This is a genomic window from Mesorhizobium sp. P2_E9, assembly GCF_056403815.1.
In genome coordinates this window covers 1-115,343 of record NZ_JBFUET010000020.1, presented here as the reverse complement: position 1 = coordinate 115,343, position 115,343 = coordinate 1, and the positions used below count along the sequence as shown (strand labels likewise).

Genomic DNA, 115,343 nt, shown 5'->3' with positions numbered 1-115,343 from the left:
GTCGCCGATCTCGACCACAAGGCGATGGCGGCGATGATGATCGGCGACCAGCCGATCGCCGCACTCGACAGCCGCGCCGCCCCAAAGCCGGATGCCGAGATCGTGCTCAAGGTCAAATCGCTGAAGGCGCCGGATCGCACCGGGCTGAAGTCGATCCGCATCGAGGACCTCGGCGTGCGTTCGGGCGAGATCGTCGGCATTGCCGGCATTTCGGGCAACGGCCAGAAGGAGTTCCTGGAAGTGCTGGCCGGCCAGCGTCCGCGTGACGGTGGCGAGGTGCTGGTGCGCGGCTCCGCCTATGCGGCGACGCGGGCCGAGGCGCGCGCGCTCAACGTGCGGCTCATTCCCGAGGAACCGCTGAAGAATGCCTGTGCGCCGAAAATGACGGTGGCCGAGAACATCTCCTTCCGCACCTTCGACATGGATGGCAACGGTCGGCCGGTGAGCTGGATCAGCACCAGTGCGATCCGGGCCTTCAGCGCCCGGCTGGTCGAGCAGTTCAAGGTCAAGACCGCCTCGCTTTCGTCGCCCATCGCCTCGCTGTCGGGCGGCAATGTGCAGCGGGCGGTGCTGGCGCGCGAGCTGACCGGCGAGGTCGATCTGCTGATCGTCTCCAACCCCTGCTTCGGTCTCGATTTCTCGGCGGTGGCCGAAATCCGCGCCCGCATCATGAAGGCGCGCAACGCGGGTGCGGCCGTGCTGCTGATGTCGGAAGACCTCGACGAGCTCCTGGAACTGTCGGACCGCATCTTCGTCATGTCGGATGGCGCGCTGGTCTACGAGACGCCGATCGCTGGGGCGAGCGTGCAGACCATCGGCGAGCATATGGCGGGACATCACTGATGGCTGAAATCGACGCGCAGCCGTTTGCCTTTGCGTTCAAGTCCGAGACGATGGCGCTGGTCGTCATCGACATGCAGCGTGACTTTGCCGAGCCGGGCGGCTTCGGCGCCAGCCTGGGCAACGATGTCAGTCGCGTCACGGCGATCGTGCCGACGGTGAAGAAATTGATCGAGGGGTTCCGCGCCGCCGGCCTGCCGGTGATCCACACCATGGAGTGCCACCGCGCCGACCTTTCCGACCTGCCGCCGGCCAAACGCAACCGCGGCAATCCGTCGATCCGCATCGGCGATGTCGGGCCGATGGGCCGCGTGCTGATCGTCGGCGAGCCGGGAACGGCGATCCTCGACGAACTCAAGCCACTGCCGGGCGAGATCGTCATCGAGAAGCCGGGCAAGGGGGCCTTCTACGCGACCAGCTTCGGTGACGAGCTGAAGCGGCTTGGCGCCCAGCAACTGGTTTTCGCCGGCGTCACCACCGAGGTCTGCGTGCAGACGACGATGCGCGAGGCCAATGATCGCGGCTATGAGTGCCTGCTCGCCGAAGACGCCACGGAAAGTTATTTTCCCGAGTTCAAGGCGGCGGCCATCGCCATGATCCGCGCCCAGGGCGCCATCGTCGGCTGGACGGCGACGACCGACCAGGTGCTGCAGGGACTTGCCCATGGCTAACCTGAGTTTTGCCGGCCTCGTCGGTGGCGGCTGGCGCGAGCTGGCGTTCGAGCCTTTTCGCGAGGGCATCACGGTGCATTGGCTGCTCAAGGGCGGACCGGTCGAACCGTCGGTGGCGATCCTCGACTACCGGCCCGGCGCCGGCGTGCCGCGTCACCGCCATGTCGGGCTGGAAACCATCGTCGTGCTCGAGGGCACGCAGAGCGACGAGAATGGCTGTTATCCCGCGGGCAGCGTCATCCTGAATCCGGTCGGAACAGAGCATTCGGTGTGGACGAAGGACGGCTGCGTCGTGCTGATCCAATGGGACCTGCCGGTGATCATTCTGGGGGAGGCCACATGAGCGAGATCCGCTTCGACATCGGCAGTCTGCACGCGGCCTATGCCAGCGGTGTCACTGTCGCCGCCATGATCGATGCCGTTCATAAGCGCATCGCGGCGGCCGACGATCCCGGTATCTTCATCCATCTGCCCGGCAAAGCTGACATGCTGGCGCAGGCGGAAGAGCTCGGGCCGTTCGATCCGGTGGCGAAGCCGCTGTGGGGCGTGCCGTTCGCGGTCAAGGACAACATCGATGTCGCCGGCATGCTGACCACCGCCGCCTGCGCCGAATATGCCTATGTGCCCGACAAGGACGCCACCGTGGTGGCGCGGCTGAAGGCCGCCGGCGCGCTGGTGGTCGGCAAGACCAATCTCGACCAGTTCGCCACCGGACTGGTCGGCGTGCGCACGCCGTATCCGATCCCGAGGAACGCCGTCGATGCCAGTCTGGTGCCGGGCGGCTCCTCCTCGGGGTCTGCTGTGGCGACGGCGCGCGGCATCGTCTCCTTCGCGCTCGGCACCGACACGGCCGGATCCGGCCGCATCCCCGCCGGCCTCAACAACATCGTCGGGCTGAAGCCGACGGTCGGCGCGCTGTCGGCCGCCGGGGTCGTACCGGCCTGCCGCACGCTCGACTGCGTCTCGGTGTTCGCGCTCACCGTCGACGACGCCTATGCGGTGTTCGGCGTCGCTGCCGCCAAGGACGCGGCCGATGCCTATTCGCGGGCGATCAAGGTGCCGGCGCTTGCCGCGCGCCCGCCGGTGCTGAGCGTCGGCGTGCCGGCGAAGGCCGATCTGAAATTCTTCGGCGACGCCTCGATGCAGGCCGGCTTCGAGGTCGCTCTTGGCCTTCTGGAAAAGCTCGGCTGCCGGTTGGTCGAAATCCCGTTCGGCGATTTCTACGCCACCGCCAATCTGCTCTACGAAGGCGCCTGGGTGGCCGAACGTTACGCTGCGATCCGCGACTTCATGGACACCAACGAGGCCGCGATGCATCCGGTAACGCGCAAGATCATCGGCGGCGCGCGCGGCCTGTCGGCGGCCGACGCCTTCAAGGGCCTCTATGCGCTGCAGGCGTACAAGGCCAAGCTCGCCCCGGTCATCGCTTCGGTCGACCTGTTCTGCGTGCCGACCGCGCCGACGCATTATGCGCTGGACGCCGTGCTTGCCGATCCGATCGCCACCAACAGCCGGCTCGGCACCTACACCAATTTCGTCAATCTGCTCGACATGTGCGGCATCGCCGTGCCGACCGGCAAGCGCGACGACGGGTTGCCGATGAGCGTGACCTTGCTGGCCATGGCGGGCAGGGATTGGCTGACCGCCGTTCTTGCTCGCGATATCCATGCGGCGAGCGGCCTTGTCCTCGGTGCAACAGGCTGGCCGCAGCTCGGCCTGCAGCCGGCCGCTGCCGCGCCCTGCGACGGTTTGATCGACCTGGTGGTGGTCGGCGCGCATCTGTCCGGCATGCCGCTCAACGGCCAGCTCAGCCAGCTCGGTGCACAGTTCCTGCGCGCGACCAGGACGGCCGCCGCCTACAAGCTCTATGCGCTGGCCGGCCAGTCCGTGCCCAAGCCTGGCTTGATCAGGGTTGCCGACGGCGGCACGCGGATCGAGGTCGAGATCTGGCGGTTCGATCCGGCGGCCTTCGGCCGTTTCGTCGCCGCTATTCCGGCACCGCTCGGCATCGGCACGGTCGAACTCGACGACGGCACCCCGGCCAAGGGTTTTCTGGTCGAAACCGCTGGCTTGGACGGTGCTCTCGACATCTCCTCATTCGGCGGCTGGCGCCGCTTTGTCGCGCGTGGCAAAGACATGGTCGACCAAAGCGATCCGCGGCGGAACTGGCCCGCCGGCGTCTCGATCACCGCCGCCTAGCGCGCTGCGATAAGCCGGGTAAGACAACCGCCAATGTGTCCTACATAGCCAATCGCACTGTCGCGACATGGTCGTCTGACATCGGAACACGAACACCGGTTCTTGTGACTGCCGAACCATAGCTCTTGCGCGCAAAAACCTCTTTCACCAGGGGCGCGAAGAATTCCAGCGGCTTGGTCGGATAATCGGGGTCGAAGCTGGACTGGTCCCATTTCTCGCAGAATTCGGCGCAATCGTCGAAATAGGCGCTGTCCCGGAAGGCCTCGCGTTTGTGCGGATTGGCGCCGACATGCTCGCCGTAATAGAGCAGCTGGAAGTCGCCATGTTTCTCGACCACCCAGGCACATTGCTCGCGCACGAACGGCCGGATGATGGCGGCGGCATATTCATCGTGGTTGTAAGGCGCGTAGATGTCGCCGATGTCGTGCAGCAGCGCCGACACCACCCAGTCGATGTCGGCGCCGGCATTCCAGGCCAGCGTTGCGGCCTGCAGCGAATGGCCAAGCCGCGTCACCTTGTAGCCGGACAGGGATTTGTCGAGTTCGACCATGGCCGCCAGCAGCCGGTCGGCCGTGCCGGCGGCGTATTCGATCTCATGGTCGGTCAGGAAAGCATAATCCTCGCGGTCGCCATCCTTCATCTGGGTGAATTTTACCGTTTCCACTGTCGTCACCTTCCGTTCGCCGCCTACCGGCCCAGTTCGAGATAGAGGTCTTCGCCGACGACCTCGACCGGAAATGTCCGCGCCTTCAGCCTGTCATCGACGAGGCATTTTCCTGACCTGATCTCGAATTCCCAGCCGTGCCAGGCACAGCGAATGATTTCGCCTGCGCGCTCATAGACGAATTCCGCCCGGTCGGTCGGCCTGGTGGTTCCGCATACCGGCCCTTCGCAAAGCCGGCCTGCCCGGTGCGGGCAGATGTTGAGCAAGGCCGCATAGCCGTCGTCGAGCTGGAATATGCCGATGCTCATGCGGCCGAAAGCGACGATCCTGGGTTGCCCGATCGCGACCTCGTCGACCTTGCAGGCAAAGGTTCGGCCTCGCACTGGTGCGGCCAAAGCCGTGGCCGTCATCACGCGACCCTCGCGCTGGCGGCGGGCGCCTCGATGCGCTTGTAGACCTCCAGCGCATTCAGTCCCATCACCTTGTCACGCCAGGCTGGCGGGATGTGGATGTTGGTCGGCGCGTCAAAGTCCCAGTGCGGATAGTCGGAGGCGAAAAGCAGCGTGTTCTGGCCATCCATGTGCTCCAGCGTTTCCCAGAGGTGACGGACGTTTTGCGGCTGTTCGAGCGGCTGGGTGCTGAAGCGGATGTTGCGGCGGCAATATTCCGACGGCAGCATTTTCAGCCACGGCGTCTCCTTGCGCAGCGCCTTGAAGTTGGCATCGAGCCGCCACATCAGCGACGGCACCCAGGACACGCCGCATTCGATGACGACGAAATAGAGGTCGGGATATTTCTCGAACACGCCGTTCGAAATCATGCTCACGACATGGGTCATAGCCGGCTGGCTGAGCAGCGCATGTGTTTCCCAATAATAAGTCGTCGGTCCGCTGGCGATGGCATTGTGGTTGACGCCGCCCTGGCCGCCGAAATGGATGGCGAAGGGCAATCCGACTTCGGCGCAGGCCTCGAAGATCGGATGATAAAACGGATCGCCATAAGGGCGTTGCGAGCCGTGGCTGGCTAGCACCTGGACGATGTCCTTGTGGGCGCCGAGACGGCGGATTTCGGCGGCTGCGCCATGCGGGTCGGTCGGCGAAATGATGATCGATCCCTTGAAGCGCCGGTCCTTGGGCAGCCACCAGTCGATCATGTAGTCGTTATAGGCTTTCACCAGCGCGTTGGCGTAGTGGTAATTGGCCAGCGTCGAGGCTTCCAGCGGCTCGTCGGCGGTGAGGATTGCCACGTCGATGTCATAGAGATCGAGGTGTTTCTCCTTCATGATCAGATAGTTGTCCTCCTCGGTGTTCGGCCGGATGTCATGCCGCGAAAACCCCTCGGGATGCAGCCATGGGCGGTGGCCGTGCGGAAAGCTTCCCGCCGGCCCCGGCTTTTCGCCGCGAACCAGGAAGTCGCGCCAATAGGGTTCGAGATAGGGGAGCAGGACCTCGGCACTGGACCAGTAATTGTGGACGTCGGTGTCGACGATGAACATGGATGGATGACCTGCCGTGGGGGAGTTTGAGAGTTGCTGCAAATCTGCGCTTCAAGGGCGAATACGGCAACGCAACCCGGCAAGTGATGTTAATCGAAGAATCCGATTAGCCATTGTCGAGCCGGGCTAAAAAGCGGTAGCCATTGCGAAGCTTTTGCTGGGGTGGCCGAGATGCAGATCGAACTGCTCGACACGTTCCTGGACCTGATCGAGACCCGCAACTTCAACCGCACGGCGGAGCGGCTGGGCATCACCCAGTCGACCGTTTCGAGCCGCATCCGTTCGCTGGAAACGCTGCTCGACAAGCAGCTGTTCATCCGCGGCAAGAGTGGCACCGAGCCGACCGTCGCCGGCATCCGCTTCGAGGACCATGCGCGCGCCGTCAAGCTCAGATGGCTCGATGCCCGCCGCGAGATCCAGTCGGTCGGCAAGTTCGACCAGCTCATCCGCATCGGCATCCAGTTCGAGCTCTATGAGCGCGTGCTGGAGGGGTGGCTGGAGTGGGTGCGGACGACGATGCCCAAGCTGGCGATCTATGTCGAGATCGACTATTCGAACCAGATGATCCTGGATCTGACGACCGGCAGCCTCGACCTGGCGGTGCTCTACTCGCCACAGCATCTTCCCGACATGCATTACGAGCAGATCGCCGAAGAGAATTTCGTCATGGTGTCGACGCGCGGTGTTGCCTTCGACGCGGTCACGCCGGCGGACTATATCCGGGCCAACTATTCCGCCTTCTTCAATCGCGCCCACAAGCAGATGCTGCCGGAGCTGGAAAACGTCCCGGTGTCGACAGGAAATGGCGGCGCCGTCGCCTACCTCCTGCGAAGCCGGGGCGGCACCGCCTTCGTCACCGAAACGGTGGCAATGAAATTGCGCCAGGAGGGCGCCGCGCAGCTGGTTGCCGATGCGCCGAAGATCTCACATCCGATCTATTCGGCCGTGCATGTCAGGCACCACCATTCCCACACGCATCTGCGCCTGCTCAAGGCGCTCAAGCAGATGACGGCATAGTTCAATGGCCGCGTTAGAGATCGACGGCACGTCGCTCGAGGGGGCGTGAACTCGGCCGGAGACCCTCCGGGAAGCCGGGGACCTCGCGGTGCAGGCCTGCGAGGCGGCAGGCGTACCATGGATCATTTCGTCGGCCTTCAGCCGCGCCTCCGACAGCAGCCTAAGTGACCATCACTGGACAAAGGCGGCACCGCCTTTACTCCGGCTGACACAGTCACTGGAGGCAGCGGTGGAGTTTGAGAGCACGGCAAGAAGCTTGTCCCAATTCGTCGCCACAGTGGGGTGCTCCGACTCGGAATATTCCGCCCAGTTGAAAACGGCATTTGCGTCCTCCTGGTAGTCGAAAATTGGACTGCCCTTGCTGAACAAAGCAAGGACAAGCCTTTTGACGTCAGGCGAATATACTGTCACGGGTTTCTTTGTCGGCTCGGTGAAGGTTAGCGATCCCGGCAGCAGCCAATGCGTGCCGATGGCATCGCGCAACACCCGAGGCATATCGATCTCCTGCACGGTGGCGATCGATCCGTGCGATCCGTGCTCGCAATAGATGTCATGTATGTCTGAGAACACTTCGGCCCGAGTTGGATCGGGTGCCCGCCGCGACCGGAGTAATTGCATTGCATCCTGCGGTGCTGGGACGCTACGAGGCACAACTGAACCAACTTCAGACAGGGTTTGCCAAGGCATTGCCACTGGCGACTCCGAATCTGCAGAGGCGATGCGGGACTTGATCGAAACTGTCACCGTGTTTCGAGATCCATCAAGGATCGGCGGAATTGAAATCGAAATCGCTGGGCGCCTAACGGCACTCTTGGGCGAGGGTGCCTTCCCCACGGCGTAAATGGGGTGGGGGGAATGGTGGTAGCGGGAGAGCGCTACCGCCTTTCCCCCCACTCCTCGGATCGGCGGTTTCTGCTCCGTTGTCTTGGGTGAGGAGCCATTTTGAATTGCGCCCTCTACTCAATGTGAACGTTGGTTACCCAATACCAGCATCTGGATTCGAAGACCTCGTTTTGTCTGCAGTCGAAATCGTCAGACTGGCAGCCCGAGTTGCTTTCGCAGGCTTTTGTCGAAGGCGGACGCGGGGACGAAGCGGCGCAGCAAACTGACCTGGCGCGCCATTTTTCCCGCCGCATAGCGTTTCTTGGGAGCGGGATCGAGCGCAACGGCCAAAACGGTCTTGGCTACCACTTCCGGCGCATCGCCTTTTTCCATCGATTTCCGTACGGCTAAGGTCATGCCGGCGCGCGCGGAGTCGTAGATATCGAGCAACTGGTCGGGGGCGGCGAGATTGTCCTCGAATGACGTACGGGTATAGGCGGGCTCAACCAACGAAACGCGAATGCCGAACGAGCGCAATTCGTGATCGAGCGATTCGGAATAGCCCTCGATGGCATGTTTGGTCGACGCGTAAAGCGCGAAATAGGGAGCGGGGATAAACCCCTGTACCGAACTCAAATTGACGATCCTGCCCTTCCCTTGGCGTCGCATTGCCGGCAACACCGCGTTGGTCACGCGGAAAACTCCGAAGACGTTCACGTCGAACAGCGCCTGGGCCTGGGCGGTCGAGGACTCCTCCGCGCCGCCAAACAGACCCATGCCGGCATTGTTGACAAGCAGGTCGATGCGTCCGGCCTTGGCCAAAACGTCATCGACCATTTTCGTAACGGACGCGTCGTCGGTCACGTCACAGGCGAGCATGGTAATGCCACCGGAGTTTTCGGCGGCTCCGCGACGGCTGGTTCCGAATACGCGATAGCCGGCGCTTAGCAAGGTATCGGCGGTAGCGCGCCCGATGCCGGAAGATGCCCCTGTCACCAGAGCGACGCCAGAATTGGTCTTGTTCATGGAAATCATTTCTTTCTTTGTGTTGGACCGGAGTTGGAAAGCATGAAAGTTCGGAGCGAACGGGGTCAGTTATGAGCGCCCCTGGCCCTCGCGTCGGGCCGCCGGGGCGATCCAGCGCCTGAACAAGGCGCTGGCATTCACGCCGCCAAAGCCGAAGCCATTGGAGATCGCGTATTCCATCTCCATTGGCCGGGGCGCGTTTGCGACGAAGTCGATGCCGTCGGCGGCCGGATCGGGAGCGCTCAGATTGAGCGTCGGCGGCGCCACCTGATCCCTGAGCGCCAGGATCGCGAAGATGGCTCCAAGCCCGCCGGCCGCGCCCAGCAGGTGTCCAGTCGCCGATTTGGTTGCGCTGACAGCTATCGCGAGATCGCGCCTGAACACGCTCTTGATCGCTTCGATCTCACCCAGGTCGCCGACTGGCGTGGAGGTCGCATGCGCATTGAGATGACGAACCTCGTGCGGCGAAATCCCCGCTTGCGCAATCGCGATCTCCATGGCCCGGCGCGCGCCGCCGCCGTCCTCAGGCCCAGAGGTGACGTGATGAGCATCCGCCGTCGTGCCGTAGCCGACGAGCTCGGCGAGCGGTGTTGCGCCGCGTGCCAACGCGTGGCTCAACGCCTCGATGACCAGCACGCCGGCTCCTTCGCCCATGACGAAGCCGTCCCGCGATATGTCGAAGGGACGCGAGGCTTGAGCCGGCGCCCAATTGAAGCCGGTTGAAAGAGAGCGTGCCGCAGCAAACCCACCGAGACTGACGATGTTCATGCATGCTTCCGTGCCGCCGCACACGGCAATATCAGCCTCGTTCGCGCGGATGAGACGGGCCGCGTCGCCGATCGCCTGGATGCCGGCCGCGCACGCTGTCACTGGTGCGCCCAATGGGCCTTTGAAGCCATGACGGATTGAGATCTGGCCTGCTGCGAGGTTCACCAGGAAGGACGGCACCGTAAAGGGCGACAGGCGGCGGGGGCCACGCTGGTCGACCGTGCGCACGGCTTCTGTGATGGCGGGGAACCCGCCGACCCCCGAAGCGATGATCGTTGCCGTGCGCAGGCGATCCGTTTCCAAGGCAGGCTTCCATTTCGCCTGTGCAAGCGCCTCCTCTGCAGCAGCCAGCGCAAAGAGAATGAACCGATCCACCTTGCGCTGATCTTTTGCGGACAGGACGCCATCAGGATCGAAGCCGGCGTCGGGGTCTTCCTTCATGGAGGGAACCACGCCGCCAATCTTCGCCGGCAGATCTCCCACCACATCGTCCGGAAGCCTGCGGATGCCCGAACGACCCGCCAGCAGGCGCGACCATGACGCTTCGACATTGGCGGCAAGGGGCGTGACCGCTCCCATGCCTGTGACAACAATCCGTCGCATTTATTTTCCGATCAAGTTGAGTGCGGCGCCAGCACCGTGCACGCCGTTCAAGCGGCGACTGCTGCGCGAATCTGATCGGTCGCCGCATCCAGAAAAGCCTGCGCAAGATCGGGATCGTTGACGACGCGCGAGAGGAGGACCGCGCCGACCATTGTCGAGAGAATGGCCATGGCCTTGCTATCGGACTGCTCGCCATTGGCCTCGGCAATGAAACGGCCGAGGATCTCCAGATGCTCGTTGATGCCTGCTTCGAACGACGCTTTCACGTCCTGGCCCTGTCTGGCGGCATCCGAACCGAGTGCCACGATCGGGCATCCGTCCATCCTTTCTCCGCGATGGCCCATGCTGAGATAGAAGGACATCACTGCTTCGAGCGGCTGCTCAGGGCTTGCAGCAGTTGCCGCCGACCATCGGTCGGTGGCGCTCTCCATAGCCCGCCTGGACGCTTGAGCTGCCAAGTCCTCCTTTGACTTGAATTGCTTGTAAAAGGCGCCCTGTGTCAGTCCTGCACCCTTCATCAGATCCTTGAGGCCGATGCCGTCAAAGCCGCGCTCGCGAAAAAGGCGGCTTGCCACATTGATGACGGTCTCGCGGTTTTCCGCGGCTTGAATTCGGCTCACGCGCATCATTGGTCTCCTTTTTTGATTGCGTTCGTAATCTATAATCGATATAGAAGTCGAACGCAATCTAATTTGAGATGAGGCGACGAGCGTGAAAAAGAGAACCGTTATCGTATTGGGATCGACCCTGACGGCGATGTCATGGGTGGCGGCATTCGCCACGTTTGCCACTCCTGCGCAGGAGGCCCCTCTGGTGACCGACCCGAGGCAGGAAGCGCCATTCGTCAGGTTGGTGTCGGCAGCGCCGGTGACTGGATCGGAACGCGGCTTCACCGGCGTCATCGCGGCGAGGGTGCAGAGCAATCTCGGCTTTCGGGTTCCCGGCAAGATCGTGGAACGATTGGTGGACGTCGGTCAGGAGGTCAAAGCCGGTCAGCCGCTGATGCGGATTGACGACACCGATCTGCGCCTTGCGCTTTCGGCGAAACGCAATGCCGTTGACGCTGCGCGCGCAACAGTCGTTCAGACACAGCCGGATGAACGGCGGTACGCCAGCTTGCTCCGCGCCGGTTGGGTTACACCGCAGCGCTACGAGCAAGCGAAGGCTGCGATGGATACCGCCCAAGCGCAACTTGCCGCCGCCGAAGCCGACGCACGGGTCGCCGAGAACGAGGCGGCTTATGCGGTCCTGTTGGCGGACGCGGATGGAACGGTGGTTGAAACGCTTGGCGAGCCGGGGCAGGTCGTCGCAGCCGGCCAGCCTGTGATCCGGACCGCTAAGGCTGGCCCGCGCGAAGCGGTCGTCGCGCTTCCCGAAACGATCCGGCCAGCGATCGGCTCGGCAGCCGAGGCCAGCGTGTATGGTGGCGATGAGCGCCGTTATTCAGCGCATCTGCGGCAGCTGTCGGACTCCGCCGATGCCCAGACTCGCACGTATGAGGCGCGCTATGTGCTGGACGGCGAGGCTGCCACGGCACCGCTTGGCGCGACGGTAACCATTCGGCTCGCAAGCCAAGTGAAACAGCCGGAGGTTCAGGTGCCACTGGGAGCCGTGCTTGATGACGGCCGGAAGACCGGCGTTTGGGTGTTGGACGGCGCCACCTCGACCGTCCACTTTCAGCCCGTCCAGATTGTTCGTGTAACCAGCGAGACAGCTGTGATCTCCGGTTTGAACTCCAACGTTCCCATTGTGTCCCTCGGCGCCCACCTCCTTCAGGAAGGCGCTCTCGTTAGGACTGAGTCCGAAAGCGAGAGCAACTGATGGGCTTCAATCTTTCCGCGATCGCCGTTCGCGAACGCGCTGTCACCCTGTTCTTTATCCTTCTGCTGGTGGCTGCCGGCGCCTACGCCTTCCTCATGCTTGGCCGGGCGGAGGACCCCAACTTCACCATCAAGACCATGACGGTCACAACGGCGTGGCCGGGCGCGACGGCGCGCGAGATGCAGGACCTCGTCGCCGAACCGTTGGAGAAGCGGCTTCAGGAGCTGACCTGGTACGACAGGGTGGAGACGACCACACGGCCAGGCTATGCGTATATGACGGTCACGCTGAAGGACAGCACACCGTCATCCGTCGTGCAGGAGGAGTTCTATCAGGCCCGCAAGAAGCTCGCGGATGAAGCCCCCAACCTGCCGCCCGGCGTCTTCGGCCCCTTCGTGAACGATGAATATTCGGATGTGAGCTTCGCCCTTTATGCGCTGAAGGCCAAAGGCATGCCGATGCGGGAACTGGCGAGGCAGGCGGAGGTGATCCGCCAGGACCTCCTGCACGTGCCCGGCGTCAAGAAGATCAACATCCTTGGTGAACGTCCCGAACAGATTTTCGTGGAGTTTTCCTACGCCAAGCTGGCAACGCTCGGCGTGTCGGCACAGGACATCGTCGCTGCCTTGCAGCGGCAGAACACCGTCACGCCCGCAGGCTCGATCGACACACTAGGGCCGCGCCTCTTCATAAGGGTCGACGGCGCCTATGACAGCGTTCAGGCGATCGCCGACACGCCGATTATCGCAGGGGGGCGGACGATGAAGCTCTCCGACATCGCCGAAGTCAGCCGCGGCTATGAGGACCCTCCCACATACCTCATCCGACGCCAGGGCGAGCCCACCATCATGCTCGCGGCGGTCATGCAGGAGGGCTGGGATGGTCGTGCGCTCGGCAAAGCCCTGGAGGACAGGACTGCCGCGATCACACAAACACTGCCGCTTGGGATGACGCTCGACAAGGTAAGCGACCAGGCCGTCAACATCACCTCGGCGGTCGACGAATTCATGTTGAAGTTCGCCATGGCGCTCGGCGTCGTGCTGCTGATCAGCCTGATCAGCATGGGCTGGCGCGTCGGCATCGTCGTGGCGGCTGCCGTCCCTCTGACGCTCGCCGTCGTGTTCCTCATCATGCTGGAAACAGGCCGGTTCTTCGATCGCATCACGCTCGGCGCCCTCATCCTGGCGCTTGGTCTTCTCGTGGACGACGCCATCATCGCCATCGAGGTGATGGTGGTGAAGATGGAAGAGGGCATGGACCGCATCAAGGCGGCGGCCTATGCATGGAGCCACACCGCGGCGCCGATGCTATCGGGAACACTGGTGACGATCGCCGGCTTCGTGCCGGTGGGATTTGCGCGATCGACGGCCGGCGAATACGCCGGCAACATCTTCTGGGTCGTGGGGTTCGCCCTCGTCGTCTCATGGATCGTCGCGGTGGTCTTTACGCCCTATCTCGGTGTCAAGATGCTGCCCGCGATCAAACCGGTCGAAGGCGGTCACCACGCTATTTACGACACCCGTAACTATCGACGTTTGCGGCGGGCCATCACATTTGCCGTGCGCCATAAGTTCGTAACTTGCGGTATTGTTGGCATCGCCTTCGCGCTTTCCGTCGTCGGTATGGCGGGCGTCAAACAGCAGTTCTTTCCGACATCCGACCGTCCCGAGGTGTTGGTGGAGGTTCGCCTGCCGGAAGGTGGTAGCATCGAGACAACGACCGCAGCCGTCGAGAAGCTCGAACATTGGCTGGACAGACAGCCCGAGGCCAAGATCGTCACGAGCTATGTCGGTCAGGGCGCTCCGCGCTTCTTCTTCGCGATGGCCCCGGAGCTTCCTGATCCCGCTTTCGCCAAGATCGTCGTGCTGACCCCGGACGCCGAGGCGCGTGAGGCGTTGAAGAACCGGCTCCGAGAGGCGGTGGCGCAGGGGCTTGCGCCCGAGGCTTATGTCCGCGTTACGCAGCTCGTGTTCGGGCCCTACACGCCGTTCCCGGTCGAGTTCCGGGTCATGGGACCCGATTCCACTCAACTCTACAGCATTTCCGAAAAGGCCCTCGACATCATGCGGGGCGTTCCGGACGTGCGGCAGGCCAACCGCGACTGGGGCAATCGCACGCCCGTGCTCCGCTTCGTTCCGGATCAGGATCGGCTGAACCTCATTGGCCTGTCACCGGCGGAGGTGGCACAGCAATTGCAATTCCTTCTCACCGGCATCCCCGTTACGCAGGTTCGCGAGGACATCCGCAATGTCCCCATCGTGGCACGCAGCGCCGGCGGCGAGCGGCTGGATCCGGCGCGTCTGGCGGATTTCTCGCTGATAAGCCGGGATGGCCGCTCGATTCCACTCGACCAGATCGGGCATTCGGAAATCCGCCTGGAAGAGCCAATCCTGAAGCGCCGCGATCGCACGCCCGTTGTCACGATCCGCGCGGACATCAATGAGGCGACCCAGCCTCCGGAGGTCTCCAAGCAGATCATGAAGGCCCTTCAGCCGCTGATCGCGTCCCTTCCGGTCGGCTATCGCATCGAAATGGGCGGATCGATTGAAGAGGCTGAAAAGGCCAACACCGCACTTGGCAAGGTCTTCCCGGCTATGATAGCCGCCATGTTGATCGTCATCATGCTGCAGGTGAGATCCTTCTCAACGATGTTCATGGTCATGCTGACGGCACCGCTTGGCCTTGTCGGCGTCGTGCCGATGCTGCTCACCTTCCACCAACCCTTCGGGTTCAACGCCATTCTGGGTATGATAGGACTGGCCGGCATCCTGATGCGCAATACGCTCATCTTGACCGAGCAGATCAAGGAGAACCGTGCTGCCGGCATTGATGACTATCACGCCGTCATCGAGGCCACGGTGCAACGCACACGGCCCGTCATTTTGACAGCACTTGCAGCCGTGCTGGCCTTCATCCCCCTCACGCACTCCGTCTTCTGGGGATCGATGGCCTATACGCTGATCGGCGGAACGGCGGCCGGCACGGTGTTGATCCTGCTCTTCCTTCCCGCGCTTTACACCGCGTGGTTCCGGATCAAGCCGACCGCAGATGAGATCCAGGAGGTTTCGACGGAGGAACCGGAACAGCGACTAGCAATGGCTGCCGAATAGGGCACTGTTGTCGAGCCTCGTTTGTCTACACGGGGCGACTGACGGGTTCGTGTTGTCGATGTGAGTGAGAGCAATCAGTGTGGTTGACGGTAGCGGATGCCACGTAACCGATTGATCTTAATGATTGAAGTGGTAGCGGGAGAGCGCTACATCGCTACACCCACTATCGAAGAGGAGTTCTTCTGCTAATGGCGGCACTCGGCGTAGTCGAAATCTTCCATTTTGGGGAAGAGGTTAGCCGGTGAACAACGCCAGCGATGGCGGATTGAGGTGCGTCATATCGCAGATCTCCTCTTTGCCGTCTCATGGTTTTCGTCCCGCAATGTCCGTCGGGTCCTGCAACCTGCCAGATCGATGGTGACAACGTCATGTGCAGAGAACGTGTCGTTGCTGAGAGCAAACCCTCTCCACCGCCTTGCCATGGTCGAGTTTTTGCCAGTAGCCGGCGCGCGGTCTTGCAATGTCGTGATCGTCGCAAGCCTGCGCGACATGCTGGTCGCGGACGCCGTGATCCCTGGCGATCTCCGTCATCGGCTTGGACCAAACCAGTTCGTAAAGCGCAGCGCGGCTCAACCTCAGCATTCGATCGCTCCAGTATTCTAAGCTGGCCGGAACACGCCATAATGTCGGCCGGCCGGGTTTTCCAGCTCTCTCGGATCAAAGATGATGCTCGCCCCAGGCAGCGATCTCGTCGAAATCGTCGCAGGAGCAGATGGTGGCGCAGGTCACCAGCAGCAGCACCTCGTCGAGCCGGTACATGATCCGCTGCGGCTCACGATCGTCCGAAAGCTCGGAATAGTGCTCCAGCAACAAGGCCGGACGCGCACGCGGAACCTCCTCGCCGGAAAACCGAAGTGCCAAACCATCCATCGCAGTGCTCCCAACCGAATCACAGCACCCAGCGAATCACATCCGCACGTCAACGCAAAATGGCCCGAAAATCCCCGTTAACCTGGATTCCCAGCCGTGGGGCACGGCTGCGATCAGCTTGTCGATCCGGTCAGAATCCACCAATGTCATCTCCCCCTCCGCGATCCAAGACCGACTTCGAAGCGGCTCCCATAAGATTAGAGCCGCCGTTCTCCGGAAAGTGAAGACATAATCATTGCTTCGAGCGACCGACACGATGACCTAACGCGGCGGCCGTGGTCGGCGTACCCGACCCGCAGCGCACTGAGATCGTCAAGGCTTTGGTCATCCTGGCGCCAGCCTGCCAGGGTAGCCCCGATCTCGCCGAGGAAACGGTCAAGCGCTCGCCGCAGCGCCGCGCCGCTCGAGCGCGGTCTTGCGGAAGATTTCCGCGATCTCCGGGCTGCTGCTGCACAACATCTGGAAATCCGCCGAGTGCAGCGACAGGAGTGAGACCACCGTTGCGGCGCTGACGGTTGCCGAACGCGGTTCGCCGCTGATCAGCGCCATCTCACCGAAGAAGGCGCCAGGGCCAAGCTCCACCGGATTCGGCGTCGCGACGCTAACGCGCCCCTCCACGACGAAGAACATCCGGTCACCGGGCTCGCCAATGCGGCAGATCACGGCGCCCGCCGGCACCGTGCGAACTCTTAACGCGCGCACGATCTCGACCAGCACGGCCGGGCCGAGCTTCTGAAACAACGGCACGGCGGCGACCAATTGCCAATTGCGGACGAAATCCCCGCGACGGACTTCTTGATAGAAGCCTGTGGCAAGAATGCCGGCCCAGAGTCCGAAGATGCCGATGCCACTCATCATGACCGCCCCGGCAAGGACGCGGCCGGCGAAGCTTTGCGGGATAGTGTCCCCATAGCCGGTGGTGGACAGCGTGACCACCGCCCACCACATTGCCTGGGGGATGCTGCCGAACTTTTCCGGTTGGATATCGCGCTCGATGACATAGGCTGCGAGCGCGACAGCGAACAGAACGACGCCGAAGAGCGTGGTGACGCCGATCAGATTGCGTGCTTCGTTGGCCAGGACCCTGCCCAGCACCGGGAAGAAAGTCGAGTCGCGCAGCGGTTTCAGCAGCCAGACAGCACAGTAGAGGCTCCGGTCGGGCGTGCCGTCGAGCAGAAATGCGGCGAGTGGAACCAAGACTGCGAGCACATCGATGGCGATTTTGGGCGTCCTGTCCCCTACGTCTCCCGCCCGGCGCTTGAGCAGCGTCGCGGCCAGTTGCAGGAGATAGGCGCCCCAGATGACAGCGAGCAGAGCAGCCAGAGCCAGTCTGCTTCGTCCGGACATGTCCGGTATCGTGAGCGCAGCCACCGCCAGCAACCCAGGCGCAGCCAGCACCGCGTTGAGCGGCGCGTAAATTCTTAAGAAAGGCAGTACCGACATTCTATGCCCACGAGCGGCTGCTATCCTCCACAATAGGATGCCTTCAAGGCAAGCGCAAAGGTGCTTGCTGTCGCTGCGATGTGCTTCACCCACGGTGAACTCAGATCTCCAGGACCGCTTCGTGACCGGACGTCAACAGACAGGCCACAAGATGCAATGCGGATCGGCACCGCCAAGCGGCAAATCAAGCGGGGAGGCGCCACATTCGCACTCGACCTGTACCACGCAGTTCCGTTTCCGCGAGTGGGTCACAAGCAAAATCTGGCCCAAGCAGTTTGCGGGTTGCATCCGAAATACGGATTTCATCGGGCTCCGCGGACGTTTGAATACGTGCGGCGAGATTAACGGTCTCGCCCCACAGGTCATAGGCAAACCGCTTTTTGCCTATGACGCCCGCGACGATTGGTCCCGAGTTAATTCCAATTCTGAGCCTTAGCCGTTCTCCGGCGAAGCGTTCGTGCTGAACCGCCTCCCGCAGCTCAAGTGCATAGCGCGCGAGGGCTTCTGCATGATCGGATCGCGCGGCGGGCATGCCAGCGACCACCATCACGCAGTCGCCGATTGTCTTGATCTTTTCACAGCCGTATTGGTCCGACAGCCGATCCGCCGCCTTGAAGAAGTAATTTAAAATAGCGAGCGTCGTCACGGCTCCGACGCTCCGCGCTCTTTCCGTAAAACCGACGATGTCGGCAAAAAGCACACTTACCTCTGCGTGGTTGTCGGCAATTTGTTCGTCTGACTTTAACCGCTCCGCGATCGACGCCGGAAGAATGTTGAGGAGCAGGGTTTCGGCGCGCTGGTATTCACGCTGCAATCCCTCTTGGCTCTCCCTCAACGCCTCGTTCATCGATTGTAATTTCTCGTTGAGTTGACGCTCCCTCTCTTGCAGGAGCGTCATTTCGTAAGCCTTCTGTTGAAGCCGCTGCTTATTGTCGCGTTCGGCAGTGACGTCGAGAAAGAGGAGCCACACGCAGTCATCGTCAGCAAAAAGATGAAGATCCGCGACACGCCCGCTGGGCAGTTCGACCATAGGCATATGATATGGAAGCTCGGGGCAAGGCAGCAAGCCTTCCATGAATTCAAGCTGATCGGCAACTGGCTTGCCGATGCGAAGCGATGAGAGCCCGTAATGTTTAACATTGCCGCCCTTCCCAGCTATGCAAAGCTGGGCGTCGATTTTCACATATGCGATAGAGCGCTCGTTGTAGAAGAAATTGTAAGTCCAGTTTCTGACTTCTTTTGGCAATCTATGCATGGTCTATTTGGTGACCATCGAAGCAAGTTGAAGAAACGCGTCATCGACATGTTCGCCCGAAAGCGCACTTGTTAGATAGATTTGCCATCCGCGTTGCCTCAGTTCGTCAATCTCCCCATCCGGTATCACCCACTTATCGACCAAATCGGATTTGTTGAACAGCAATACAAACGGCATGGCACCGAATTCGGCCTCGACCCGCTCGCGCAGCGTGAGTGCCGCGACAAGAGTGGCGGCGCGGGTTCCATCGACGACAAGCACGAGCCCTGTCGCACCTCGCACATGGCTGACGCGGAATGAGCCGATATCATCTTCGCCGGCCAAATCCCACAGAATCAGATCCACGGTTTTGTCCGGTAGTGCGACACTCTTCTTGTCGATTTTCACGCCCACCGTGGTCAGGTAGGTTTCTGAAAAGATGCTTTGCACAAACCTGCGGACTAGGCTCGTCTTGCCGACAGAGAACCCGCCCAGCATGCAGATCTTTTTTTGTAACATCTTGGGCTCCGCCCTAGTCCAGGTTTACCGTAACCGAAACCCGGCGATTGGTGGAGCTACCTGTTTGACTATTTTCTGGCACAGCCGGCTCAAAGGTGCCCGCGCCCCGAACCAGCAGTAGTTCCGGAGCGACGCCGCGCTTGTTGAGAAGCGCACGAACTGTCTCCGCGCGGGCGGCGCTGATCGACGCGTTGGCCGTCTCACGGCCCGTGCCGTCCGAATGGCCGGTCAACATGAACCGCGCCGTTACGCCTGACTCGCGGGCTTTTTGGGCGAATTCCTTTATTTGATCCGCCAACCTGTCGAGAACCGGCATCTGCTCTGGTCCCGGCACAACTTTGCCGGAAGAGAAGAAAATATCGGTCGTCTGGATGGCCTCTCTCAAATGATTGAGTTCTGCAAGGTCCAGCTCATGCAGTTGCGAGACATCCAGAACCACTCCGTCCGCCGAAAGTTGTTCGGCGGCGGCCCGCGCCCGGTTGATCCAGTTGGCAGGAGCCTCACCCGCGACAACGATGCGACCCTGGATGATCGAAAGCATAACCGATTTCGGCGGGGTCAGCGAAGCCTCCAACCGCTTCACCACGAACTTCGGATCAAGGCTCTGATAGAATTGCCATTGTGAATGAACGCGGGCAGGATCAACCTGCGTTCCGTGCAGCAGAACTTGCGGGTCGGCGGCAAGCGGGTCTCTCAGGCCGGAAATGTAGAAATGTCCGCCCCTCTCCGTTTGCTGGGCAACGATGATTCCAGGTTGGGCCTCAAGTCGCGAGACATAATACTGCCAATGCTCCGCCGCGCGTGCTTCGGGGCTCACATCGCGAACCTTGGAGATATCGAATTCCGGTCCGCCTGCCGAAAGCTGTCGGGCCGCTGCGCGCGCCTTATCTATCCAGGTGTCAGGAGCCTCGCCCTCGGCAACGATGCGATCATCGACGATCGAAAGTCGTACTGTATCCGGCGGATACAGCGACGCCGTCAGCCGCTTCAACACGAACTCCGGCTCAAGGCTCTGATAGAACCGCCACTGCGAATGAACCCGGGCGGGATCGACCTGCGTTCCAGGCAACAGCGACTGCGGGTCGGCGGCAAGCGGGTCTCTCAGGCCGGCAATATAGAATTGGCCGTCGCGTATCTTCTGTTCTGCAACGATGATGCCCGGCTGGGTCCCCAGTCGCGACACATAGGCCTGCCAGCGACCCGCCTCGCGTTCTTCGAGGCTTACATCACGGACCCTGGAAATATCGAATACCGGCCCGCCTGCCGAAAGCTGCTGGGCGGCGGCCTGCGCCCGGTTGATCCACGTGGCAGGAGCCTCGCCTTCGGCAACGATGCGATCATTGGCGATCGAAAGTCGTATTGTATCCGGCGGAGCCAGCGACGCCGTCAGCCGCTTCAACACGAACTCCGGCTCAAGGCTCTGATAGAACCGCCACTGCGAATGAACCCGGGCGGGATCGACCTGCGTTCCAGACAACAGCGACTGCGGGTCGGCGGCAAGCGGGTCTCTCAGGCCGGCAATATAGAATTGGCCGTCGCGTATCTTCTGTTCCGCAACGATGATGCCCGGCTGGGTCCCCAGTCGCGACACATAGGCCTGCCAGCGATCCGCCTCGCGTTCTTCGAGGCTTACATCACGGACCCTGGAGATATCGAACACCGGTCCGCCTGCCGAAAGCTGCTGGGCGGCGGCCTGCGCCCGGTTGATCCACGTGGCAGGAGCCGCACCCTCGGCAACGATGCGATCCTTGACGATCGAAAGTCGTACTGTATCCGGCGGAGCCAGCGACGCCGTCAGCCGCTTCAACACGAACTCCGGCTCAAGGCTCTGATAGAATTGCCACTGCGAATGAACGCGGGCGGGATCGACCTGCGTTCCGGACAACAGCGACTGCGGGTCGGCGGCAAGCGGGTCTCTCAGGCCGGCAATATAGAATTGGCCATAGCTTACCTTTTGCTCGGCAACGATGATGCCTGGCTGGGCCTCCAGTCGCGACACATAGGCCTGCCAGCGCTGCCCGGATTGCCAGGAAAGAAGGAACCAACCGCCTGCCAAAACCAAAAGCAGCAGGGCTGCAACCACCACCAGCCACGGAAACCCCTGGTTTGATTCCTCCTGCTTCAGCTCAACGCACGTCTGCAATTGCGCCTCTACGCCGGCCAACTGCGAACTGTCGCCGTCAAACTCCGCTAGAGCCTGTGAGCACTCCTCATGGATGCGAAGCAATACATCGCGAACTATTTCATGTAATTCCTCTGGTGGATTTCCTCGGATCACCGAAACCAAGGTCGCAAACTGTCCAACTTCTGACCAGAGGCGAAGGTCACCAAGACGGATAGTGTCCAGACTGCTCTGTTCTTTCTCGTTAAATGAGTCTTTCACAAAATCTTGAATTGCACTAAGCATCGAAGAAATAAGCTGAGGATCCTCGCTCGTTGCGTTATCGGCAGCGACATGCGATATCAAAAGTCCGGAATTTCGGCTAATGAGAAAGACATGTTCTACACGATATACAAGAGAATGCTTAAGAACAACTTCAGAAAAGCTAGCGCCGGTTCTCCAAGATTCAAATCTCCACTTGAGCCCGTGCCAGGTAAATATATGTCGTAAAGTTTCATTCAGCGACTGAAAGGTCTGGTCGATCTTTTCCCCGATCGACTTGCGAATTGCCGGCAGAAACACCGGGTATAATATATCCGTCAGCGTGCGTGGGTTCTTCTGGATCGATCGTTGCACAGCCCTTTCGACAGCTGGCGCAAGGGCCTCGCCGAGTTGCGCATGAGGCGCTCGGGCGGCCGCACTGGGAAGAACGTCGCCCACGGCTGCCGCGAGCTGCTCCGGTTCGTCCAGCAGATGCGTAACTCGTGAAAGCTCCGAAATTTCGCGGCTGACCAGCAACTGGCGCAGTGTTTCCATGCGAGGATCGGCGGTTGGAACTCCGTCGAAACGCGCACGATAGTCCGGATCAACGTTCCGGGCGATTTCGATCAAAAGACGAGCCAGAGCCTCGCGATCAATCTCTGTATCGTTCGAGGCTGTTCTTTGCGGAAGGCTGATTGGGTCGACGGTCGACGTCAAGGTCCCATCAACTCACTTTCCAGCTACGGTCCGAGTTGCTCTTGCTGCCGACGGGATCCTGATTCAGGCATTTTGCAACCTCGACAAACAGGCCAGCCAAAAGATTTCGGTCGGTCTTGACGTTGCTGAGATCGGCAAACATTTTCTCTATCAGCATCTGAACGCCTTCATTCTTCTGCTTGATTTCCTCACGCAGTAAATGATCGTTTCGATTTATCCGGTCCGCAACGTCGCGCTCAAGCGCGCTCAATTGATCCGACAACGCGCGCACCTGCTTTTCAAGTGCCTGGTTTTGCTCGCGCAGATTCCGATCAATCTCTTTGTCGGCGTCGGCTCGCGAATCTTTTTCGTTCCGCAATTGCCCCGCAAGCGAATCGACCTGCTTCTTTGCATTTGACTCGTACATGTCGAGATTGCGCTTAGCCTCGGATTCGACATCCTTGAAGCGCTGCAAGACCCGTTCTTCAAGCTTGGAAAAGCGGCGGTCATAGTCCTGCATCTGGTTGCCGAACAGCAGATCACGTATTTTGTCGACACCTACAGGGTCGCCGGAGCCCCCGTTTTCGCGAGCCTGGACTCCCATGAAGTTCAGCCCGTTTCCCTCTGCGTTACCTATAAGATTTCCGTCCGCCTTCTTGTCTGAAGGAACGGAATTCGAAGATTCCTTTGCCATGCTTTTGCCCTTCCATTTGAACACCTGCCACAGTGCAAAACCCCATATATAAGAAAGTGAGCATGTCAGCAAAATACGCGGCTCGCAAGCCGGTATCGTCTTGACTTGAGCCGATTCGTGAGGCAGCCGAGCGCATCGCCGACTCAGCAATGGAAGTTTGCGGCGACGCCATTTCAAAAGCGGCAGCCGCGGCTGGTCGGGGATCAAAGGCGGTAAGCGCGGTCGTCGAAGCGCTGTCGCCCTGCAATCTCCGCGTTCACGGCATCCGGCGTGTCAACTGCAAGGCGATCAACCGAATAACGACAGCGGCAGGGGGCAGTTTCGCGCTCAAAGCAGGCGACCCGATCAAGCTTGATAAGAACCGCTTCACCAACCACACGGCAACGCTTCGGGCGTTTGCGCCGCACTCACGGATGGCGTGACGAGCCTTCCAGGTCCGTCGCTTCTTGACTCCCAGACGAGGCAGTCTCTTGTCGCAACAGGCTCGGCCGGCAAAAGAGGTGCCCACCATGGGCATGATGACGCCATCGCCATCCTGTGCTGGCGGCAGGCAAGTCGGATCTGACAGCGCAATAAGACCGTCGCGCAAAGCGGTCATTCGCTGCGCTCGGATGACCCCTGCAGCGTCAGATTTCAGTTCGTTCTGCCAAGAGTAGCGCCTCTTCGATGTCGACACCCAAATACCGCACCGTATTCTCGATCTTGCTATGCCCCAGCAGAATCTGGATGGCGCGCAGGTTGCCCGTCGCCTTGTAGATCATTGCAGCCTTTGTTCTGCACAGAGAGTGCGTGCCATAGTCCGATGCTCGAAGACCAATCGCAGTGACCAATTCGTCGACCAGAGGGGCGTATTGCCGTGTGCTCATATGGTGTGCATGGTTGATGCGGCTTGGGGACGCGTGATCATCCACAGTGCTGCCGCGCCACTCCAGCCACGCCAGTTGGCTGGCACGGACGTCGCTGGTCAGTTCGAATTGGACAGGACGTCCTGTCTTCTGTTGAACGACCATCGCCCGCGTTCGTATCTCCGCCCCCGTTACAAGGTCTCCCGTGTTGATCTTGATTAGATCGCAGCCGCGACGCTTGCTGTCGATGGCAAGATCAAAAAGAGCGCGGTCTCGAACCCGCCCTTCTCGATCCACACAGCATGGGCGATCTGGGGTGGGAAACGATGGCGCTTCTTGCTGGCGGGCAAGGTGTTCATGCGAGTGCGTCTATCGCGCCAGCCCCTCACAAGCCGTTACAGTGACATCACCGTGGCGGTTTTTGTGGCCTCAACCATCCTGACGATCGAGCTTCAGGGCAAATGCATTCGCAAATTCAAATCCATGTGAATTGGCGCCCGTCCCAGTGAAGCACCGCGTCATGGGGGACGGCAAGCGCCATCGCCTCCTCCCGTGTCAGACCGGCGAGCATGAAGGCCATTACCCTTATGTTCCCGGCATGCGACACGACGAGTACCGGCCGTCCCGGATCGAGATCGGCCAGGAAGCTCTCCATTAAACGCGCCAGGTCGCCGTAGCTGTCACCACCATGGGAGTCGAAATTCCAGCGGTCCGCCTTGCGTCGGCGACGCTCGGCGGGAAAACGCGCCTTTACCTCCAGCGTGGTCATCCCCTCCCAGCGGCCGAACGAGGCTTCCGCGAGACGGACGTCGATGTTGACCTGGCTTTCGGCAATCCCTACTTCCAAAGCCGCTATGGCAATCGTCTCGCGCGCCCGCTTGAGCGGCGACGTATAGGCCGCGATCCGGGCAGGTTTCACGCCCAGACGTTCGAAATGAGCCTTCAGCCTGCCGCCGTTCTCCGTGGCCTGCCGCCGCCCCGCAGCCGCCAAGGAATGGTCGCGGCGGCCCTGAAAGCGCCCCTGGGTATTCCAGCGGGTTTCTCCATGACGCATTGCGAAGAGTAGGCGTTTGACCATATTTGGCCTAACCTGCCCGAAGCTGTGATTTTGGCCAAATTAAGGAACAATCAGAGAACATTATGGCTTGTCCTTTGCCTGCGATAGGAACATGGTGACGTTTTCGCCTGTAAATTTGAAGCCCTTGCGGTCAGGAATCATGTTGGCGGAGATAGGATAGCGCAGCGCTTGGATCGATGCCGGCGGATAGTCACCGACAAGTTGCGCTCCTATGGTGCGGCGCGACGCCAGATCATGCCACATGTCGAGCATCGATCACATAAGGGCCTCAACAACCGAGCCGAGAATTCACACGTGCCGTTGCGAAAGCGGGCGCGAACGATGCAGGGGTTCCGATCAGCGGGGTCGCTGCAACGTTTCGTCTGGATTTTCTCAGTCCTCAGAAATCTCTTCGTTCCACCCCGTTCACAACGCTCTGCATTCCAAATTCACCTGCACCGCCTTCGAGCCGTTGCGGAGTGGAGTGCTGTGGTGGGAACCGCGGCCTGAAATCAATCCGCGCAGCCAAGGCCGCCGGCGCGCCCCGACATGCGTTAAATTGACATCGCCTGTGACAAGCGGGCAACTGAGCAGACGCAGCTTCTTGGCTTGAGCATATGGGGCCTCTTGGGTAATACAGATTGAAAATTGCGCCCCAATATTTCAAAACAGGTCGGCAGACCCTGCGAGGACGGTTTCGAAGCCTGCGGGGTCACCCACGGTCCTCAAGACGAGAATTCTAAAAGACGTTCAAAATGACCCATCACGTACAAAATGCTCGAATTCTCATGTACAGCCACGACACGTTCGGGCTCGGCCACTTACAGCGCTGCCGGACGATCGCGCATTCGCTGGTCGAGGATTTCCGCGGACTTCAGGTGCTTATCATCTCGGGTGCGACCATCGCAGGCGCCTTCGACTACCGCGCCCGTGTCGACTTCGTGAAGATTCCCAGCGTCATCAAGCTGCGCAACGGCGAATATACCTCGTTGGAAAAGGATATCGATCTGCATGAGACGCTAAGGATGCGCCAGTCAATCATCCGCCACACAGCCGAGACCTTCGCGCCGGATATCTTCATCGTCGACAAGGAACCACTCGGCCTGCGCGGCGAAATCGAGGACACGCTGTCCTACCTCAAGACGCGGGGCACCACGCTCGTGCTTGGCCTGCGCGAGGTGATGGACGCGCCGCATCTACTCGAAGCAGAGTGGGCACGTAGGGATGTGATGCGCAAGATAGGCCTGTTCTACGACAAGGTCTGGGCCTATGGCCCGCCGGATTTCTACGATCCGTTGACCGGCCTGGATGTGCCGCCGGCAGTCAGGGCAAAGATGAAGTTCGTCGGTTTCCTGCAACGCAGCCTGCAGAAGAACGAGTTGCCCGGCCACCGGCCCGAGGGCGACTATATCCTCGTTACCACCGGTGGTGGCGGTGACGGCGCCGAACTGATCCACGACGTCATCGATGCCTATCAGCAGGATCCGCAATTGCAGCATAGGGCGCTGATCGTGCTTGGGCCTTACATGCCGGCGCGCAAGCGCAACAAGCTGCTCAAGAAGGGGTCCAAGATCCCCTATATCAAGATCATCGAGTTCGACAACCGCATGGAAGACCTGATTGCCGGCGCCAAGGCGGTGGTGGCGATGGGCGGTTATAACACCTATTGCGAGATACTGTCTTTCGACAAGCCGGCGCTGATCGTGCCGCGCGTCAAGCCCCGCGAGGAACAACTGATCCGCGCGCGGCGCGCAGCTGAACTAGGCCTCATCGAGATGCTTTTGCCGGAGGAAGCCGAGGATTCCCAGCGGTTTGCCGATGCACTGAAGGTTCTGCCGGACCGGCCTCGCCCATCGCAGAGCAATCCGCATCTAACGCTGGAAGGGCTGCCTCATATTTCCGAAATCGTTGCAGAACTGCTCGACCGGCGGGCCGGTCATCACCTTTCGGTCATTGAAGGCATGAACTGAGTTGCAACATCGCAAGATCGTCGTGGTTCTGAAGGGCTATCCGCGGCTGTCGGAAACCTTCATCGCTCAGGAACTGCTCGGTCTGGAGCGTGCGGGGTTCGACCTGATACTCGTCGCGCTCAGGCGGCCGACCGACGCAAGACGCCACCCCGTGCATGACGAGATCAAAGCGCCCGTCCATTATCTGCCGGAATATCTGCATGAAGAGCCGTTGCGCGTGGTTCGCTCGCTGTTTGCTTGTCTGCTGCGGCCGGGCTTCTGGCGCGCTCTCGGATCGCTGGCGGCCGATATCCCCCGTGACTTTACGCGCAATCGCGCGCGCCGCTTCGGGCAAGCGCTCGTGCTGGCCGCCGAATGGCCGGAAGACGCGGGTTGGCTGCATGCACATTTCGCGCACACGCCGGCATCGGTGACGCGCTATGCCAGCCAGCTTCGTGGCCTGCCCTGGAGCTGCTCGGCCCATGCCAAGGACATCTGGACTTCGGCGGACTGGGATCTGGTTGGCAAGCTTGCCTCGGCGCGCTGGACGGTCACTTGCACGAAAGTCGGTTTCGACCGTCTGAAAAAACTCGCTAACGGCAACTCGTCTGTGCATCTGAGCTATCATGGGCTCGACCTTGATCGCTTCGGCAGTTTCGGCGAGACGCGGAAACAGCATGACGGCTCGGCGCAGGACGAACCGGTTGTCGTTCTGAGTGTCGGGCGCGCCGTTAAAAAGAAAGGTTACGATACCTTGCTGGAGGCCCTTGCCCTCTTGCCTGGTGATTTGGCGTGGCGTTTCGAGCATATCGGCGGCGGCGAGGAACTGGAAGGGCTCAAGGCGCTGGCGCGAAAGCTCGGACTGGATGGTCGCGTCTCTTGGAAAGGCGCGCTTGCGCAGGAGGAGGTGCTTGAGCACTACCGCTGCGCCGACATCTTCGCCCTGGCCTGCAGGATCACCGCAAATGGCGACCGGGACGGTCTGCCGAATGTTCTGGTGGAGGCGGCTAGCCAGCGGCTTGCCTGCTTGTCGACCGATATTTCCGGCGTGCCGGAGCTTCTATCGCCGGATGAAACCGGGCTGCTGGTTCCCACGGAAAACCCGATTGCCCTGGCACAGGCGCTGGAGCGCCTGATCCGTGATCCCGTGCTGCGCGCCCGCCTCGGCGACGCCGCAGAGCGGCGCGTGCGCGGCAATTTCGATCATGTGGCAAGCATTGGACAGCTCAAGGACCTGTTCGAGCGGGAGTGGCGGGCCGCCGAATGAAGCGGCTGCGCGCTTTCTTCTATGTCCAGCACCTGCTCGGCATCGGCCATCTCGCGCGCGCCAGCCGCATTGCGGCTGCTCTGGCCGATGACGGGTTTGAGGTAACCGTCGTGACCGGCGGAGCGCCGATCGCGGGGTTTCCGGGACCGGGTGTAAAATCTGTAACTTTGCCGCCTATCACCTCCGGAGATGAAGGATTTTCCGGGCTTGTCGACCTGCTGGGCAAACCCATCGACGATGATTTCAAGGAATCGCGCTCCGGGATGTTGCTGCAGGCATTTCGGGATTGCAGGCCTGATATCGTCATTGTCGAGGCGTTTCCATTTGGGCGCCGGCAGATGTGTTTCGAACTCTTGCCGCTGATCGAGGCCATCGAAGCGACATCGCCCAGACCGCTTTTGGCGACGTCCGTGCGCGACATCCTTCAGGAGCGCGTCAAGCCGGGCCGAAACGAGGAAACGGTCGATCTCGTCAACAGGCATTTCGACCTTGTCATGGTTCATGGCGATCCGGCTTTCGCAACCATCGACAAGACATTTCCACCGGCCGGGGCGATCAGGGCCGAGGTCGCCTACACAGGGCTCGTTGCCGCACCGCGGGCGCCCGCGGCCTCCGAGCACTTCGACGTTCTGGTGTCGGTTGGCGGCGGGGCTGCGGGAAAGAGCCTTGTCCGATCCACCATCGCAGCGGCGCGCAATGCCGACAACGCCTGGAAATGGTGTCTGATCACCGGCCCGAACCTGCCGAAAGACGAGTTTGACGCGATTGCAGGCGATGCCACCCCGGGCCTGTCCATCTTCCGGTTCCGCGAGGATTTCGCCAGCCTGCTGGCTGGCGCCCGGCTGTCGGTCTCGCAGGCGGGCTACAACACGGTCTGCGATATCCTGCGCGCGGGGTGTCGCTCGCTGCTCGTTCCCTTTGCAACCGGCGGGGAAACCGAACAGACGGTTCGCGCCCTGATGCTCGAAGAGCTCGGTCTTGCAACGGTACTGACGGAAAAGGACCTGACGCCTGAAGGTCTGGCGCAAGCGGTTAAACAGGCGCTTGCGGGGCCAGCGCCAACCTCGCATAGTCTCGATCTGGAAGGCGCGCGTCGCTCGGCGCAGATTCTGCGCGACCGGTATCGAACCTGGTCCCCGAGATCCTGACGCGGGCCGCGTCTGGGTTCGATTCGCGCAACGCGCTTCAAACAGTTCCAATGAGCATGAAGCGCGTGTATTTTTTTGTCGGCAGTTCGCCGGAGAAGCTGATCTCCCGCAGCGCCGCCATGGCTTCGAAGGCTGCAAGTGAAGGCACGCAGTTGATGTGCGTCGGCTCGCTGAAATAATCGTTCGATTGCAGCAGCACATTCGTGCCTCGCGGAAGCAGGACAAGCCAGGCGCTGAGATCGGCTATGTGTTCGCAGCTCGTGTTGATCACCAGGTCGGGCCGCCCGGCCGCATAGTCTAGTGCGTACATATCTTCCGTCAGCGCCCGGAAGCGGTCGCCGGCTTCCCGATTTAGGGTCCGTGCGACCGGCCCGACTTCGGGATCGATGTCGATGCTGTCGATCGCCGCGATGTCGAAACGGGCGTCGTTGAAAAGCATTGCCGGCAATACACCGTACCATCCGCCCAGAACCCATATGCGCCCGAACCGGCCGCCGTCGCTTTCGAGCAGCTTGTCGAGCGCCCACATCTTGCAGGCGACCTGCTTGTGGTTGAAGGCGTTGGCGATATCGGCCGTCGGATGCTTGGCGATGACGCGCGCCAGCCCGGCCACGAGAGGGTGGTTGACATAGGCAGCAATTCCCCGCGTGAGGTCCAGGGTTTGCTCGTGCCCGTCCATGCCGGCATTGCGTGGCTGCGTGACATCCATCATATTCGTCTTGTATGGTGGGATTTCGGGCGACACAACGCAATCTTGCCCCCGCAAGGCTGTTTGATCCGCGGACATGATTATGCTGTTAGTCGCTTTGCCATTTCCCGGTGCCGGAGAGAGCCGGTTGCCTCTGTCCGGATCATCGGCGCCCTGCGTGCACTGCAGATTCGGGCTTGTGGTTGGCGACCAAGACATTGCCGACACGCCACGCGTCGGCAGGTCCTTTTTCATCCTGAATCCTTCTACCTGAAAGACCACAGTCGCATATGGAACCCAGCCTAGCCCGCTATATCTGGACGCACACCAGGAAACAGCAGCTCTGGATATTGATGATCGTCGTGCTTTCGATGATCCCGTATTTCATGTCCTTCGACCTGCCGAAGCTGATCGTCAACGGCCCGATCCAAGGCAAGGGCTTCGAGCAACCGGGCGCGACCCAGCCATTCATGAGGCTACACTATGACTTGCCGTTCATTGGCGACGTCCTGTTCTTCTCCGGTTTTCAGCTCGGCCGCAAAGCGACACTGCTCGCCCTGAGCCTTGTGTTCCTGTTGCTCGTCGTCATCAACGGCCTGTTCAAACTCTATATCAACACCTACAAGGGCCGCCTCGGCGAACGCATGCTACGGCGAATCCGCTTCGAACTGGTCGATCGTGTGCTGCGGTTTCCGCCGATTTACTTCAAGCGTGTGAAATCCGCCGAAGTGGCGACCATGGTGAAGGACGAGGTGGAGCCGCTGGGCGGCTTCATCGGCGATGCCTTCCTACAGCCAGTGCTGCTCGGCGGCCAGGCGCTGACGGCCATGCTGTTCATCTTGGTCCAGAATCTCTGGCTCGGAATGATAGCGTTCGTGATCGTGGTGATCCAGATCGTGCTCATCCCGCGAATGCGGCGGCGGCTGATCGTGCTCGGGCGCCAACGGCAATTGACGGCGCGCGCGCTTTCGGGCCGGGTTGGCGAAATCGTCGACGGCATTGGCGCGGTTCACGTCCACGATACATCAAACTACGAGCGCGCCGACATAGCAGCCCGGCTCGGACTGATCTTCAAGATCCGCTTCGATCTTTACCAATGGAAATTCATGGTAAAGTTCCTGAATAATTTTCTCGCGCAGATCACGCCCTTCCTGTTCTACATGATCGGCGGGTACCTAGCCATCGCCGGGCGGCTGAACGTCGGCCAGCTCGTGGCCGTGATCGGCGCCTACAAGGACCTGCCAGGACCAATGAAGGAACTGATCGACTGGGATCAGGATCGGCAGGATGTCCAGGTCAAATATCAGCAGGTCGTTGAACAGTTCACCGTCGAGGATCTCATCGCGCCGAGAATCGGGGCATTGACGGTCGATGATCCCGGTCCGATGACCAACCCCTTGTCGGCGGTCAGTTTGTCCATAGCAGACGATGGCGGCGCAATGCTCCTCGACCGCATCTCCCTGCAGGTCAAGCCGGGTGAGACGGTGGCGCTGGTCAGTACCGCTACAGGTGGCGCGGAGGCGCTTGCGGAAGCCTTCGCGCGGCTGAACTGGCCGGACAGCGGAAGGGTCGTTTCGGGCGCCGATGACCTGCTTGAACTTCCCGAAGCCGTGACAGGCCGGCGCATGTCCTATGCCTCGTCGGATGTTTTCCTGTTCCACGCAAGCCTCCGCGACAACCTGCTCTACGGCTTGAAGCATGCGCCGCTGACATCGGTGCCTTATGAGGGCGCCGCGGCAGACCAGCAGCGCTGGAACATCGCCGAGGCGCATCGGTCGGGCAATCCGGATCTCGATGTCCACAGCGACTGGATCGACTATGCTTCTGCTGGCGCCACCGGCCCGCACGACCTCTTTGAGGCCGTGCGCCGGGTGCTCGACGCGGTTGTTCTGTCACGCGACATTCTGGATCTTGGCTTGCGCTCTTTGGCCGACCTCAAGCGCCACACGGAGCTTGCCAAGCGGATTGTCGAACTGCGTGCGGCGCTGCGAACCCGGCTGGAACAAGAGGGGCTGAGTGGACTGGTGGTTCCTTTCGAACCGGGCGCCTACAACAAGGAAGCAACGATCGGCCAAAACCTGCTCTTCGGCGCTGCCTCCGGCCTTGCCCTGGCCGACAAGGCTCTGGCGGCCGATCCCTATTTTGCTTCCGTGCTGAAGCAAGCCGGCCTCGACGGCATACTCTACGGCATGGGCATGGAGATCGCCGAACAGACGATCGAGCTGTTTGCCGACCTGCCGCCCGATCACCAGTTCTTCCAGCAGCTCGCCTTCATGAGCGCCGAGGAGATACCCGCCTACGAGACCTTGCTGCAGCGGCTCAAGAACCGTCCCTACGAGGTGGTTTCGGAGGCCGACCGCGCCATGATCATCACCTTGAGCTTTGCCTATATCGAGCCCCGGCACCGCTTCGGCCTGCTGAGCGACGAGTTGATGAGCAAGATTGTCGCCGCACGCAACCAGTTCTATGAACACCTGCCGTCCGAGCTGCAAGATGCGGTCGAACGGTATGACCCTGCCAAATACATCGCCGCGGCCACCGTCATGGACAATGTCCTGTTTGGGCGTCTGGGCAACAACCATCCCGACGCGCCGGACCGCATACGCTCCATCGTCTATGACATTCTTGACGAGCTGGGGCTTTACGCCGAGCTTCTGGATGTCGGCCTGGACTTCGACGTCGGCGCCGGCGGCAGGAGGCTGACCGGTGGACAGCGACAGAAGCTCGATGTTGCCCGGGCCCTGCTCAAGCGTCCCGATTTTCTCATTCTCAACCGGCCGCTGTCGGCGCTCGACCAGCGCATGCAGGACAAGGTGCTGCGAAACGTGCTCGAGGAAGCCAGACGCGACGACCATTCGCCGGCAATTATGTGGGTCGTGACCAATCCGGCAATGGCGATGATGTTCGATCGGGTTATCGTCTTCGACTCGGGTCAGTTGGTGGAAGACGGAACACACGAGACACTTTTGGCAGAGAACGGTATCTTCAAGGAACTTCTGTCATAGTCTGGCAAACGCGAATTGTGGGAAGGTTTGCGACAATGCTGCTCAAGGATGAAGTTGGAATGCTGCAACGCGTTCCCCTGTTCTCCGGCATCGAGCCGGCAAAGCTCAAGCTGCTTGCGTTCACATCCGATCGTGTGAACTACAGCGCCGGTCAGATCCTCTTCCGGCAGGGCGACGAGGGCGACGCCGCCTATGTCATCCTTTCAGGCAAGGCGGATATTCTGGTGGATTCCGACAGCGGGCCGATAAAAGTTGCCGAACTGCTCCCGAATTCAATTGTTGGCGAAATCGCCATATTGTGCAACAGCTCCCGCACGGCCACCGTCAGAGCGGCAACTCAGCTGGAAGCCCTGAGAATCCGCAAGGATCATTTTCTAAGGCTTATGAAGGAGTTCCCGGAAATGACCATCGAGATGGTGCGGGTTCTTGCCGATCGCCTAAGCCATACGACCGCGGATCTGATCGACGCGCGGAGCGCCAAGTAACGAGTGATGTGCGCTTAAGCCTCGCCGTCGTGATGGCACTGCCTATCATGGCGACGGGACTGCGAAGGGGTTGCAGCATGGACGACAACGTTTTCCTGGTCAGATTTTGGGGCGTGCGCGGCAGCATTTCGGTATCGGGGCCAGAATTCTCTCGCTATGGCGGCAACACAAGCTGCATTGAGATGCGATGTGGCAAGCATACGCTTCTGTTTGACGCGGGATCCGGCCTGCGGCCTGCCGGCGGGGCGCTTCGGGCGTCGGGCGTGACCGATTTCGACCTGCTTTTCACTCATTGCCATTACGATCACATCATCGGGCTGCCGTTTTTTGCGCCGATCTATGACCGGAGCGTCAAGGTTACGCTTTGGTCGGGGCATCTTGCAGGACGCATGACGACCCGGCAGATGATCGATGAGTTCATACGGCCGCCGTGGTTTCCGGTGAAACTGGAAGTCTGCAAGGCAAGCCTCGACTGTCGCGATTTCGTGTCCGGAGACGTGCTTCGGCCGCGCGAGGGGGTGGTGGTACGAACCGGCAGTCTTGTCCATCCGGGCGGCTGCATAGGCTACCGGGTGGAATGGGCCGGCCGCGTCGTGGCGGTGATCACAGACACCGAGCATGAGCCGGACAAGCTCGATCAGGCGGTGCTCGGCCTGATCGAAGATGCCGACCTCGTCATTTACGACTGTACCTACACTGAAGCGGAAATGGGACGCCGCCGCGGTAACGGGCACTCGACATGGCAACAGGGCGTCAAGCTCTGTGAGGCGGCCGGTGCGCGGGGGCTCGCGCTGTTTCACCACGATCCGTCACGCACCGACGAGGAACTGAAGGAGATCGAAAAGCTGGCCAAAGACAGGTTTGCCGGTGCTTTTGCCGCGCGGGACGGCCAGACGCTCGAATTTCCAGTCGCATTGCACAAAGGGCGCTGAGTTATTTTGCTTCATGTCTGTTTTGACGCGATTCCCAGGGGAAAGGCCTATGCGCTTTTCCCGGCAAAACCGCTCACACTTTTCTTGGAATTGCTTTCGCGGCGCTGCGCCCGATCAATGTCCGGATCGGAAGCCATGCGCAGGCTTCAGCCTGTGCGGTGACTGCTAACAGCCGTTCGAGGAAAAGCCAGGCCGATTCATCATGGACGAGATGATGGGTGAGCAGGCCGACTGGTTCGCCTCCGTCGAATGCTTGCTGCAATTGCGCGACGATGGCCTGAACCAACAGGCCATGGTCGCGGCAGCGGCGCGTGCCATGCCAATCCATGATGTCGACATTGCTGTTGATGACCGCCAGGGAAGCCGGCTTCGGCGGCCCGAAGACCGACAATGCTGCAAACCCTATCGATCCAAGGTCGGACACTAGGCCGGCGTCGATCCTGTTCCAGGGCGGCACCAGCATCGGAACGGCACGTGCGCCGTGCAGTCCGGTTATGTGCGACAGTCCGCGAGCCAGATCATCGAGCACCGCCTCGCGTGGCCGATGCGCACCGAGCTCCTGCTTTTTCTGGTCCTCGGGCGCATGATTTCGGTGCGCCCAGCCATGGATGGCGACCGTGGCCTGCGGTGCTTCGTCAAGCCGGACGACAAGCTTCTCGTCGGTCTGGGACGGAATGACGGCCAGAGTGACCGGAACCGCGAATTCACCGGTGAGGTCGAGCAACCGATCAAGCGCCGGCGTCGGATCCACGGCGTCGTCGTCGCGTAGCCAGAACTCCGCCTTGCGGCCCGCCCGTTGCCGGCGCGCCAGTTCTTCCACCAAGGGCTGCCAGATCGGATCGGTTGTCATGAGACCGGAATCTTCTTGAAAAGGTCGGCCAGACGCGCCGCCGCGCCACCGAGGGAACGTTCCTCGAGGACGAAACGCCTGGCTTCTGCGGCCATCATGGTTCTTTCGTCGTTACGGGTCAGAAGCCTTGCAATGGCGAAAGCGAACGCCGCGACATCGCCCGGCGGGGTGAGAAACCCGGTCTGGCCATCCCGCACGACCTCCGGCACGCCGGCGATCTCCTGAGCCACCACCGGAAGGCCGGCGGCCTGTGCTTCAAGATAGGCAACGCCATAGGCCTCGCCGTAACCCGGCCAGACGTAGATTCCCCCGCTGTAAAGAACATCCGGCACGGCGGCCGGCTCGATCGCGCCAAGCCATTCAATACGGTCGGCGGGCAAGCCGGCGAATTGCGCTTTGACCTCGTCACGGGCAGGCCCGTCCCCGACGACCGACATGGTCCAGGGCAGGTGGCCGATCGAGCCGAGGGCTTGCGCCAGCATGCGATAGCTTTCGACTTTGTCGCCCGGGCGCATCATGGCGACGGTAACGAGGCGCGTCGGACAACTCCGTGACGGCATGTCGCGGAATGCCGATGTGTCGATGAAGGGCGAAAGCATATCGAAAACGGCCTGGGGAATCGCATCTGTCAGCCCCTGGCGATCCCTTTGGGTGAAGCAGATGTTCAGCGCCGCCTTTTCGATGGCTCGCGCCACCAAGCCTTGGCTATCGGCCCACAAGCCGGCGTTGCGTCGCCTGGAATAGGAGGCTTCTGCTGTCACATAGGGGACAGCAAAGGTCGACGCCAGCTCGGGCCCGATCAAGTCGGGCGCCTTGTAATAGGGATGGTAGGTGAACCAGAGATCGGGCTTGCCGTCACGATGCCAAAGCTTGGTCAGCCGCGCGGCTTCGTCTGCGGCCTCGATCTTGAGCGCATCGAAACTTTTCTGCTCCGGCTGGCGTAGATAGAAGCGCAACTCAGATGCCAGTTCGACGCTATGCCCTCCGTGCTCCAGCGCCTTGACCAGCATCCGTGCCATCTGGCGGTCGCCGGAGACGACGGGATGATTGGGTGACTTCAGCGGCGCGTAGAAGGCAATTCGCATCGCGCGACCCTATCATCGGAAAGCCTGCGCAAGTCAATTTCGAAGCACGATCGACTTCACCTTCAAGCGTTGGAATGTGCTATCTAATGATCATGGAAACAGCTGTCGCGTCCGACCCGTTTGTCGGTTCCTTGCCAGTCTTCGCAAAGTTCGAAAGCGTTGCCGATATCGACAATTATCGGCCTCTGCCCGATGGCTGGGCGCTGGCCACCGCCGACATTGTCGGCTCGACCAAGGCGATCGAGGCGGGGCGCTATAAAACCGTTAATATGGCCGGCGCCAGCGTCATTTCGGCGCTGCTCAATGCGCTGGGCCGGCAAGATCTTCCCTATGTCTTCGGCGGCGACGGCGCAATCGTGGCGTTTCCCGGCTCGGCGCTTGAGATCGCCCGCAACGCGCTGGCTTCTGTCCAGAGATGGGTGGCGGACGAACTGGACCTGACCTTGCGTGCGGCAATCGTGCCGATAAAGGACATAAGAGCGCAAGGCTTCGATGTCCGCGTGGCAAGGTTCCAGGCCTCCGAAGCGGCCTTCTATGCCATGTTCGCCGGCGGTGGCGGCAGTTGGGCGGAAGCCGAGATGAAAGCCGGGCGCTACCGCATCGACCCTGCGCCGGCCGGCGCGCGGCCGGATCTGACCGGCCTCTCCTGCCGCTGGAACCCGATCGAAGCCCGGCACGGCGAAATCGTCTCGATCATAGCCATACCGGGGGCTTCGCGAGACTTGCGCGGTTTTCAGTTTCTGGCGTCCGACATCATCGCCCTTGCCGGCAGGCAGGAGCGTGATGGCCACCCGGTGCCGGTGGACGGGCCGGCCTACAGTCTGTTGCCCGCCGGCCTCGATGTTGAGGCGCGGGCCACTGCGCCGCCAGGATGGCGGTGGCGGACCAAGCTGTGGGTGATGTTCCTGATGACGCTTACGGCCGTCACCGATAGATTTGGCTGGACGATCGGCCGTTTCGATCCGAAGGTCTACAAACGCGAGGTGGCCAGCAATTCGGATTTCCGCAAGTTCGACGACGGCTTGAAGATGACCATCGATGTTGACGCGGATGTCTTACACCGGATCGAGAACCGGCTGAAACAGGCGGAAGAGGCGGGCATTGGCAGCTATGGCCTGCACCGCCAGAAGTCGGCCTTGATGACCTGCCTCGTCATCTCGCCGCTGCAGCCCGATCATGTTCATTTCATCGATGGCGCCGACGGCGGCTATGCGATGGCTGCCGCAAGCCTGAAGGCGAAGGCGCCGGTCCAATGACGGCTTGCGGAAATCGATTTTCGGCAATATGCCTCGGCCATGGTTCTTTGGGACCCGGTGAGCCTCGCCATGGGCGCGGGTAGTCTGTCCGAATTGACGGGAAAGCAGTTTTTTGGACGCCTCACGATCGACATATGACCGTCTTTTGAACCGGATTTCGACGCGCGCCGCGCAAGTCGGCGTGATCGGACTGGGCTATGTCGGGTTGCCGCTGGCGGTTGCGATCGCACACGCCGGCTTCCAGGTTTCCGGCTTCGACATCGAAGCCCAGAAGGTCGAGAGCCTGAACAACGGCCAATCCTACATCGAGGCGGTGACGTCGACAGCCCTTGCCAGCCAGGTGGCGAGCGGACGGTTCCGCGCCACCGCGGACTTTGTCGAACTGGCCGTCTGCGATGTCATCATCATCTGCGTTCCGACACCGCTGACGAAACACCGTGAGCCAGACCTCTCCTTTGTCAGGAACACGGCAGGCACCATCGCGAAGCATCTGCGTGTCGGCCAGCTGATCGTGCTGGAGTCGACCACCTATCCCGGCACCACTGACGACGTGGTCAAGCCCATACTGGAAGAAACCGGCTTGCAGTCGAAGATAGACTTCTTCCTCGGCTTCTCGCCCGAACGCGAGGATCCCGGCAACCGCAGCTTTGTAGTCGCGACGATCCCCAAGGTTGTGGCAGGCGACGGCATTGAAGCGGCGACGCTCGTGCAGGCTTTCTACCAGAACGTGGTCGAGACCGTCGTCCCGGTTTCCAGCACGGCGACCGCCGAGGCGGTCAAGCTGACGGAAAACATCTTCCGCTCGGTCAATATAGCCCTCGTCAACGAGTTGAAGGTCGTGCTCGGTGCGATGGGCATCGACATCTGGGAGGTGATCGAGGCGGCAAAGACCAAGCCCTTCGGCTATATGCCTTTCTATCCTGGCCCGGGACTTGGCGGGCACTGCGTCCCGATCGATCCCTTCTACCTGACGTGGAAGGCGCGCGAATACGAACTGCCGACCCGCTTCATCGAGCTGGCGGCGGAGATCAACACGGCCATGCCGCGTCATGTGGTCGATGAACTGGCGAAGGCACTGGACCGGCGCTGCGGCAAGGCGCTCAGCCGCTCGCGCATTCTCATCATCGGGCTAGCCTATAAGAAGAATGTGCCCGACATCCGCGAAAGCCCCTCACTGCGGCTCATTGAACTCATCGAGGAATGGGGCGGCAAGGCGGAATTCCACGATCCGCATGTTACCGAGATCCCGACCACACGGGAGCATATGGCGATCAAGGGGCGTTGCTCGGTCGAATTGACCGAGGCGGCCTTAAAGGATTTCGATGCTGTCGTCGTTGCAACCGACCACGACGCGATCGACTATCAGACGATCGCTGATCACGCCCTTCTGATCGTCGACACGCGCAATGTTTTTGGCCGCCTCGGGCTGGTCCGAGAGACGGTGGTGAAGGCCTGACGGCGTCTGAGCCGGGGAATTTTTTTGCCCGATGTCAGGATCGGGATTGCACTCCGCCGGCAGCCTCGCCACATACCGGCTCTAAGAGATAGATGCAGCTGCGCCTGCTCCCTTGCCTGCAAGGTCAGTCACTCGGAAATTCTTCGCCGGCTTTGCCGGCGAAGCCGGCTTCATTGACCTCGAGGGTGTGGCGGATCAAAGGAGATGGCTCGTCCTCGACGGGTCCGAGATAGCATGAGCACAGCGAAAGCAGAAATTTCCGCCATTCTCATGGATAAGGTTGCCGATTGGCTGAACCAATCGGCGCTGGCGGGCAGCGACCTGGAAACATTGGTAAAGGGCTTCTGCGAACGGCTGGCTGCTGCCGGGCTGCCGCTGAAGCGAGTGCATTTGAGCTTTTCGATGCTGCATCCGCTTTATGACGCGCTTGGCTTCACCTGGTTTCGTGGCCAGGGCATAGAAGTGGAAGGCTTCCGCGCCGAGCCTGGCGGACCGTCCGATAGATTCCTGACCAGCCCATACTACCATCTGCTCAGCAACAAGCTCGACCATCTGCGGCGCCGGCTTGACCCGTCGGTGCGGTCAGAGTTTCCTGTTTTCGATGACCTCAGTCGTATGGGCGTCACCGATTACATGGCTTTCGTCCATCCCTTCAACGGCGATACCAGTCAGGGCATGATGGGGTCCTGGTCCACCGACAGTGCCACAGGCTTCAGCGACAGCATGATTTCGGCGCTGCTGCGCATCCAGAGCCATCTCGCTATCGCAACCAAGATGGCGGTGCTCACCAAGCTCGCCGACAACATGATGACCACTTATCTCGGCGGCGACGCCGGCAGGCGCGTGCTGGACGGCCAGATCAAGCGCGGCGAGGGCGATACAATCCGGGCCGCGCTGGTCATGGGCGATATGCGCGGATCGTCAAGGCTAGCCGAAACCTCCGGCCGCGAAATCTATATCGATACGCTGAACCAGTTTTTCGACGCCGTTGCCGCACCTTTCAATCGCAAAGGCGGGCAGATCATGAGTTTCATAGGGGACGGCTTCATTGCCGTCTACCCTTGCGAAAGGCACCGCTCGCAGTCCGAAATCGCCTGCCAGGCTGCTCTTGCGGCCGCGAACAAGGCCACCTCGCGCATGATGGATCTCAATCTGCGCAGAAAGGAGCAGGGGCTGGGCGACATACAATTTGGTATCGGCCTGCATGTCGGTAATGTGATGTTCGGCAATGTCGGGCTTACCGACCGGCTCACATTCTCTGTCTTCGGCTCGGCTGTAAACGAGGTCCAGCGCCTCCAGACCCTGACCAAGAAATACCCGCACAGCGTTCTCGCCAGCGAAGAGTTCGCCAGCTACTGCGGTGCCAACAACTGGCTGACGCTCGGCAAGGAGGAACTGCGGGGCATCAAGCAGAAGCTGACGGTGCTTGCACCCGATCTGTCGGGTGCTCTCGCACTCGATGAAGACGGCGCGCTGGAACCGGCTCACGACCGAAGATCGGACGCCGAGCAGGTGATGCTGCTTCATCGCGATGCCGCGCGGATATCGGCGGGCGGCCCGAGGAAGCTCCAGTAACCGCCACGATCCAGTCCTAACGCCTTGGTATTCAGTCCGATCGCCGGCTCCGCCGGGGAACTCGTTTCGAATCCAAGTTGCTCTAGGCTGGCAATGCGCTAGTCTCGCTTTCTGGGCCGGCCGACTGGCAGGCCTCCAGAGTGGGGCTGGTGTGAGAATGAATCCAGGCGTTGATCTGCTGCGGATCGAGGATGTTGGCATCTCTTTTGCCATTATCGGGGGGCCGTTGCACGCCGTCAGGCGCGCAAGTCTTCGCGTCCTGCCCGGCAAGGTTACCGCGCTTGTGGGCGAGTCAGGTTCGGGAAAATCGGTTCTCAGCCAGGCCGTGATGGGCATTTTGCCGAACACGGCCCATGTTCGCGGCCGTATCCTGTTTTCCGATCCTGAAAAGCCCGGCACGACGCAGGATATCCTGCAGATGCCACGTGATGGACCCGAAATCCGGGCGTTGAGAGGCAGCCGCATCGGCAAGATCTTTCAGGAGCCGATGACATCGCTGTCGCCGCTGCACACGATCGGCAACCAGGTCAGCGAATCCCTGCAGATTCATACGCCCATGGCTCGCGTGGAGCGCAAGGCGCGGACCGAGGAAATGCTTAGCCTTGTCGGATTTCCCAATCCCAAGCGCGCCTATGACATGTATCCGTTTGAACTTTCGGGAGGATTGCGTCAGCGCGCCATGATCGCCATGGCCCTCATCTGCCGGCCCGCTTTGTTGATCGCCGATGAGCCGACGACAGCGTTGGACGTCACCATCCAGGCGCAAATCCTGCAATTGCTGCGCGGGCTTCAGACCAAGCTGAACATGGCGATGCTGCTGATCACGCACGACCTCGGCGTGGTCGCCAATGTCGCCGACGAGGTGGTGGTCATGTACCATGGCGAGATCATGGAAGCGGGACCTGTGGAGGCGATATTCCGCAGGCCAGGCCACCCTTACCTGAAGGGCCTGATGGCAGCTGTTCCGCATTTCGACCTGAAGCCTGGCGAAAGGCTGAAGGCGCTCCGCGAGGTGCCGGTCAATGTCGAGAACCTGCTCGGTAAGCAGACGGCGCCGGCATCGAAGGGGCCGGACGACATCCTGCTGTCGGTCAGGAATCTGAAAAAGGTCTTCACCACCCGCAAGGCCGGATGGTTCGGCGGGCATCAAACCTCTGTTCGCGCCGTGGACGACGTGAGCTTCGATATCAGGCGGGGTGAGTGCCTGGGTCTGGTCGGCGAAAGCGGCTCCGGCAAAACCACCGTCAGCAAGATCCTGATGCGGGCTGTCACCCCAAGCGGCGGCTCCGTGGTCTTCAACGGCCGCGACAGATCAATCGACGTCTTGCAGGCCGAAGGAGACGCCCTGCGCATGCTGCGCGCGAAAATCCAGATGGTCTTCCAGGATCCGGTCTCGTCGCTTTCACCTCGCATGACGGTGGAGAACATCTTGAGTGAGCCGCTGGAAATCCATCAACGTGGCAATGCCGCGTCGCGACTCGCCACCGTCAAGAGCCTGATGCAAGCAATCGGGCTCGATCCGCGCTTCATCAAGCGTTATCCGCACAGCTTCTCCGGCGGGCAGCGCCAGCGTATCGGCATCGCGCGCGCGTTGGCGCTGGGGCCTGAACTTCTGATCTGCGACGAGCCGGTTTCAGCGCTCGATGTCTCGGTCCAGGCGCAGATCCTGAACCTTCTGAAGGACCTGCAGAAGGAACTGGGCCTGACCTACCTGTTCATATCCCACAATCTGGCGGTCGTGGACTATATGGCGGATCGCATCGCGGTGATGTGTGGCGGGCGTATCGTCGAGCTAGCGCCGCGCGAAATTCTGCTTAGGAAACCGGTCCACCCCTATACGCGCTCACTGGTCGCCGCAGTGCCTTTCCCCGATCTCGACAGGCTGATGGATTTCAAGACGCTGAAGCTCGGGGGCGCTTCCGATACCAGCGCATGGGGACCGCAATTCCGCGACGAGGGCGACGAGGATGTGCTGTCGCCGCTCGATCTTGGCGGCGGCCACCTCGTGCTGGCCCGACGTTCGGCCGATGTCAGAGAACTACGCCATTGATCAGCCGCCGCACAGTCCTTGGTCTCATGGCTTCGGCATTTCTGCCGGCCACGTTGCGCGCCGCCGATCTGGAGCCGGAATTTCTTCAGCCGCAGTTGAAGGCCAGGGCGCTGCCCGCACTCGCCGAACGCCTGCCCAAGAGCCCGCGAGCGTTGAATCTCGCTGCGATGGGCCGGCAGCCCGGCCAGTATGGCGGCACGCTGCGCACGATCATCGGCAGCCAGAAAGATATCCGGATGATGACCATCTGGGGGTATGCTCGGCTGGTCGGCTATGACGAAAAGCTCAACTTGCAACCCGACATTCTCGAAAGTTTCGATGTAGCGAATGATCGCGTCTTCACGTTCAAGATACGGGAAGGACATAAATGGTCCGACGGCAGCCTGCTGACGCCGGAGGATTTTCGCTATTGCTGGGAAGATGTCTGGCTGAACGATGAGCTTTCGGAAGGCGGGCTCGCCCCGTCCCTGCTGGCGGACGGCAAGCCACCGCGCTTCGAGATCGTCGATCCATTGACGGTCCGCTATAGTTGGGATGCGCCCAATCCCGACTTCCTGCCAAAGCTCGCCGCTGCTTCGCCGCTACCGCTTGTTCTGCCGGCCGTCTATCTCAAGCAGTTCCACAAGAAATACCAGGATCCATTCCGGCTCGCCGGGCTGATGAAGGAGTACCGGGCCAAGAAATGGACGCTCTTGCATATCCGCATGTCGCGGCAGTATCGTCCGGAGAACCCGGAGCTGCCCACGCTGGATCCCTGGCACAACCGGACCAAGCCACCGGCTGAGCAGTTCGTCTTCGAGCGCAACCCATTCTTTCATCGAATAGACGAAAATGGCCGGCAACTGCCCTATGTTGACCGGATCGTCATGAATGTCAGCTCGTCGGCGATCATTTCCGCCAAGACCGGTGCGGGCGAGAGCGATCTGCAATGCATGGGAATTGACTTCGCCGATTACTCCTTCCTGAAGGACGCGGAGAAGCGCTACCCGGTGAAGATGCATCTGTGGAAACGCACACAGGGCTCGCGGCTGGCGCTGCTGCCCAATCTGAATTGCGCCGACCAGGTGTGGCGTGGCCTCTTCCGTGACGTGCGCGTGCGCCGGGCGCTTTCGCTCGCTGTGGACAGGCGCGAGATCAATATGGCCGTGTTTTACGGATTGGCGCAGGAAAGTGCCGATACGGTCCTGCCGGAGAGCCCGCTCTACCGGCCGGAATTCGCGAAAGCCTGGGTCGCCCATGATCCCGATAAGGCCAATGCGCTGCTCGACGAGGTCGGGATTCAGAGGCGTGACGATGACGGCTTGCGGATACTTCCCGACGGACGCCCGGCGCAAGTCATCGTGGAAACGGCCGGCGAAAGCACCCTGGAAACCGACGCGCTCGAACTCATCACCGATCACTGGCGCAAGATCGGCATTGCCCTGTTCATCCGAACTTCGCAGCGAGACATTTTCCGCAGCCGCGCGCTTGGCGGCGAGATCATGATGTCGATGTGGTCGGGCATCGACAACGGCGTGCCGACCGCCGACATGAACCCGTACCAGTTGGCCCCCACCGTCGACGACCAGTTGCAATGGCCGCTCTGGGGTGCTCACTACTTGTCTCATGGCACGGTCGGTGAGGCCCCGGATCTTCCGCCCGTGGTCGAGCTGATGGCTTTGCTCAAGCGCTGGAACGCATCGACCGAAGCCGCGGAGCGCGCCGAAATCTGGAATTCAATGCTGTCGATCTACACCGATCAGGTGTTTTCGATCGGCACGGTGAACGCAACGCATCAGCCGATTCTGGCGTCCTCGCGGCTGCGCAACCTGCCTGACAAGGCGCTCTACGGCTACGACCCGACTGCCTATTTCGGTGTCTATATGCCGGATACATTCTGGCTTGGAGAGACCTGAGCGTGCTTCGATACATTGTCTGGCGCATCGCCGTGATGGTTCCAACGCTGCTGGTGATATCGGCGCTGGTGTTCACGATCATCGAACTTCCACCAGGCGACTATTTCGACAGCTATGTTGCCGAGCTTCGAGCCCAGGGCGAAGCGGTGGATTCCGACCGCATCCAGATGATGCGCAAGGAATATGGTTTCGACCAGCCGCCGGTCATTCGCTACTTCTACTGGGTCGGCGGGATGCTGCATGGCGATTTCGGCTATTCCTTCGAATATGAGCTGCCGGTTCGCGACGTCGTCGGCGACCGAATGTGGCTGACCGTGCTGGTTTCCTTCGTCACGATCATCGTCACCTGGCTCATCGCCTTTCCGATCGGCATGTACTCCGCCACGCACCAATACAGCTGGGGCGACTACGGCTTGACGTTCTTGGGCCTTCTCGGCCTTGCCATTCCGAACTTCATGCTGGCCCTGATCCTGATGTATTTCGCCAACATCTGGTTCGGCACGTCCATAGGCCATCTCATGGACCAGCAATATCTCGGCGAGCCTATGAGCTGGGACAAGGCGAAGTCGATCCTCGCCCATCTCTGGATCCCGGTCTTGATCATCGGCACCGGGGGCACGGCAAGCATGATCCGGCGGCTGCGCGCCAATCTGCTCGACGAGTTGCACAAGCAGTATGTCGTGACCGCGCGCGCCAAAGGCCTTCATCCCTTCAAGGCGCTGGTCAAATATCCGCTGCGCATGGCGCTCAATTTCTTCATCTCCGACATCGGCTCTATCCTGCCGGCCATCATCTCCGGCGCCGAAATCACCGCGATCGTGCTGTCTTTGGAAACGACCGGGCCGATGCTGATCAGGGCGCTGCAGAGCCAGGACATGTATCTGGCCGGATCGTTCCTGATGTTCCTCGCCTTCCTGACGGTCATCGGTGTGCTGATTTCCGATCTGGCGCTGGCGCTGCTTGATCCACGAATCCGCTTGCAGGGCGGCAGCACCAAATGAACACGCAATCGCCGCTGCCCGCTCCGGGCGCTCCACTGCAACACTACGTTTCCGTCGCGCCCTTTGACCTGCAGTCGGTCGAGGCGATGACGCCGGAGCAATCGAAGGTCTATCAGGCGTCGCAGTTGCGGCTGATGTGGTGGAAGTTCCGAAAGCACCGGCTTGCCGTCGTATCCGGCATATTCCTGGCAGCGCTTTATTTCGGGATACTGATCTGCGAGTTCCTGGCGCCCTACAATCTGCACACGCGCAACATGGACTACATCTATTCGCCGCCGCAGCGTGTGCACCTGTTCCACAACGGCCAGCTTGTCGGGCCGTTCGTCTATGGCCGCCAGATGACGCTGGATATGGACACGCTCAAGCGGAACTACGTCGAGAAACAGGATGATGTTCAGCGAATCCGTTTCTTCTGCAAGGGCGACAGTTACCGGTTCTGGGGCCTGATCGAAGGTGACAGGCATTTTGTCTGCCCTGCCGAAAACGGCCAGCTCTTTCTGGCCGGCACCGACAGGCTGGGGCGCGATGTGCTCTCGCGCATCATCTATGGCGCACGCATTTCACTGACAATTGGCCTCGTCGGCATCAGTTTCAGCTTCCTCCTCGGCATTGTCATCGGCGGACTGGCCGGCTACCATGGCGGTATCTTCGACCTGATCGTTCAACGGATAATCGAAGTTCTGCAATCGATCCCCAGCATTCCGCTGTGGCTGGCTCTGGCTGCGATCATGCCGATAACCTGGAGCCCGATCCTGATCTATTTCGGCATCACCGTCATCCTCGGGCTGATCCACTGGACCGGACTGGCTCGGGCCGTGCGTTCCAAGCTTCTAGCCTTGCGCGAGGAGGATTACGTTCTGGCCGCGCAATTGATGGGCGCCAACAGCAGCCGCATCATCGGGCGGCATCTCATTCCCGGCTTCATGTCGCATCTGATCGCGACGGCGACGATCTCCATACCCGGCATGATCCTGGGCGAGACGGCGCTGAGCTTCCTCGGGCTCGGCCTGAGGGCGCCGACAACCAGCTGGGGCATCCTGCTCACCGAGGCACGCAGCGTCAGCGTGATCGCTTTCTATCCATGGCTGCTTTTGCCGATGCTCCCCGTCATTCTCGTCATCATGGCGTTCAACTTCTTCGGCGACGGCTTGCGGGACGCCGCAGACCCCTACAAGTGACATCGCTATTCCGCCGCGTGCCGGGCCGCCGCCCCCATCCTGTATGCTCCTTGTCGGCAGCCTGTTCGGTTATTGCGGTGTTCATCGTTCGCCTCTATATGCGGCGGGACTTGATCGGGCTTAACACGTCGCCCTCGGGTTCTGCCCGCGACCCGTTCCGGTCGTGGACAATGCCGATCTCTTGGGCTGGTTCAGGACACACAAACGCATATGAGTCGCCTCGAGAGCTTCATCCGCAGGATGACCGCACAGCGCGACATTCTCGATCAGGTCTGCGCGGAGGTGGCGAAGATCGAGGGCCCCGTGCTCGAACTCGGCCTCGGCAATGGCCGGACGTTCCATCATCTGCGCGAGCGCCTGCCCGGACGCCGGATCGTGGCGTTCGACCGCGCACTTGCCGCACACTCCAGCTCTATTCCCGAAGCTGAAAACCTGGTGCTCGGCGACATTCGCGAGACGGCGAGCAGGTTCATTGGCATCGACGCCGCTCTTGTTCATGCCGACATCGGCACCGGCTATGAAGATCGCGATGCAGTGATCTCCACCTGGCTTCCGGATCTGATTGCGCGCCTGCTTCGCGTCGGCGGCTTCGCGGTCAGCGGTACGCCGCTCGATCACCCGCTATTGCTACGCCTCCCGCCGCCGCCTTCAGTGCCCCTCGGCCGTTACTTTATCAGCAGGCGCGTGTGAGGGTGGAGACGAGTCTTCCGGGACCCAGTCTTCAAGGGATCGTATATACTGCTATCTCCCGCTCAATGCCACGCAGCGAGACCTCGTGAGGCACGGGCGTCAACGCGTTCCTGCGCAACAGATCGGCGGTGAGATTGTCGTCGACCACCGCACGAGTGGCGAAGATCGCCTGCGTGGTGGCAAGGTTCTGGACCCGCGAAGCAATGTTGACCGTCTGGCCGAAATAGTCCTGTCGCTCGTTCATAGACACGGCGATGCAGGGGCCGGCATGGACTCCGATCTTGAGCAGCAGATCCTCGCGCCCGCTCTTGTCGTTGAGCGCACGCATGGCATCGCGCATCCTGAGGGCCGCGGCAATCGCACGATCAGGCGTCGCGAAGGTCGCCATCACCGCATCGCCGATCGTCTTCACCACCGCGCCTGCCTCCGCCGCGACGATCTCGTGCAGAACCTGGAAATGCGCGCGTACGAGATCGAAGGCCGAAAGGTCGCCCACCCGCTCGTAAAGCGCGGTCGATCCGCGCAGGTCGGTGAACAGGAAGGTCAGGCTGGTGATCTTCAGGCGCTGGTTGATGTCGAGCGTATCCGCGCGATAGAGATCGCGAAACGTCTGGTTGGTGAGCAGGCGCTTGGCGGTGAGGAAGGGCCGGCGTTTGCCCAGGAGATCATGCAATGCCTGGCCGGCGATGAAGACCGTCGGCAGCACGCGGGTGTCGGTCCTGTTTTCCAGCGAAATACGCAACGGGCCGGGTTGCATCTCCAGCGTCTGGTTCTGGACATGGTCGCGGTCGAAGACCAAAGACAGGCTTCGGCGCTCCTTTGTTGGTTCGCCCTTGACGTCGATGAACTGCGCTGAATGGGTGACCGGCTCAAAGACGATGATGAATTCGGACGGAAGCTGTATGGGCAGAACCGCCTTTTCACCGGGTGCAAGCTCGATATCCTCCAGCGAGAACGCTTCGATCGTTTTCGCGAAATCCTCATCCGGCAGATCGACGCCTGACGCCCAGTAGATCTGGCGGAAATATTCCATCAACGGCAGTTCGTGTGGATTGTGGGCGGCAATCCTGCGCATGCGGGGACTGACGGTGAATGTCACCTCGACCATCTCGTCGAGGGTCGGCGAATAGCCCTCGGAGCACAGCGCGCAGGTGTATTCGTCCTTCTGCAGGGTTTTCAGCGTGGCGTTGGTGTCGAGCACGCCGCCACAGCCGGGGCACAGAACATTCCAGGAAATGTCGAAGATGCCCACCCGCGCCGCATGGAGAAAGGCGCCTATGGCGCGCTCCTCGTCGAGGCCATGCTTGCTGGCGAAGGCCAGCGCATTGATGCGGCAAAGTTCGCGGTCCTCGCCCTCCGCGATGGTTCGCTTGATCGCATCGATTGTCCGTGGATCGACATCGGTCGATTGCCGCAGAAGCGAGAACAGATCCTGAGCTTCGTTCATTGTGCAGGCTCCGGAAAATGCGCCTCCCGAGGCGTGTTGACCGGACCGCTCCTTGGTCCGAGTGATTCATTTTACGTCGAAACGGATCGTACGGCTATTCGAATAGACAAGCCTGGTGACAGCTCGATTTCCATCCGACCGCAAGCGGCACTATGATGGTCCACGGGTATTCACCTTTGGGGCTCTTTCCATGCAGACGTCCGACAACCCGCCATTTCCAGCAACCCTGCGCATTTTTTCCGCTGGGGTCATCATCGTCCTGATCGTGGGCGCCGGCCTGTTTTTCGCGCCGGCGCTGGTCAAGCCGCGCTGGCCCTGGCCCGTCACGCCATTCAGTGCCCGCTTCCTCGGCGGCTTCTACACCGCCGAAATGGCGGTGATGGCGGCGCTCTTGTTCTGGAATCGCTGGTCGCCCGGCAGGCTGGTGCTCGTCATGGCCTTCATCTTCACCGTTATCGTGTCGGCGGTTTCGTTGATCAATCTCGGCTATTTCAACTTCGAACGAAAAGCGACCTGGCTCTGGTTCCTGGTCTATCTAGCCTCGGCCGCGGTATCTGGGCTGTTCCTGTGGTGGGCCAGGGCCCGTCCTTCGGCAACAGGCGTGACCCTAAACCCCGCATGGCGCGGCTACATGTTGGCGGAAACGGCGATCCTTGGGCTCTACGGCGTCGGCATGTTGCTGTTTCCCAAGGTGGTTAGCAGCAGCTGGCCATGGCCGGTCGATCCCTTCCACGGCCAAGTCTACAGCGCCATCTTCCTCGCCGGCGCCGGCGGCACATACCTCGTCTGGAGAAGTGCGCCCCGCGAGGAACTGCTGGTGCTCGGCCTGGCGCAATTTCTGGTCGGCCTGCTTGCCATCCTTGGCCTGGTCATCACCGACGCCGCGGTGCACCGGATCGACTGGACGGCGACTAAAACATTGTGCTGGCTCGCCTTTTTCGGCTGGATCGCCGTGAGCGGAATCTTCAAACTCTATGCCGCTTCCCGCCATTTCAGCTCGCAAACGGTATAATAAGGTGCAGAGACGGCTGGATTTTCAGGTGACGTCCGGTGCATCGTGCCGAGCCGATTGCCTTCGCCGGGAACGCCATGACCAGCACGACCTCCGCTGAGAAAATCCAGCCGCAGCTCCGCGCCGTAAGGCCGAGCGATGCGGAGGCGCTTTGCGCCATCTTCAACATGCCGGGCTTCCGCTGGGGTACGCTCAGGATGCCTTTCGAGATGGTGGAGCAGGTGGAGCGGCGCATCGCCAAGTCCGGCCAGGAAACCACCTGGATCGTTGCCGAGTTGGACGGCAAGGTCGTCGGCCATGGCAACCTTGTTGTGCAGGGTTCGCCGCGCCGTTCGCATATCGGCGAGATCAATATCGGCCTTGACGATGCCTTTGTCGGCAAGGGCATCGGCTCTGCCATACTTGGCGCGCTGCTTGACGTGGCCGACAACTGGCGCGCCCTGAAGCGGGTCGAATTGACCGTCTATGCCGACAACGAACCGGCGGTCCGTCTCTACACAAGTCACGGCTTCGAGGTCGAAGGCCGGCATGTGAAGGCCGGTTTCACCGACGGGCAGTACCACGACCTCCTGAGCATGGCCCGGCTGCGGTTCTAAGATCCGCTGTCTCTCCCTTGGCGTTTGCACCGCAAGCGGCTAGACGGGACCAATGACCGCCGTCTTTGACCCAACCCCTACGCCTCCGGCAGAAATTCTGGCTGTGCTGTCGCGGCTCTGCCCGGAAGTCGTGCGTGACATCCAGCAGAACTGGAATGCACCGGTTTCCGATTACGCCCGCCATCTGTGGCGGCCGGTGGCAAGGCCTGCATCGGGCCCGGCGATCGCTGCCCGCTCGATCTTGCGCGAAGTCCTTCAGCAGCGCCTCGGTGCGATCATGCCGCCTGAGGAGATCGGCAAGGCACTCGACGAGTTCGAGCACAGACCGGTGATTCAGTCCGGCCTGCACTGCCTGCTTCTGATGGACCGGATCACCTTCGATGCCCTCCTGCTTGCCTGGCTCGGCGCGGTCGAAAACGGGCTGTCGGCCTTCTTCTGCTTCGTGGGAACGACGATGACCATGGAGACCATCGGCCGGGAGGGGCCGGGATGGCTCGATGTCGGCGACGACAAGGTCAACCTGTTTGGCATGGGGCGCCACAAACTGTGCCGCAAAAGCGCCTGCGCGGCCGGTCCCGTCTCCCTCAACAGACGCGCGCTCGAAGCGGTGGGCGATGAAACGGATGCCAGCCGCTGGCTGGGCACACTGCTTGCCAGTCAGGACAAGGTGTTTGGGACCGCCGCCGATGCACTGACAGAACTCAATGAGGATCTGGTCGCCAGTTGGGATCGTTCCGGCATGGCCCTGCCGGTTTTCATCGATGATCGGCTCGCCGCTTCTGCCATGGCGCGGCATCTGGAATATGACGGCAGCCTTCTTTCCAGGCTGCTGATTGAGCCCGCAAGACGCCAACGTCTCGAACATGCCTTGCAAGAGGCCGCATCGAGCCCATTTGGCAGATTCCTGCCCAATGCCACCGACTATTTCTGGGGCATTCGCGAGCAGCGCGTGCGCAAGCTCGTCCTCACGAACGGGCACCTGATCGAGCCTGACAGGCCGCACGGTCTTTCCATCCCGTTCGAGCGGCAGCATCTCAAGCAGGCGCTGCTGGACGGCCTGCTGCTGCCGAACCTGTTCCTGACGTTCCTCGTCCTAGCCATATTGCCGCGGGTACGGGTTGTGGGCGGCCTGAGACAGATTGGCTATGTAGCGCTTTTCCACTCCATCCTGCTGGCCGCGCTAGACGAAAACGTAGCGGAAGAGCGTGATCTGGCTGCGGAGCTGCAGCTTCGGGAAAATGCCTGGGGCATGCGGGTCATCGATGAAAAGATCTCCGTCCGCGAGCAGCTTGCCGGCCTGCCGGAAGGGGCGCTCTTCCCGGACCTGCTCCGGCAATACCGTTTGCGGACTTTTGCCGAGACGACCGACGACCTGAAACTGGTTCGCGAAAACGCCCGGTGGCGCAAGATCGGCCAGGCGATCTATCGGTGAGCCTCTGGCGTCTGACCGCCGCATGGCCTCATTTGTCATTGCACCACACCGGCCTTGCGGAGCCCTTCGACCATGAGTTCGAAATCGGCAGGGTTCTTGTAGGGCAAGACTTTGCGACGATATTCCAGCGAATAGTCGGGATTGACGCGAAGCACCTCCTGCCATGCCGCGCGGGCCTCCTCCAAGCGGCCCAGATGGCCGTAGGTGGCGGCCAGAAGCGCACGCGAGACGTCGGTGACAGCATTTCGAGCCAGCCGTTGCAGCAAGAGGTCAACGGCCTCGTCGTACCTTCCCAGTTGAAACAACGCCAAAGCCTGGAAGTGCAGAAGCACATCCGGAAAGTATGGGTTCAGGGCCTTTCCCCGGGCGAAGCTCTCGAGGGCCTCCTCGGGTCTGCCCGAGTAATACAGCGCCTCGCCGCGGGCGACGTGCGCTTCGGCGAAGTTCGGATTGAGGACCAGTGCGCGCTCCACCTCTTCGATGGCCTCATCGTGCCGTCGTGTGTACAGCTTGGCTATCGCCAGCGCCCAGTGCGCCCAGGGATCGCTGTCATCCAGCGTTACCGCTCGCGTCGCGGCCTCTTCCGCTTGCACCATCGATTCAGGCGGTGATGCCGCCCACCTGTTCAGGTAATCGATTCCGTGCGTGAGGGCGAGGAAAGCGTAGGCAGAGGCAAACTTCGGGTCCAATTCGATGGCACGTTGCAGGAGGTCGCGGGCTGCGACGTTCGTTTCCTTCGTCAGCCTGTGCCAAAGCTCCCGGCCCCGCAGGAAACAGTCATAAGCCTCCGTGTTGCGCGGGCGCTCGGGCGCCAGCCGCTGACGGTCACCCTCAGTCAGATTGAGCGCCAGCGCATCGACGATTTGCTGCGTCACGTCGTCCTGCACGGCGAATATGTCGGTCAGGTCGCGATCGAACCGTTCCGCCCAGAGATGGCCGCCCGAAATTGCATCGATGAGCTGCGCGGTGATGCGCACCCTGTTCCCCGACTTGCGTACGCTGCCCTCGAGGACATGCCGCACGCCGAGCTTCGTGCCCACCTCTTGCACATGGACGTTCTGGCCCTTGAAGGTGAACGACGAATTGCGTGCGATGACGAAGAGCTGCGACAGTTTGGACAGCGCCGTGATGATGTCTTCGGAGATGCCGTCGGCGAAGTAGTCCTGTTCGGCGTCACCGCTCATGTTGGCGAACGGCAGGACGGCGATCGACAGCTTGGGCGGCGCTGCGGTCGCCGGCCGGCTCGTCGCGGTTTCCGAGGTCGCGGCCGCCTTGGTCCCGGCGTTGCCGACTTGCAGGGAATAGACCCGGATCGGCTCGGCGATGTTCTTGAGCTGCGTGCTGCCGAGATCGCTGACCGAGAGATCGAGCCTCGCCTTGACCTGGCGATAGGCATCCTCCGACAGGCAGATGGCGCCAGGCGCCGCGACGCCCTCCAAACGCGAGGCGATATTGACGCCGTCGCCCATCAGGTCGCCGTCGCTTTCTTCGACCACATCCCCCAGATGGATGCCGATCCTGAACTCGATGCGGCGGTCCTGCGGTACGCCGGCATTGCGCTCAACCATGCCATTTTGAACCTCAATGGCGCAGCGCACGGCATCCACCACACTGCGGAACTCAACCAGTGCCCCATCCCCGGTGCGCTTGATCACACGCCCGTTGTGCACTGCGATGATTGGATCGATCAGGTCGCTGCGCAGTGCCCGCAACCTCGCCAAAGTACGATCTTCGTCCGCGCTTGCGAGCCGGCTGTACCCGACCACATCTGCAGCCAGGATTGCGGCGAGCTTGCGATTCTCGCTCATGGGTCCGTCTCCTCATCTCCACAATAGCAGGAAGACGGAGGGTAAGAGGGAACTTTCGCAAACGACGGCGATGCAGCCGCCCGATTTGGCAGCGCTCTGCCACAGAACCCGCACCGATCGCTCGATGCTCGTTTGCGCTGCCGCTTGCTGGTCGACAGCTATCGGTTCATCCTTGTAAATATCCTGGCCGTGAAGTGCGTGGCGAGATCACGCCGTCACGGCCCCTAGAGCCGGATGATTTCAGGTCGAAATGACCTGAAATCTGAATCCGCCTCTAAGTCAAAGAGATAGAGCATGATGTCGTCCGAAAACCGCTTCACACTTTTCGGCATCATGCTCTAGTGAGGTCTTGTCCCATGGACTGCTCGGGCTGCGGTTTCGAGGTTGAGGGCGGTTACGCCTTCTGTCCGAAGTGTGGCAGGCGCCAGCCCGTGCCATGCGCCAGTTGCGGCTACCTCTGCGCACCGGATTTCGAGTTCTGTCCGAAATGCGGGACAAGCGTTGGTGCGCCCGCAAAAGCCGTCGAACGACCTGCTCCGACACCAAGCCGGACCATTGTGCCGCCGTCTCGACCGCCGTCGCTGCTGTCGAACATCGAAGGCGAAGATGGGCTGCATCCCGTCTCTGATGCCGATCGCCGGACGGTAACGGTCCTGTTCGCCGACCTTTGCGGCTTCACGACACTCAGCGAGCAGCTCGACCCCGAGATCATGCAAGCGCTGCAGAACGAATTGTTCAAGGAATTGACGGCGGCCGTGCGAAACTTTGGTGGTTTCGTCGACAAATTCATCGGCGATGCACTGCTCGCTTTGTTCGGTGCGCCGGTCGCACATGAGGACGATCCGGAACGTGCGCTTCGCGCCGCTCTCGACATGATCGCCCGGACGGCGCGGCTCGGCGAAAGCGCTCCCCGCTCCGACTTGCCCCTGTTGCTCCACATCGGCATAAACACCGGTCCGGTCGTAACTGGCGGATTGGGCATCGGCATCGCCAAATCCTATTCGGTGACCGGCGACACGGTGAATACGGCGCAACGCCTGCAATCGCTGGCCGCGCCGGGTGAAGTGCTGGTAGGCGAGCTCACTCACAGGCTGACCCGGCATGCCTTCTCTTACGAGCCGCTGGGTGATGTCGTGCTTCGCGGCAAGGCTGGCAGTGTGCTCGTCCATCGACTGGATGCACCGCTTGCGGCGCCGCGTGCAGCGCGTGGGCTCGAGGCACTCGGCCTCAGCGCGCCGATAATAGGTCGTGGTGCGGAGCTCCACAGAATGCTGGCGAGCCTTGACCAGGCTTGCGGCGGCTCGGCCCAACTTGTCCGCCTCGTCGGAGAAGCCGGTATCGGGAAATCGCGGCTGGTGAAGGAGTTCGTCGCCCGCATCGGCGACGAAGATCGTTTTCGCAACGTCGCGGTGCGGCAGGCCACGTGCTCACCGCTGGGCGAACAATCATTCGGCGCCTTGGGCGCGGTGGTGCGCAGCGCCGCCGGGATGATGCAAAACGACAATGGTGATGAAATGCGGGGGAAGCTCGCAGGCCTGCTTACCGATCTTGGCCTGCAGGGCGAGGAGGCGAAGCGGCTGATGCCTTTGCTCTACCATGTGCTTGGCCTTGGCGACCCGGATGCCACCTTGCAGCATGTCGAGCCCGAGCAGCTGCGGCGGCAAATTCTCTACGCAGTCCGCACAATCATCGAACGGCGACTTGCATTGTCGCCGCTGTTGATTGTCGTCGAAGACCTGCATTGGGCTGACGCCGTGTCGCTGGAAGCACTGCGTTTCGTGATGGACAGGTTGGAACGCACGCGCTTGATGCTGCTGGTCACGCATCGTCCGGGGCCGGACAACGGCCAGCTCGACTCGAGTCGGGTCAGTCACACGGCGCTCAGGCTTTCTCCGCTCAACAGGGATGACGGACGCAGCCTGCTGGCGGCGCTGTTCGGCGAGAGCTGGGTAAATTCCGCAGGCGGGCTTCTCGACCAGATCCTCGAGCGCGCGGGCGGCAACCCGCTTTTTGTAGAGGAGATCGTTCGCGGCCTTATCGATCGCGGTGTACTGATGCGCGAGGGGCAACGATGGCGGACTGTGGCAGGCGAAGTCGCAACCGGCATTCCCGCCACCATCCAGGCAATGTTGCTTGCCCGCGTCGACCGGCTGCCCCAGGAGGTGCGCCGGTTGGCCCAGGAAGCCGCGGTAATCGGCCCGCGCTTCGATGCCACACTTCTAAAAACGGTGACAGCCGACCCCGGTCGGCTGGAGGCCGGCTGCGAACTGCTTTGCGATGCGGAGATCATCGAGGAAGTTGCCGGATCAGGCTCCGTCTCGTCGCAAGGCTACCGCTTTACGCAAACATTGCTGCAGGACGTGATCTACCAGAATCTGCTCCTGCAACGCCGGACCGATATCCATGGGCGGATCGGTGCAGCCTTGGAGCAACTGTTTGGCGACAAGCCGGAGCGGCTCGAGGATTTGACCGTGCTCGGTCATCATTTCGCACAGAGCGCCGAGCGGGAGCGGGGCGCGCATTACCTGCAGGCGGCGGGCGATCGCGCTCGCATGATATACGCCAACGACGACGCCCTTCGTTTCTACGAGCGAGCACTGACTGCGTTGGGCGCGATCGGGCAAACACCGCTCAAACTGGCAATTGCAGAGCGCATTGCCGATTTGAGCGGCCCGGCAGGCCGCCGCGAGATCGCGCACCAGCACTACGAGACGGTGCTGCAGGCATATCGCGAGTCAGCCGATCGTGTCGCTTCGGCGCGAGTCCTGCGTAAGATCGGTCGGCTGCTCTGGGACGTCGGCAAGCGGAACAACGCAGAATCGCGCTATGCTGAAGCGGCAGCGCTCCTCGATGGAGCGGATGCCCCGGTCGAGCAGGCGAATCTCTGGCAAGAACGTGGCCGACAGGCGTTCCGTAGCGGAGATCACGCTCTCGCGGTAAAATGGGCAGACGCGGCGCTGGATTGCGTAGCCACTCTGACAACGGAGCATGTCTCCGAGGTAGGGCGTGATGCCACTCTTGTGACCGCCGAGGCACTTAATACCAAAGCTGTCGCGCTGGCTCGCCTGGGACGAAACCGTGAAGCCGTGGGGCAAGTTGAGCGCAGCATTGAATTGGCCGAAGCCGCCGGTCTACTGGGCGCGGCCTGCCGCGGCTATACCAATCTCGGCGTGCTCTACACGACCATCGATCCGGCACAAGCGATGGAGGTCTGTCGGCGCGGTCTTGAAGTGGCGCGCCGTATTGGCGATTTGGGTTTCCAGGCGCGCCTCCTCGCCAATCTGGCGGTCGCTTGTTGTACTTTCACGGATCGCTGTCCGACAGAAGGCGTGCCTGCCGCCGAGAAGGCCATCGAGATCGACCGGGCACTCGACCAGCGCGAGCACCTGGCAGTGCCGTTGATCGTGCTTGGGCAGATCCACCAATGCAACGGCCGCCCGGAACTGGCGGTTGGCTTGTTCCACGAAGCACTGGACGTAGCCCGCGAAACGGGCGAGCCCCAATTGCTGTTTCCGTGCTATGATGGCCTCGCAACGCTTAATCTCGACCTCGACAATCTGACCGAGGCCGAACGCTACTTTTCCCTGGCGCAGGATATATGCGCCCAGCACGGGCTCGACCCGGAAGCGCTTGTGGTGCTGCCTTTTCTCGACTAGCCGGGTGGGAGGTTGGACATGTCTGCGCCTAGTGACTTGGTACCGCTTCAACCGGGCGACCGTGCGCCGAACGTGGTACTCGACGCCATTACCCAGGAAGGCAAGATCGCGCTTGACGACTTTCGCGGACAAAAACCGGTGCTGGTCGGCCTGTTTCGAGGTCTGCATTGCGCGTTTTGCCGGCGCCATATCGCCGCCCAGGCGCGGCTTGATCCGGAGCTGCGCGAAAAGGGTGTAGAGAGCCTGACGGTGGTCAACACGCCGATCGAACGGGCGCGTCTCTATTTCCGCTACCACCCGATGCCGAATCTGCTTGCGGCCTCCGATCCCGAACGCGCCTCACATCGTGCTTTTGGACTGCCCAATCTCGAATTCACGGAAAACGAGACGAACTGGCCGTACAAGGTCGCGATGGCAGCGGCAAAGGGCTTGCGGGTCGACATACCAGGCGTGCTGCCCGGCCCAATGGATCCTTTTTCGGCCGGTGAGATCCTCGAGCAGAAGGACCCCTACGAAGTAACCGAAGCCGACGAGCAGATGATGGCAACGGGACACGGACAACTGGTAGGTCAGTTCCTGCTGGACCGGCAAGGGATCGTCCGCTGGAGCTTCACGGAGGTTCCAGAGGGCGGGCGATACATGTTTGGGGCGCCAAACCCACGGGAGCTGATGTCAGCCGTGTCGCAAGTCGCCCAATAGACAAAGTTCACCGCTCATTCGAGCACGGCTTCGACAATGGCAACAAAGTCATCGAGCGAGCGATCCCCGCGGATCTCGATACGCGGAAGGTCGACGGGATCGCAATCGAGGTCCGCCGGCCCGTGTCTGGCGCCGAAGCCGACTCGATAGCCGCACTCCCTGGCCAGCCGGCCAAGCCGTCCGTCGGTGACAGAGAAGGGTGCCGTGAACGCCGTGGTTGGCCGACCGGCCCACCGTTCGATGAACATACGAGAGCGCAGGAGCTCGGCGGCCAGGGCAGAGCTCGACAGACCGTCGATCGCGCGATGTGTCGCCAGATGGCTTCCGAAGAAAGCACCTTCGCCTGCGAGGCGTCGCACCGTCCCGGCGTCCATAAGCTGCGTCGGCGGACCGCTGTCGGCGTCCCACTTTGCACTTTCACCCACCAAGTCCGTCACCAGGAACACTTCCGCGGTCAAGTCGTTGGCGCGCAAGATCGGCCAGGCATGGTCGGCAAAGTTCTGGAAGCCGTCATCGAAGGTGATGAGCACTGGGCGGCCAGCGAAAGGTTGACGGTTGGCGATGAACTGTTCCAGCTGCTCTGAACTGATCGCGTGAAAGCCATTGGCGCGCAGCCATGCCATCTGGCTGGCGAATGCGGCGGGCGTGAGCCGAAAACGGGCGAGCGCGGCCGGACCTTCATCGGCGACGCCGTGATACATGAGGACGGGCATACGCTCGCGCCGCTCGTTACGCGCGACGTCGCGGCGCAAGGCCCGCGCCCCGCCCCAGATGATATTTCGCGCGACCCCGATTTCGATGGGTGCGCGGATCGGCACATGATCAATCCTCGGTTCCGCCGCCACATCGTCCGGTGACAGGCGGCGGAAGCGGTCTATGCGATAGAGCTCGGTCTGGATCGACTGCTCGAGGACGAGGCCTTCCGTCGCTGCCAGCGCCTCCGAGATCGCTTGGGCACCGAATGTGTTCCAGTCGAAGCCCGTCCTTTCAACATTGTCACGTAGGACGAATGCGTGTGCGCTGATGAAACTGCCGCCAGGCGCCAACGCCTCCGCGAATTTTTTGGTGATGCGCCGCAACTCCGCGAGATCATCCAGATAGTAGAGCACTTCCGAACAAAAGATCAGATCCATCTCACCCGGCAGCGTGTCCGCAGCGAAATCCAGCACGCCGAACTCAATGTTAGGCTGATCGCTGCATCGCGCACGAGCCCGCTCGATGGCTATGGCGGAGATGTCGGTTGCGGTCAAATGGCTCACACGCGGCGCCAGCTGCCGCGTGAAGTGGCCCTCCGCGCAGGCCAGCTCAAGCGCCCGTCCGATGGGACCGGCAGGCAGGATTTCGAGCTGCCGCTGATATTTTTCCTGCTCATAGAGCGAGCCGTAGTTCCACGGATCCTCGGTCGCGAAATAGCTGTTCCAGAACGCCGTGCGATCATTCCTGTCCGCGGCCCGTGCTCGGCGCGGCGCGGCAGGAGGCTGTGCTGGTTCGGCGCTCGACCGGACCAGTTCCCGCGCTTCAGCGGCCAATTGGGCGAGCTTGCCGAAGTGACTGTCCGGATCGGACCGGCGTTCGGCTGTGGACAACAACGCCTCGGCTGCAAGCGTGTTTAACGTGTCGGCACCGGCGCCCTCTTGCGGCACAGTTGATCGTCCTGCAAGCCTTGCCGTACTGTCTGTAAGCCGCTCAGCGGGCACGACATCCTGGATCAACTCAATCCAATGATCCCTTGTCACTGTCCCGAGCGCGCCAAACTGCACGACAGCCTCGATCTGGCCGTCGATCATCAGATAGGCATAAATTCGATCGATGCCTTCCGGGAGTTCGATCGCGGTCGGATTGCGTGCGTCGACGCGAATTCCAAGTGTCCCCGCCAGCCTGCGCGGCGCGGCAAGATCGTCGGCATCGAGAAGCATTTGCTCAAGCTGATACTGGACGCGGCGACCCGCTGCGGGATTGTCCCAGACCTTGCCGAGTTCGATGATCAACTCGGTGATGGCCCCGCCGAACCTGTCCCACCTGGCAGCCAATTGCGCTGGCACCGACAGGCTTCCGGCCAGAAGGCCGTCGAAGACCACCTTGGCGATCTCATTTATCCACTTACGTCCTGCCGGGAGCGCGCGCAGGGACTGCGGATCGATCGAGCGCGAGCCGCGGCCGCAATCCGCCGCGGCGTTCCGCAACGCGGTCCACGCAAAGGCTTCGGACGCGGTACCGCCGTTCGCATTATCGTTGGCCATCGAGCTTTCGTTTTCTTCGGCAAGAGTCGGCGAATGTCAAAAACGGATGACGGCATCGGATGGCAGCACTGCTCTGTCAAGGTCGGGGCGGATTAGAGGCAGGCAAAAAGGCTTGGTGACAGGCTGAATGGCAAGCGCTCATGCCCCTATGGCCTGGGATCCTGGTGCCGGCGTTCTGTGCCCACAATCGCCGATGCCCGGTTCATGGAAACGCCCGGAGGCCCGAGCCGAGGTCGAAATACCTCCCCTTGCGGCTAGTAGACACCGCCAAGTACCCCGCGCAACGGTCTAGCCCGCACCGATGACGCCTTGCACCACAACATTGGCTTGTTGAAGTTAGTGGCAACGACGGACATAGATGTCGTTGCTTGCCGATTTGACCGGAAGGTTACAGCACGATGCCACGCATGATTCGACGATTGGGAGCCAGGAACCTGGCACGCCGGGCACGACGTCTCGGATATCTGACTGCGATGTTTGTCCTGATTGCCGGGCCGCTCGTCTGTGGTATCGCCCTCATGCTGGCTGGTCCGGCACAGGCGCAGGCGGCGACCGTCCCTCCTGAAAAGGTCAAACAGCTGTTCGAGCTTTTCGACGATCCGTCAGTGAAGGCCTGGGTGGCCGAACAACGAAATCAGGACGCCGGGTCAACGGCAGCGCCTGCCGCGGCAGGAGTTTCGCCGGCCGACGCATCGTCCGACGCCGTGGCCGCACCAGCCCAGATGAATACGATGGCATCCTCGACGCTCGATCGGATCAAGCATCATATCGAACGGATCGTGCGAACCTTGCCCTCGCTGCCAGGCCAGTTCGCGCGGGTTCGGGAAGCGACCATGGAGGATATGTCCAGCAGGGGGCCAGCCGGCATATTTTTGCTGATTGCGATTTTCATCGCCGCCGGCTTGGCGCTGACCTGGGCCACGTACAAACTCACCCGTCCATTTCGTCTTTGGATTATCGCCCAACCGAAGGATACGCCCATCGGGCGGGCCAAGAAGATTGGTGGTCGGCTGCTTTATTCCAGCCTGCTGATTGTCTCGTTCGCGGTGGGCAGCGCCGGCGCGTTCATGTTGTTCGACTGGCCAGTGCTCATCCGTGAGATTGTGCTGACATTTCTGATGGCGGCAGTCGTTACATGGGGTGTGCGCACCTACGTCATAGCCCTGCTCGTCCCTTCCTTCATGCATGTCGAAAACGCCGTCGAGGTTCGTGCCTTGCCGATCACCAACGAGACGGCCGACCATTGGTCCTATTGGCTATCGCGGATCGTCGGCGTCTTCGCCTTCTTCGCCGGCGCTTTTATCCTCCTGCCCGGTCTCGGCATCGACCGCGATGGGATGATGGTCCTGTCGGTGGGCGCCGATTTCGTAATGCTGTGTCTGTGGCTGCTTGCCGTCTGGCGCCGGCCAAGAACACGGCGGGACGATGGGCACGGTCACACGGCAGCGACATGGTTGTTGACGTCCTATTTCGTCGCTCTGTTCCTGGAGCGTATCGCCGGCCTGTACACATGGTTCTGGTTTACCTTGGCCGCATTCGTCCTGCCTTTGGCAATCGTGCTGACGCAGCGTGGGGTCAATTTCGTCCTGCGTCCGGGTTCGGAAGATGTCGGCCGGCCTACCATCCCGGCGGTGACGATCGCGGTCATCGATCGCGGAATCCGGATGATGTTGATCCTGGCGGCGGCTTACTTCCTCGCGCGTGTCTGGGGCCTGGACATGCAATCCATGCGCGACAGCGATACGACGACGACGTTCATATTGCGCGGCTTGATCAACGTCGTGGTCATTGCGCTTGCAGCCGATTTCGGCTGGTCGATCATCAAGGCTTTGATCGAACGAAAGCTGGGCATCGAAATGCCGCACCCTGTGATCAGCGAGGAGGACGTTCCGATCCTCGATGCGCAGCAGGCACGGCTGCACACGCTCTTGCCGATCCTCCAGAACATGCTGCTCGCATTGATCATCGTGATGGCGGTGCTGATGATGCTCGCCTCTTTGGGTATCCAGATCGGCCCGCTGATCGCCGGCGCTGGCGTCGTCGGCGTCGCTGTGGGCTTTGGCGCACAAACCGTCGTCAAGGACGTCATTTCGGGCGTGTTTTTTCTGCTCGATGATGCGTTTCGTGTCGGCGAATATATTTCCTCGGGCAATTACAAGGGTACGGTGGAAAGCTTCTCGCTGCGCTCGGTGAAGCTGCGCCACCATCGTGGTCCGCTGTTCACGATACCGTTCGGTGAACTCGGGGCAGTCCAGAACCAGAGCCGTGACTGGGTTATCGACAAATTCAACATCACCGTCGGCTATGACACCGATATCGACTTCGCTCGCAAGCTGATCAAGCGGATCGGCCTCGAACTGGCGGAAGATCCCGAGTTCAAACACTGGGTGCTCGACCCGATCAAGATGCAGGGCGTACAGGAATTCGGCGAGTACGGCATCGTGTTGAGGGTCAAGGCCATGACCAGACCCGGAGGCGCCTTCGGTATGAAACGCAAATTCTATGTACGCATCCGCCAAGCCTTCAAGGAGCAGGGCATCGAACTGCCATTTCCGACCGTGCACGTCCAGGGGCTGCAGAACCCACATGAGGCAGAGAATGCGCCGTTGGAGATCCCACCCGAGTTGCAAATGGCCGTTGCGCAGTCGCACACCAATCGGCGCAGAAAAAAAGCTGGCACTACGGAGTAGGCACTAAAAGCGGCCAAGTAAGATGCGGGCGCGCGGAAGGTGGTACTGGCGACCGCACGGCGACCTGCGAGCCCATCGCCGGGACGTTTTGGCCAATCGCGGCGGCATGGGAAAGCGAGCCAGCGGCCAAACGACCACATAAGTTTATTCGTTTTTGACCAATACGCGCAGGCGGATTCCTGTAATCTCTTGAGTTCGATCGCCCGACGGAAATGATCCCCTACCAATCCTTCGAGAGGAAATCGTTTCTCAGGAGTCTGCTGCAATACCGGCAGTTCGTCGGTGGTCAGCTTACAAATCGCATCACGGATTTGATGAAGGGCTGGTCGTTATGTTTTTGACAACCAGCCCGCGGCAACTGGAGAGGATGCTTGACGTCACGATGAAAACGTCGAGTGGAACGCCTACACGCTCTTCAAGTGTTTGCCCCCGCAGGGATGGACTCCTCAAAATCCTGTATGTGGACTCTTTGCAGAACCGTGGATGCGTGCGTGCAAGGACAGCCTCGAACTGCACGCGTTATGATAGGACCGGTGGAAGGACTAAGCGCGCGAACGTGATGCTGCTTGCCAACTGCGGTTCTCTGGCCGCACAGCACGGCGATATGACCCACGACAACGCGCGTCCCCCCCCCTTGACTGCGCCAAATCTTCGTCGCTTTATCTTCTTTGGGGTTTTGTGGGCGGTGAAGGGGCTGGTCGGTGCTGTCAGCACGTCGCAGTGTGGGCCTACATCAGGGCTCTGAAAGTCACTCAGTGCACGTTGAAGTGGATGGCGTATATGAACCTCCTCTTCCAGTTCCAGAACCGCGTTTTTTGCGCAGTCCGTCTAGAACACCCGGGAGTTTGCCGGGAGTGCACCTTCTTCTTGAGATGAACAACGCTCGTTTCCTGACGGACTCGAGGCGGATCATCAAGGCGCTCCGTCAGGCAAGCAAGGATGCCCATGCAAACTTGCTTGCAGTGCACCATCACATATTCACGCCTGACGGCGGTGTGACAGCTTTTGCCTTGCTCGCCGAAAGTCATATCTCCATCCACACCTGGCCTGAGAGCAGCTACGCTGCGCTAGACATCTTCATGTGTGGGGCTTGCGATCCGCTCGCCTGTCTCCCTGCCTTAACGAGCGCACTGCTTCCTTCACGTCTGGTCATTACGCGAGTAATGCGTGGTATTGCTTCCTGCGAGGCCCTTGCGCTCGCATCTGACTGATGATCGTTTCCCGCAATATGACCGAGGGCCAGGATGCAACAACCCGACGACAAAAATGCGGCACTTCCTCCGAAGGAGCCACCGCTTCGGTCCTATCCGCTACCGCCTCTACCTCCCGGGCATTTCTATGTTGAGCCCGATGATCCGCGCCAAGTCGGCCCTGGAGGGGCCTTCGTTCTTGAAGACGCGGATCCGTTCGACAACTATCACTATCGTGTCAAAGCGATCTTGCATGCTGGCCGCAGTCCGTTCCAGGATATTGTGATCGCTGATACCTACAACTTCGGCCGCGCTCTTTTTCTCGACGGTGCCATTCAAAGTTCCGCGGAGGACGAGGCGCTGTATCATGAGATGCTGACGCAACCGGCACTCTTGATGCACCAGTCGCCCCGAGATGTGCTCATAGTCGGAGGCGGAGAAGGTGCAACCTTGCGTGAAGTTCTCGCGCACCGGTCAGTCCACAGAGCGGTTATGATTGATCTTGACAGGGATGTCGTCGAGATTTGCCGCGAGATGCTGCCAACATGGCATTGCGGTGCTTTCGCCGATCCCCGCGCCGAATTGCTCTACATGGACGGGCGCGCTTTCCTGGAATCATCCGAGGATTTCTTCGACGTCATCATCGTTGACGTTGTCGACATGCTCGAAGATGGTCCAGCACAACGCCTTTACACCCGGCAGTTTTATGAGTTGGCGCGTGCTCGCCTTCGGCCGGGCGGGATCATCGTCGTTCAAGGCTTGGAGTTTTCGTTCGTCGACTACAAGGCCCACACGGCCCTGGCACGCACGCTGCGCACGGTCTTTGCGGAGGTCCACAGCTATCAAGTCTGCGTCCCCTCTTTTTTGGGAAATTGGGGGTTTCTCATCGCCTCCGATACCACTGCGCCCAGCGACTTCAGCGCCGAATCACTCGACCGAGAAATAATGAAGCGACTTGGACCAAATTGGCTCGAGCACGCCACGGGGTCGTTCATCCAGGCGTGTTTCTGTCATTGCAAAGAAACGCAGTTTTATCTCGATCTGCCCGGCCCGATACTTCAAGATGGGGAACCCTTCATAGAGCCGCCCGACATTGAGGAGGAAGAGCCGTTCGGTGAACAACTGCCGGCCTTGCGCGACTAATGTCGGACGCGCCCGATCAGCCTACGGCAGTATGGATGATACGCCGCGGATCTCCGGAGACAACCGATACTTGGTTCAGTTTTCAGCACCCGACGATAACGGGCGTAGGCCGCCAGCAATTGCCTGGCCTTCCCGCTAATCCGACTATCTTAGACGACCGGGAAGCGCTGCTTGCGGTGCACGTGTTGCCTGGCGCTGCCACGCCTTATGATCTGCAAAAGCAGATAGAGACCTGGGTGAGAGAGGCCGGTGGTGCCGACGACCTCTATCTGGAAGTGGTCAGTCGTAGCACTCGCGTTCTCTGGCGAGATGGCCGCTGCGTGGTGGTCGCACCCGCCGACCAAGCGGACGAGGGGCTCGCGGCTGCCGCGCTGTTCACCTTTGTGATCAGAGAATTTCATCACCAAGAATCTGCGTTGGAAGCGTCGTGGTCCAACCTCGCCGGCGACGTCGACCTCACCCATGAGGTCCGTTCTGTCGACTTGGCAAGGCAAGCGCACGTCAACAAAATGACGGCGATGTTTCAGACTGCCCGGATATGGATCGCGCGCAGTGAAATCGCACTTCAGCGCCCGGCCTCATTCCTCGGCTCCAACGGCCGCCGCCTGTTTTTGGAACTCGTCCTGCTGGCCGATCTTGAGGGCCGCCTCCGTCTCATCGACGATGCGACTGAGGTCGGTGAGGATCTTTACGAGCGGGCCAATGATCGCATGATCGAGAAGCGGAGCTTTATTGTGGAACTCCGCGTTGAAGTGGCAATCCTTGTAGCCATCGTTGCGGAGCTTGTCGTCCTTCTCTTGGAATATCGTCACTTCTGAAACGACAAATTGTGGAAGAATGTACGGGTCTGATCATACATGCGATTGGGTGCTCTTTTGTTTGATCGTATCCAACTAAAAGGCAATGGAGGTTAGAAAATGACCAGAGTTGTTTCTGTAACCATAGCGCTTTATATCGTATTTGGTTGCCACATGGCAATGGCGCAAGATTCGTCTGCAGTCAAAGAGAGGATAAAGGGCGCGACGATACGCGGATCGGAAGATGGAGTAGACTACGTGGAATTGCTTAAGGCGAACGGTAGCATTCTGGGGAAAGATGAAGACGGCAAATATACCGGAGAGTGGACGATAGATAGTAAAGGAGAGGTTTGTCTGTCATATGATGACGACGAGGAGGACGACGATTGCGGCTCTTTGTCTGCAGACGGAAAACAGCTGGTTTTTTCGAGTGACGGAAGTGCGGCGCGAGTGACACCTGCGAATCGTAAACCGTAGTGTTCGGCCCTGGGCGCTAGAGGCAAGCGGCCGATGTTTGGTCTTGCTTGAGTCAGATTGAAGAACGCCGCGCCTCTAGGGAGATGCGCAGCAGCGCCGCGTTTGCTGCGGCACCGCTTCGAGCGATGCGCATGGGCGGTTGGACGGCGGCGAGTGAAGCCGCGGTTGCGGCCAATGTCGAGGCTCCGGCGGAGGTGATCGGCGTCGCCGAGCGCGCCGAGCCGCAGGAGGATCAAGCGTCGGAGGCGCAAAACGTCATTCTAGCCGAAGTCAGCAGGCAAGAGGCTCGAGATCTGGCATCTCCCCTTGCATCGACGAGGTCGATGGCATACGTGCGATGAAAGTTTGATAGCACGACGGTAGGTTCCCATAAACAGGGCATTGAGGAGAGGAGCCGCGAAGGACGGTGCAAGTGGCGGCCAGCCGCCGCATGGCGGGCTGGACGATGCAGTGCGTCAAGGTTTGACGCTGCACCAGGCCGGCCGGCGACAAGAAGCCGAGACCATCTATCGTCAGGTGCTGGCGCGGCGCGGTGACCATGCTCCGGCGCAACATTTTCTTGGGCTGCTGATGCACCAGACCGGACGTAGCGCCGAGGGGCTGACGCTCATGGAACGGTCGCTGAAAAGCGAGCCGAACAACGCGGATTTCCTGAACAATCTAGGCACGGTGCAGCGCGACCTGGGCGCCACACAGGCGGCGGCCGCCAGCTTCCGCAAGGCAGTCGCGGCTCGGCCGGACAGTCTCGCGATGCGCGACAATCTTGGCGCTACCGAGAAGCTGCTCGGCCGTTTCGAGGCGGCGGAGCATGTGTTCCGCGGCACGATCAGCCGCAGCCCGTTCCACATGCGCGCGCGCCTCGGCCTGGCTGACACGTTGCAGGAGGCCGGGCGCACGGATGAGGCGATCACGGCGCTGAGCGAGGCGCTGGCGATCCGGCCTAAGGACGCTGATCTGTTGCATTTGCTGGGCGTGGCTCTAATGGAGAAGGGGAGGATCGACGAGGCGGCGGAAAAATTCCGTGCGGCGCTTGTCGTCAATCCCGACCGCGCTGTCTCGTGGCAATTGCTGTCGCTGGTGAAGCCACAGAGACAGCCTGACGTCGAGTTGAAGGCGATGGAGGCGTTGCACGGTCGCGTGCCGGCGGGGAGCATTGAGCGGATGCAACTCTCCTTCGGGCTCGGCAAGGCACACGATGACCTGAAAGACTACAACCGCGCCTTCGACTTCTTCGCCGAGGGCAACCGCATTCGCCGTGCAGGCATCGTCTATGACGGGGAAAAGACTCGCGCCGACTTCGCCGCGATAAAGTCGGCCTTCTCGAAGGAGTTCGTCGAGAAGCATCGACCGAGCGGCATCGAGGACGACTCACCGGTCTTCATTGTTGGCATGCCGCGCTCGGGCACCACGCTGGTCGAGCAGATCCTTGCCAGCCACCCGCAGGTGTTTGGCGCCGGGGAGCTAACCATCCTGCGCACTGTCGTGGCAAAAGCCTTTCCGCTCAACGCAAAGGGCGGCTTTCCGGTCGGACTCGCGGGTGTGAAGGACAAGGCCTTCGCTGACGCCGGCCAAGACTATCTCGATATGCTGCGTGCCCGTTACCCGGGCCACAGGCATATCACCGATAAGATGCCGGGAAATTTCCTGCTGATTGGCTTCCTGCATTTGATGCTGCCCAAGGCGAAAATCGTGCATTGCGCGCGCGGTGCGGCTGCGACCTGCCTGTCCATCTACAAGACCCATTTCCGCGCCGACGGTCATCTTTACGGGTACGATCTGGAGGAACTGGCCGATTTTCACAACCTCTACACGGACATGATGGCGCACTGGCGCGTGGTGTTGCCAGGCGTGGTGCACGATGTGCAATACGAAGATTTCGTCGCCGACCAGGAAGGCCAGAGCCGCGCGCTCATCGATTGGCTCGGGCTGCCGTGGAACGACCAAGTGCTTGCCTTCCAGAACGCCGACCGGGGGGTGCGAACCGCTTCCGCCGCGCAGGTGCGCCAGCCGATGTATAAGGGCTCGGTCAATCTTTGGAGAGGCTACGGCGACCGGCTCAAGCCGCTGCTGGAGCGGCTCAAATAGCAACGCCGCTTGTTGCGACCGAGCAGCCGAATAAATGAAGCCTACCGGCGATTGAAGCGAATAAGCGAGGGCGAACTGGTTGTGAGCTTTCGGGAGGTTGTCCATTCGGACCGGACCGGGGGGACTGGAGTTGCCAGGCTTCAGCACTCACCGGAGGGTCCGAATGAACATCCACAAGAATCCCCGTCTCACGCCTCGTTCTGGCACTTCTGACAAAGAACCGACTTAAGGCGCACCCGGTTGGCTGAGTCGCGCAAGACGGCGGTGCTCGACCACCACCCGCTGCGCAAATCGCTAATGCTTTCTTAACCGCCCCATTCAATTCGTGTCTTTTCTGCAACATGGCTGCGGCATCGCACCCTGACTGCCCCTTTTCCGTCACGATCCTTGTTGAACGCCACGGCGGCATCGGTAATGTTGCTGATGAGGAAGGGGCGCGATGCGCATCTTTTTCATGAGTGGGGATGGGGCAGGGAACGCTCCTTCAGCAAAGAAACCCAGACCCTTTTTTTAAGTCTCTCTGACTGGAGGTCACAAGAAATGAACATCAAGAGCCTTCTCCTCGGCTCCGCTGCGGCCCTGATCGCAGTTTCCGGTGCGCGCGCCGCCGACGCCGTCGTCGTCGCCGAGCCGGAACCCGCTGAATACGTCAAGATTTGCGACGTCTACGGCGCTGGCTACTTCTACATTCCCGGCACGGAGACGTGCTTGAAGATCGGCGGGTACGTCCGTTACACCGCCAGCGTTGGTAGCCAGTACAACGGCTATGACGGCCGTTGGAACCAAGACAAGCTTACCGGCAAGTGGCAGGGAACCTGGAATAAACAGACCAAGGTCGAGTTGAATGTCGACACTGCCTCGGAAACCGAGCTTGGCACCCTGAAAAGCCACATCGGCATTGATGCGGCGTCCGGCACCTCAATCGGCGACCCCACCGTACTCACCAGAAACGGCGACGACGGGATCTTTACAGGCAAGAACAACGGCGCATCGCTGGGTTCGGGGTATATCACGCTTGGCGGCTTCATGATCGGCTACAACGATTCGATCTTTGCGAGCTGGACCAATTTTGCCGGCGCCGCGATCAACGATTCGTTCATTCAGTACGGCGATGACGACAACACGAACCAGGTCAACTACACGTTTGATTTTGGAAACGGCTTCTCGGCAATCATCGGCGCCGAAGAGGGTATGCATAGCAGCGACATGCTCGACAGCTATATGCCGCACGTTGTGGGTGGTCTGAAGTACACCCAGGGCTGGGGTACGCTGAGCGGCGTCGTTGCCTATAACGCAGTCTATGAAGAGTGGGCCGGCAAGCTTCGCGCCGACATCAAGTTCAACGATGCCTTCTCGGTCTTCATCATGGGCGGCTACGGCTCCGACGACAACGTCCTCAGGAATGACTATAAGCCTTGGGGCGGCAATTGGGCTGTCTGGGGCGGCGGCACTTACAAGTTCAACGAGAAGACGGCGCTTTATGCCGAGGCCTCGTATGACGAGGATAAGGAAGCGGCTGCTTCTGTCGGCATCCAGTACACGATCGTCCCCGGTTTCTGGGTTAAGCCGGAGCTGAACTATACTCGTGCCGTGAACGCTGTGAATGTCGAAGACGGCTCCTTCGTTGGTAAGAAGTCCGGTTGGGGCGGCGTTATCCGCTTCCAGCGCGACTTCTAATAGCTCAGACGTTTAGAGCGAGAACGGCCGGCGAAAGCCGGCCGTTTTTTTTGTGTGCGCCGGGCATGGCGCGTAGCGCCGTGACTGGCGCTGTCTCGGCCGCTGTGGTGGCGGCAGTGGCCGCAGGACCAAGCGGTGGAGGGCTGAACATCGAGTGCCGGACGGAGAACGGTCTTTCGATGGTGGTAACAGATGCAGACGACGGGGCTGAGACGCTCCGTGCCCATGCCGAGAGCAGCGGCCGGAAGCCGCGAGGGCAGGCATCGGGTGCGTCAAACACCACGGCGGGACCGCCACCCTCTCGACCGGAGGCGGACGAGCGTTCTGCTGCTATCGGAGGCACGCGACCCAGTCGAAAATTTCAAGGGTTGAACCGACTCCCGTTTGAACTGGCGGCGAGCATCCTTTCAAATTCCTCCTTGATGTCGACAACCTGCTCAGCGAAGCGCTATCGGGCGCTGGATGCCTGGAAAGCTACTGGACAGACAGACAGACAGACAGACAGGGATTTGTTTCCCTTGGCTAATCTGTACGATCATCGGCTCGGCGTGTGCAGGAAAGCAGTTGGACGATAAGAGCCCTCCACATCGACAGTCAACTTCCGGCAACGCCAGCTTTTGAATTCACCCCCTCGAGCAAGGCGAGCAAGCCCCTCAGAATTTCGATTGGCGGTGGCGGGCAGCCTGGAATGTGAAGGTCGACGGGCAGCGCCTCCGACACACCGCGGACCACGGCATAGCTACCAGCGAAACAGCCGCCGTTCCTGGCGCAATCTCCGAGTGCGACCACCCATTTGGGGTTGGGAGTTGCGTCGTAGGTCCGCTTCAACGCCTCGCGCATGTTTTTGGTCACCGGCCCGGTGACGAGCAGTACATCGGCGTGGCGCGGCGATGCGACGAACCGGATTCCAAAACGCTCAATGTCATAGAAAGCGTTGCTGAGCGCGTTCATCTCAAGTTCGCAGCCGTTGCAGGAACCAGCATCGACCGCCCGGATCGACAGGCTCCGCCCCAGTCGTTTGTGAGCAGCTCCATCGAGGGCGCGTGCGAGTTCGTCGACCGCAGTGTTGCTTGACAACGGCGGAGGCTCGGTGAGAGGGGGGCGTATCAGGCTTTCAAAAAGCAGCTTGCGCATGACAGCGTACCTTTAGAGATCATGGCCCGAGTAAGAGCAGTTGAACGACTTGTTGCACAGCGGGAAGTCGGCGACGATGTTTCCCTCGATCGCCGCTTCAAGGAGGGGCCATTGAAACCATGACGGATCACGCAGGTGACAGCGCTCGACAATGCCGCCTTCGCCAATGCGCAGCCAGGCCAGAACGTCGCCCCGAAAACCTTCGACGAGCGCCATGCCTTCATGCGGCCCGCTTGTCTGCACAAGATTGACGCGGATCGGTCCGCCCGGTAGTTGTCGCAGGATTTGTTCGACAAGGGACAAGCTCTGTTCGACCTCGCGGATGCGAATCCAGACACGGGCGTTCACGTCGCCTTCCTGGAGGAAAGGCACATCGAAGGTGAGCTCGTCATAGGGAGGATAGGTGAGGCTGCGCCGCGCGTCGAAGTCCCGACCGGAGGCCCGGCCGACGTACCCTCCGGCACGATACTGCCGAGCGAGCTCCACCTTCAGCCGACCTGTTGCGACTGTCCGATCCTGAAGTGACGCCGTGTTATCGTAGAGTTCGACCAGGGCAGGAAACCGTGCTCTAATCTCCGCGATCAGGGATTGGATCGCTGTCGCCCCCTCATCGTTCAGGAAGCTTGCTACCCCACCGGGCACTATAAGGTCGCGCATCAGGCGATGGCCGAAAGCAGCATCGCTTGCCCGCAATACGCGCTCACGCAGCACGCCGCAGTGGGCATGCATGAGCGCGAAGGCGGCGTCATTACAGATGGCACCGATATCGCCCAGATGGTTGGCCAGACGCTCCAACTCAGCCATGAGCGCTCGCAGCCAGATCGCGCGTGGGGGAACTTCGACACCCAGCGCGGCTTCGACCGCGCGGGCGAAAGCGAGGGAGTATGCCACGGTACTGTCGCCAGAGGTTCTGCCCGCCAGCTTGGCGGCACGGTCGATATCGGACCCCATCATCAAGCCCTCGATGCCCTTGTGCGTATATCCGAGGCGCTCCTCCAGCCGGACGACCGTTTCGCCGCTCGCCGTAAATCGAAAATGTCCTGGTTCTATGATGCCGGCATGCACGGGTCCGACCGGGATCTGATGCAGGCTCTCGCCCTCGGCAGGCAGGAAGTGGTAGGGGGACGCAGTCGCAGCAGACGTCCGGACGCGGGCACTCAACGGATAGCTGACGCCCCAGTGGCCATGATCAAGCCACGGTCGGGTATCGGGCGCGCCTTGTGGCAAGAGCCCGAACAGGTCTGCGGCTGCGCGTTCGAGGCGCAACGCGGGCGGATGCAGCCGACCGACCGATGGGTAGCGTCCATCCGGACATACCAGGCTAACAACGCCGATGTCCCCGGCGGCCTCGTCGAGTAGTGCCATGTGGATGGTGCCTGGCTCGCCCCAAAGACCGAGCAAGCCGCAGAGACCCTCAGCCAGTTGCTCGACGGCAAAGCTCCATTTTTTCTGAGTCACCATTGCGCGCGACCAAGGGAAATGGTGGTTGACCCGTTTGTCAGCAAGGATGAGGTCGATCAGTGCGGGCATGTTTTTTCTCCCGTCCGCTTCATCCCAGAAGGTTGGCGACATGCTGGAACCATGTGACCAGCGGTGGTGGCAGGTAAACGCCGGCGGCAAACACCAGCGCCAAGTGGGAATACATCGGCACGTAGGATGCCTCGGCGGGCGCAGTACTGCCGCGCGGCTCGCCGAAAGCGATGCCGGTCAATCGAAGCAGCAGGGCTCCGAAAGCGAGCAGAATCCCGAACACCAACGGGATCGCCAAAAGGGGGTGTCTTGCAAATGTCGAACTCACAACCAGGAATTCGCTCATGAAGATGCCGAGGGGAGGGAGGCCGGCAATGGCGACGACGCCGATGACGAGCGCCCAGCCAAGCCCCGGATGCGTCTCCGTCAGCCCCCGGATCTCGGCTATGTTCTGTGTTCCCTTGACCTGGGCAATGTGGCCGACCGTGAAAAAGATCGCCGATTTGGTCAGGCTGTGCATGACCATGTGCAGCAGTCCGGCAAAATTGGCGAGCGGGCCACCCATGCCGAAAGCGAACACGATGATGCCCATGTGCTCGATAGACGAATACGCGAAGAGACGTTTGATGTCGCGGCGGCGATAGAGCATGAAGGCCGCGAAAACAAGCGACGTCAGCCCCATTGTGATCATCAGCGGCCCAGGCGCGATTGCTTCCGGGCTTGCGGCGAGCAACAGCTTGAAGCGCAGCACGGCGTAGAGCGCGACGTTCAACAGCAGGCCCGACAGCACCGCGGAAATCGGCGTCGGGCCTTCGGCATGGGCATCGGGCAGCCAGGCATGCAACGGGGCAAGGCCAACCTTCGTCCCATAGCCGAGCAGCAGGAAGACAAAGGCGACGTTGAGCAGAGCCGGGTCGAAGTGTGCTGCGTGCGCGATGAGCACTGTCCAGACCATTGCATTCGTTCCCTCGCCGACGACCGGCTGCGCGGCCATGTAGACGAGGATGGTGCCGAAGAGGGCAAGCGCAATGCCAACGCTTCCCAGAATGAAATATTTCCAGGCTGCTTCCAGCGCCTCATGCGTGCGGTAGATGCCGACCATGAGCACGGTGGTCAGCGTGGCAAGCTCCACCGCCACCCACATCAAGCCGATATTGTTCGACACAAACGCGAGGTTCATGCCGAACATCATGATCTGGTACATTGCGTGGTAGAACCGCAAGTTCGCCGCGGTCAGTCGCCCGGTATGGAGTTCGTGTGCGATGTAGGAGGCGCTGAAGACGCTGGTCGTGAAAGCGACGAACGTGTTGAGCACGATGAATACGATATTGAGATCGTCGACGAGCAGGTACTGGCCGGGCTCTGGCCGATCCGTGATGAACAGCGACAGCGCTGCGAGCAAAGTCAGGAAGCTCGCAGCGACATTCAGGCGGGCAGTCATCCGATAGTTCGGCAGCGCCGCCAGAAGTGCGGCCGCGACGATGGGTATCAGCAATATTGCGGCCACCGCATCGGAGGAAAACGCGGTCATCGGCGTTCGCCCCTGTAGTCGTCGAGCGCGCCGACATCCACCGAGTCAAACCTTTCGCGAATGCGGAACAGGAAGACGCCGATGACGATGAAGGCGATCAAGATCGAGAAGGCGACGCTGATCTCGACGACCAGCGGCATCCCCTTGGCGCCCGTGGCGGCCAGCACCAGGCCGTTCTCGAGCGACATGAAGCCGACAACCTGGCTGACGGCGTTGCGGCGGGTGACCATCACCAGCAGCCCGAGCAATATGATGGACAGCGCGAAGGCCAGGTCCTCGCGGGCGAGAGGGTCAGCCTCAGGCGTGACCCGCAGCATCAGCACCATGGAGAGGGCCACCAGGCCTATTCCCGCCAGCATGGTCGGGCCGATACCGACTGCTGTCTCGATGTCGCGATGGATGCCGAGCCGCTGAATGATGCGATGGAGGCCGACGGGAATGATGATCGCCTTGAAGATGAGGGCGATGCCCGCGGTGATATAAAGGTGGTGCGCGTCCTGGATGTAGGCCTGCCAGCCAACGGACAAGGCAAGCACGATCGCATGAAGCGCAAAGACGTTGATCAGGGCAAAGAGGCGATCCTGGTACAGCATCATGAAGCTGACAAGGACGAGGCCGCCAGCGAGCAGGTGAGCGATGTCGAAGGTGAGGCTGTGCATCACAGGCTCCGCGAGACGAACAGCAGGAGCGTGCCGAGTAGCGCCAGCATCAGCGCGGCTCCGAGGAAATCCGGGACGCGGAAGACACGCATCTTGGCGATGGCGGTCTCAAACACGGCGAGGAGAATGCCGCACAAGGCAAGTTTGCCAAGATAGGCCACAGCACCCAGAGCAAGTGATTTCGGGCCAGCCCCGACACTAGCCAGCCCCCAGGGGAGGAAGACGCAGGAAATCAGCGACACATAAAGCAGGAGTTTGAGGAAGGCGCCAAACTCGATCATCGCCAGATGGCGGCCGGAATACTCGAGGATCATCGCCTCATGAACCATGGTGAGTTCCAGGTGGGTCGATGGGTTGTCCACTGGTATGCGGGCGTTTTCGGCGATCGCCACCATCACGAGGGCGATGAGCGACATCCCGAGCGATACCCGCAGGCCAACCTGCGGCGAACCCATGAAGGCCGCGACCGTCGAGAGTTGCGTTGCTCCGGCAACGAGCGCCAGGCTGAACACGATCAGCAGCATGGCGGGCTCGGCCAATGACGCGATCATCACCTCGCGGCTCGAGCCTATACCGCCGAAACTGGTGCCGACATCCATCCCCGCCAGCGCCAGGAAGAAACGCGCGCTTCCCAGGAGTGCGACAATGGCTATGAGATCCGCAGTCCAACTGAAGGTGAGCCCGGTGGCGAATGTCGGGATAAGCGCAGCCGCGACCCAGGTGGCGGCGAAGATCAGATAGGGGGTTACGCGAAACAGCCAGGAGGCGTTGTCTGCCAGAACGACCTCCTTGCGCATCAGCCGCAAGAGATCTCGGTAGGGCTGGATCAGGGGTGGTCCCTTACGCCGGAGCAGTCTCGCCTTCACCTTGCGCACGAACCCGGTCAGGAGTGGCGCCAGCAAAAGCACCAGTATCATCTGTGCGCCCTGAACGGCCAACTCAAGGATCAGGGCCATAGTGCGAGCACCAGGAGCAAGACAATGAGAAAGAGAAAGACAAGGGTCAGATAGCGCCTGATCGTCAGGAACTGCAGATGGTTCAGGTGGTCGGTCGCAAAGTCGAGGGCCTTGCCGATCGGCAAATACAATGTCTCCCAGATCACATCATGCATCTCGACGTTCAAGCGCGCCGGACCGGTTTCGCCAGGTGCCGGCATTTCGACCGTTTCCCTTGCACGGAATGCGAACGTGCCGAAGACGCGGCGGATAGGCTGTACGAAGCTGACTGCCGTGTACTGCGAGTTCGGGATCACATCCGGAAAACCACAACCCCAGGCTGGCCCCCGGCGGAGTGCGTGCGACGCGAAGCGATGGATCACATAGGCCGCGGCGGATGCAGAAAACGCGATGAACAGGAACACCAGCAGGCCGTTGTAGGAACTGCGGCTTGCTGCGATCGGCACGATCGACAGCCAGGGCTGCGCCATCTGCACGGGCATTCGGCTGCCAATGAGCGCCGTAGTCACTGGTGAAAGACCGTCTATGACAACGCCCGGCAAAATGCCCGCAAGCAGACAAAGTGTGGCGAGAGTGAACATTGCAGCCAGCGAGAAGCGGTCAACTTCATGCGCGTGTTCCACCACTGAGGTTCGTGGCCGGCCGAGGAATGTGATCCCGAACGCTTTCACGAAGCAGGCTGCGGCCAGTGCCGCCGAGAGTGCCAGCACACCGCCAACGGCAGGCACCATGACCTTCAGTCCCCATTGTGGCAGATCGGGGCTCTGCAATATGGCCTGAAAAGCCAGCCATTCGGAGACGAACCCGTTGAAGGGCGGGAGTGCGGAGATGGCAACGCAGCCGATCAAGAAGACAAAGCTGGTCAACGGCATGTGATGAATGAGACCGCCCAGCTTCTCCATGTCCCGCTCGCCTGTCGCCGTTAGCACGGCGCCCGCGCCGAAAAACAGCAGGCTCTTGAAAAAGGAATGGTTGAGGACGTGGAACAGCGCGGCGGTGAGGGCCAACGCTGCAGCCGATGGCATCGCGTTCGCCTTAAAGGCAAGCGCCAGTCCAAGGCTTACGAAGATCACGCCGATGTTTTCGATGGTGCTATAGGCAAGAAGCCGCTTCAGGTCCTTTTCCATCAGCGCGTAGAGGATACCAAGAACTGCCGTCAGGCCGCCGAGGAAAAGCACGGCGACGCCCGACCACCATGCCGGCTCACCGAGCAGATCGAAAATAACGCGTATGAAGCCATAGACGGCGACCTTGGTCATGACGCCGCTCATGAGAGCCGAGACGTGGCTTGGCGCGGCCGGGTGAGCGAGCGGGAGCCAAACGTGTAACGGGACGAGTCCAGCTTTCGAGCCCGCGCCCAGCAGCATGAGAGCCAGAACGAAAGCTGCGACGAACGGGGTGGGCGCGGCAGCGCGCATCGCTTCGAATGTGTAGTTTCCGCTAGGGCCGGACAGGAGGCCGAACGCAAGCAGCAGCGCGAGTGTGCCGAAGCTCGCCATCACAAGATAGATGTAACCCGCCCTCGCATTGTCCTGTTCGCGATGGTGCGCCATGACGAGCGCCCACGAGGCAAGCGACATGAATTCCCAGGAAAACAAGAAGGTGAAGGCGTCGTCGGCCAGCACGACAAGATTCATTCCAGCGAGGAAGGCCGGGAAGAACGGCAACACCCGATGTGGCGCAGACTCATGCCTGCCGTAGCCGAGGCCGTAAAGACTGGCCATGGCGCCGCCGAAATTGACGACGACGAGGAAGAAAGTCGAGAGCGCATCCAAACGGAAATGAGCGCCAATCCATGGCAACCCGAGGGGCAACACGGCTGTTGACGGAGAGACGGGATCATCGACGACGCGGCTTGCGAGAACCAGGAGAACGGCCGCCGATATGCCCAGCGTCAAGGTGTAGATCAGGCGCGTTCCCGAGCCCGACCTGCGGCTTTCTGCAATCGCAAGCACCGCAGTCCCCAGGAGCGCGGCAACGCTCCACAGGAGGACCGCGGCCCCCGAAATCACGCCACGCTCCTCACAGCGAATTTGGTGCCCGCATCGACCCCGCCGAGGATCTTGGCAGGATCAAAATCTGCTTTAAGCCGCACACCACGTCCGCCGATTTGGCTGGAAGCGCCCTCGGCAATCAATTCGACGCCGGCGAGATCAAGTGCTCCGATCAACTTCATGAGAGAATCGACGTTGCCCCGGATAATCGACTCGCTGGCTTCCATGCGTTGAATTGTCGGCACGGAAAGGCCGGACAATTCGGCAAGCCTGCGCTGGTCGATGCCAAGGAGCGCCCTCGCGGCACGCAACTGTGGAGCAGTTATCACGGTCGCATCCCCTTTTTGATCAGCTTTGAGATATTATCTCTACGCGTTGCAGCATATATTAAAATGCGGAGCATTCAAATAATGATGCGTAACGCATCTGTCTTGGAGCTGCACAGAGCTTTCTCTCCTTGGGTGTCCGGCCAGTGCGAAGCGGAGCCTGCTGCAATGACGGAGGACCGCGTGAGGTGCTTGCGGGAAGAAAGTTCGTGGAGCCGGTGGAGCAGCGGATTTAGGAATTGGCTGTAGTGACAAGGTCATGATCCGGATTGCAAAATACCATACCGATTTCGGCAACATCGAGGTGCTGCGGACCAAGGACTCCGGTTCGTTCATTTATCGCCAGGGCGGCTGCTATCAAAGCGAGTGCGACCCGAACGGCATCAGCGTCGTGCCCTACATACACGCGATCTTTGGTCTTCTCGCACAAGCGCAAGCGTCCGATGTTCTGATGATCGGTTGTGGCGGCGGCAGCCTGGGTACGATGCTGGATAGGCTTGGCGTCGGAGTCACGATCGTCGACATCAATCCAAAGGCTTTCCAGATCGCCCAGGAGTACTTTGGGCTGCCTCGTGGGATTCGCTGCTGCGTCTCTGATGGGCGGGATTTTTTGCGCGCCGGCCGTCAGCGCTACGACGCTATCGTTCTGGACGCATATTCCGGGCGGCGCATTCCGGATCACTTGTGCGCCGAGACATTCTTCGGTCTGGCGCAGACACGTCTCAACAATTCCTCAGGGATTCTGATCGGGAATGTTCACGCTCGCCACGACCTGGACACCATGCCGGATCGGGTTGCCGCGAAGCTCAGCAATATCTGGGAGAATGTGAGACTGCTCGACACCCGCGGCACTCCGGATCGCAACGCGCTCGTCATGGCAGGCAAGGTGCGCGATCTCGTTCAGCCAATATTGCTGATACCGCCATCGGTTGGGGCAGACGAGATTGCTGATGACCTTAGCCAACTGGCGTTCAGGCCTTGGCACGTACCGCGACGGGCAGCATGAAGCGATTGCCGTCATGGGGCGGGCAATGGGCCTTATCTCGGCAGGTCATTCGATTGGAGCCGCCGCGGGCGCGTTCCTGGGCGGCTATCTCTTCGACCTCACTCTACGCTACGAGTGGGTATGGCTGAGTTCGCTTGCTCTTGCCGTTGGGGCCGGTCTCATCGTGTTCCGGCTTCAGGATCGGCCAAATCAGATAGCTGCCGGAATTTAAGAACAGCGTCTTTTCGAATGCCAAATCCCGCAGACGGCAAAGCCCTGTCGAGCTACTGCCAGAGCCGCCTCATGCGAACAGAGATATCCTCCAAGACGGGCATGGAGGCCAGCACAAGGAGAATGGCTGCGAGAAACAGAGTCGCTGAAAAGCCGACCTGCTTGAAACCCAGGGCGCCGCTGACACCGCCGATAAAGAACAATGCGACAAGGGACGCGAGCAGTCTCAGCTTCCTTCTATCCGCTTTCACGAACAGTCGGTCGGAGTCATCCCCCGATATGTTCCAATAAAGCAGCTTGCCGAGTTCGATGCCCATATCAGTCACCAGACCAGTGACATGCGTCGTCCGGATTCTGGCTTCCGACAGCTTGGTGATGATGGCGTTCTGCAAGCCCATGATGAAGCAAAGCAGCATCACCGTCATTGGCACAAACAGGGCTTCATGGCGCGCAAGATGGCTGCCGAGCAGACCGAAGCAGATCAGCAGGATCGCTTCCAGGACCAGTGGAAACGCATACTCGCCCTGCATGCTCTGCCGCCTTCCCCAGTTGACCAAGACCGCCGAACAGGCCGCACCTGCGACAAATGACGACAAGGCCCCCAACCCGGAAAGCGCCAGTTCGACGTTGCCGAGCGCCAAATGATCGGCCATCGACGAAACGATGCCGGACATGTGGGACGTGTACTGCTGAACCGCCAGAAAGCCGCCAGCATTGGCCGCCCCTGCGACAAAGGTCAGGAAACGGGCGAGATGCCGATCGGTTCTTTCGCTTCGTTCCTTTCCGGTCAATCGGCGCAGATACATGATCATGAGCGAACCTTGCCTTTCCATGCGGAAAACTGGGACCGCAAGCTGATGTGCCGGGAGAGGCTCATTGTCTGTTTCTGGAAGAAGGAAGTCGAAGGACGGAGAATGCGTGGCGCCGAGGGCTTATTGCATGATCTAGTTCGGCCTGCCCAACGGCGTATCTGGATGCCGGAACCTGACGCCGCGGCCGCCATCGTTGCTGCGCACATGTTCGCTGAGAAGTTCGACGCCCGCGCGGTTCAGCGCGTTGATCACCTTCATCAAGCTATCGACAACGCCTCGCACGTTGCCCTGGCTGGCTTCCATTCGTTGGATTGTTGGCAGCGAGACGCCTGCCATTTCCGCCAAGGTTTTCTGGTCGACGTTGAGAAGGGCGCGGGCGGCACGAAGCTGGGAAGCAATGATCATCAAGGCATCAGTGTCTGAATATGAGAAATGATATTCATGATAGTATCATTGACGTATGAAACATCAATATAGAGCGGAAAATAATGATCTGCCCTTGGCGCGGAGAAGCTCGGCGATTATCGTGTCCGGATGACTCAACGTTACACACCTTGCCGAGAGCCGGCTGGCACCTGGACCGTCAGCGATGCACACACGGGGCGGCCCGCCGAGATGGGGCAGCCGCACCATCATTGGAATGAATCAGCAGGATGCCGAGGAGTTCGCGGATCTCCTCAACGGCCTGAATGCACAAAGGCAGGAAGCGAAATCATGAAGGTCAAAGACAGCAACGGCGCTCCGCTGAGCGAGGGAGATTCCGTCACGCTCATCAAGGATCTCAAAGTCAAGGGCACCTCCGTCACCCTGAAACGTGGAACGTTGATCAAGAGCATCCGCCTCACCAGCCAGTTCATCGCCCAACCGCTGCGCACGCTCTTCAATTCCTCGAGCAATGGGGACTTGCGCTGGCTCGACGCTCTGTTGTCGGATCTGTTTGTTTATGGCGGCGGCTATGACCCTGCCCAGATCGTCACCATCAACATCGACGACATGATCCAGGGCGCTGTGTTCGATGTCACGGCTGGTGCTAGGGATGTCGCCCGATCGATCGCCGAACCGTATTCATTCGCGATCTTTGAACGCGCTGGGCAGATCATTTGCAAGCGCGCTTTCACCAATGACGCGCTTGTGATCGATGCCGTCATCTCTTCGGCCGGCGACATCGTCGACAACCCCTGAACGCTGAAAGGCACCGGCATGTTTTTGTCCACAGGTTTCGCAACAACACCGGCGGTGGTGGCGGACCCGATCCCAACTTCGCCAGTGTGGTCCTGCTCCTGGGGTTCGAGGGAGCCGACGCCGCGGTCGCGACATCCGACGAAAGCGCCGCCGCTCACGGAGCAGCCACATTTGCCGGCAACGCCCAACTCGACACGGCTCAATTCAAGTTCGGCGCATCATCCCTGCTGCTCGACAGGCGATGCGATCACATTCCCGGACAGCGCGGATTGGGATTTCACCGGCGCGTTTACCGTCGAATGCTTTGCATGGACCAACACACTCGGGACCAACGGGATCGTCATTGCGCAGTGGACCAACTTCCCGAACCGCGCCTGGCTGCTGCGCATCAACGGAGCAACGCCGGAGTTCACCGTATCGCTGGATGGTAGTGCCTCCACGACCGACCTCGTCAGTTCCACAAACGTATCGACCGGTGCCTGGTATCACCTTGCTGTCGACTATGACGGGTCGAAATACCGAATGTATCTCAACGGCACGATGACCGCGTCGTCGACCACGCACCGCACGATAAATCCTTCAGGAGCGGTTCTCAGTATCGGCGCCGATGGCAACACCTCGGGCTTCAATTTCAACGGATGGATCGACGAGGTCCGCATCACCAAAGGCGTAGCGCGCTACGCCTCGGATAGCGGTTTCACGGCGCCGACAGCGGCCTTGGCGAGGATGGCGCGGGCGCCATGCCACTCCTCGCCTTCACCCTGTCCGCTGGCGTCGTCCTGGCGCTGGCTTTGTCGTTCTAGGCTGACCTCGGCTTTCTCCAGGACGTCATCATCGACAGCTATGTGTGCCGCAGCCTTCGGATCATGAGGCGGCAAATGGCGGCGAGACAGATCGACAAAGGACCATACTGCCTCCATGATATTTCCCGATGATGTCAGGGCGAACCATGCGTTCAGGGCGGTCAGTTGTCTGGATAGCCGTTGCCCTTGTCCTGGCGGCGTTGGCAGTCACGGCGGCGATTCTTGTCTTTGAGAAGTCGCGACGCACTTCGTCGCCGATCACGGTCTCGGCTGTCTCGTCCTACAATTCTGGCGGGCTCGTCGCTGGCCCCAGGGTTACAGCGCCTTCGAAGAGCCTTGGCCCTGTCGCTGCCAACCGCGATATCTGGCTCGAAATCTCCTGGAAATTCTTCGGCGAAGTGCGGACACTGAATTCCGTCACAGTTGGAGGCGTTCCGGCGAGGCGTCTGGTGCGCAGCGACGATGTGCCCGATAGCGCCAATTCCGAGATCTGGATGGTTTCCGCAGGCACCGGCGACGCGTTGGAAAACACCACATCGGCCAATATCGTGTACACTTTTGAGGGCGGCAACCCGTCGATCACGACCCAAGTCTATCGCGTGATAGGAGCTTCAGAGATCCCGGCTATGACAGCTGTCGCAGGAATGGACTTCAACATTTCCATCACCATTCCGGCCAAGGGCGTCGCCCTCATATCGCTGATCGCTCCCGCGACCTCCGGCTCGTTGAGCAATGTCACCGAGGACTTCAACGCTCTTTGCGGTAAGGACTTCCTTGGCATCCATGCATCAAAAAGCTCGACCTCCCGTCAATCCGTGACTGCTGGGTTTTCGGGAAGCGCAACTGCCGCTTTTGCTGCGGTCGCGCTGCGGCCGGCCTAGCCGGCGATGGCCCATTCCAAGGCCAATGCCCGAGGCCGATCGCTATTGCGCATGATTGTTGCGTGAAAACATGAAATCGTGCAATTTGTCCGCGCATCAGAACATCGAGGCGCGGCATGCTCGCACGGACTCCCTTCACCGAAATCGAGATCGAGGGCGTCGGCACCTATCGGCTGCCCAATCAATGGCAATCGCAGCGGCTGAGACGCCTTCGCGGCGATGAGAGGCAGACCGCTGTCCTGGCCTTGGGGTGCGGTATGACCATCAGGCAATTCAGCAAGCTGCCGGCGGACAAGCAGGCCGAGGTGCACAAGGCCTATCTGGCGCTGATGTCGTCGAGCAATGTCGTGCCGCTGGCAGATCCGGCGCCGGCCGAGACTCGAGTGTGATCCCGCGCGGCCATCTATCCGACGGGCAGAAGCTGGCGATCGGCCGCTGGCTCCTGCACCAAAAGGCGACGTTGCCGCGTGGTCATTTCGGGCCTTGGCTGGATAAGCAGAAGGGCCTGTCTCGGCACATGGCGCTGGCCACAGGCGGGCGCCAGGACGCGCGGCAGGCATCGGCGGCCTGAGACAGCAACCAAGGGAAGACACGCGCTGTTGGGCCTGCAGGGTCGGAACCCCGGCTACGGCAAGGCCGATTGCGAGGTTTCCATTGGTTTACGTCGGTGGATTGCGCACGCGATCTTCCAGATCGCGCTGCTTTTCTTCGTTCGAGGCCAGCCGGTTGAAGGCGTATTCGGTAAGCATGGAGCCGGCGAAGAGGATCAGGAGCGGCACGGTCCACGTCCAGAAGGAATGCAAGGCAAAAAAGGCCAGGCCGGCGACAGCGGCCGAAACCGCAAACATCGCGAACCGGATTGTCTGGGCCATCTTATTTCCCTGTCCCATTAGAAGGATCGAGATCTTCGGCTAAGGAGTCTGGCGCGGCCCCCGGCCTCGTTAGGCAGAGGGCTTTTCATATCGGTTGGCCAAGTCTACACCATCGGTCGGGCGAAAACGCTGGTGGGGCGCCATGAAACCGATCGCGATTGCAATTCCGTTACTCTTCCTCGTGGTGCAGGCTCAAGCGCAAGAGCGCAGGGATATCGCCGGCCTGAGTTGCGCCGAAGTTCAGGCACTACTGAAGCAGGACGGCACCACCGTCATTCGCTACCGCTCCATATTCAACCTCAGCCTGACGCGCTACGACCTCTATGTCAGCGGGCAGAAGCAATGCGGCCCTGGCGAGGTGGCTACTGGCGCAGGCGTGCCGACGACCGACACAGATTATTGCCCGGTCCATAAATGCATTGCGAGCAATCTCTTCGTGGCAAGGTAGCCGGCCAGGTCGAGCACTGCGCCGAAAGGAGGCCGGGGCTTTTCTTTGACAAATCCTTCGCGACCCGATCCGCAACCAACGCGCGGTTGTGTGCAAGCCGTTCGAGCGAAGGGATCGCCGCCTTACCGCGCAACCCGTTGAAGCAGCGCCACTATCTGCCTTGCGATCCCGTCACTCTCGTCCTCGAACAGTCCGATGAGTGCGTTGGCGCCTTTTTGCGGGCCGAGACAGGCGACCGGCGTTCTTCACCTGCATTCCTGACTACGAGAGCCAACGGGGCGGAACCGAATCAAGGGTTCGCAGCTTTAGGGTTCAACGAAGATAAGGCGCACCTGATGTTCAGAGACAAAGAAACACAGATTTTGGAAGCCGGGCTGTTCGTCGCGATCCCGGTTTCTATCCTGATCGCGGTGGTGATGGTTAGCCTTACGTTCGGGTGGTTAGGATGAGCAAGCGCAGGGGTTCGCCGCCCGGCGACTTCTTGATTTGTTCCAGCCCTTGCAACTTGCCGCAAACGCAAAGTAGCGGGATAAGGCAAAACCCCTCTTAAGTTTTCACTTTCCGTTCTCGTCCCCGGCAAACCGCTAGCAAACCCTTGCCATCGCGATCGGCATCAGGAATATAATCCTTCGGTGCGGCGAACCCTTCAACGGAGATCGCCATGCCTCAAAAGACCCTCGCCGACACCCTGGGCGCCCGCGAAAAGATGTATGTCAATTGCGGGCACCCCATGTGCTGCAAGTCGACCAAGCTCGATATTCAGGCGCAGATCGATAGGCTCGGGTCTGATCACGGCTCGATGCATGAGGATCTCGTCGAACTGTTCGTCTGCTCGCATTGCAAGGCCGCGGGCCGAGAGCGCCGGCCGGTGTTCTTCACCTTCGTCCCTGACTATGAAGGCCAAAATCGGGAGCGCAACCGCGATTGGAAGCCGACATTCGATCAAGCAGGGAAGGGACTTCAGTCGTAGTTTAGCAATGTCTAATATGCCTATAACTTAGGCAACGCGGGCAAAACCCCCGAATCCATACCCCCCGCAAATGGCCCGGCGCGCCGATGTCCACCCGACTTTGAGGCGTTCCGGGCCATTTCCCAATGTTCCGTCCGGAACGCGATGACCGACAAGCCCGCCACAACCTACATCGTGAGTGTGTTCGACAAGCCGAACTGGCGCACCATCCTGACCACCAAGGACAAGGCAGAGGCCGAAGCGCTCGAGCAGGCGATGGTCCAGGACGGCGTAAAGGCGCGGGTCGAGGAGATCACGCCGAAGGCGAAGCGGCGCTAGTTCATCAGCAGGTAGGCGCCCATGCCGGCCAGCAGCAGGCAAGCGGCCATGCCGGTTCATGTCGCGCTGCCGATAGCGCCAGACGGCGCCAGCGAGCATGGTGGCGGTGATGGCGGCGAGGTAGAACGGGATCATGCGCTACACCCTGTAGTTGACAGGCCCGCCTTGCCCGCCCAGATTGCAGGGGGGATAGGGTATGGGCAAATGGACAATCAATCTTGGAAAACGGCGGTTGAACTCGACGCAGCAGGCGGCAGCCCGTTCGTTCGTGTGATCGAAAACGGCGTCGTGCACATCAAGGCATTCAGCGCGCAGTGTGAGGCCGCAGCGTTCGCGCAAAGCGAGAGGGCGCGACTAGGTGTTGCGCAAATTTCGACGCCCTACCTTACAGATAACTAGCGTTTCTTCGACCGGACCACCGCGCGCAAGCTTCGCCCCCGCAAGGGCGCGCTTGACGATTTCAGCGAAACTGAGATGTGAGCAGGCGATTAACATCCTCCAAGCTGTGCACCCGGATAAACCGTTTGCCGTCAGCAGTGGGATCAGACTGATAGAAGATCACGCCCATGAGGAAGCGTTGCAGCCTGTCGACATCACCATCAGGAGCGGTGAGCACCCAGAGACCGCCACCGCTCATGCCGCCGAACGTTGTCGGATGATGCTCGACATCGACCATGACGTTTAGGATGGCAAAGCCGCTCAACGTGCTCGGAGCCACGTCTTCACAGTATCCAGTCATTGCCGTAAAGCCAGTGCGTTCCGGCATTCCGTCGCCGGCTGGCACTTCAATCTTGGTCTCGTCTATCACGCCGGAAACAAGATATTCCGACGCCAGTTGGTCCGAGGTCATACCCCTAATTTCGCGAACCTTTTCGAGATCGTAGAACGAACCCCCGCGAGCTCTCATGGTGCTCATCGCGTCGAGATCATGAATCTGGAGAAATCCGAGGTCAGGCATCACAGCGTCGCCACCCCAGCCCGGAGCATAGAATTTCCGGGTTAGCTGAGCGTCTATCTTGGCCTGCTGAAGGCTGTCTTGGCGCGTGAACATCATATACCCGAGCAGGCCCGAAGCGGGGATCTCGTCGAGCACATGAGCGGCCGTGAGAATGCCGTATGCCTCGCCAGGCATTCTGGCCAGCGTCCCCGATCCGATTGACTCCGGTGGAACTGCTTTGCCACCGGCATCTCTGATCTTGAAGAGCCCTATCAACGATGCGGAGGCCTGAACCGCCAGTGGATCCCTCGACGCATCGGGCAAGCTATAAGCCATCTCCGGACCCCTCACGCTTGACGATTCCCCCGAACCAGCGCACGTTATGCGCACCCGCCGACTGTTGGAAGCAGTCGACGGGCACTTGCCACCGGAAGCCTTGCAGGGCCTCGAAGTGACCGACACCAGATTTATCATTCCCGTCACGATTCGCTAGGCGTTGCCTTGGCTTCCTCAACCATTGGAGAGGAAGCAAGACAATGACCACGATGACACGTCGCGCCGCGCTTGGCGCAATTGCCTCTATTCCGGCCATCGGCGGCGCTGCAGCCGCGCCGGCCGCTCCAGTCCTGTCGCCGATCACGACAAGCTTGCAAGACGCTCTCTTGGCCTGCCAGTCGGCCGAAGACCACTACAGCGCTTGCGAGGCACGCGAAGCCGCCATTGCCAACGCTCTCGGTGATAAGCTCTTTCCGGAGTGGAAGGCGCCCGGTGGCATCCGCTCCCGTTGGTCACACGTTCCCATGGTTTTCCGCACCTCCAAGGCCCTTGAAGCTGAGATCGATCGCAAGCGGGAGAGTATCGAGAAATCCTTTGCTGGCGGCATGATGAACCGACCAGCCTACGACAGATGGATGCGCGAGGTTGAGGCACAAGGTGCCGAGGGGCTTGCATCGCTCCGAGAAGGAGAATCCGTCATCGCGGCCAGCGGGCATCCCGAAGCGTACCGTCAAACCGACGAAGCCTTTTCCGCCGCAAGGGAGGCCTTTTATGCTGTCCTTCGCCATCCTTGCCGGACGATCGAAGATGTTCGTGCCAAGGCTAATTGCCTTCTTCGCAGCCACCAGCGCGTGGGCGTTGACGTAGATGGCGACGATCTTGTTGCGTGCCTCTCTTCGCTCCGCGAGGCGGCATGATGATCGCGCTCATCCCGACAGGACGAGGCAGCTACGTGCGCGGTGGGACGATATCACTAGCCGAGCCAATGCGCCGCTACGACCTAGCAAACGGCCACCGGACGATGACGAGGGAAGCGGTGATCGCCGCCTTCGTGGAATCATGAGCGAGCAAGCCAGGGGAATTGATCGAGACGAACGTGATCAACCGCCGTCGGGCTGGTTTGTGATCGACGTGATGCGCCGCAAAGCCCGGAAATGGGACTGGACGGCGCTTATGACCGACACTCATCCTGACGACGACGATCTGCAAGCGTGGATCTTCGCGAGAAGTTGCTGGGTTCGCATTCCCGGCAAGCATCGAGACCGAGATGCCGCCTGGGATATGCTCGATGCGATGTCAGCCACGCGCCATTGATCAAACCGCAAATTTGCGGAATGGCCCGCGGCCTCACGGTGGCGGGCTTTCAGCGTGGTAAGTCTCGCAACAGCCATAGCTGATATCGTGGTGGCCTCGCCAAAAGGAGGGATCGATGGTTTCAGTTATTGCAAGTCAGCATCGGCAGACACCGGAACCTCAATTGAAAGCTGCAAAGCCAGACACAAGCGAGGGGTTCGCCCCGGGCAAGAGTGCCGATAGCGTAGGGCATCGCGCCAAGGCAATGGTTGCCGAAACAGGCGACACAGATCCCAATTCGCAGGGTAACGCCGCATCGAAGATCGCCAGAATGGACATCACCGTTTTGACGCCGCCGCCCGTCCCTGAAGAAACACCTTCGGAATAGGATTCTGGCCCGCTGCCTAACGGTAGCGGGCTTTTTCGTTCGCAGATTGCGGCAGTCCCTTAATGGTTATGGGACTGCTGGAAGCCGGCCGCGTCGTATTGAGATACGCTTTTCGGATTGTTTGAGTTCTGCGGCTGCTCGCCCGCATAATGTGTTCCCGCATTGCCATCGGGGTTGAAGGCTGAACCCGGAGCAGAGCTTGCGTGGCCAGGGGTGGCACTTCCGGTTTCGGCGGTTCCGATCTCTTGGCTGGGCTGACCTGTCGTACCCGTTACGGTGTGGACATTGGCAGCCAAAGCCGTGCCAGCGGAGGCTAGGAGCACGCCCAGCATTATCGGAATGAGACGATGTTTCATGGTTGTTCTCCCAAAAAAGCGGTTTGATTTCTAGGGCGCTCGGAGTCTTGGGAGCACCCGGCGAACTAAAGACTAAAACGCTTTTGGGACCGCCGTTCTTCCCGAGCATGGCAAATGTTGTCGCTGGCCGCGAGGTGGCGGGCTTTTTGACGGGCGCTATTGGAACTAAGAGAGCGGCGAGCCGGTTTCAGGGATGGGAGGAGATCGACATGCCAACCAAAATCAAAGAGCCGCCACCACCGAAGCCAGACCCGAAGAAGGCACCTGTCCGTCCCGACAAGGAGGCATCGCCAGAGCCTCAACATATCGATCCGCCACCGCGAGACGTGCGAGAGGCACCGGCACAAAATCCAAACGGCGATAGGAATTCCTAACCGCCCCCACCGCCAAGTCCGCTGCCTCACGGTGGCGGGTTTCTCTATTTTCTATATCGCCCTTTCTCGCACCAATATTGGACGACGACACCCGGTTGCGCCTTAAAGAGAGCGGCTGCGATTTGACAATTCTCGCGGTTGTAGCCCTCTGTCTCCGTTGCATCGAACGTCGCCACATGGATCCGCATATCGGCGGCAGCGGAGCTTCGGTACAGTGTGTAGATGACTGAGTCGTCAGCCTTGGGCGCGCAGCCAGCCAAGACTGAAACCAGCGCCACGGTGCGCGATAATCTCATTTCAACATCAGCGGTTGCCCGAGCGGAAGCCACGTAACCTCGCCGGTGGCCGTACGTACCAAGTACCACGTGTTAGCCGTCTGTCGGTCAAGCAAGACGGTTGTCGGCTGCGACTGCCCAGGATTCATAAAGGCCGCGATCGATCGCTGCGAAACCTCATATCGAGGCTCGCTGTTCGAGCAGCCCGCCAAGACAGCAGCTATGGCGATGCCGAAGATTGCGCGGCGCATAAATATCCCCTCCCCATGTCGCGTCCATGTCGCACGGACCTGCCGATAGTGTCTGGAAACCCTTGGAAATCAACTGTAGTAGTTTGCAACATGGCGCGACATGAAATCAGCCACCCAGATGCAGTGTGAAGCACCTAAGGAACTGATTTAATTTGAAGAAATTTGGTAGCGGGAGAGGGATACCGCCAATACAGTGCGGCCACTGAATTCGTTTGCTAACTCGACTCCTTTGTAAGTTATAGGGCGGTTTGCAGCTTTAAATCGTGTCCCGCAACCACTTCTGTTGAGGTGCTCCCGGATTTTGGACCGCGAGGCTTGGGGAAATTCCCGTCAGTTGTCAGCTTTCTCCGCCTCTCGCCTGGCCAGCAAGAATTCATCGGCCACTATTCGATCTAGCTTGGCAATGGCTATCTTCATGTCCTCCCAGTCGGAGCTGCTTAACCAAAGCTGAGCCTCGTCCGCGACATCGGAAAAAGCTCCAAATATCTCGGCTCCGCTACGAAGGCCGCGATGAGCGGGAATTTTGAGAGGGAAACCCACTTCCACTGTTTGCTCCAAACTGACGGTAAACGACCATTGGCCGTCTTGCTGAGATAAATGGAGTTGTTCCACTCCCTCACCATGTTTTCGAAGTCGCCTCCATAGACAAGAACCTTCCTCGCCACGTTTAACGCCCCTTAAAGCTTACCTTACGAGTCCTCGCTCTGGCGCAGGCGAAGCCCGAAGACGCAACCCAGCGTCAGGACTGTCTCAAAGGCAAGATCGGAATAGCGGGGCTGGCCACCGCGGGTTTTCGCCGCAGCGCCTGCCATGCGGCCAACGCTTCCGGTGTCACCCATAACGTCAAGCTGCCGCGCCGCCGCAGGCCTTCCTCATATTGTGGCCAGTTCGTCACCTTGTATTTCATCTGCGGTATTCGGTGAAGGCGGGTGGCATTGTGTTTGAAGGGCATCAAGCGAAGATCATCTGGTTTGCGATCTCGCTCGCCTATCGGCAAATCCTTAAAATCGATCCATGCACCAAAGCCCACCAACGCCGCTGTACTCTGCTCAAGCAGGGGATTGAGGTTCGGTTTCTCCCAAAACGATCAGGTTTTGGGTGGCGTGGTGTAGTCGAAGTAGAGACCGGCATGGCTTTCGCCGAGCCCGGCCTTGACCTGGCGCCCGCGCCAGAGATGGGTCGAACCGTCGCTCCAGCGGACCAACTGATCAACAAGCTGCAATCTGAGTCCGGCGCGTCCCACTTCTTCTTCGAAGACTTGATCGATCTCCCGTGCCAGCTGTCCGCTGCTCTCGCGCAGCGTGAGACTGGTGGATTCCATCAGCATCGCCCGTTGCAGCATGAGCCGCGTTCCGTTGGTTCCCTCGATTGGCTTCGCGACGAAGGGCGCCCAGCCCTGCGGCACCCAGGTGCTGAGCTGATAGGTGAGGTCCGCGTTCGCCGCGGCCGGCACCTGCGGAACCGGGTCGGGGATGCCCGGTTTGATCGTCACCGGCTTCCCCGCGGCGCCAAGCACGGTCTTTTCGATGGCCCACGCCAGATTGGCTTCCTCGTCGCGCTGCAACAGCACATCCTCGAGGGGAGGGCTCTGCATCCCGTAAAGCGCTGCCGGAGGCAGGAACAATAACGGGACATCTGCAACAGGCGCATCGACCGTCGAGAGCTGGTACATCCGGCCGGCATTGTCGGCCGCCTGCGTGGCTGGGGTACCCACAAGGGTGGCGACGCCAAAGGTATCGGTAACGACGACCCAATCAACTTGGGCCAGCGAGCCAATCGGCAGTTCGACGGGCACGACGAACCAGTCCGGGCTGTAGATCACTGCACCCTCGACCGCGAGCAGGCGCGCAAGATCGGTGGGGCCGGCATCGAGGCTGCCCAGATCGATGAGCCCATCCTCCATCTCCCAGAAGCGGTCGGCCGGCATGCCGGCGAACGAGACCGAGCGCGGCAGCAGCCGGTAATGGACATCGCCCCCCCTCGGCGGAACTTTGATCCCGGAGGCCTCGTCGGGCGGCGGTCCCCCCGCAAGCGATGCGCCCGGGGCAATGTCGACATCGAACCAGTCGAGTCCGGTGCCGTCGTACTCCGTGGCGGCGAGGGTAATCTCCCCCGCGCCCAGGCCAGGTGAGGAAACCGCAAAGCCATATTCGAGCCGCTGCTGCTGCCAGGCCGGGTTACCCGCCGCGGGCTTGGCCGAAACCGGCATTTCGGCGGCGACCCATCTGTCCCATTCGTCCAGCACACTGTCGAATTGATCCGAATTGCCGGAGGCGGCGCCGATTTCGGCCAGATCCCCGGATGTCAGCTGCCGGGCCGTGAGCCCATCGGTCACGCGACCCGTGAAAATCGCCGCATAGCGTTCCTCCTGCAACCCGGCCTGGGGCGAGGCGGGCGCCTCGAACGGGCATTTGGCGCGCAGCAATGGTATGGCTGCGCCCAGCCCTACCGCGGCCAGCCGCTGCTCAAGTTTTTGCCCGGCCTCGACCCGCACCTGCCAGGCACGGGAAATGTCGATGCGCTCGGCCTCGACCAGCGCTTCGAGCGGCTGCATTGTGGGGTAATAGTCAACGGCGCCTCCGGGGTCGTCCGTCAAAAGTCCCGGGCGAAAGCGGGTGAGGCGCGCATAAGAGGCGCGCAATTCTACGCTTGCCGGCGAGCCGCCGTCGTCGCCGGTGAATTCGCCCAGCTGCAGTTGCCGGGCAAGCAGCCACATCGGGTCGGCGATTTGGGCGGCGAGACCGACATCGATATCGGTCGTCGCCGCGTGCGGTTCGATCCGGGCCCAGTTGGTGAGGTCAGCCATTTTTCAGCACATCCAGATTGGCGCTCCGCCAATGGGCGGTATCGGTCAGCTTGCCGAAGAGATTGCTTGCGACCTGCTCGAGCGGCACCGTTGGGCCCATGCCATCGCGGGCGTAAATGGCCGGCAAATATTCATCCACGGCTGTTGGGGCGAGTTGCGGCAGCTCCACAGTCCTGAGGCTGGCAAGGTCCAGCGTATCGGCCAGCATCGCTTCGAGCATCGGCCACGACCAGGGTTGGTTGCCATTGTCCGGATCAGGGTGCACCGCGAGCAGGATCGATTGCGGCGCCCTGGCATTGGGGGCGTCGTAATAGAAACTGATGCCCGTTGTCTGCGTGGCTGCAGGGATGACCTCAGTCCATTCATCGAGCACGAGGCCAGTGGTTTTTTCGGGCAAGGCTTCCCCATCGGCCAGGAGCACGAGATGGGCGCGTGGACCCGACCAGCGCTCGAACTCTCGAAGCCGATTGGCTTTGTCGAGGTCCGCCGGATCGATGGCCCGCGATCGCAGGCGTCCTGCGAGCCAGCTATCGTCCGGTCGGGCCGGCAGCTGAGCCACACGCGCTGCCAGCGCAGGCCCGTCAAGGGCGCGGGCAAAATTCCTGAGATCGTTGATTGCCGCTACCAATGGCCGGACCCGGCCGCTGCGCCGGAGCCATTCGTCGGGATCCGGTCGGTCGGTGCCTGCCGGCGCGCTGTCCGGCAACAATTGCGGCGACGCGCCGACATCAAAGGTCAGGATAGTGGTGGGGCCGAGCAGCAGGCGGGCGCGTTCGACGAGGCCATCGATCGGCGACTGTGCCGTGTTCTCGGGGACTGGCAGGGCGTTGATCATCGTCAAAACCTTCTGCGCCGAGGCGCGAACCGCTATGGCCCGCTCGGAGAGTTTTGCAACATCGAGACCGGCTGCCTGCGACGCGCCGGGTAGACCGAAGCCGACCAGTGCAGCAAGGCCTGCGCCGAGCGCTGCGGCGTCCGGCGGCTGCTTGGCGATTGCGGCATCAAGATTGGCACAGGCCTGGACAAACGCTGCCGCGGTGCCGTCCAGCCGCAGGCGCACCTGATCGATGTCCTTCGCAAGCCCGGCGGGCGGCACGACGTTTCCATCCGGATCGGCAAGGTGCTGGCCGGTGAGGGGCCTCGACGTCGACAGCACGTCGCGCGCTGCGCCGGCGAGGGCTGTGAGCTGGTCCCAACCCAATGACCCTGCGGGAAGAGCACCACCCGGCGGCTGTCGCACCCGGCCGCCCGGCATTCCGGATTCCGCGACAAGTCGGTCGGCCAGTGGGGATTGCGCCGCCGCGGCCCCGGTTGCCTCATTGATGACATCGAGGGCGCAAAGGCCCGGCAACTCCGACAGTTTGATCGCGACCGGCGCCTGGGCGGTGCCGGGAACGAACACCTCGGTGACCCAACGCTCCGGCCTGCCAAGCAGCCGCCGCGCCCATTGCTCCAGTTCGGGGCTCAGCCGGGCGCGTGGCGCGGCGTCGGTCCAGCCGGCAATACCCACATCGCCGTTCGGCAGGAGCAGCACCACCCGATGCGTCAGCGAGTTGCCGTTGCGCGGGCTTCGCACCACGTCGAGGTCTGTCGGCAATGGCTCGCCATAGGCGATGGCGTTGAGCGTGGCGGCGGCACGGGCATGATTGCCGCGAACGATGTTGTGCACACCCTCGGCGAGCAGCAGATCGGAGACTGCCTCTATTGCTCCGTCGAGTTGTTCGATCAGCGGCTCGATCTGGGCGAGGATGGCCTGCGCTGAGTTCGGCAGCGCCGCGCCGCCGTTTTTGGCCGCATGCCAGGCGGACCAGAGCAGTTCGCCATCGACGACGTCGTGCGGCGCTACCTGCTCGGCGGCGCCGTCACTCATCGGCACACTACGTTGCGGATAGGCCGCGCGCAAATCCGCGATCAGCCGGGCAAGTCCCTGATCCTGCATCGACCGCTCAAGCCGATAGCCGAGGACCGCTCCGAGCGGCTGGCCGTTATGGACGGCGTCGAGCAATTGCGTCGCCGCGCGAACCCGCGCCGAAGTGAGGTCGATGCGGGCGACGGAACTGCCGGCATCGTCGCCGTGACTGAGCTCCGCTGAACGCAGGATCGCTGCGGTCTGCGCATGGACGATCGAGGGCGCATGCACCCAGCCGACCTGCCGTCGCGGCGCCACCGGCGCCGGCTGATCGGCATAGCGGCCAGGCAGGTCTTCGAGCGACGCCGCGGGATCGCGATAGAGGGGCAGGTTGACCAGCCATCCATAAGCGCCAATGCGCAGCCCCCTCGGGCGTCGCCGGCGCAACAAATCGAGCCGCGCGGTCGCGATCGAAGTGATCCATGCGTCGACCCGCGTCCCACAGGTCGCGAGGCTTTCCCCCAGCAATCGCTCGAAATCGGTCGCCTCCAGCGTCTCTGACGCCAGCCCCTCGATGGCTGTTCGCGTGTCGATGAACGCCGCCGTTAGCGGGTCACCCACCATCTCTATCCCGCCGAAACGCCCGAGCAAGTCGCGATCGGCGACCACGCGCATGAGGTTCGCGTCGGCGAACTCGGCGGCAGGAATACCGAGATTGTTTGTCGCCAAGACGTCCCTGATCGGGGTCGCGAAAACGGCGGCGGTCGAAAGGGCCGCCCCGGCGGAGAGCTGGCTGAGTTCGACTGGCCTCGCGATGATCTCGGTATAGATCTTGTCCCATCCCGCCGCTTTTCGGACCGCCGCGAAGGCAGCCTGCTCATTGGCCTGGAGAAGCGATCTGATCAGCAGCTGAAACAGCAGGTCGTCGCCCGGCGGAACTTCTGGCACTAGATCGAAGCCGGTCGCCCCAGGATGGTAGGTTGCCAGCCAGGGGAGGTAGTCGCGCGGCGTCTTGCCGGCTTCGGTATCAACAGTGGGTATGGTGAGCAGGCTCCTCTGCCCGATATCGAGATCGAAAAAGCGCGCCCGCTTCGGCAGCGCCGGAATTTGGCCGAGCAGCATGCGGTAGATCTGTGCCTGCGTCCTGTCGGCGAGATCTGCCTTGCCCGCGTCAGTCAACTGTTCCTCGCCGACAATCACCCAGGGATGGGGCTCGCTCGAATAGTATTTCAGCGCCGCAAGTGGACCGCTGACTTTGCGCATGCCATAGCCTGAAGGATGCGGCACGGGCCCGAGGCCCATGATCTCGATAAGGCGTTTGCTTGCGACGTCGACGTCGGAAAGTTCAGATGGCAGGGCAGGGGCATTTTGCGCCGCATAGGTCCAGAACGGCCGTACCCTCGCGAGCAGCGAAGCGAGTTTCGCCAGCGTCGCCGGCTCACCCGCCTGGCGCTGCCATCTGCCCGGATCGGTCACCGGCAGGATGCCGTAGGGCTGGCGGCCCAGCAGCATGGTGGGCAGCGGCCCGCGGCCGCGCACATAATCCCGAAAGTGGCGGCGGCCAAAACCGTAGGCTTCGCTAAGGCCGTCTATTGCACTTTTGTCCTCCGTAGCATCGATGGCCTTGGGCAGCAAAAGCGTGCCGATCATTTCGCCCCAGGTCACTGGAAAGAGCGCGTCGTTCATCAGCCGCGCCGGCCGCTGCTCGTTATGCTCGCCACTATCGAGGTCGGCGAACGCCCCTGCCGGCAGGCCGAGGGCAGCAGCCGCCACCTGGGCATTATTGCCGCCGCCACGGAGCAAATCGGCTGGTGCAGGCATCGGCGCTGGTGGCGCCGCCGCTCGCACCGCCGCTGGATCCGGCCGTGACTGCCACGCGGCGCGCTGCCCGCGCAGATTGTTGGTCGGCGTTCCCTGCAGCAGGAATTTGGCCCCGTGCACGGCTTTGTGGCGACCGATGAGATCCTGCAGCGCCGCCGCCTCGGCCTCCGCTCCGCCATCATTGAGCTGCTCGCGCAGTCCGAAGACCAGCAGCCGGCTGATGCGGTTGGTCTTCGCGATCGAGGCCGTCTCGTTGCCGGCGGCATCAAAGCTGGAGAGATCGATGGTGACCGCCATGCCGACCGCTTCCGCCTCGGCGTAATCGGCGAGCCACTTTGTCGCCTTGTCGTGCGGCGTGTCGCCATGCGGATCGAGCGAGAGCCGCAAGTCTGCATCCTGGCTCGGTCCAACCGCCAGGGGCTTGCGAATGGCGCCGCCAATCGTCGCAAAGGCTCGGGCTTCCCCGACCCATCCGGTGACCAGCCAGCGGTCCGGAAGCAGTTCGGCCGTCGCTGCCAGCACGCCCCGGCGCGGTGGCTGGTCGTAATCATGCTGCGTCTGGTCGGCCACGTAAGCGGCGCGGTAGGGCTTTACACTCTGGCAGAGCCGCTCCCACGCCGCCTGCGCGGCACGCTCGGCAATGACGGGCGTATCGGCCGGAGTTGCCACAGCGCTCCAATAGACGGCGCCCGCGGCGATCTCGGCTTGGTTGAGATCGACATTGTGATCGTCGATGGAGATGTCGTCGGGATAGATGCGGACGCGCAGCACCGGCATTTTGAGCGCCGGCAAATCTGCGCTCAGCGGCCGGCTGCCGAATCTGACCTCGAGCCGCACGGGCAGGAGCGCCAGAGGCAACTCCCGGTCGACATCGCCGAAGAGATCGTCGGGGATCGGGTTCATAGATAATCGCTCGCTTTGAGCAGCACCTGGAACGGTTGCTGCATGAGGATTGAGGCAATCTCTCCGGCATGACTGGCCGGGCCCCAGATGACGCGATCGTTGCCCGCCGGCACTGCCCAATTCTCCTGCCCGGTGATGTTCCCCGAGACGCTCAGATTGCCGGTCCTGACCAGTTCCGCCGGGATGTTCTGCCAGGCGAGGTCGCTGATCTTGCCGACGGCCGCGGGGTGCGCGCCGGGGTTGTCGTCGAGGCCGAATTTGGGTTCGTCGATCGGCTGCGTTAGGGCAATGAACCAGCTATTGCCGTCATTGGAGGGCGCGGTGAGTTCGCCAAGCGTCACGGCCAGCCCCGCATAGGTGATGTCCGGATCGAGGAAGTCGCGGAAAAGTTCGCGTACTGACGGCGTCTGGGGATCACGGACGAATGTCGTGCCGGCGGCCGACTCCGTGGCTTTGCCGCGCAGGGCGGTGATCACAGTGTTCGGATAATGCCGAAGCAGATCGCCACGCACCACGACCACCACATCTTCCCCGGGATGCACATCATTGGCGGGGCCGTTCGAACCGAGTTGGCCGTCCCAGTCCGGGATTGGTTTGATGTCATCGGGGCTGCCGGGCGGAGTGGGCCAGAATCTGGGAAAGCAGGTTCCCATCATGTCGGTCGGATAACGCCGCCACTGCAATTCCCGCGCCATTTCGTAGGACGCGCCCACTAGGAATGCTTCGACAAAGCGCGAATTGGCCACAAGGATGCTGATCGAATTGGGCGGCAGCTGGTCGGAGTGACCGAGGATCCAGTTCCGATCAAGCTGTTTGAGGCGGTTGACCGCCGGGTCATCGAACCGTGGCGCCGCCATGGTTTCGTGCACCGGGGACCGGCGTCGCAGCCCGTACCGGGGAGCGGGCAGGGTGATCGCCCACGCCAGCATCTTCTTATATTGGCTGGTGGGTTCGAGAAGGGTCACCACCGACTGCTTGAGGGTTGCGGCAACGGCCACAGCGCTAGGTGCGATCAGGTCGCGCTGCGCATCGAAGGTCACCGGCCGCTTGAGCCCGCCGATTGCGGCTGCCACCGCCGCCGGGTCCGCTCCCCATAGTTGCGGAGAGATTTCAACATCCTGGTGGAACTGCGCCATCACCGCGCTGCGGACGGTGGCATAAGTCGCCACCCCCTTCGCCTTGTCGGCGGCGACGTCGGTCGAGCGCACGAACTCGAAGAGCTGATCACGCTCCGCGGCATTGACCCGCAGCTTTATCCGGGGATTGTCGAGACTTAGAGCGATGGCCCCTCCGGCATTCTGGTCCACCTGCTGGGCAGCGGCGATCAGGCTGAGGTCGGCCGCGCTCAGGTCGACAATAGCAGGTGCCTGGTTCGTTGCGACCCGCCGCAGCCGCTGCGAGAGCGAGAAGGCGATCCCCGGCTGTTGCTGCACCGCAATACCGCCCGCGACGTGCTGCTGCAGCTGGGTGACCTGGCCGGGCGACAGGGTGAAGCGTCCGAATACGCTCGGGTCGACCCGATTGGGGCCAGCCGCCTGGGGTGGCGCCGGTTGAGGTTGGGGTTGCACGATTTCGATTCTGGCCTGTGTCGCATCGATCAGCGAACGCAAATTTGTCAAATTCTGCACATGCTGGTCGAGGGTGAGGCCCGTCGCCGCCTGGATGGCCCCGTTGGTAAGCCCTGCGCGCGTCAAAAGCTGCGCGAAATCTGGGGGGGCCAGTAGTGCACGCTGTCCAAACCGTGGGGCGTCTGCCTGGAGGGTACCGGCCAGCATCGGCGTAACGAGCGCATCGAGCTGGCGGGAACTATTGGCCACAACCGCCCCGATCAAGGTTCCACGCACGATCGCCTGCGTCGCATAGCGGGTGGCGCGAGTGAAATTGGCACCAACGACGGTGAGCGGCATCTTGGTCGCCGCAACCTGCGTCGCCACGGTGGCGCGCTCTTCGACCCGAAGCCGCCCAAGAGCGGGCATTGCGAGGCGTAGCGCGTTTGCCGGCGTCCGCGTCGCCAGTCGCTTGGCGTGCAAATGGACCGCCGAGGACATGAACATCAGCGCCCAGCGCGCGCGCCGGTTCGCCTCCGCCAAGGCCTGCAACTGATTCCAGGCGCTGGCCATCAGGGCTTCCTGGTCGCGCTGTACCATCCGCGTTCCAAGCGCGGCCACGGCCCGCGTTTCCGGATCCGCATTGAGTTCGGTCAGCCAGGCGGCCCGATCAGGAAGCACCGGCTGGGCATTATCGGGCGCATCGTCGAGAGTCGGCCGTTGCGCATGCCACTGCCCATAAATCGGCGGCCCTACCACCGGCCGGTCAATGCCTTCGTGTCTCTCTGTTTCGGCCACATTGAGGACGCGCTTCAACGCTGCTCCCACGACCGGGCGGCGTTCGGCGTCCGGCGCTGGCGCGAGCGGGGAAAGTGGTCCCGCTCCGCTCGCCTTGGCGATCGCGGTGCCGACGCGGAGCGCGACAGGGGCAAATTCGGCTGAGGCCGGAAAGCGCCCCAGCCGCGGGTCGAGGTAGACGGTCCGCTCGCCGACGTCGGCGCTCGGCTTCACCCCCTTTAGCTTTTGCGCCAAGGTCTCGAAATCTCCGGCCGGTCCGGTCCTGAAGCGCCAAGAGTGGAACACCGGCAACACCACCGTCGGCTGCTGGGTCGGCCAGGCGCGTTTGAGCCCGGTCGCGTCACCCTGCGCGTCCAGCGCGGCGGCCCCGAGCCCGGCCTGCACGCCCAACGCATAGGTCGGAACCACACAGGCTACCCAGCTGCGATCCGCCTGCAATCGTCGCGGCGAGATCAGGCGGGACAGCACAAGTCCGCAATTTGACTCCCACGCCTTGACCGCTTCAACCGGATCGATGTCGCCTGGTGCAATCTGCACATGCGCCCAGGCCCATGCCTCGGTGAGATCGGGCAGCTCGGCGATAGCGGCCTCGACGACCGGATTGGGCGAGCCCACCCGCGCCCGTACGCGCTGTGTCCCGGACTCTTCCTCGAGCACCACGAGTGCGATCCAGGGCGAGAGCTGGTGCCTGTCGCCAGGGGCCGTCGGCGAGAACAGCCAGGGCAGGTCGGGATGTGCGAACTCGACATGGGCGAGATAATTGGGCTCGAAATTGTGCGTTTCGGGCCGCGGCACCATCCGTACGACCTGATTGCCGCTGAGCCCGGTCAGATCGCCGGGTCCGAGCACATGGTAGCTCAGCGTATTGGTGTCTTCCCGGCTTGTCCCGTCCTTGGCAGTAAGCGTCACGCTGCGGGTTATGGACGCAAGCGGGCGTCCCATCTCGACCGGTTTGGCGCCGTCGATGGAAGCGGCGGCGCCGCGCCGCCAATAGGGCAGGAAGTGATGCGGCCCGGACATTATTGCAACTCCCAGGCCGGTGCAGCGGCAAGCTGCAGCCCGGCCGCATTGGACAAATCGAACCCCGCCGCATCGGCGAGCTCGCGCCGCGGATCCCGCGGCTTGACCAGCGGTACCTGGACCTCGATCGGACGCGCCCGCAGGCCGTGCACCAGACCTTCCTGTTCGAGAACGCCGGCCCACCGCCGCCAGATGCCCTCGCTGTGCAATTCGAGAATCTCATAGTCGCACAAGCGAGCAATGGGCGTTGGCTCGGCGAGGATGCCGTGCGGGATGATATCGAAGCCGCCCGGCAATGCGGCGTAGCCGCTCTGGGTCAACCGGGCGTTGTCGTCCTGTGCGAAGAACTGGTCGGGCACGAACTCGTCCGAAACCGGCTGAACCTCCGCGTCGGCGACCGCCACATGCAGGGTTGCCGGCTGGCCAAGCGCGACGCCATCGACGCGGGCGAGTTCGGTCTCGATCGGGATGCTGTGCTGCCGGAAAGAGATGCCGCTGAGCGGGTGGATAAGCATGTGGGCACCCGGCCCGGCGCGCAGCGTGACCAGCTGCGGCACCGCGGCCGAGCTCGCCGACCAGTTAGAGGCAGTGGCGAGAGCGTCGACCAGTACCGCGAGCGGATCGCGCGGCACGGTGCTCCCGGGAGGATCGGGGCCCCAGCTCAGTTCCGGGAGGTCGATATCGACATCGAAGAACAGCACCTCGATCGAGGCGTGGCCGGTGATATGCCATTTGGCCGGCCCGCCGAGCGAGCCGTCAAGGCTGATGCTGGCGACATCGAAATCGGCGCATTCGACGCTGATCGATGCCTGCAGACGAGCCCCGAAACCGAAGGGCTCGGTGTTGATGAAGGCGTCGAATTCGGCAAAACCGTGGATGCCGAAGCCGTCGAACCCGGCCTGCAGTTCGACCCGGGCGCCGAACTGCAAGGATGAGGTGGTGATGGCAAGATAGGCCTCGGCTCTGAGGCGGAGCACCGGGCTCGAAGACAGGTCGACACTGAGCCGTCGCATCCCGGCCATGCCCTCGGGCACCGGGAAGCCGGGGTAAAAGCCGCCAGCGGAGACCGCAAACAGCGGATTTGGACCGGTAATCATGCGCAACCGGATGTCGCCGCCTACCTGCATGAAGATGATCCGCGAATCGGCGAGCGAGGCATCGATGCGGATGCCGTTCTGATCGACATCGCCCTTGATGACGGCCTGCAGGAAGATCAGCGGCGCCTGCTCGGCCGGCAGCGTCAGCGCGAAGCGGCCAATGATGATCGCCTTGCCGTCGGCGGTGGAGACGATTACCGCGAGCGTCGCAGAGATCATGGTCGGCGTGCCCCAGCCGATTTTGATCATGGGACCGATAAGGATGCCGTCCGGCGCAAAGGGAAAGCAGCGACTGGCTACATCGAGCAGATGTGGCGCCTCGGCGATGGGATCACGGGGGAACATGAGACGCGACAAATCGCCCGACGCGGTCGCCGCGGTCAGCGCGTCCTCGTCGGCCCGCCGGTTTATGCCGACGAGACCGCCAACGGCAACCAGCGTAAAGCCGAAGGAGAGCTGGATCGGCGGCTCGAACTCTGCCGCCATCAGCACCAGCATCGAGAACTCGGAGAGGCCGAGGACCCCGAGCGCAGTGACGTTGATGAGCCCCAGATTGGCGCTGAAGGCACCGCGCAGTTCCGCATCGGTCTTGCTCAGATAGCCGCCGCCCGTTACCGGGCCAAGGTTGAGCTCCGCCGCCATGCCGGTAGGCAATTTCGGCACTGTCGCAAGGTGCAGGTAACCGAGGCTGCTATCCCCGGCGAGGTTGAGCCTGAACTCGAAGCCGGCGCCAAAGTGTTCCATGCTCGCCGACAGGCCCGGCAGCTGGAAGGAGGCCGACGCGACGAAGTCGAACGAGATCAGCGTCGCCGGGTCGGTTCCCCGCGAGACATCGATTTCGGTGGCAACGCGAAAGGAATCACTCATCAGGTCGACGCCCTCCCCAAATCGAAGACAGGCGCCCCGCCTCCGGATGCGATCGTCAGGGAGGGGCTATAGCTTTCGTCGACCGGGCTTACCGCAATCACTTTGGCGAGGTCGCCAAGGAAGCTCGTGAGATCGACTTTGGCGCCGAGCCCAGGTTGTCCCGGCGCGCCGAACCTGGCCTTGGCGCTCCAGGCAATCGGCGTATTGGCCGCCGCCGCGATCTGGCCGCCGACGTAGGGCTTGCCAACGCTCACGCCGAACGAAGGGTCGGTCTGGGGGAGGATTGCTCGAGTCAGCGTGAGCTGGGCGGTGACGCTGCCCGCCCCCTGTTTCAGGGTTGGCGCGCCACCAATGGGGATGCGGAATTCGACGTCACCGGTGCCCGAGAACGAGAGTTCAAGCGGCTCCTCGGCCTTGGTCAGTTGCGGCCCATCATGGGTCGCGATGATGAAGCCGTTGGTCGCCTGTCCGAGCGCGATCGAGAGGCTGAGTTCGGCCGATTGGCCTGCCGGCAATGGCTGCGTGTAGGTGAGGATGAGGGCGCGGCTCCAATTGTCGCCGGGGTCCCAGGCTCCCACTTTGAGCTGTGGTCCGACGAGCTTTTGCAGCTGCAATGCCGCCATGATCATCAGGCTGAGCCAGTCCTTCGGATCCGCCGCCGCCTGCTTTAGTTTGTCCAGCAATTGCTGGGGCAGCTCGGCAATCTGGCCAGCTTCCTGCTGGGCGTCGTTGATCGCCTCGGTCAGAATATCGCCGAGCCGACCAGCCTGACCGGCAGCCTGATTGAGGCCCTGCTGCAGCAGGGCTTCCAGTCCGGCAACGATTGCATCCACACTCGACGCCATCCCAACCTCCGCCGCCGGCCACTCCCAGTGCCGCGGTCAATTCACCTCATAGATGACGTAATAGGCAGAGCCCTCGACCTGCGAGCGGGCGACTTTTGCCACCGGGCTGGAGCCCGCCTCGCTGGCGAACATGGTGACCGAGCCGAGGAGGTCATCGCTGAAATTATCCCAATCCCAGAGTGACAAATTCTGCGAGAAGCCGAAGTCGAAACTGGACTCGAGATCGATCGACTGGCCGGAATTGACCGAACCATGATTGCCCGGCGACGGCCAGATCGCGTTCTCTTGCCGGCCGAGGTCGCGAGGGTGATATAGAGGTCGCCCGGATCATTGCGCGCGAAGTCGATCGCCGAAATCACTGAGGGAAGCGATTGTATCCCCTGCAGGAGCGCGCCACCGACCTCTGACGGCAGGACCGTATCGGCCAGGCCTGCCGCCGCTTGCAGCACCCCGGCGTCCGTGTCGGTTGATGCCAATACGCAATAAACTGTGTGGATTGTCGCGGTTGCCATTTTTACCTCCGCCTGGAAACGAGCTGCAATCGCGAGACGCATCGCCCGATTGGCTCCGTATCTCGCAGCCAGGTTTCCAATCAATTTTCGAGGCTGCCATCCACCGTTTGATGTAGGCACGCCAGGATTCGATCCGCTACGGTACCAGCGCATTCCAGAGAGTTCCTCCGGTATCGGGCCAGCACAAAGCCTTGATTATTGACGTATCGGCAGCCGCTTTCTGAAGGAAGAGTAACGATAAGCAACAAATTGGACAAGCCGCAATTGCGCCTTATTGGAATTATGGCTATATTGCTGTTAAATGGTTGAACGAACATTGCAACCGGCGCGTCGCGGGGTTGCGCCCTGTACGATATTTACTATTTATGACAATTTATTCAAAAAGTATTAAGTATCGAGATGGCTGGCGGACGGCGCCAAATTGAAGGGGGGGGTCGAGAATGATTGCGTTTTTGCAGTTCGGCGCCATTGGCATTGGCCTGGCGATACTGGCCTTCGGAGCGCGGCTGCTGACCGCCGAGCTGAAGCGCGATCCGCCGCGTCCTGAAGGGCGCAACCTCATCGTTATCTTCATGGCCTTCAGTCTCATCGCCTTCGGCATTTCCGCTTTTATCGAGTTGCAGAAGCAGGGAAATGAACGTGCCGAAAAGGCTGCTGAGTCCAATGTCCGCCAGAGCGTTGCGGCGCTCGACGCCCATCTCAGCGACAAGGAAACGGCGGGCTTCGCAACTCAATTGGACGGCCAGGGCAAGCTGGAGCTGACGGCCTATGAAAATAAGCTCTGCCAGGACCTTGGCCTGATCTGGACCAAGCTGCAGCTCGACGGCTCCCCCAACTGCCATTCAAACATTCAGTAGCGTGTTCAGGCAAAGTGGACACCACTTTTCGCCTCGAACGCGCGGACAATCAAAGACTCCAGGGGTGGGAGCACCTCGCGCAGGTGCAGGACTTCACGGCGGCGGCACCGGCAGCAGATCATTGCAGCGGAGTGAGCTGAGCCGAAAGGGCAATCGGCAAAACGGTCCGCTTCTGCCGCACCCAGATGGGCCGTTCGCCCTCTGCTCGATTTGTTTCAAGCCGTGGAAGCATTTGATTTTGCGTGGCAAATCATCTGCTTTCGATGCTGGCACCCAAACCGCTCGCGAATAGACTTAGCGAGGGGTAGAAGGTTCGTGCGCCACAACGGCAAAAGTATGAAGCAATTTTTAATCTTCTTGTTGCGTCAACCTTGAGAGTTTGTTTGCGCTTCTTACTACGATTGTTTGCGCTACAGTGAGCGGCGCACTTTCCGACGGAAGCGAAATATGCTTCACAGCTGATAAAGCATTCCCGGACTTCCGACGGCCACCGGACGCGAAGCGCAGAACGGTGACATCCATAGGGCGATCAGCGCGCGAGAACAGGTGGTTGGAAGGAGATAGCGTTATGCCGCAGCCATCTTTGTTGAAATTGGGCGTTGTAACCTGCCACGCGACTGATGATTTCATTGGACCAGACGACCTCGTCGGGGTGGTGGGGACGGATCGTTTCCCGATCGGACAGTTCGAGGCGGGGACCAGCTTCGATGTCGGCATCGAGATGCCCATAGCGCCCGGGGTCACGGAACTCACGATTCTCGAGGCCGACGTTATCGAAGACGACGTGCTCGCGACGATCGATCTGACGCAGGACATGGATGTTGACCGGGTGTTCGGCATACTCACTGGGGATGCCCGCTACGACGTGAACTTCGTCGTCATCAGCGGGCCCGACTGATCCCGGCTGGGGCTGAGCATACCGACAGGGAGCGCATCTCCTTGAGAAAGAGAATGAGCAAATGACGGGAGTCAAGCACAACGCAAAGATTGATGTCCGAGACGGATCATCGCGTACAGTCTCAGTCTCTGGGACCGACGCCAAACAATGGAAAGGGTTTGACGATGCCTTTTGATCAACCGACCCTCCAATTTGGTGACAGTGGCCCTGAAGTCACCAGACTTCAAGAGGACCTGACCGCCGTTAGTTGTTTCTCCGATGTCGCAGACGGATCCTTTGGCCAGTCGACCATGGATGCGGTCGTGCTCTTCCAGTCCACGCTCGGCCTGGTCGCCGACGGTGTCGTCAATCAGGACACATGGTCGGTCCTCGAAGGCCCGGAGGCCAGTGTGGAAGACTCCATCGACATCTCCGATCTCCCCGGCCTGACTCTCGCGGTAAGCCACGCCTCCGACGGGAATGTCGACGCCTACCTCGCCGACCTGGGCATTGGTTCCGACAACAACGCGTAGACCGAGACGCCGCTCTGTCTCGGGAAGGGAGCTAATATGGCTTGCGAAATTCAGGAAGTCGGTGTCGCCATCGCTTTGGGAAACGCGGTAGCTTCGACGCCAAGTGTTGCCTTCGGGGCCGTAGCTCCGCCACTCGAGCCGGCTTTGGCACTGAAAATGTGGCTCTCCTGGGCGGCTCTGCTAGTGGCGATCGGCTTCCTCATCAAGTGCTTTGAAGACAATGGCAGGCAGCAGGATGCGGAATCGTTGAAGCGGGAGCTGGACCGGCTACGTCAGGAGCTTGAGAGCCTGAAGCAGAGGGTGCACTAGAACGTCGGGAATCTCGCTGGCGCCAGCCATGGAGCGGAAACACGCGGCCTTGGTAGCTGGCAGCGGGCACAAGCAAGCCTTGGGCATCGGCTGCTCCCGCCGCGCGAGATTTGTGGTTGATTCCAGGGGCAGAGGATCGCGAGACGCCCCCGGGCGAAGAACGGAGGCGACCTCATGGATTCGGGTGACGATCTCGGTGCGGCGCGGGGAGGCGCGTGGACCTCCCTTCCACCCTTCGAGCTGCCGGCGGGCGACGAGCCCCTGCGCTTGGTCGTACGCGAGGTGCAACGCTAATTTGCAGCACGCGGAAGCTTCTCGCGAGGAGCTCGACGAACGACTCACCCTCCTGGACGTCGTTCCCCTCCGCTGAACCAAGGCAGTGAGACGACGACATTCGAGCGCACACGTTTCTGGCCAGCCGCTCGTGCAAGCCTTCCAGCCACCAGCAGGCGCCGCCGATCCAGCCGGCGAGAGTCGAGCGCGCCAGATCGACGCCGTGCCGGGCGAAGGTCTGCGACTGCCGGTAGAGCGGCGTGTGGTCGCAATATTTGGAGACCAGTACCTGCGCCAGCAGCGCCGGCGTTGGCAGGCCGCCGGCGATCAGCCGCTCCGGGGCCGGCGCTTGCACTACCGTCTCGCAAACACGGCAAGCGTATTTGGGGCGGGTGATGCGGACCACGCGAAGCTGCGCAGGAACCCAATCCAGCATCTCGCTGACGCTCTCGCCGATCGCATGGAGCGCGCCGCCGCAGCACCCGCAAACCGCGCCGCCGATGTAGAGCAGCACGTCGCGCGGCAGATGCTCGGGCAGCGCTTGCGGTGGGGTGGCCGCTCGGACGGCTGTTTTTCGAGACTGGGACGGCTCTCCCGGATGCGGGCGATATCGGCGTCGAGATCTTCCAGCGCGAGCGCCAGTTGATCTGGATCGAGGCGCTCGGAACGCCGGCCGAACTGCGCCCGCTGAAGCTTTTTGATGATCGACTGTAGTCGCTCGATCTCTCCGTCGCGGCTTTCGACACCACCCGCCATCTCGCGTACGAGACGCTGCAGGAGAGCCGGATCGGATGGCAAATCATCAAGATCGATCAGCATGACCGAATCTATCACAAACAGCCCCAAAACCCAAGGATTCCGGGCTTTTCTGTAACGGTCGAAGTGCCGATTTCAGCCGGCCAGAGCAGGCCTCCAAACACGCTCGGGTGCGCGCCAGTCTATGCCCTCGATCAGCATCGCAAGCTGTGCCGGCGTCAGCGTGATCGAGCCATTGAAGCCGGCCGTCACCGGCCACGCGAAGCTGCCGTGATCGAGCCGTTTTGTGAACAGGCACAGCCCGTTTCCATCCCAGAACAGGATCTTCAGCATCGACGCCTTCTTGCCCCGGAAGGCAAACAGATGGCCCGAGAATGGGTCCTGCTTCAGCGTTTGCTGCACCAACATGGCGAGCCCGTCGAGACCTTTGCGCATGTCGGTGTAGCTCAGTGCCAGATGCACCTTCACGCCCGCGGGAACGATCATCATCTTCCTGTTCCTCCGCTTTCGAGATGCTCACGAACGGCATCCGGATCGCTGCCGGCGGGCGCAAATACGCGCCGGCCGTCAGGCAGATTGATTGCCGTCATTCCGACCGTCGGCTGCATCAGGTCACGCAGCAAAGGTGTTGTTGGCGTGCCGTCAGTCAGCGCGACGGGCGCAAGCTTCACGCGCTTCTTCTGCGCCACGCCGAACTGCACGCGCCAGCGGAACAGCATGCCGGTGACGATCCCGTGCTTGCGCGCAACCTGCGAGACGCTGACATCAGGCTGGTCGCTCTCCAGCGCAATGGCGTGCTTTTCCCATCGCTGAAGAAGCGTCGGGCAAGTTGCCGGGGCGCGCCAGGATCATCCTTCGATAAGGCCGTCAAGCTCGATTCCGGCGGCGTTCCGATAGCACTAGTGCTAACGACCGGACGAGCGGAGGGATGAAGATGCGCCCGTCAGTCGATTTCGATCTCGCCTTCGTCCAGTCGGTCACGCCAGAGGCGCAGCGAATACGGCGAGAGCTGCAATGCGATTCGCGAACGCCCATGCCGCTCCAGTTCATCGCTTCAACATGCATTGCCCAGAACGCATGGACAGCACGGTTACGCACATCCGTGCTCACCGCGAAGCGCAGCCGTGCCCGCTTTTTCTGCGGCTTCGCTCGCTCTTCCAGACGCTTCTGACGGCGCAATTCCGCCTGATATTCCGCGTGCTTACGCGCCGCGTCGTTGCCCCCAAAGTACTTCAGCCAACGATCGAGCGTGTCCTTCGCCAGGCGATGCACACGGCAATATTCCGTCCGCGTCAGACCACTGCGCTGCCACGCCCAACGTGAACCACCCAGTAGGATTGTCGCGCCTTGTTCTCGAAATGTCTCAAATTCACCGGAGATCCTCCATGCTACGAAGGAACCCCACATGCTGCGATTTTGCACTACCGGAAGGACGTGCATGGACCGGACGCTTACAAACGATCGGGCTATGGCAAGATAAAGCGAGCTTGCGCTCGCACCTCGCTTTGCTCGGTAAGTTGTTGTCTGCACATTGTTTTCGCCTGCGAAAACGAAGCCTTTCCGGACCTTTGAGGTGTATGGGCGGCGGCGGAATTGCCGGTAACGCACTGGTGATGCTTCGAAATCCGATTTGCCGCCGCGATGTGTGATCCGACGTTTCTGCGCCACAGCCTGTCTTTGCACGCTGGAGCACGATCAGCGCTTGCGGCGTCTTGCGGAGCCTCAACCCACCGCTGATCCTGCCGCCATGGTGGACCGTGACGGCAGAGATTTCCGTGTCAGGCCCGGGCGTATGCGAAGCAGCGGCACGCGCATCAATCCGCGCTCGATGCCGTTCGTGACACAGGTGAAGATCGCCGTGCGCAAGGCGGGCGGCAAGCCCGGCAGAGTCGGTGGTTCGGCGGAGAGCAAGAAAGGCGGCCGGTTCAATTCAAGGGGACGCGGCGCCAGCATCGCCGCCGGCCTGGCGCGCGACGGTGGCGGCTGGGGCCGGGAAGGGGGCGGAGGCCGCTTCCGGGCGCGGCGGGTGATGGTCAAGGCACGCGTGGTTAAGTTCGCGTCCCAGCGTGGCGCGCGCGGCGCGAAGATGCGTGGCGTCTCGACCCGGGCGGTCGATGCGCATCTGCGCTATCTTGAGCGTGATGGCGTGGCGCGCGACGGCGAGAAGGGCCGGGTTTATTCCGTGCTCGAGGGTGGTCGCGACAGCGACGAGGGCAAGGCGTTCGTCGAGCGCTGCCGTGGCGACCGGCATCAGTTCCGCTTCATCGTCGCGCCCGAGGATGCCGTCGAGATGGAGGACCTGCGCTCCTTTAACCGCGATCTCATGCGACAGATTGAGAGCGATCTTGGAACCCGGCTAGACTGGATCGCCGTCGACCACCACAACACCGGCCACCCTCACACTCACATCCTGGTGCGCGGTGTGACTGATCAGGGCAGGGTGCTCAACATCGCCGGCGATTATATCGCGCTAGGCATCCGCCATCGCGCCGGCGAGCTGGTTACGCTTGAGCTCGGACCGCAGACCGAGATCGACATCGCCCGCAAGCTGAGAGCCGAGGTGGAGGCGGAGCGGCTGACCCGCCTCGACCGGATGCTGCTTGCGGAGCAGGAGGAGCGTGGCATCGTCGACCTAAGGCCTGGCGTAAGCGAGAGGTACACGCTGCGCGCCAACCGCCATCTCCTGGTCGATCGGGCAAGGCGTCTGGAACATTACGGCCTCGCCTCCGAGACGGAGCCCAGCCGGTGGGTGATTGCCGATGGTGCCGAGCACGTCCTGCGCGATCTCGGCTCACGCAACGACATCATCAAGACCATGCACCAAGCGCTCGCCGACCATGGCATCGCCGAGGAGCGCGGCCGCAACCAGTATGTCACCCATGGCAAAGAGATCACGGAGCCCGTGATTGGACGAGTTCTCGCCAAGGGGCTTGCCGGCGACGGAATTGATGGCGGGCTCTATGTCGTCATCGACGGCGTGGACGGACGCACCCACTATGTAGAGACGAGCGATGACACAAAGCTCGATGAGGTGAGGCGCGGCCACATCGTCGCCCTCGAGCCGGTTCCGGCAAAGGCTGAACCGCGCGCGGCCGAGCTCAACATTCGCGATGTGGCAACCCAGCACGGCGGCATCTACCGGCCGAGTGAGCATCTGGAAGCAGCACGGCCGCGGATCGAGCGCGTGAAGGGCGATCCCGACGCTTTCGTCCGCGCGCATGTGCGCCGGCTCGAAGCGCTGCGGCGGGCGGGCATCGTCGAGCGGATCGATGCCGACCACTGGAGGATCCCCCAAGACATCACCGAGCAAGGTGCGGCCTACGACGCCCGCAACAGGGGCAGGGATTTTACGGTCCGCACGCTTTCCTTCCTCGACCTCGACAACCAGGTGACGAGCGATGGCGCGACCTGGCTCGACCGGGAACTGGCATCGGCAAACCGGACGCCGCTCGCACAGATCGGGTTCGGCCGGGAAGTCACTGACGCGACGGATCGGCGTCGCCAAAGTCTCGTCGACATGGGCCTTGCCGCTCGACTGGACGACGGCCGAATACGGGCGCCCAAGGATCTGCTGCAGCGACTCGAACAGGCCGAGGTCGCCCGCGTCGGCCGTGTGTTGGCGGCCGAGCGCGGGCTCAGCTTCATTCGGGCCAAGCCGGGCGAATATGTCAGTGGTCGGCTTGCCGGTGCCGCTAACCTCGCCTCCGGACGGTTCGCCATGATTGATGACGGTGTTGGCTTTCAGCTCGTGCCTTGGCAGCCGACGCTCGAAAAGCGCATCGGCCAGCAGATCGGCGGCATCGCCCGTGACAGCGGCGGTATCGAATGGAGCTTTGGCAGAAAGCGTGGGCTGGGGTTGTGATGGCTTTGAGATGACTAGTTTCTCGGCCACCTACGTCCACGTAGGTTCACTTCTGAACGCGCAAAATACGCCGGGAACGGTCGGTCGATTGAGGTTTCTGGAATGGGGGCTTATGGGGCCGTTTGCGGTCTGTCCGTTTTCGGGATGACGAGACTGGAAAGCGGACCAATGCTTCCAGCGTATCGCGGACAGCTTTGCGCCAACAGAGTTGATAGTCGCCCGTCAGCGACTTCAAGTCTTGCGGCAGGGATAGCGCGTCTTGATTTGCCGGTCGCTCTCGTGGGTGTGGCTGGTACAACCACCATCGGCCGGGTTGATGGCGAGGGCATTATCTTAGCCGCCCCTGCCACTTGGAAGAACAGTGACCGACGCCGCCAGTTACCTCACTTTGCTTAGTTGAAATTCGTCGCTGAGCGCGCGCTCGTTGGGATCGATCGGACCCAGGTTCTTCACGACCTGGAATCGACCGTCCTGCGCCTGCGCGATGTACATGTTCATGCGAACATGGTGTTGGCCGGGAACCATTTCGGCCGGGCCGCCCGGTCCCTCGCTGATCCGCGCGTGATCGAGCGCGCGGATGACCGCGTCGCGCTCCACCGTGCCGGCCTCGGTCACCGCCGCCTCCCACATCTTGATCGCCCGGTAGTGACCGGTGCATCCGCTGCCCGCGGTCAACATGGCGCTGCCCGGGAAACGGTCCTGGTAGCGACGCAAGAGCGCGCGGCCAAACGGATCCTCGAGTTCTTGATAGTAGTCGAGGCAGCTGTAGAGGCCCTCGATCTGCTCGGGCGGCACGAGATTGAAGAAGTTCTCGTCGAAGTAGGTGCAGATGATCTTGCCGCCGCGCTTGCCGAAACCGACCTTGTGGAGTTCTTCGAAGAATGGCGTCAGGCCCGGCGGGACGATGGTGTTGAAAACCACCTCGGCGCCACTCGCCATGATGTGCTGCACTGTTCGCCGGAAATCGACGGTGTCGAGCGGAAAATACTCCTCACCGACGATCTCGCCGCCATTGGCGCGCACTACCCGGCTCGCGGCCTTGTTCAGCAAATGGGGCCAGATATAGTCGGCCGATGGCAGGTAGAATTTCTTCGCCCCGGTGCTCTTCATGAACCAAGGTATCAGCGGTTCGACCTGCTGCGCGGGCACAGGCCCCGTGCAGAAGATCAGGGGATCGTTTTCCTGTCCCTCGTATTGCTCGGTGTAGATGTAGAGCGTCCTGCCCCGCTGAACCGCCTCGCTCTTGATGGCCTGACGGGTCGAGCTGTAGATGCCGCCGACGACAAGATCGACCTTGTCGATGTCTATCAGTTTCGCAGTCCTTGCCTTGGCAACACTGTCGGTGGTCTCGCCGTCCTCGATGACGACCTTCACCGGCCGGCCTAGGAGGCCACCTCTGGCGTTGATGTCGTCGACGAGCATGGTCGTAAGGTTTGCGTTGGCGATGCCCATGAAGGACAACGGGCCGGTGAGTTCGGCGATAAGGCCGATCTTGATGGGTTTCAGGTCCATTTCATTTCTCCGATCTTGGGGGGGTCGTGGGGCGCGGCGCTGCAGGCAGCTGGCGGCGCGCAGCGCACGTCAGGCCTCATAATGGCCGAGCAGCATCGCCGCCTGCGGCTTGCCCACGTGGCCGGCTTCCTGCAGGATCGCCGGCACTTCGGGATCCGACACGAAATTCTTCCAGCCCTCGGCGTCCCAGTCGAAGATCGCCCAGACGCGGTCCGGCTCGCTGGGGTCACGGAACACGGTTGCGCCGTTCGAACCGTGCAGCCGGCGCTTGTCGGCGCCCTTGGTCGAAAAGATACGGATGAAGCGGTCGACGTCCGCCACCTTGGTCGTTGCGAGAAGCATTTGGTGTTCCTCCTATCGGTCGCGGCCACCATTGGTCCGTCGACAGGATCACGATGCGCGCCTCGGAGTAGGCGCACATGGGGTGTATTCCCTATGCCTGCGTTTCGCCCGGTCGGATAAGGCCGTGCTCGACCGCATAGAGCGTGGCCCCGGCGCGGGTGGTCACGCCGATCTTGGAATAGACGCTCTGGATATGGTGATCCGCCGTCTTGGGCGAGATATCGAGCTTGCGTGCCGCTTCCTTCGCCGTGAGTCCGGCAGCGATCAGGCGCAGCACCTCGATCTCTCGCGGCGTCATTCCGGCCAGCGACTGGGGCGGCGCCCGGCGCGACGGCTGCCCCGCGAAGGACAGCACGGCCTCGGCGGCGTCGGCGCAGATACAGCCCTCGCGAACAGCGGCGTGCAGCTGTGCCGCCGCCGCCGCGCTGGACAACGCCTTGCGGTGCGGACGTTCCTCTCGCCACGTCTGGAAGGCTTCGGCGGCGGCCAGGATCCTCGCCGCCGGGGACAGGTCGGAGCCGTGTACCTTGCGGTGATAGCCCGAACCATCCAGACGTTCGTGATGACGAAGCACGAGGGCGGCCATCGCATCGCCTTCGCGACCGAACGAGGCCAGCGCCCGCTCGCCGTAATAGGCGTGCAACTGCGCCGCGTCGCGCTCGCGGACTGACAGCGGACCGTTGCGCATCCAGGTCGCCACCGGCACCACAAGTTCGCCAATGTCATGGATGCAGCCCGACCAGCGCAGCGCGCGGACGTCAGGGGCGGGCAACCCGATCCGTCTCCCTGCACCCTCCGCCAGTTCCGACACCATCCTCGAATGGCCTTGCGTAAAGGGCATGCGCATATCGATCATGTCGGCAATGGCCAGGAACGCCTCGTCGCAGGCTGCCTCGTCCAGCGTCACCGGCGGATCGGGCTCAAGCGCCAAAATGGTCTCGCGGTCGACCGTCGCGCCAATGCCCTCCATCAGCGCCGGCGCGTTGTCCGAGACTAGCCGGGCCAGATCCGCTTCGTATGGGCCGTCAGCGCGGCTGGCAATGGTTTCGGTCATCCCTTCGATACCGACCGCATCGCAGAGCGCAATAGCATCCTGCGCCAATGTGATCAGGCGCACGGCTGGCAGTACGTCCTCGCCGCTCAGCCCACGCGGTAGGCCCTTGCCGTCCCAGCGTTCGTAAATCTGACCGAGATTGCGCCGGATCTCGTCCGACAGGCCGAGCCGCTCGCCTATCCGCTGCGCGACCTCGCAATGCGCTGTGAGCACCGGGCGCGCCACCGCGAGCGCCTGCGACATCGCGGTCTCGACCGCCCTCGCCTGCGCGTCCGGCTCGAGGTCGTAGTAGAACCGCTTGAAGGCCTGCACGAAGACCCTCCCCAGTTCCGCACGATTGCCCATGTCTAGACCGACAAGATCCTGGCGGAGCGCGATTTCGTCGCCGAAGGTGGCCGACAGAAGGTCGGTGTCCGCATTGCAGCCGACATAGCGCAGCATCGACTGGTGGTAGGCATTGCGCCGATCCTGCCCGGAAACTCCCGCAAGATCGGCGATCCGCATTGCAAGTACGCAGGACTTCAGCGCGAAGTCGCGAGAATGGCCGGTGGCAAGGTCCGAAGCATAGGCGAGGACCATCATGAAGTCCGCCCGGCGGATCGAGACGTTTGTCATCCCCCACCTCCCAGTGACCCCATGCTAGCCCCGTGTGCCGTCAATACCTAGGGGAAAAATCTCAGGCCGGCTGTAGATCCTGCAAGAAACAGAGCGTCCTGTTTGGGGCCGTGTATGGACGGCTCTCCGTTGGCAAGGGATTTGTGAGCTTTTGCAGTTGCTGGTTGGTGCGGCCATGTATCCGACCTGTAGGTGCGGCCTTTCATGTGCCGCTGGCCATAATGCCATTCGCGCGTTTCAGGTCCCGATCGAAAGCTCGCACTTATAGTGCACGGCCCCAGTGGGTTTTCCTGATCCGGCGGTTTCAACCGGCTTTGTGCATTAGCTCCTGTCCGCCCCTTTCCAACCTCG

100 protein-coding genes and 7 pseudogenes (1 of these 107 running past the window's edge) are annotated in these 115,343 nt (G+C 61.3%); 54 read left to right on the top strand and 53 right to left on the bottom strand.

The window, feature by feature from the left end; all coding sequences use genetic code 11:
* The 4 genes in view from AC1D05_RS30225 to atzF are tightly spaced (each overlapping or abutting the next) and all read left to right on the top strand, a layout consistent with a single transcriptional unit that may run on beyond the window.
* Positions 1-843, top strand: the 3' portion of a protein-coding gene (locus tag AC1D05_RS30225; RefSeq protein WP_477445817.1) for an ABC transporter ATP-binding protein. It extends 681 nt beyond the left edge of the window; the window shows 843 of its 1,524 coding nt (coding positions 682-1,524); its start codon lies off the left edge, out of view; its stop codon occupies positions 841-843.
* Complete coding sequence (locus AC1D05_RS30220) at positions 843-1,511, top strand: cysteine hydrolase family protein (protein WP_477445815.1); 669 nt, start codon at positions 843-845, stop codon at positions 1,509-1,511. Before AC1D05_RS30225 ends, AC1D05_RS30220 begins: the two co-directional genes overlap by 1 nt.
* The gene (locus tag AC1D05_RS30215; RefSeq protein ID WP_477445813.1) at positions 1,504-1,854 is read left to right on the top strand and encodes a cupin domain-containing protein; all 351 of its coding nucleotides are present in this window, start codon (positions 1,504-1,506) and stop codon (positions 1,852-1,854) included. Before AC1D05_RS30220 ends, AC1D05_RS30215 begins: the two co-directional genes overlap by 8 nt.
* On the top strand, positions 1,851-3,710 hold the full coding sequence (gene atzF, locus AC1D05_RS30210) for an allophanate hydrolase (RefSeq protein ID WP_477445811.1): 1,860 nt from the start codon (positions 1,851-1,853) through the stop codon (positions 3,708-3,710). The genes AC1D05_RS30215 and atzF overlap by 4 nt, the downstream gene beginning before the upstream one ends.
* A 40-nt stretch (positions 3,711-3,750) precedes the next feature.
* On the opposite strand, the gene AC1D05_RS30205 is transcribed toward atzF, so the two are convergent.
* The 3 genes from AC1D05_RS30205 to AC1D05_RS30195 are packed head-to-tail and all read right to left on the bottom strand — an operon-like array spanning position 3,751 to position 5,869.
* A complete protein-coding gene (locus AC1D05_RS30205) occupies positions 3,751-4,374 on the bottom strand; it encodes an HD domain-containing protein (protein ID WP_477445809.1) in 624 nt (207 codons plus the stop codon).
* 23 nt (positions 4,375-4,397) lie between these two features.
* Positions 4,398-4,784 carry a Rieske (2Fe-2S) protein gene (locus tag AC1D05_RS30200; protein ID WP_477445839.1) on the bottom strand — a complete coding sequence of 129 codons (387 nt, stop codon included), beginning with the start codon at positions 4,782-4,784 and terminating at the stop codon, positions 4,398-4,400.
* Positions 4,784-5,869 (bottom strand): amidohydrolase family protein, encoded by a 1,086-nt coding sequence (locus AC1D05_RS30195; protein WP_477445807.1) that lies wholly within the window; start codon positions 5,867-5,869, stop codon positions 4,784-4,786. Before AC1D05_RS30195 ends, AC1D05_RS30200 begins: the two co-directional genes overlap by 1 nt.
* A 171-nt stretch (positions 5,870-6,040) precedes the next feature.
* On the opposite strand from AC1D05_RS30195, the gene AC1D05_RS30190 reads away from it, so the two are divergent.
* The gene (locus AC1D05_RS30190; protein WP_477445805.1) at positions 6,041-6,886 is read left to right on the top strand and encodes a LysR family transcriptional regulator; all 846 of its coding nucleotides are present in this window, start codon (positions 6,041-6,043) and stop codon (positions 6,884-6,886) included.
* A gap of 171 nt (positions 6,887-7,057) precedes the next feature.
* On the opposite strand, the gene AC1D05_RS30185 is transcribed toward AC1D05_RS30190, so the two are convergent.
* From AC1D05_RS30185 to AC1D05_RS30170, 4 genes are all read right to left on the bottom strand, one after another.
* A complete protein-coding gene (locus AC1D05_RS30185; protein ID WP_477445803.1) occupies positions 7,058-7,630 on the bottom strand; it encodes a hypothetical protein in 573 nt (190 codons plus the stop codon).
* A 288-nt stretch (positions 7,631-7,918) separates the two neighbouring features.
* On the bottom strand, positions 7,919-8,734 hold the full coding sequence (locus AC1D05_RS30180; RefSeq protein ID WP_477445801.1) for an oxidoreductase: 816 nt from the start codon (positions 8,732-8,734) through the stop codon (positions 7,919-7,921).
* Between the two features lie 69 nt (positions 8,735-8,803).
* Positions 8,804-10,105 (bottom strand): beta-ketoacyl-ACP synthase II, encoded by a 1,302-nt coding sequence (fabF, locus tag AC1D05_RS30175; RefSeq protein WP_477445799.1) that lies wholly within the window; start codon positions 10,103-10,105, stop codon positions 8,804-8,806.
* Between the two features lie 47 nt (positions 10,106-10,152).
* Complete coding sequence (locus AC1D05_RS30170; RefSeq protein WP_477445837.1) at positions 10,153-10,731, bottom strand: TetR/AcrR family transcriptional regulator; 579 nt, start codon at positions 10,729-10,731, stop codon at positions 10,153-10,155.
* A gap of 130 nt (positions 10,732-10,861) precedes the next feature.
* Between AC1D05_RS30170 and AC1D05_RS30165 the strand changes: the two genes are divergently transcribed.
* Both AC1D05_RS30165 and AC1D05_RS30160 read left to right on the top strand, forming a co-directional pair.
* On the top strand, positions 10,862-11,926 hold the full coding sequence (locus AC1D05_RS30165) for an efflux RND transporter periplasmic adaptor subunit (protein ID WP_477445835.1): 1,065 nt from the start codon (positions 10,862-10,864) through the stop codon (positions 11,924-11,926).
* Positions 11,926-15,036 (top strand): efflux RND transporter permease subunit, encoded by a 3,111-nt coding sequence (locus AC1D05_RS30160; RefSeq protein ID WP_477445797.1) that lies wholly within the window; start codon positions 11,926-11,928, stop codon positions 15,034-15,036. Before AC1D05_RS30165 ends, AC1D05_RS30160 begins: the two co-directional genes overlap by 1 nt.
* A gap of 366 nt (positions 15,037-15,402) precedes the next feature.
* Here AC1D05_RS30160 and AC1D05_RS30155 read toward each other — a convergent pair whose 3' ends face one another.
* A complete protein-coding gene (locus AC1D05_RS30155; RefSeq protein ID WP_477445795.1) occupies positions 15,403-15,618 on the bottom strand; it encodes a hypothetical protein in 216 nt (71 codons plus the stop codon).
* Between the two features lie 75 nt (positions 15,619-15,693).
* The gene (locus AC1D05_RS30150; RefSeq protein WP_477445793.1) at positions 15,694-15,906 is read right to left on the bottom strand and encodes a transposase family protein; all 213 of its coding nucleotides are present in this window, start codon (positions 15,904-15,906) and stop codon (positions 15,694-15,696) included.
* Positions 15,907-16,169: 263 nt separating this feature from the next.
* Between AC1D05_RS30150 and AC1D05_RS30145 the strand changes: the two are divergent.
* A pseudogene (locus tag AC1D05_RS30145) lies at positions 16,170-16,316 on the top strand (AMP-binding enzyme); the annotation flags it as partial.
* Here the strand turns inward: AC1D05_RS30145 and AC1D05_RS30140 are convergent.
* The 8 genes and pseudogenes from AC1D05_RS30140 to AC1D05_RS30105 all read right to left on the bottom strand — a co-directional run bounded on the left by AC1D05_RS30140 (position 16,282) and on the right by AC1D05_RS30105 (position 25,020).
* Complete coding sequence (locus AC1D05_RS30140; protein WP_477445791.1) at positions 16,282-17,349, bottom strand: cyclic nucleotide-gated potassium channel; 1,068 nt, start codon at positions 17,347-17,349, stop codon at positions 16,282-16,284. The pseudogene AC1D05_RS30145 and the gene AC1D05_RS30140 sit on opposite strands and share 35 nt — an antisense overlap.
* A gap of 184 nt (positions 17,350-17,533) precedes the next feature.
* Positions 17,534-18,604, bottom strand: coding sequence for an adenylate/guanylate cyclase domain-containing protein (locus AC1D05_RS30135; protein WP_477445789.1), 1,071 nt, complete (start codon positions 18,602-18,604; stop codon positions 17,534-17,536).
* Between the two features lie 3 nt (positions 18,605-18,607).
* Positions 18,608-19,102, bottom strand: coding sequence for a Rab family GTPase (locus AC1D05_RS30130; protein WP_477445787.1), 495 nt, complete (start codon positions 19,100-19,102; stop codon positions 18,608-18,610).
* Positions 19,103-19,115: 13 nt separating this feature from the next.
* On the bottom strand, positions 19,116-22,181 hold the full coding sequence (locus tag AC1D05_RS30125; protein ID WP_477445785.1) for an OmpA family protein: 3,066 nt from the start codon (positions 22,179-22,181) through the stop codon (positions 19,116-19,118).
* A gap of 7 nt (positions 22,182-22,188) precedes the next feature.
* Positions 22,189-22,854 carry a hypothetical protein gene (locus AC1D05_RS30120; protein ID WP_477445783.1) on the bottom strand — a complete coding sequence of 222 codons (666 nt, stop codon included), beginning with the start codon at positions 22,852-22,854 and terminating at the stop codon, positions 22,189-22,191.
* 626 nt (positions 22,855-23,480) lie between these two features.
* Positions 23,481-23,996 (bottom strand): annotated as a pseudogene (locus tag AC1D05_RS30115) (tyrosine-type recombinase/integrase); the annotation flags it as partial.
* A 178-nt stretch (positions 23,997-24,174) separates the two neighbouring features.
* Positions 24,175-24,777, bottom strand: coding sequence for a histidine phosphatase family protein (locus AC1D05_RS30110; RefSeq protein ID WP_477445781.1), 603 nt, complete (start codon positions 24,775-24,777; stop codon positions 24,175-24,177).
* Positions 24,778-24,837: 60 nt separating this feature from the next.
* On the bottom strand, positions 24,838-25,020 hold the full coding sequence (locus AC1D05_RS30105) for a hypothetical protein (protein ID WP_477445841.1): 183 nt from the start codon (positions 25,018-25,020) through the stop codon (positions 24,838-24,840).
* Here AC1D05_RS30105 and AC1D05_RS30100 point away from each other — a divergent pair.
* The 4 genes and pseudogenes from AC1D05_RS30100 to AC1D05_RS30085 form a co-directional block, all read left to right on the top strand.
* Positions 24,958-25,266: pseudogene (locus AC1D05_RS30100) on the top strand (DDE-type integrase/transposase/recombinase); the annotation flags it as partial. The gene AC1D05_RS30105 and the pseudogene AC1D05_RS30100 overlap by 63 nt on opposite strands.
* A gap of 245 nt (positions 25,267-25,511) precedes the next feature.
* Positions 25,512-26,726, top strand: coding sequence for a glycosyltransferase family protein (locus tag AC1D05_RS30095; RefSeq protein ID WP_477445779.1), 1,215 nt, complete (start codon positions 25,512-25,514; stop codon positions 26,724-26,726).
* A 1-nt stretch (position 26,727) separates the two neighbouring features.
* Positions 26,728-27,972, top strand: a complete 1,245-nt coding sequence (locus AC1D05_RS30090; RefSeq protein ID WP_477445777.1) for a glycosyltransferase — start codon at positions 26,728-26,730, stop codon at positions 27,970-27,972.
* The gene (locus AC1D05_RS30085) at positions 27,969-29,120 is read left to right on the top strand and encodes a glycosyltransferase family protein (protein WP_477445775.1); all 1,152 of its coding nucleotides are present in this window, start codon (positions 27,969-27,971) and stop codon (positions 29,118-29,120) included. The genes AC1D05_RS30090 and AC1D05_RS30085 overlap by 4 nt, the downstream gene beginning before the upstream one ends.
* A 37-nt stretch (positions 29,121-29,157) precedes the next feature.
* Here the strand turns inward: AC1D05_RS30085 and AC1D05_RS30080 are convergent, their stop codons facing one another.
* Positions 29,158-29,829: a class I SAM-dependent methyltransferase gene (locus AC1D05_RS30080; RefSeq protein ID WP_477445833.1), complete on the bottom strand. Its 672-nt coding sequence runs from the start codon at positions 29,827-29,829 to the stop codon at positions 29,158-29,160.
* Between the two features lie 269 nt (positions 29,830-30,098).
* Between AC1D05_RS30080 and AC1D05_RS30075 the strand changes: the two genes are divergently transcribed.
* From AC1D05_RS30075 to AC1D05_RS30065, 3 genes are all read left to right on the top strand, one after another.
* The gene (locus AC1D05_RS30075; RefSeq protein ID WP_477445773.1) at positions 30,099-32,813 is read left to right on the top strand and encodes an ABC transporter transmembrane domain-containing protein; all 2,715 of its coding nucleotides are present in this window, start codon (positions 30,099-30,101) and stop codon (positions 32,811-32,813) included.
* A 35-nt stretch (positions 32,814-32,848) separates the two neighbouring features.
* Entirely contained in the window at positions 32,849-33,298 is a 450-nt protein-coding gene (locus AC1D05_RS30070; protein ID WP_027031343.1) for a cyclic nucleotide-binding domain-containing protein, read from the top strand.
* Between the two features lie 77 nt (positions 33,299-33,375).
* A complete protein-coding gene (locus AC1D05_RS30065; RefSeq protein ID WP_477445771.1) occupies positions 33,376-34,230 on the top strand; it encodes an MBL fold metallo-hydrolase in 855 nt (284 codons plus the stop codon).
* Between the two features lie 73 nt (positions 34,231-34,303).
* Here AC1D05_RS30065 and AC1D05_RS30060 read toward each other — a convergent pair whose 3' ends face one another.
* Entirely contained in the window at positions 34,304-35,080 is a 777-nt protein-coding gene (locus tag AC1D05_RS30060; RefSeq protein WP_477445769.1) for a polysaccharide deacetylase family protein, read from the bottom strand.
* Positions 35,077-36,165: a glycosyltransferase family 4 protein gene (locus AC1D05_RS30055; protein ID WP_477445767.1), complete on the bottom strand. Its 1,089-nt coding sequence runs from the start codon at positions 36,163-36,165 to the stop codon at positions 35,077-35,079. The genes AC1D05_RS30060 and AC1D05_RS30055 overlap by 4 nt, the downstream gene beginning before the upstream one ends.
* Positions 36,166-36,239: 74 nt before the next feature.
* On the opposite strand from AC1D05_RS30055, the gene AC1D05_RS30050 reads away from it, so the two are divergent.
* From AC1D05_RS30050 to AC1D05_RS30015, 8 genes are all read left to right on the top strand, one after another.
* Positions 36,240-37,421, top strand: coding sequence for a DUF3095 domain-containing protein (locus AC1D05_RS30050; RefSeq protein ID WP_477445765.1), 1,182 nt, complete (start codon positions 36,240-36,242; stop codon positions 37,419-37,421).
* A gap of 112 nt (positions 37,422-37,533) precedes the next feature.
* On the top strand, positions 37,534-38,877 hold the full coding sequence (locus AC1D05_RS30045) for a nucleotide sugar dehydrogenase (protein WP_477445763.1): 1,344 nt from the start codon (positions 37,534-37,536) through the stop codon (positions 38,875-38,877).
* Between the two features lie 234 nt (positions 38,878-39,111).
* A complete protein-coding gene (locus AC1D05_RS30040) occupies positions 39,112-40,452 on the top strand; it encodes an adenylate/guanylate cyclase domain-containing protein (protein ID WP_477445761.1) in 1,341 nt (446 codons plus the stop codon).
* 157 nt (positions 40,453-40,609) lie between these two features.
* Positions 40,610-42,502, top strand: a complete 1,893-nt coding sequence (locus tag AC1D05_RS30035; RefSeq protein ID WP_477445759.1) for an ABC transporter ATP-binding protein — start codon at positions 40,610-40,612, stop codon at positions 42,500-42,502.
* Positions 42,499-44,397: an ABC transporter substrate-binding protein gene (locus AC1D05_RS30030; RefSeq protein ID WP_477445757.1), complete on the top strand. Its 1,899-nt coding sequence runs from the start codon at positions 42,499-42,501 to the stop codon at positions 44,395-44,397. The genes AC1D05_RS30035 and AC1D05_RS30030 overlap by 4 nt, the downstream gene beginning before the upstream one ends.
* Before the next feature lie 2 nt (positions 44,398-44,399).
* Positions 44,400-45,398: an ABC transporter permease gene (locus AC1D05_RS30025; protein WP_464614488.1), complete on the top strand. Its 999-nt coding sequence runs from the start codon at positions 44,400-44,402 to the stop codon at positions 45,396-45,398.
* Entirely contained in the window at positions 45,395-46,576 is a 1,182-nt protein-coding gene (locus AC1D05_RS30020) for an ABC transporter permease (RefSeq protein ID WP_477445755.1), read from the top strand. The genes AC1D05_RS30025 and AC1D05_RS30020 overlap by 4 nt, the downstream gene beginning before the upstream one ends.
* A gap of 210 nt (positions 46,577-46,786) precedes the next feature.
* Positions 46,787-47,266 (top strand): class I SAM-dependent methyltransferase, encoded by a 480-nt coding sequence (locus tag AC1D05_RS30015; RefSeq protein WP_477445753.1) that lies wholly within the window; start codon positions 46,787-46,789, stop codon positions 47,264-47,266.
* 31 nt (positions 47,267-47,297) lie between these two features.
* Here AC1D05_RS30015 and AC1D05_RS30010 read toward each other — a convergent pair whose 3' ends face one another.
* Positions 47,298-48,713 (bottom strand): DUF5939 domain-containing protein, encoded by a 1,416-nt coding sequence (locus tag AC1D05_RS30010; RefSeq protein WP_477445751.1) that lies wholly within the window; start codon positions 48,711-48,713, stop codon positions 47,298-47,300.
* Positions 48,714-48,903: 190 nt separating this feature from the next.
* Here AC1D05_RS30010 and AC1D05_RS30005 point away from each other — a divergent pair, with 190 nt between their 5' ends.
* From AC1D05_RS30005 to AC1D05_RS29995, 3 genes are all read left to right on the top strand, one after another.
* Entirely contained in the window at positions 48,904-49,725 is an 822-nt protein-coding gene (locus AC1D05_RS30005; RefSeq protein WP_477445749.1) for a hypothetical protein, read from the top strand.
* A 77-nt stretch (positions 49,726-49,802) separates the two neighbouring features.
* Positions 49,803-50,321 carry a GNAT family N-acetyltransferase gene (locus tag AC1D05_RS30000; protein ID WP_258582161.1) on the top strand — a complete coding sequence of 173 codons (519 nt, stop codon included), beginning with the start codon at positions 49,803-49,805 and terminating at the stop codon, positions 50,319-50,321.
* Positions 50,322-50,373: 52 nt separating this feature from the next.
* Positions 50,374-51,753: a hypothetical protein gene (locus AC1D05_RS29995; protein WP_477445747.1), complete on the top strand. Its 1,380-nt coding sequence runs from the start codon at positions 50,374-50,376 to the stop codon at positions 51,751-51,753.
* Between the two features lie 35 nt (positions 51,754-51,788).
* Here AC1D05_RS29995 and AC1D05_RS29990 read toward each other — a convergent pair whose 3' ends face one another.
* Positions 51,789-53,561, bottom strand: a complete 1,773-nt coding sequence (locus AC1D05_RS29990) for an adenylate/guanylate cyclase domain-containing protein (protein WP_477445745.1) — start codon at positions 53,559-53,561, stop codon at positions 51,789-51,791.
* 356 nt (positions 53,562-53,917) lie between these two features.
* On the opposite strand from AC1D05_RS29990, the gene AC1D05_RS29985 reads away from it, so the two are divergent.
* The gene (locus AC1D05_RS29985) at positions 53,918-57,217 is read left to right on the top strand and encodes an ATP-binding protein (RefSeq protein WP_477445743.1); all 3,300 of its coding nucleotides are present in this window, start codon (positions 53,918-53,920) and stop codon (positions 57,215-57,217) included.
* A gap of 18 nt (positions 57,218-57,235) precedes the next feature.
* The gene (locus AC1D05_RS29980; RefSeq protein WP_477445741.1) at positions 57,236-57,916 is read left to right on the top strand and encodes a peroxiredoxin-like family protein; all 681 of its coding nucleotides are present in this window, start codon (positions 57,236-57,238) and stop codon (positions 57,914-57,916) included.
* Between the two features lie 14 nt (positions 57,917-57,930).
* Here the strand turns inward: AC1D05_RS29980 and AC1D05_RS29975 are convergent, their stop codons facing one another.
* Positions 57,931-60,156, bottom strand: coding sequence for an SAM-dependent methyltransferase (locus AC1D05_RS29975; protein ID WP_477445739.1), 2,226 nt, complete (start codon positions 60,154-60,156; stop codon positions 57,931-57,933).
* Between the two features lie 473 nt (positions 60,157-60,629).
* On the opposite strand from AC1D05_RS29975, the gene AC1D05_RS29970 reads away from it, so the two are divergent.
* The 8 genes from AC1D05_RS29970 to AC1D05_RS29935 all read left to right on the top strand — a co-directional run bounded on the left by AC1D05_RS29970 (position 60,630) and on the right by AC1D05_RS29935 (position 70,215).
* Positions 60,630-62,846, top strand: coding sequence for a mechanosensitive ion channel family protein (locus tag AC1D05_RS29970; protein ID WP_477445737.1), 2,217 nt, complete (start codon positions 60,630-60,632; stop codon positions 62,844-62,846).
* An 872-nt stretch (positions 62,847-63,718) separates the two neighbouring features.
* Positions 63,719-64,057, top strand: coding sequence for an adenosylmethionine decarboxylase (gene speD / locus AC1D05_RS29965; protein ID WP_172234904.1), 339 nt, complete (start codon positions 63,719-63,721; stop codon positions 64,055-64,057).
* A gap of 33 nt (positions 64,058-64,090) precedes the next feature.
* Positions 64,091-65,179 (top strand): fused MFS/spermidine synthase, encoded by a 1,089-nt coding sequence (locus AC1D05_RS29960; protein ID WP_477445735.1) that lies wholly within the window; start codon positions 64,091-64,093, stop codon positions 65,177-65,179.
* Positions 65,179-65,997 carry a hypothetical protein gene (locus tag AC1D05_RS29955; RefSeq protein ID WP_477445733.1) on the top strand — a complete coding sequence of 273 codons (819 nt, stop codon included), beginning with the start codon at positions 65,179-65,181 and terminating at the stop codon, positions 65,995-65,997. Before AC1D05_RS29960 ends, AC1D05_RS29955 begins: the two co-directional genes overlap by 1 nt.
* Before the next feature lie 99 nt (positions 65,998-66,096).
* Positions 66,097-66,453: a hypothetical protein gene (locus AC1D05_RS29950; RefSeq protein ID WP_477445731.1), complete on the top strand. Its 357-nt coding sequence runs from the start codon at positions 66,097-66,099 to the stop codon at positions 66,451-66,453.
* A gap of 47 nt (positions 66,454-66,500) precedes the next feature.
* Complete coding sequence (locus AC1D05_RS29945) at positions 66,501-66,794, top strand: hypothetical protein (RefSeq protein WP_477445729.1); 294 nt, start codon at positions 66,501-66,503, stop codon at positions 66,792-66,794.
* 109 nt (positions 66,795-66,903) lie between these two features.
* Complete coding sequence (locus AC1D05_RS29940; protein WP_477445727.1) at positions 66,904-68,538, top strand: tetratricopeptide repeat-containing sulfotransferase family protein; 1,635 nt, start codon at positions 66,904-66,906, stop codon at positions 68,536-68,538.
* Positions 68,539-69,078: 540 nt separating this feature from the next.
* Entirely contained in the window at positions 69,079-70,215 is a 1,137-nt protein-coding gene (locus tag AC1D05_RS29935) for a porin (protein ID WP_477445725.1), read from the top strand.
* Positions 70,216-70,809: 594 nt separating this feature from the next.
* On the opposite strand, the gene AC1D05_RS29930 is transcribed toward AC1D05_RS29935, so the two are convergent.
* Genes AC1D05_RS29930 through AC1D05_RS29900 form a run of 7 tightly spaced genes read right to left on the bottom strand, consistent with a single transcriptional unit; the run spans position 70,810 to position 78,288 of the window.
* Positions 70,810-71,349, bottom strand: coding sequence for an NADH-quinone oxidoreductase subunit B family protein (locus tag AC1D05_RS29930; protein ID WP_477445723.1), 540 nt, complete (start codon positions 71,347-71,349; stop codon positions 70,810-70,812).
* A gap of 12 nt (positions 71,350-71,361) precedes the next feature.
* Positions 71,362-72,879 carry a hydrogenase large subunit gene (locus AC1D05_RS29925; RefSeq protein ID WP_477445721.1) on the bottom strand — a complete coding sequence of 506 codons (1,518 nt, stop codon included), beginning with the start codon at positions 72,877-72,879 and terminating at the stop codon, positions 71,362-71,364.
* Between the two features lie 19 nt (positions 72,880-72,898).
* Positions 72,899-74,350 (bottom strand): hydrogenase 4 subunit F, encoded by a 1,452-nt coding sequence (locus AC1D05_RS29920; protein WP_477445719.1) that lies wholly within the window; start codon positions 74,348-74,350, stop codon positions 72,899-72,901.
* On the bottom strand, positions 74,347-75,009 hold the full coding sequence (locus AC1D05_RS29915; RefSeq protein WP_477445717.1) for a hydrogenase-4 component E: 663 nt from the start codon (positions 75,007-75,009) through the stop codon (positions 74,347-74,349). Before AC1D05_RS29915 ends, AC1D05_RS29920 begins: the two co-directional genes overlap by 4 nt.
* A complete protein-coding gene (locus AC1D05_RS29910) occupies positions 75,009-75,965 on the bottom strand; it encodes a respiratory chain complex I subunit 1 family protein (RefSeq protein ID WP_477445715.1) in 957 nt (318 codons plus the stop codon). Before AC1D05_RS29910 ends, AC1D05_RS29915 begins: the two co-directional genes overlap by 1 nt.
* Positions 75,956-77,977, bottom strand: coding sequence for a hydrogenase 4 subunit B (hyfB, locus tag AC1D05_RS29905; protein ID WP_477445713.1), 2,022 nt, complete (start codon positions 77,975-77,977; stop codon positions 75,956-75,958). The genes AC1D05_RS29910 and hyfB overlap by 10 nt, the downstream gene beginning before the upstream one ends.
* Positions 77,974-78,288 (bottom strand): helix-turn-helix domain-containing protein, encoded by a 315-nt coding sequence (locus AC1D05_RS29900; RefSeq protein ID WP_477445711.1) that lies wholly within the window; start codon positions 78,286-78,288, stop codon positions 77,974-77,976. The genes hyfB and AC1D05_RS29900 overlap by 4 nt, the downstream gene beginning before the upstream one ends.
* A 256-nt stretch (positions 78,289-78,544) precedes the next feature.
* Between AC1D05_RS29900 and AC1D05_RS29895 the strand changes: the two genes are divergently transcribed.
* Positions 78,545-79,291, top strand: coding sequence for a spermidine synthase (locus tag AC1D05_RS29895; RefSeq protein ID WP_477445709.1), 747 nt, complete (start codon positions 78,545-78,547; stop codon positions 79,289-79,291).
* A gap of 275 nt (positions 79,292-79,566) precedes the next feature.
* Here the strand turns inward: AC1D05_RS29895 and AC1D05_RS29890 are convergent.
* A pseudogene (locus tag AC1D05_RS29890) lies at positions 79,567-80,334 on the bottom strand (YoaK family protein); the annotation flags it as partial.
* Positions 80,335-80,445: 111 nt separating this feature from the next.
* Entirely contained in the window at positions 80,446-80,718 is a 273-nt protein-coding gene (locus AC1D05_RS29885; protein ID WP_477445707.1) for a helix-turn-helix domain-containing protein, read from the bottom strand.
* A gap of 309 nt (positions 80,719-81,027) precedes the next feature.
* Here AC1D05_RS29885 and AC1D05_RS29880 point away from each other — a divergent pair.
* From AC1D05_RS29880 to AC1D05_RS29865, 4 genes and pseudogenes are all read left to right on the top strand, one after another.
* Positions 81,028-81,159: pseudogene (locus AC1D05_RS29880) on the top strand (PhnA domain-containing protein); the annotation flags it as partial.
* 507 nt (positions 81,160-81,666) lie between these two features.
* Complete coding sequence (locus AC1D05_RS29875; RefSeq protein WP_477445705.1) at positions 81,667-82,365, top strand: LamG domain-containing protein; 699 nt, start codon at positions 81,667-81,669, stop codon at positions 82,363-82,365.
* Between the two features lie 133 nt (positions 82,366-82,498).
* Positions 82,499-83,179, top strand: coding sequence for a hypothetical protein (locus AC1D05_RS29870; RefSeq protein WP_477445703.1), 681 nt, complete (start codon positions 82,499-82,501; stop codon positions 83,177-83,179).
* Between the two features lie 116 nt (positions 83,180-83,295).
* Positions 83,296-83,568: a hypothetical protein gene (locus tag AC1D05_RS29865; RefSeq protein WP_477445701.1), complete on the top strand. Its 273-nt coding sequence runs from the start codon at positions 83,296-83,298 to the stop codon at positions 83,566-83,568.
* Between the two features lie 270 nt (positions 83,569-83,838).
* Here AC1D05_RS29865 and AC1D05_RS29860 read toward each other — a convergent pair whose 3' ends face one another.
* Positions 83,839-84,051, bottom strand: a complete 213-nt coding sequence (locus tag AC1D05_RS29860; protein ID WP_477445699.1) for a hypothetical protein — start codon at positions 84,049-84,051, stop codon at positions 83,839-83,841.
* 142 nt (positions 84,052-84,193) lie between these two features.
* Between AC1D05_RS29860 and AC1D05_RS29855 the strand changes: the two genes are divergently transcribed.
* From AC1D05_RS29855 to AC1D05_RS29835, 5 genes are all read left to right on the top strand, one after another.
* Positions 84,194-84,499, top strand: a complete 306-nt coding sequence (locus AC1D05_RS29855; protein WP_095081959.1) for a hypothetical protein — start codon at positions 84,194-84,196, stop codon at positions 84,497-84,499.
* Positions 84,466-84,948: a hypothetical protein gene (locus tag AC1D05_RS29850; protein ID WP_477445697.1), complete on the top strand. Its 483-nt coding sequence runs from the start codon at positions 84,466-84,468 to the stop codon at positions 84,946-84,948. Before AC1D05_RS29855 ends, AC1D05_RS29850 begins: the two co-directional genes overlap by 34 nt.
* A 212-nt stretch (positions 84,949-85,160) precedes the next feature.
* On the top strand, positions 85,161-85,469 hold the full coding sequence (locus AC1D05_RS29845) for a hypothetical protein (RefSeq protein ID WP_477445695.1): 309 nt from the start codon (positions 85,161-85,163) through the stop codon (positions 85,467-85,469).
* A 144-nt stretch (positions 85,470-85,613) separates the two neighbouring features.
* Positions 85,614-85,787 carry a hypothetical protein gene (locus tag AC1D05_RS29840; protein ID WP_477445693.1) on the top strand — a complete coding sequence of 58 codons (174 nt, stop codon included), beginning with the start codon at positions 85,614-85,616 and terminating at the stop codon, positions 85,785-85,787.
* 21 nt (positions 85,788-85,808) lie between these two features.
* Entirely contained in the window at positions 85,809-86,186 is a 378-nt protein-coding gene (locus AC1D05_RS29835; protein ID WP_477445691.1) for a hypothetical protein, read from the top strand.
* Between the two features lie 61 nt (positions 86,187-86,247).
* Here AC1D05_RS29835 and AC1D05_RS29830 read toward each other — a convergent pair whose 3' ends face one another.
* Entirely contained in the window at positions 86,248-87,060 is an 813-nt protein-coding gene (locus AC1D05_RS29830) for a hypothetical protein (RefSeq protein WP_477445689.1), read from the bottom strand.
* 200 nt (positions 87,061-87,260) lie between these two features.
* Here AC1D05_RS29830 and AC1D05_RS29825 point away from each other — a divergent pair, with 200 nt between their 5' ends.
* The 3 genes from AC1D05_RS29825 to AC1D05_RS29815 all read left to right on the top strand — a co-directional run bounded on the left by AC1D05_RS29825 (position 87,261) and on the right by AC1D05_RS29815 (position 88,681).
* Positions 87,261-87,917, top strand: a complete 657-nt coding sequence (locus AC1D05_RS29825) for a hypothetical protein (RefSeq protein ID WP_477445687.1) — start codon at positions 87,261-87,263, stop codon at positions 87,915-87,917.
* Positions 87,918-88,059: 142 nt separating this feature from the next.
* On the top strand, positions 88,060-88,314 hold the full coding sequence (locus AC1D05_RS29820) for a hypothetical protein (protein WP_477445685.1): 255 nt from the start codon (positions 88,060-88,062) through the stop codon (positions 88,312-88,314).
* A gap of 115 nt (positions 88,315-88,429) precedes the next feature.
* Positions 88,430-88,681: a hypothetical protein gene (locus tag AC1D05_RS29815; RefSeq protein ID WP_477445683.1), complete on the top strand. Its 252-nt coding sequence runs from the start codon at positions 88,430-88,432 to the stop codon at positions 88,679-88,681.
* Positions 88,682-88,740: 59 nt separating this feature from the next.
* Here AC1D05_RS29815 and AC1D05_RS29810 read toward each other — a convergent pair whose 3' ends face one another.
* The 10 genes and pseudogenes from AC1D05_RS29810 to AC1D05_RS29765 all read right to left on the bottom strand — a co-directional run bounded on the left by AC1D05_RS29810 (position 88,741) and on the right by AC1D05_RS29765 (position 103,676).
* Complete coding sequence (locus AC1D05_RS29810; RefSeq protein ID WP_477445681.1) at positions 88,741-89,037, bottom strand: adenylate cyclase; 297 nt, start codon at positions 89,035-89,037, stop codon at positions 88,741-88,743.
* A gap of 666 nt (positions 89,038-89,703) precedes the next feature.
* Complete coding sequence (locus AC1D05_RS29805) at positions 89,704-89,937, bottom strand: lipoprotein (RefSeq protein WP_477445679.1); 234 nt, start codon at positions 89,935-89,937, stop codon at positions 89,704-89,706.
* A 330-nt stretch (positions 89,938-90,267) separates the two neighbouring features.
* On the bottom strand, positions 90,268-90,549 hold the full coding sequence (locus AC1D05_RS29800) for a hypothetical protein (protein WP_477445677.1): 282 nt from the start codon (positions 90,547-90,549) through the stop codon (positions 90,268-90,270).
* Between the two features lie 86 nt (positions 90,550-90,635).
* A pseudogene (locus AC1D05_RS29795) lies at positions 90,636-90,889 on the bottom strand (transposase); the annotation flags it as partial.
* 135 nt (positions 90,890-91,024) lie between these two features.
* A complete protein-coding gene (locus tag AC1D05_RS29790) occupies positions 91,025-92,743 on the bottom strand; it encodes a hypothetical protein (RefSeq protein WP_477445675.1) in 1,719 nt (572 codons plus the stop codon).
* On the bottom strand, positions 92,736-97,316 hold the full coding sequence (locus tag AC1D05_RS29785) for a hypothetical protein (RefSeq protein WP_477445673.1): 4,581 nt from the start codon (positions 97,314-97,316) through the stop codon (positions 92,736-92,738). The genes AC1D05_RS29790 and AC1D05_RS29785 overlap by 8 nt, the downstream gene beginning before the upstream one ends.
* Positions 97,313-100,681: a hypothetical protein gene (locus tag AC1D05_RS29780; protein ID WP_477445671.1), complete on the bottom strand. Its 3,369-nt coding sequence runs from the start codon at positions 100,679-100,681 to the stop codon at positions 97,313-97,315. The genes AC1D05_RS29785 and AC1D05_RS29780 overlap by 4 nt, the downstream gene beginning before the upstream one ends.
* The gene (locus tag AC1D05_RS29775; protein ID WP_477445669.1) at positions 100,681-102,645 is read right to left on the bottom strand and encodes a DUF6603 domain-containing protein; all 1,965 of its coding nucleotides are present in this window, start codon (positions 102,643-102,645) and stop codon (positions 100,681-100,683) included. The genes AC1D05_RS29780 and AC1D05_RS29775 overlap by 1 nt, the downstream gene beginning before the upstream one ends.
* On the bottom strand, positions 102,645-103,490 hold the full coding sequence (locus AC1D05_RS29770) for a hypothetical protein (protein WP_477445667.1): 846 nt from the start codon (positions 103,488-103,490) through the stop codon (positions 102,645-102,647). Before AC1D05_RS29770 ends, AC1D05_RS29775 begins: the two co-directional genes overlap by 1 nt.
* 36 nt (positions 103,491-103,526) lie before the next feature.
* Positions 103,527-103,676: a hypothetical protein gene (locus AC1D05_RS29765; protein ID WP_477445665.1), complete on the bottom strand. Its 150-nt coding sequence runs from the start codon at positions 103,674-103,676 to the stop codon at positions 103,527-103,529.
* A gap of 778 nt (positions 103,677-104,454) precedes the next feature.
* Here AC1D05_RS29765 and AC1D05_RS29760 point away from each other — a divergent pair.
* From AC1D05_RS29760 to AC1D05_RS29745, 4 genes are all read left to right on the top strand, one after another.
* A complete protein-coding gene (locus tag AC1D05_RS29760) occupies positions 104,455-104,859 on the top strand; it encodes a hypothetical protein (RefSeq protein WP_477445663.1) in 405 nt (134 codons plus the stop codon).
* A gap of 568 nt (positions 104,860-105,427) precedes the next feature.
* A complete protein-coding gene (locus AC1D05_RS29755; protein WP_477445661.1) occupies positions 105,428-105,757 on the top strand; it encodes a hypothetical protein in 330 nt (109 codons plus the stop codon).
* Between the two features lie 164 nt (positions 105,758-105,921).
* Entirely contained in the window at positions 105,922-106,269 is a 348-nt protein-coding gene (locus AC1D05_RS29750) for a peptidoglycan-binding domain-containing protein (protein ID WP_477445659.1), read from the top strand.
* A gap of 36 nt (positions 106,270-106,305) precedes the next feature.
* The gene (locus tag AC1D05_RS29745; protein WP_477445657.1) at positions 106,306-106,578 is read left to right on the top strand and encodes a Z-ring associated ZapG family protein; all 273 of its coding nucleotides are present in this window, start codon (positions 106,306-106,308) and stop codon (positions 106,576-106,578) included.
* 172 nt (positions 106,579-106,750) lie between these two features.
* Here the strand turns inward: AC1D05_RS29745 and AC1D05_RS29740 are convergent, their stop codons facing one another.
* From AC1D05_RS29740 to AC1D05_RS29715, 6 genes and pseudogenes are all read right to left on the bottom strand, one after another.
* Entirely contained in the window at positions 106,751-107,287 is a 537-nt protein-coding gene (locus AC1D05_RS29740) for an IS66 family transposase (RefSeq protein WP_477445655.1), read from the bottom strand.
* Positions 107,206-107,670: a transposase domain-containing protein gene (locus tag AC1D05_RS29735; protein WP_477445653.1), complete on the bottom strand. Its 465-nt coding sequence runs from the start codon at positions 107,668-107,670 to the stop codon at positions 107,206-107,208. The genes AC1D05_RS29740 and AC1D05_RS29735 overlap by 82 nt, the downstream gene beginning before the upstream one ends.
* A gap of 72 nt (positions 107,671-107,742) precedes the next feature.
* Positions 107,743-108,096, bottom strand: a complete 354-nt coding sequence (tnpB, locus tag AC1D05_RS29730; protein WP_477445651.1) for an IS66 family insertion sequence element accessory protein TnpB — start codon at positions 108,094-108,096, stop codon at positions 107,743-107,745.
* Positions 108,093-108,326 (bottom strand): hypothetical protein, encoded by a 234-nt coding sequence (locus AC1D05_RS29725; RefSeq protein ID WP_477445649.1) that lies wholly within the window; start codon positions 108,324-108,326, stop codon positions 108,093-108,095. The genes tnpB and AC1D05_RS29725 overlap by 4 nt, the downstream gene beginning before the upstream one ends.
* A gap of 15 nt (positions 108,327-108,341) precedes the next feature.
* A pseudogene (locus AC1D05_RS29720) lies at positions 108,342-108,392 on the bottom strand (hypothetical protein); the annotation flags it as partial.
* A gap of 82 nt (positions 108,393-108,474) precedes the next feature.
* The gene (locus AC1D05_RS29715) at positions 108,475-109,275 is read right to left on the bottom strand and encodes a hypothetical protein (protein WP_477445647.1); all 801 of its coding nucleotides are present in this window, start codon (positions 109,273-109,275) and stop codon (positions 108,475-108,477) included.
* A gap of 34 nt (positions 109,276-109,309) precedes the next feature.
* On the opposite strand from AC1D05_RS29715, the gene AC1D05_RS29710 reads away from it, so the two are divergent.
* Entirely contained in the window at positions 109,310-111,469 is a 2,160-nt protein-coding gene (locus AC1D05_RS29710; RefSeq protein ID WP_477445645.1) for a DUF3363 domain-containing protein, read from the top strand.
* Between the two features lie 378 nt (positions 111,470-111,847).
* Here AC1D05_RS29710 and AC1D05_RS29705 read toward each other — a convergent pair whose 3' ends face one another.
* The 3 genes from AC1D05_RS29705 to AC1D05_RS29695 all read right to left on the bottom strand — a co-directional run bounded on the left by AC1D05_RS29705 (position 111,848) and on the right by AC1D05_RS29695 (position 114,992).
* Entirely contained in the window at positions 111,848-112,981 is a 1,134-nt protein-coding gene (locus AC1D05_RS29705) for a substrate-binding protein (RefSeq protein WP_477445643.1), read from the bottom strand.
* Between the two features lie 69 nt (positions 112,982-113,050).
* Positions 113,051-113,323, bottom strand: coding sequence for a hypothetical protein (locus tag AC1D05_RS29700; RefSeq protein WP_120018142.1), 273 nt, complete (start codon positions 113,321-113,323; stop codon positions 113,051-113,053).
* A gap of 91 nt (positions 113,324-113,414) precedes the next feature.
* On the bottom strand, positions 113,415-114,992 hold the full coding sequence (locus AC1D05_RS29695) for an HD domain-containing phosphohydrolase (protein WP_477445641.1): 1,578 nt from the start codon (positions 114,990-114,992) through the stop codon (positions 113,415-113,417).
* Positions 114,993-115,343: the final 351 nt, after the last annotated feature.

Coding starts and splice junctions, on each gene's coding strand:
- AC1D05_RS30150 (WP_477445793.1), bottom strand. CDS start 15,906: ATGGATGGTTTGGCACTTCGGTTTTCCGGCGAGGAGGTTCCGCGTGCG.
- AC1D05_RS30015 (WP_477445753.1), top strand. CDS start 46,787: ATGAGTCGCCTCGAGAGCTTCATCCGCAGGATGACCGCACAGCGCGAC.
- AC1D05_RS29980 (WP_477445741.1), top strand. CDS start 57,236: ATGTCTGCGCCTAGTGACTTGGTACCGCTTCAACCGGGCGACCGTGCG.
- AC1D05_RS29705 (WP_477445643.1), bottom strand. CDS start 112,981: ATGGACCTGAAACCCATCAAGATCGGCCTTATCGCCGAACTCACCGGC.
- AC1D05_RS29805 (WP_477445679.1), bottom strand. CDS start 89,937: ATGCGCCGCGCAATCTTCGGCATCGCCATAGCTGCTGTCTTGGCGGGC.
- AC1D05_RS30035 (WP_477445759.1), top strand. CDS start 40,610: ATGAATCCAGGCGTTGATCTGCTGCGGATCGAGGATGTTGGCATCTCT.
- AC1D05_RS29925 (WP_477445721.1), bottom strand. CDS start 72,879: ATGCCCGCACTGATCGACCTCATCCTTGCTGACAAACGGGTCAACCAC.
- AC1D05_RS30180 (WP_477445801.1), bottom strand. CDS start 8,734: ATGAACAAGACCAATTCTGGCGTCGCTCTGGTGACAGGGGCATCTTCC.
- AC1D05_RS29700 (WP_120018142.1), bottom strand. CDS start 113,323: ATGCTTCTCGCAACGACCAAGGTGGCGGACGTCGACCGCTTCATCCGT.
- AC1D05_RS30065 (WP_477445771.1), top strand. CDS start 33,376: ATGGACGACAACGTTTTCCTGGTCAGATTTTGGGGCGTGCGCGGCAGC.
- AC1D05_RS30055 (WP_477445767.1), bottom strand. CDS start 36,165: ATGCGAATTGCCTTCTACGCGCCGCTGAAGTCACCCAATCATCCCGTC.
- AC1D05_RS30050 (WP_477445765.1), top strand. CDS start 36,240: ATGTGCTATCTAATGATCATGGAAACAGCTGTCGCGTCCGACCCGTTT.
- AC1D05_RS29985 (WP_477445743.1), top strand. CDS start 53,918: ATGGACTGCTCGGGCTGCGGTTTCGAGGTTGAGGGCGGTTACGCCTTC.
- AC1D05_RS29855 (WP_095081959.1), top strand. CDS start 84,194: ATGAAACCGATCGCGATTGCAATTCCGTTACTCTTCCTCGTGGTGCAG.
- AC1D05_RS30040 (WP_477445761.1), top strand. CDS start 39,112: ATGAGCACAGCGAAAGCAGAAATTTCCGCCATTCTCATGGATAAGGTT.
- fabF (WP_477445799.1), bottom strand. CDS start 10,105: ATGCGACGGATTGTTGTCACAGGCATGGGAGCGGTCACGCCCCTTGCC.
- AC1D05_RS30170 (WP_477445837.1), bottom strand. CDS start 10,731: ATGCGCGTGAGCCGAATTCAAGCCGCGGAAAACCGCGAGACCGTCATC.
- AC1D05_RS30135 (WP_477445789.1), bottom strand. CDS start 18,604: ATGCATAGATTGCCAAAAGAAGTCAGAAACTGGACTTACAATTTCTTC.
- AC1D05_RS29845 (WP_477445695.1), top strand. CDS start 85,161: ATGCCTCAAAAGACCCTCGCCGACACCCTGGGCGCCCGCGAAAAGATG.
- AC1D05_RS30200 (WP_477445839.1), bottom strand. CDS start 4,784: ATGACGGCCACGGCTTTGGCCGCACCAGTGCGAGGCCGAACCTTTGCC.
- AC1D05_RS29960 (WP_477445735.1), top strand. CDS start 64,091: ATGCAACAACCCGACGACAAAAATGCGGCACTTCCTCCGAAGGAGCCA.
- AC1D05_RS30060 (WP_477445769.1), bottom strand. CDS start 35,080: ATGACAACCGATCCGATCTGGCAGCCCTTGGTGGAAGAACTGGCGCGC.
- AC1D05_RS29950 (WP_477445731.1), top strand. CDS start 66,097: ATGACCAGAGTTGTTTCTGTAACCATAGCGCTTTATATCGTATTTGGT.
- AC1D05_RS30160 (WP_477445797.1), top strand. CDS start 11,926: ATGGGCTTCAATCTTTCCGCGATCGCCGTTCGCGAACGCGCTGTCACC.
- AC1D05_RS29695 (WP_477445641.1), bottom strand. CDS start 114,992: ATGACAAACGTCTCGATCCGCCGGGCGGACTTCATGATGGTCCTCGCC.
- AC1D05_RS29860 (WP_477445699.1), bottom strand. CDS start 84,051: ATGGCCCAGACAATCCGGTTCGCGATGTTTGCGGTTTCGGCCGCTGTC.
- AC1D05_RS29780 (WP_477445671.1), bottom strand. CDS start 100,681: ATGTCCGGGCCGCATCACTTCCTGCCCTATTGGCGGCGCGGCGCCGCC.
- AC1D05_RS29840 (WP_477445693.1), top strand. CDS start 85,614: ATGACCGACAAGCCCGCCACAACCTACATCGTGAGTGTGTTCGACAAG.
- AC1D05_RS29935 (WP_477445725.1), top strand. CDS start 69,079: ATGAACATCAAGAGCCTTCTCCTCGGCTCCGCTGCGGCCCTGATCGCA.
- AC1D05_RS29865 (WP_477445701.1), top strand. CDS start 83,296: ATGCTCGCACGGACTCCCTTCACCGAAATCGAGATCGAGGGCGTCGGC.
- AC1D05_RS29755 (WP_477445661.1), top strand. CDS start 105,428: ATGCCGCAGCCATCTTTGTTGAAATTGGGCGTTGTAACCTGCCACGCG.
- AC1D05_RS29770 (WP_477445667.1), bottom strand. CDS start 103,490: ATGGCGTCGAGTGTGGATGCAATCGTTGCCGGACTGGAAGCCCTGCTG.
- AC1D05_RS30140 (WP_477445791.1), bottom strand. CDS start 17,349: ATGTCGGTACTGCCTTTCTTAAGAATTTACGCGCCGCTCAACGCGGTG.
- AC1D05_RS29970 (WP_477445737.1), top strand. CDS start 60,630: ATGTTTGTCCTGATTGCCGGGCCGCTCGTCTGTGGTATCGCCCTCATG.
- AC1D05_RS29915 (WP_477445717.1), bottom strand. CDS start 75,009: ATGCACAGCCTCACCTTCGACATCGCTCACCTGCTCGCTGGCGGCCTC.
- AC1D05_RS29745 (WP_477445657.1), top strand. CDS start 106,306: ATGGCTTGCGAAATTCAGGAAGTCGGTGTCGCCATCGCTTTGGGAAAC.
- AC1D05_RS30190 (WP_477445805.1), top strand. CDS start 6,041: ATGCAGATCGAACTGCTCGACACGTTCCTGGACCTGATCGAGACCCGC.
- AC1D05_RS30095 (WP_477445779.1), top strand. CDS start 25,512: ATGACCCATCACGTACAAAATGCTCGAATTCTCATGTACAGCCACGAC.
- AC1D05_RS29930 (WP_477445723.1), bottom strand. CDS start 71,349: ATGCGCAAGCTGCTTTTTGAAAGCCTGATACGCCCCCCTCTCACCGAG.
- AC1D05_RS29825 (WP_477445687.1), top strand. CDS start 87,261: ATGACCACGATGACACGTCGCGCCGCGCTTGGCGCAATTGCCTCTATT.
- AC1D05_RS29830 (WP_477445689.1), bottom strand. CDS start 87,060: ATGGCTTATAGCTTGCCCGATGCGTCGAGGGATCCACTGGCGGTTCAG.
- AC1D05_RS30120 (WP_477445783.1), bottom strand. CDS start 22,854: ATGGCAAAGGAATCTTCGAATTCCGTTCCTTCAGACAAGAAGGCGGAC.
- AC1D05_RS29820 (WP_477445685.1), top strand. CDS start 88,060: ATGAGCGAGCAAGCCAGGGGAATTGATCGAGACGAACGTGATCAACCG.
- AC1D05_RS30215 (WP_477445813.1), top strand. CDS start 1,504: ATGGCTAACCTGAGTTTTGCCGGCCTCGTCGGTGGCGGCTGGCGCGAG.
- AC1D05_RS30165 (WP_477445835.1), top strand. CDS start 10,862: ATGTCATGGGTGGCGGCATTCGCCACGTTTGCCACTCCTGCGCAGGAG.
- AC1D05_RS29850 (WP_477445697.1), top strand. CDS start 84,466: ATGCATTGCGAGCAATCTCTTCGTGGCAAGGTAGCCGGCCAGGTCGAG.
- AC1D05_RS30075 (WP_477445773.1), top strand. CDS start 30,099: ATGGAACCCAGCCTAGCCCGCTATATCTGGACGCACACCAGGAAACAG.
- tnpB (WP_477445651.1), bottom strand. CDS start 108,096: ATGATGATCGTTCCCGCGGGCGTGAAGGTGCATCTGGCACTGAGCTAC.
- AC1D05_RS29740 (WP_477445655.1), bottom strand. CDS start 107,287: ATGCTGGATTGGGTTCCTGCGCAGCTTCGCGTGGTCCGCATCACCCGC.
- AC1D05_RS30155 (WP_477445795.1), bottom strand. CDS start 15,618: ATGCTGAGGTTGAGCCGCGCTGCGCTTTACGAACTGGTTTGGTCCAAG.
- AC1D05_RS30220 (WP_477445815.1), top strand. CDS start 843: ATGGCTGAAATCGACGCGCAGCCGTTTGCCTTTGCGTTCAAGTCCGAG.
- AC1D05_RS29815 (WP_477445683.1), top strand. CDS start 88,430: ATGGTTTCAGTTATTGCAAGTCAGCATCGGCAGACACCGGAACCTCAA.
- AC1D05_RS30020 (WP_477445755.1), top strand. CDS start 45,395: ATGAACACGCAATCGCCGCTGCCCGCTCCGGGCGCTCCACTGCAACAC.
- AC1D05_RS29810 (WP_477445681.1), bottom strand. CDS start 89,037: ATGAAACATCGTCTCATTCCGATAATGCTGGGCGTGCTCCTAGCCTCC.
- AC1D05_RS30005 (WP_477445749.1), top strand. CDS start 48,904: ATGCAGACGTCCGACAACCCGCCATTTCCAGCAACCCTGCGCATTTTT.
- AC1D05_RS30110 (WP_477445781.1), bottom strand. CDS start 24,777: ATGGTCAAACGCCTACTCTTCGCAATGCGTCATGGAGAAACCCGCTGG.
- AC1D05_RS29750 (WP_477445659.1), top strand. CDS start 105,922: ATGCCTTTTGATCAACCGACCCTCCAATTTGGTGACAGTGGCCCTGAA.
- AC1D05_RS29885 (WP_477445707.1), bottom strand. CDS start 80,718: ATGATCATTGCTTCCCAGCTTCGTGCCGCCCGCGCCCTTCTCAACGTC.
- AC1D05_RS30105 (WP_477445841.1), bottom strand. CDS start 25,020: ATGTGGCATGATCTGGCGTCGCGCCGCACCATAGGAGCGCAACTTGTC.
- atzF (WP_477445811.1), top strand. CDS start 1,851: ATGAGCGAGATCCGCTTCGACATCGGCAGTCTGCACGCGGCCTATGCC.
- AC1D05_RS30000 (WP_258582161.1), top strand. CDS start 49,803: ATGACCAGCACGACCTCCGCTGAGAAAATCCAGCCGCAGCTCCGCGCC.
- AC1D05_RS29990 (WP_477445745.1), bottom strand. CDS start 53,561: ATGAGCGAGAATCGCAAGCTCGCCGCAATCCTGGCTGCAGATGTGGTC.
- AC1D05_RS29975 (WP_477445739.1), bottom strand. CDS start 60,156: ATGGCCAACGATAATGCGAACGGCGGTACCGCGTCCGAAGCCTTTGCG.
- AC1D05_RS29785 (WP_477445673.1), bottom strand. CDS start 97,316: ATGAACCCGATCCCCGACGATCTCTTCGGCGATGTCGACCGGGAGTTG.
- AC1D05_RS30195 (WP_477445807.1), bottom strand. CDS start 5,869: ATGTTCATCGTCGACACCGACGTCCACAATTACTGGTCCAGTGCCGAG.
- AC1D05_RS29920 (WP_477445719.1), bottom strand. CDS start 74,350: ATGACCGCGTTTTCCTCCGATGCGGTGGCCGCAATATTGCTGATACCC.
- AC1D05_RS29835 (WP_477445691.1), top strand. CDS start 85,809: ATGCCGGCCAGCAGCAGGCAAGCGGCCATGCCGGTTCATGTCGCGCTG.
- AC1D05_RS30130 (WP_477445787.1), bottom strand. CDS start 19,102: ATGTTACAAAAAAAGATCTGCATGCTGGGCGGGTTCTCTGTCGGCAAG.
- AC1D05_RS30085 (WP_477445775.1), top strand. CDS start 27,969: ATGAAGCGGCTGCGCGCTTTCTTCTATGTCCAGCACCTGCTCGGCATC.
- AC1D05_RS29735 (WP_477445653.1), bottom strand. CDS start 107,670: ATGCTGATCGATCTTGATGATTTGCCATCCGATCCGGCTCTCCTGCAG.
- AC1D05_RS30080 (WP_477445833.1), bottom strand. CDS start 29,829: ATGGATGTCACGCAGCCACGCAATGCCGGCATGGACGGGCACGAGCAA.
- AC1D05_RS29995 (WP_477445747.1), top strand. CDS start 50,374: ATGACCGCCGTCTTTGACCCAACCCCTACGCCTCCGGCAGAAATTCTG.
- AC1D05_RS29725 (WP_477445649.1), bottom strand. CDS start 108,326: ATGCTGTTCCGCTGGCGCGTGCAGTTCGGCGTGGCGCAGAAGAAGCGC.
- AC1D05_RS29775 (WP_477445669.1), bottom strand. CDS start 102,645: ATGAGTGATTCCTTTCGCGTTGCCACCGAAATCGATGTCTCGCGGGGA.
- speD (WP_172234904.1), top strand. CDS start 63,719: ATGAACAACGCTCGTTTCCTGACGGACTCGAGGCGGATCATCAAGGCG.
- AC1D05_RS29955 (WP_477445733.1), top strand. CDS start 65,179: ATGTCGGACGCGCCCGATCAGCCTACGGCAGTATGGATGATACGCCGC.
- AC1D05_RS29895 (WP_477445709.1), top strand. CDS start 78,545: ATGATCCGGATTGCAAAATACCATACCGATTTCGGCAACATCGAGGTG.
- AC1D05_RS30010 (WP_477445751.1), bottom strand. CDS start 48,713: ATGAACGAAGCTCAGGATCTGTTCTCGCTTCTGCGGCAATCGACCGAT.
- AC1D05_RS29910 (WP_477445715.1), bottom strand. CDS start 75,965: ATGGCCCTGATCCTTGAGTTGGCCGTTCAGGGCGCACAGATGATACTG.
- AC1D05_RS30070 (WP_027031343.1), top strand. CDS start 32,849: ATGCTGCTCAAGGATGAAGTTGGAATGCTGCAACGCGTTCCCCTGTTC.
- AC1D05_RS29790 (WP_477445675.1), bottom strand. CDS start 92,743: ATGGCTGACCTCACCAACTGGGCCCGGATCGAACCGCACGCGGCGACG.